This window comes from Microcoleus sp. B4-D4, from assembly GCF_036705185.1.
Taxonomy (GTDB): domain Bacteria; phylum Cyanobacteriota; class Cyanobacteriia; order Cyanobacteriales; family Microcoleaceae; genus Microcoleus.
Genome location: NZ_JAUBTX010000016.1, coordinates 1,386 through 113,856, shown reverse-complemented (window position 1 = coordinate 113,856; position 112,471 = coordinate 1,386). Strand labels below are relative to the sequence as shown.

The window sequence follows — 112,471 nt, the reverse complement described above, 5'->3', positions numbered from 1 at the left end:
AGAACTTATATTAACCAAGCTTGAATATATCGATCGCTCCTGTGATTGGTTTGCGATCGATTATTCAGCAAACCCTAACATAATTGCACGCTGTTGATTTAGCCATCTTTTGCTTCAACACCAAATAAATCTTTCAGCCGTTTTCTCACCCACTCTACAGGATTTTCATCATCATCTTCTTCCGATGCTTCTACCAATTGCATCTCTCGCAACAGTTGCTGTCTCTCGCTTAACTCTTCTTTGTGCTTGACTATCTCCTCAATAATCTGTTCGTATAAATCCGGTCTTTCAGTTAAAACTTTCTGGAAACCTTCCTTATTGATGCCAAATAAAATAGTTTCTTCCAAAGCTCTCACCGAAGCAGTTCTGGGGATTCCCAACATCAAAGAAAGTTCCCCCAAAAACTGACCTACACTGAGATAATTCAAGTGTTTGTCAATAGCTTCCACAAAAACTTCCACCGAACCTGAAAGAATCAAATAAAAAGCATCTCCCGGATCGTTTTCGTGAAATAAAAATTCTTGTGGTTGCAGCCGTTGGCGGTATCCCACTTCAATCAATTGCCGCAATTCTAAATCCGTCAGATGTTCAAAATATTCTACCTTTCGCAGCAAAGAACTAAGGGACAATTGCGTTTTGACTTCTTCTCCTACCGAAACCGGAGATTTCCGATCGTTTTTAGGGGGATTTTCAGCGGTGGAGATTGCTGTTTTATTTGGATCGAACAGCGACAATAAAACTTCGGGATTTCGCAAATACAAGTCTCTGTTATTGAAAGGAAAGTCAATTCCCTGCTGGCGAAAATTGTACTGAATGGCAAAATTCAAAGAACTTTTAATAAATTCTCTTTCGACGGGTTTGTCTGTCCAAACTAAAAGCTCAAATTTAAAACTATCCTCGCCAAACTCAACAAACAATACTTTCGGAGTCGGTTCGTACAAAACTCCCGCTTCGGCGTAAGCAATATTTAATAGAGTTTCTGTCACTAATAGCGGGTCGCTATCCTCGGCTACTTCTATGGATAGTCGCAGACAAAGTAACGAGCTTTCGTAACTCCAGTTAACAATTTTGTTGCTAATTATAGTGCTGTTTGGAACTATAACGCTGGAGTCATCAGTGGTTTGGACGATGGTCGAGCGAATCGTGATTTTTTTGACGATTCCCATCAATCCTTCTAATTCCACAAAGTCTCCGACTTTCACCGGTCTGTCTAAAAGCAGCGTTAAGCCGCTGACAAAATTAGTTGTTAAATCCTGGATTCCGAAGCCAATTCCGACTCCCAATCCCCCTGCAACTACTGCCAAAGAAGCAAGGTTAACGCCGATGCTTTGGATGGCGAATATCACTCCAAAAGCGACTATTAAGTATCGCAAAATTACGGCGATTGCTTCCCGGTTTCCCTCGTCAATTCCCAACTTAACTAGCAAGCGTTCTTTAAGGAAATTGGTAAAAGAGCGGGCTACGATCAGGATACCCATGAACAATACAATCAGTTCCACAAGTGACTGCATCGATACAGGATTATCACCTATTTTAAATAGGGTTGCTGTGAACAGTTGGGAGAGTTGTGTTAATAAGTCTTCTGGAATTTCGTTCAAGTTGACTTCAGGAAATGATTTTGTTTGTGTTTCCATTTTTAAGCCGTTGGCAGTAAGAAATAAAGTTGTTAGTTGCCCGTCTGGCAATAAAATCTTGAACTCGTTATTACAAATTTTTGACCTATTTTTGTGGTAAAAAACTGAATTGGTGACATATATCTGTGGTTACTCATACTAGGCAGTTATCCGTGTTACCAATTTCTAGGATATATTTGATTCCTATGCCTGCGGTGTGCCACTTTTCCCAAATAGCCTAATTATATATTATTAATGCCAATCTCCCTACTAACTTTAGTCAAGGTTAACTATCTGAGATTTTATCATACTGTTGGCTAATTTTTTGTTGACTTTATGTTATAAAATGAAGCTGGGATTATGGAATGACTGTTTAAGTGGACAAGTTAAATATCCGAATCTTATAATAATGAGTTGAACTGGTGGGATAAATATTACTATTACTGTAAAAGTTGAGTCCGTCTTGTGTATATCTAAGAGTATCTAAGTTAAAATTTAATCAATCTAGCTAAAATTGATAACGTTCCAAGAATACTTGGCATTCTACCGAGATGGGGACAATCTATCACTTAATTGCATTTGTCAATCAGTAAAATTACTGAAAATACGGCTTATTCAGGAGTGAAAATTGGCGATTTGGGGGTGGGTGGAAATAAATATGGTGCGAGACATGATTGCTCGATCGCCCAAATCGCCAATTTTCCACCAAAAACCTGAGTAAATGCTAAGCATAATTGCTGATTGACAAATGCTTCCCTAGCTTATGTTGTCACCAATGTTCTACCGATAGGGTTGATTAGCAATAGAATTGATGAAGAATAGAACTGCTGGGCGATACATCCGAAGAATTAACGAAAATAGTGTTGCAAGGGATACAATATATCCCCGATTGAAAACCTAATGGTCGCCCTACTGAACGTTTTTTTCAGTACCCAAATAGCAGGCAACGAAAACCTTGCGATCGCACAATTGGAAAGAAGTTCTAGAATTATAGCTGAAAAGCACGATTTAATATGAGCAAATTGCCGCCAGATAAAAACCAACCGCCACAGCAAGAGAGCACAACAGCACAGATATTGCCACAGGATCGCTTCGACGCTTTTTTTGCAGGTGCCAACGCCGGACTGCTGATTTTAGACCACGAACTTCGCTACGTCCAAATTAACGAAGTTATGGCCCATACCAATGGCATTTGTGTGGCAGACCATATTGGTAGATCCCTGCGTGAAGTTCTGCCAGAATTGGCTCCGACTCTGGAACCAATTCTGCAAAGCATTCTGGATACGGGCAAGCCCATTCTCGACTGTGAATTAGTAGGTGAAACGCCGAAAGAACCGGGCATCCTGCGCTACTGGCAAGCATCTTACTATCCTTTGCGGGATGAAAATGGCAGGGTTTGTGGTCTTGGTGGCATTGTGATTGAAGTTAGCGATCGCAAGCGGGCAGAACAAAAGCAGGCACGACTGACGGCAATTTTGGAAGCAACTTCCGACTTAGTAGGAATTGTGGATGTTACGGGGCATAGCGTCTACCTCAACAAAGCCGGACAGAAATTGCTGGGGATGTCCCCAGAGGAAGCACGATCGCCATTTAGTATAGATTCTGTATTAGCTCGCTCGGCAAAAGCAAAGTTCCACAACGAAATAATTCCCACCGCCTTGCGAGAGGGTAGGTGGACTGGTGAAATCCTATTTTTGTCACGGGATGGGGAAGAAATTCCAGTCTCCCAGGTTTTGATCGTTCACAAAACCGCAGCGGGCGAAGTCGAGTTTATTTCGACTGTTGCGCGGGATATTCGCGAACAACAAGCTGCCCTGCGCGATCGCCAAAAAGCAGAAGAAGTCCTCAAACAAAGTGAAGAACGATTTCGTTCTTTAATCGAAGCCACCGCTCAAATTATTTGGCTCGCCAATGCAGACGGCGAAATGGCGATCGAGCAACCTACTTGGAGTGCATTTACAGGACAGACATTTGATGATTACAAGGGAGGGGGTGGGATCAACGCTATCCATCCAGACGATCGCTCGTCTATGGTCACTGCCTGGTCAACTGCTGTTGCTAATCGCTCGTCGCTCTATGAAGTTGAATTCCGTATGCGCCGCTATGACGGGGAATATCGCTACATGAGTTCTCGTGGTGTACCAATTCTGAACGCGGATGGTTCAATTCGGGAATGGGTTGGAGCTAATACAGATATTACCGATCGCCAAAAAGCAGAAGAAGTCCTCAAACAAAGTGAAGAACGATTTCGTTCTTTGATGGAAGCCACTGCTCAAATTATTTGGGTCTGCAATGCAGACGGCGAAATGGCGATCGAGCAACCTACTTGGAGTGCATTTACAGGACAGACATTTGACGAGTATAAAGGATGGGGCTGGCTAGACACGCTCCACCCAGACGATCACGCTCGTATTGTTAGTATATGGTCAACTGCTATTGCTAATCGATCGTTCTATGAAGTTGAATTACGTATGCGCCGCTATGACGGGGAATATCGCTACATGAGTTCTCGTGGTGTACCAATTATGAACGCGGATGGTTCAATTCGGGAATGGGTGGGAGCTAATACAGATATTACCGATCGCAAACAAGTTGAAGAAGCTCTGCGCGAACGCAACGCACTGCTAAACTCTATTCTGGAAAGTACGCCAGATATAATTGTGGTTAAAGACCGGGAAGGGCGTTATGTTGCCATGAACTCCAATTTGGCAAACTTCTTAGGCAAGCCAATTGAAGAAATCATCGGCAAAGATGATTTAGAATTAATGTCTGCTGACAGTGCTCGTGAACTTATGGCAAAAGATCGCCAAGTCATGGCAGCAGGAATCACTGAGACTTACGAGGAAGATGTCTCTCAGGGTGAAACCAGCGCGACCTTTTTCACGACAAAGGCTCCTTGGCGGGATGCTAATGGCAATATCCTCGGCATCATCGCCACAACACGAGATATTAGCGATCGCAAAAAAGTCGAGCAAACACTCCGTCAAACCCTAGAAATACTGGACTTAGCTAGCGATAGTATCATTATTAGAGATATGGATGATCGCATCATCTACTGGAACCAAGGTGCAGAAAAGCTCTATAACGGGACAAAAACGGAAGTAGCCGGGGAGTACATTCACGCATTCTTAGAAACCATCTTCCCTAAACCATTAGAAACCTTATTGCCAGAGTTTTTCGAGCACGGAAGTTGGGAAGGAGAACTGCACCACACTACCCGTGACGATCGGCATATTATTGTCGCCAGTCGCTGGACATTACAACGCGACGCAGAAGGAAAGCCTTGTGCCCAACTCGAAATTAATACCGACATTACCGATCGCAAACAAGCCGAAGATGCTATCAAACAAAGCGAAGAACGCTATCGATCGCTCATCGCTGCTACGTCCCAAATGGTCTGGATAACGGATGCTGAAGGAAGATGCCCGGATATACCGAGTCTGAGAGCTTACACCGGACAAACCGAGGCTGAGGTGGTGGGTTTTGGCTGGTTAGACGCAATCCACCCGGACGATGGCGAACGAACGGCTCAGGTTTGGATGGAAGCAGTGCAAACGAAAAGCCTGTATGAGATAGAATATCAAATCCGTGGAGCGGATGGAAACTATCGTTATTTTCAAGCTAGAGCGGTGCCAATTCTGAATGAAGATGGCAACGTCCGGGAGTGGGTTGGCACTTGCACCGATATCCACGATCGCAAACAAGCGGAAGATGCTATAAAACAAAGCGAAGAACGCTATCGATCGCTAATAGTTGCTACGTCCCAAATTGTCTGGACAGCGGATGCTGAAGGAAAATGCCCGGATCTACCGAGTTGGAGAGCTTACACCGGACAAACCGAAGCTGAGGTGGTTGGTTTTGGCTGGTTAGATGCAATTCACCCGGACGATGGCGAACGAACGGCTCAGGTTTGGATGGAAGCAGCGCAAACGAGAAGCCTGTATGACATAGAGTATCGACTCCGCGGAGCGGATGGAAACTATCGTTATTTTCAAGTTAGAGGGGTACCCATTCTGAATGAAGATGGCAGCCTCCGGGAGTGGGTTGGCACTTGTATCGATATCCACGATCGCAAACAAACAGAAATCGTACAGGCAAAAGCCAGGGAAGCCGCAGAAGCTGCTAGTCGGGCTAAAAGTGAATTCCTTGCCAACATGAGCCACGAGTTGCGAACTCCGCTTAATGGCATCATGGGATACGCGCAGATTCTTCAGCGTTCTAAAGTCTTGAAAGAAGAAGAGCGATCGCGCATTGATATCATTTATCAGTGCGGTTCGCATTTACTGACCTTAATCAATGATATTCTCGATTTGTCGAAGATTGAAGCACAGAAAGTGGAACTCATGCCCACCGATTTTCATTTCCCAGCGTTCCTGCAAGGTGTCGCAGAAATGTGTCGCATCAGAGCTGAAATTAAGGGAATTAACTTCCATTTTCCATCAAGCCCCGAACTGCCGATCGGTATTCGTGCCGATGAAAAACGCTTGCGACAAGTGTTAATAAATCTTTTGAGCAACGCTATTAAATTTACGGATGAGGGCACTGTTACTTTTATAGTCAGTTTTGCAACCGAAGGAAAAATTCGCTTTGAGATACGCGATACCGGTACCGGCATTGCCCAAGATCAACTCCAAGCTATCTTTCAGCCCTTCGAGCAGGTAGGCGATCGCAGGCGGCAGACAGAGGGGACTGGATTGGGACTGGCAATTAGCAAAAGGATTGTAGAACTAATGGGCAGTACCATTGAGGTTCAAAGTGAGATGAATGTTGGCAGTATTTTCTGGTTTGATGTCAATCTATCTCAAGCCGATGAATGGGTAAAAACATCTCAAATCGACCATCGCGGGCAGATTATCGGCATCAAATACCGCCAACCTAAGATTGTAGTTATTGATGACAAATGGGCTAACCGTTCGGTAATTAGCAATTTGCTCAGTCCGATCGGCTTTGAGGTGTCTGAAGCCAACGATGGGCAGGAAGGCTGGGAAAAAATTATAGAGGTGCAGCCAGATTTAATCGTTACCGACTTACTAATGCCCAAACTAGATGGCTACGAGCTAATTAAGCGGGTTCGAGAATCGGAAAACTTCAAAGACATCGTGATTATTGTCTCTTCTGCCAGCGTATTTGAAACCGATCAATACAGAAGTTTAGAAGCAGGAGGCAACACTTTTATTCCCAAACCTGTCCAAGCCACGGAACTACTACAAAAATTGCAACAGTATCTTGATTTGGAATGGGTTTATGAAGATAATGAAGAACCACTGGCGAGATCCTCAGACACCAACGAGCTAATTGCCCCGCCTGCTACAAAAATGGAAATACTATACGAGCTGGCTATGCAAGGAAATTTCCTAGAAATAGTTAAGCAGGCGGCATTACTTGAAGAAATAGATCCCAAATACATTCCCTTTGCTCAAATATTGTATCAAATGGCAAAAGACTTTCAAGACGAAGAGATTTTGACTTTTATTCAGTCCTACAAGTAAGGTTTATGAATTCAGCAATTCAACCAAAGAGTACGATTCTTATAGTTGATGACAATTCAGCTAACTTGGGTGTTTTATCTGATGCCTTAAGTCAGGCAGGATTTGAAGTTCGGGTTGCCAAATCTGGCAAAATGGCACTAGAGCGCGTCAAATATGCTCTCCCCGATCTCATCTTGTTAGATGTCATGATGCCAGAGATTGATGGATTTGAAACCTGTCGTCGATTACAGGCTAATCCAGAAACTAAACAGATTCCCATTATATTTATGACGGCGCTCTCGGATACGGCCAATAAAGTTGAGGGTTTTAAGCTTGGGGCTGTAGATTATATTACCAAACCCTTCCAACAAGAGGAAGTATTAGCTCGCGTTAACCTGCATTTAAAGCTTCATATTCTAGCTGAAAAATTAGAAGAAAAAAATACGTTATTGGAGGAAAAAGTTTTAGAAGTCAGCCAAGCCTATGATAATTTACAACAAATGCAACTTAAGTTAATCCAAAGCGAGAAAATGTCCGGCTTAGGGCAAATGGCGGCTGGGATTGCTCATGAAATAAATAACCCGATAAATTTCATATCTGGCAATTTGGGTTATGCCCAAGAGTACGCTCATAACTTACTAAAACTTATACATCTCTATCAAGAAGATTATGTAAATCCCACCCCTCGGATTCAAGCAGCAATGGATGAAATAGAACTAGAATTTGTAGAGGAAGATTTTATCAAAGTTCTTAACTCAATCAACTTAGGAACGGAGCGCATCCAAGAGATTGTCAAGTCTATGCGAATCTTTTCTCGCCTAGATGAGGCAGACGTGAAAGCAGTAAATATTCATGAAGGAATTGATAGTACGCTGACCATTCTGCATCATCGTTTAAAAGCAAAACCAGAGCATCCTGAGATTGAACTAATCAAAAATTATGGTCAGCTTCCACCAGTAGAATGTCATGCCGGACAACTCAATCAAGTGTTCATGAATATTATTGCCAATGCCATTGATGCTTTGGATGAATCTAATCAGCAGCGTTCCTTTGCAGAAATCAAACAAAACCCGAACCGCATTTGGATTTCTACAAAAGTAATTGACGAGGATTCGGTGGCTATTCATATTAGTGACAACGGTAGAGGAGTTTGCGAAACCATACAACCAAAGCTATTTGATCCCTTTTTTACCACCAAACCGATCGGTAAGGGAACTGGATTGGGGTTATCTATCAGTTACCAAATTATCGTTGAAAAGCATGGGGGCAGATTGTACTGCCAACCTACAGAAGAAAAGGGAATAGAATTCGTCATTGAAATTCCTATTCGGCAGGAAGCTTGTCAAGCTGCTTAGTTTCCCGGTGCAATGTCTCTTTTGAAATTTGGTTAATTTCTCGCAGGTAGCGCGGACGACAGGGTGTTCCCATACAAACAAAGCCTGCAGGCATATTTTTAAAGACGCTGCTGCGAGCTCCAATTAAAGCGTTGGCACCGATTTCGACACCGGGGCCAATGAAGCAGTCGGCGGCAATCCAAACGCCGTTATTTATGATAACAGGTGCTGTTATTAAGCCGAAGGCTGGGTCTTGGGAATCGTGGGTGCCGGTGCAAAGGTAACTTTTTTGAGAAATAACGCAGTGTTTGCCGATCGCAATTCGATCGAGACTGTACAATACAACATCGTCGCCGATCCAACTGCAATCGCCGATTTCAATTTTCCAGGGATAGGTAAAACGAGCCGTGGGGCGGATAATTACGCCAAAACCTATTTTCGCGCCAAATAACCGCAGCAAGCCGCTTCTGATGCCGTTAAAAGGGTGTGGAGTGAGAGGAAAGGCGATCGCCTGCACGAACCACCACAGCAAAATTAGCCAACCAGGCCGGCCGCGATCGAACTTTGACTGGTTGTACAGTCGCAAATCAATTAAAGATTCACCTGTCAAAGTATTTGGGTGATTGTCGCTAATTGGACGATGGTTTATTTCAGGATTTGGGGAATTTGCGATCGGATTTTCCGGTTCTTGGTGCGGAGTTGGTATATTATAAGTCATTGATAGTTAATTTAATGTTTAATTGAAAATCTAGTTTAAGCTTAAGGACTGCTGCATGATATTTCCAGTTAGGGACAATTTACACTCTGAAAAGGTCAAGGATCTGGCACTGTGCGAAAATCAAACTCCCAGAATTGACAACAAAGTGCGACTTTTACAAATAGCTTTGGTACTGCTTAGCAGCTTTTTTGTAGCAGAGTTAATCGCTGCACTTAATTCTCATAGTTTGTCCCTATTAGCAGATGCGGGTCACGTTTTTTCTGATGTAGCAGCTTTAGCAATAACTTTGACAGCCACTTGGTACTCTTCAGTCAAACGCAAAAGTAAATCAGTAGATTGTGCGATCGCCCGATCGCCAATCCCGGAACGAGGAGAAATTATTGCTGCTGTAATTAATAGTATCAGTTTAGTGGCGATCGCCCTGTGGATTGCTGTCGAGTCGATCGCCCGCTTGCAGTCTCCAACCTCCGAAGTAGAAGGACTCCCGATGTTAATTACCGCCATAGTCGGTTTAAGCATCAACTCGATCAATGCTTGTTGCTTGCATTCCTGCTGTCACGGCGACTTGAACCTCAAAAGCGCATTTCTGCACGCCGTTGCAGACATTTTTTCGTCGGTTGGAGTAATTTTAGCTGCGATCGCTGTGGCGTGGCTACACTGGAATTGGGCCGACGGCTTAATCAGCTTGCTAGTCTCCGCATCAATTATTTTATTAACTTTACCATTGCTAATCGAAAGCATCCAATTGCTGATGGGAAAAGTATCAGCTATCTCCGCAAATCAACAACCTTGCGAATGCGAAAAAGTCAGCGCCGAAAAATTGCTTTTCCCATCCCTAGAAGAACTTATTAAATAACATCTCTTCATCCGCGTCCATCCGCGTATATCCGCCACCATCTGCGGTAAAAAATCAAAATATTGTGAAGTGATCGGGAGAAACCGCCCCTAATTATGATAAGATAAAGAGCGGTGTAATTGACAACTCCTCACAATAAAATAAAACCGCGCTCAAGCCTACCTGCCATTAATTCACACCCTCCTGAATTGCCTCAACGGTGAAGAAACCCAGATTTGACAGGCAACTCAGAACGGCTGGATAGGGTGGGGGTTTCTGCAAGTTTCAAGAAAGTAGCGGCACAGTTGGCAGAGACCGGAAAGGAAAAGCCAAGAATGAGCAGTAGAGGGGTGAGATTACAGGGCATTGTGATAAACTAAGAATTATAGTCCATATATAATATTTCCTATGACCAACGACCGCCTGGAATCCTTCCGAACAGCCTTCCAGAATCTTCAGTTACTTCCTTTGATCACCCCCGATGAACTGAATAAATTTCATGTGGAATATGGTACTGAGATTTTAGAAGAATTGGAGCATTTGGTTGAAGATTGCTCACAGGACAATAACAAAATTATTTTTACGGGGCATCGTGGGTCAGGCAAATCAACATTGCTGGGTCAGTTTTGTCAGCACACGCAGAATCGCTACTTTGTCGTGTTCTTTTCCATCTCTGACCTGATTGAAATGTCAGATGTGAATCATGTCAATATTTTGTTTGCTATGGCAGTACAGCTTATGGAAGCAGCAGAAAAACGCCATATCAAAATCGGTTCTCAAACAAAAAAAGCTTTTTATAAGTGGTTTAGTAAGCATACTCGAACAGAGGGAAGTTCAGTTGATTCTAGCATTGAGCTAGAAACGAGTGGAGAAGCTGGTGTAAATGCTTTGTTTGTTAAATTCTTTGCCAAGCTGAAAGCAACTTTGAAAGCAAACTCTGTGATTCGTGAGGAAATTACGATTGAGTTTTCGAGACGTATTTCCGACTTGGTAGATCGCATTAACGAGATCGCTAGTGTGATTGAAGCGGCGTGCGGACAAGAAATTATGGTCGTGATTGACGATCTTGATAAACTCGATTTAGAGATAGTAGATCGTGTTTATAGAAATAATATCAGTGCGTTATTTCAGCCTCAGTTTCGGATTATTTATACAATTCCAATGGCAGCGACACGAGATATGTCGTTGCGAGGAATTATTCATAATGCTACCAATAATAAGATTCAATCCATGTGGGCGACAAAGTTGTTTCCGCGTGGAGAAGATAGAGTTCCAAATGCTTCTCCTGTCCAAGAAGCTGTAAAAGTATTTGAACAAATTCTTTACAAGCGACTTCCCAAGCATTTGATTGAGCCGGAAGCAACTCAGATGATGATCGTCAAAAGTGGTGGGGCCTTGCGGGAATTTATTCGTTTGGCTAGTCAGTCCTGTGGGTTATGTTTGAGGCAGTTACGTCGCACACCTGAGAAACAAGATTTGATAATCACGTCTGAAATTTTAAAAGATGCTATTACCGAATATCGGATTAATTTAACAGAACCTCTTGGACAAAACCGTTATCAAATTCTAGTGGATGTATACCAAAATTATTTACCAAACGATGGGATGGATCAGGATTTTTTAGATTTATTACATAACCTCTACATCCTAGAATATCGCAATGCTGATTTGTGGTTTGGAGTCCATCCAGTAGTTCAGGAAATATTGCAGAAACGTGGGTTAATCGGAGTGACAGGATAAATGCTCAACAGTGAGATCGGGGACGATCGATCGATCAATGAGGATAGTTACGATGGCCTTGTCTCTTTAATTGAAGCAAGTCAAGGTGTATTGTCATTGTTGATTGCCTCCTGTAAACCGGGAGATTTTCAAACCCAGATTATTAATCGTTACGAGGCAGAACTTGCTGCCCATATCCCCAGTTATCGCGTGGTTTTGAATCAAAAAGAACCTAGCCTGAGAGCAGCGTTGGAGCAACTTGTCAACGATCGCCCAGAGTTAAAAGCGCCCCACGCATCAGGCGCAATTACTGTAACGGGAACGGAGGCTTTGAGGGATAGTGTGTTACAAGCTGACTCTAACCATCAGTCCGAGTTAAGCCGTTTTTTCGGCTATTTGCAATGGACGCGGGAGGGGTTGCGGGAGTTTCCTTTTCCGATCGTACTTTGGGTAACACCAAATATTCTGAGTCGCTTGAGTCTGGAAGCGCCGGATTTTTGGAGTTGGCGCAGTGGCGTATTTCGATTTGTGTCGCCTGCGGTGCCAGAAACGGGTGTGGTTAACACGACTGGGGAAAGTTCTCTGCTGATTGAACCAGAGAGAAGACTGAGTTTACCCCTAGATGAACTGTTAGAACAGGTTGAAAATCTGGAGAGACAAGCTAGGGAAACTCCTGCATTAGCAACCCTATACAATCGAGTTGCTAATGCTTATGCAAATCGGGTAAAGACGCGCCAAGCACAGGATTATTCACAGGAGATCGATCGGGCAATTCATTTCTTTGACAAGTCACTTGCCTTACAAGAAAAATTGAACTTACGCGAGGCGCAATCTGACACTTTGTTACAGTTAGGTGATATTTACAGTGACTTAGGATTGTGGGAACGGGTATTTGATCCCTATCAGCAGTCTTTAGAAATTGCTAGGAATTTGAAAGATCGCCTGCGAGAGGCGGCTGCTTTGGGGCGACTGGGGAATCTTTACCAACAATATCGTCAAGGCGATCGTGCGAGTAACTTGGAAAGGGCGATCGCATTTTACACCGCCGCCCTCGAAGTTTACGCCCGTGAAGCTTTTCCCCAAAATTGGGCCGACACGCAAAATAATCTGGGAATTGCCTACACTTACAGAATCAGGGGAGAGAGGGCTGATAATCTGGAGATGGCGATCGCATATTTCACTTCTGCATTAACCGTCTACACCCGCGAAGCCTTTCCCGAAAATTGGGCAGCGACGCAAAATAATCTGGGAAATGCCTACAGTAACAGAATTAGGGGAGAGAAAGCAGAGAATATCGAACTGGCGATCGCATCTTGCACTGCTGCATTAACCGTTTACACCCGCGATACCTTTCCCGAATATTGGGCTATGGCGCAAAATAATCTGGGAGAAGCCTACCGTAACAGAATTAGGGGAGAGAAAGCTCAGAATATCGAAATGGCGATCGCATTTTACACTGCTGCATTATCCGTCCGCACCCGCGAGACCTTTCCCGAAAAATGGGCTATGACGCAAAATAATCTGGCAATTTCCTACAGTGACAGAATCAGGGGAGATAAAGCACAGAATATCGAAAATGCGATCGCATTTTACACTGGTGCATTATCCGTCCTCACCCGTGATGCTTTTCCCGAAAAATGGGCTATGGCGCAAAATAATCTGGGAGAAGCCTACCGTAACAGAATTAGGGGAGAGAAAGCTCAGAATATCGAAATGGCGATCGCATTTTACACTGGTGCATTATCCGTCCTCACCCGTGATGCTTTTCCCGAAAAATGGGCTATGGCGCAAAATAATCTGGGAGAAGCCTACCGTAACAGAATTAGGGGAGAGAAAGCTCAGAATATCGAAATGGCGATCGCATTTTACACTGCTGCATTATCCGTCCGCACCCGCGAGGCCTTTCCCGAAAAATGGGCTAGGACACAAAATAATCTGGCAACAGCCTACAGTAACAGAATCAGGGGAGATAAAGCAGAGAATATCGAACTGGCCATCGCATCTTACACTGCTGCATTATCCGTCCGCACCCGCGAGGCCTTTCCCGAACAATGGGCTAGGACGCAAAATAATCTAGCAACAGCCTACAGTAAAAGAATCAGGGGAGATAAAGCAGAGAATATCGAACTGGCCATCGTATCTTACACTGCTGCATTATCCGTCCTCACCCGTGATGCTTTTCCCCAAGATTGGGCCCTGACGCAAAATAATCTGGGAGTTGCCTACTTTGACAGAATCAGGGGAGAGAAAGCAGAGAATATCGAAGTTGCGATCGCATCTTACACTGCTGCATTAACCGTCCGCACCCGCGAGGCCTTTCCCGAAAAATGGGCTATGACGCAAAATAATCTGGCAAATGCCTACTGTGACAGAATCAGGGGAGACAAAGCAGAGAATATCGAACTGGCGATCGCATCTTACACTGCTGCATTATCCGTCCTCACCCGTGATGCTTTTCCCGAATATTGGGCCCTGACGCAAAATAATCTGGGAGAAGCCTACCGTAAGAGAATCAGGGGAGAGAAAGCAGAGAATATCGAACGGGCCATCGCATCTTTCACTGCTGCATTATCCGTCTACACCCGCGAAGCCTTTCCCGAACAATGGGATCAGACGCAAAATAATCTAGCCACAGCCTACTCTGACAGAATTAGGGCATAGAAAGCAGAGAATATCGAACTGGCGATCGCATTTTACACCGCCGCCCTCGAAGTTTACACCCGTGAAGCTTTTCCCCAAGATTGGGCAATAACGCAACATAATCTGGGAGAAGCCTACCGTCAAAGAATCAACGGATTCGGTTCTATGAAAACATAAAAACTTTGTCAACCGTTACTGCTCTCAATGAGGCACAACAATGGCTGCGGAATCTGACCTCAGAGAAGCTGGAAGCCGTCTTAGAAGACCTCAAACCCGAAATCGATCAAACATTTTAGTAAGTGCCCCCAAACGAACGAACTCGCAATCAATCTCCTCTGAATGGCACACTGAATCGCAAGCCGTTTTCCTTTGCTGAACCTCATTACTGGGCTGGCTTTACTGCGATCGGTCTTTAGCAATCCTGACAACAATTGTCCTGTTTTTTCGTGCTGATGTAAATAAGTACCCCTGTTAATGGTACTCATTGGTAAATGCCAAAGATAGCCATTGGGATAAGGGCGATCGATTAAATGAGTAATTCTTATTTTGCCATAATTATTGTACTTTTTTTGTGCAGAAACCCGGCGGTTGAAACTCCGGCTACACAAACTTTCGTCCACGCGGACTAACAGATATTCTCACGGCGATTTAACTTCTGTCTCTTGACTTCTCACCACTGGGGGCGGCAGATTCGGCTCAGATTCGGCCACATTCAACTGGCCGCCACAGCAGCTCAATTCATAAAGTTTGGCATTAATTTGATATTCGTACTGACTCAATAACCTTGCATAAACATAGCCAGCTTTTCCATCCAAAAAGCCTAACTGAATAAAGTAAAATAAAATAAATCTCAGCATTGGTTTAAAAGGCAGCCTCACCCAAACTTTTTTGAGGAATCGCTTTCGCTGCACGGCATCTCCAAATAGATTAGCGCCAATAGTCCCGCTGTCGCCGCGACCTGTAAGAATATTGTAATAAACGCGAGCTTCCCAATTAGAATAGCGGTTGTGACGCTCGATCCAGTGAAATAAATTGCGATAATCCTCGTGGATCATGTCATTTTTTAAGTAGCCGACTTGACCGGCTAAAATGACGTGTTCGTGAACTTCGTTGTCACCTGTATTGGGGACGGATTCGGTGCCGAGATTTTCGTAACGGCCTTTTTGATGCTTGAACAAACGCAAATTCCAGTCGGGATATCGGCCGCCGTAACGCAGCCATTGACCTAAAAAGAAGACTTTGCGGTTGAGGTAGTAGCCTTCAAAATTGGGATCTTCGATCGCGCAGGCGATTTCGTCCCAAAGTTCCGGGGGAATGCGCTCGTCGCAATCGACAATTAATACCCATTCGTTGCGAAAGGGCAAGTTGTCCAAAGACCAATTTTTCTTTTTGGGCCAGCGATTGTTGAAGTAGAACTGCACTATTTTTGCACCGCTGCTGATGGCAATTTCTACCGTGCGATCGCTGCTTTGGGAATCAACCATGAAAACTTCATCCGCCCTGGCAATGCTGGCCAGACACGCAGGTAGATTGAGTTCTTCGTCTTTGGCCGGAATAAGAACTGAAACCGGAATCTTTGATGAACTAGATGTCATAATCGAGTGGTTAAACCTGAATGCGGTCGAGTTTTTGTGGATGAAGTGCGATCGGCACGGTAGGGCCGACGACTTGGGCGGCGAGGGATATTGCTTATAGCCTAATGCCTGCTGGTCGATTTCGGTAGAAAAATCATGCCGCGGAGGGCTGCACTCAAATAACCGATTTGACCCCAGGCAAAAACGAAATTTTCAAAGCGCAGCGCCGGATCTCTAATGTACTTAAAAGACTTCCAGATACCCCTCAATATTCTTTCACCCCCCCGCCCAAGCTGAGCAATACCCGCTCGATCGGACAATTGTTCTCGATAACACTCGCTGATGCCTTGCCACCACCCGCGCTCTAGAAACCAAGCTTTGTTAAGCCGTTCTGGGGCGACATTGTGCAGCACTAGGGCATACGGCAGATAAACCACTTGCCAACCTAACTCTAATGCTAATTCTGTGGCGCGCAATTCTTCGTTTGACAGCAACTTTTTGCCTACCCTACCGAGTTTGACATCGAAGCCGCCAATTTGTTCGAGAAAAGCGCGCCGGATCGAGTAGTTGACACCTCTGGGAGTCAAACCGGCAGCAGTCACGTACTGGCAAGTATCGCCTAAATCGTATTCTCCCAAGTTTTGGGCCAATCCTGGTGACAGCCATGCGGGCGGGCTGATTCCGCAAGGCCACAGCAAGTTAACTTTGCCGCCGGCTACGGCTAGTTTTTGATTGCTTTGATAAGCGCTGTACAGTTCCCTGAGCCAATTTGGATCGGCAACAGCGTCGTCGTCGAGATAAGCTAATATTTCGCTGCCAGCTTGCTTTGCGCCGGTGTTCCGGGCGATTGACAGACCGATTTCGGGTTCCCAGACGTACTTGAGACGCCGATCGCCCAGTCGGGCTTCTACTACCTCTCGCGTGCGCGAAGCGGAACTTTCGGGACTGGCATAATCGCTAGAAGCGTTATCGACTACTACTACTTCAAAGTTGTCGGGAAAATCCTGTACCAGCAAGCTGTCGATCGCCCCCGCTAAATAGGCCGCGCGATTGTGGGTGCAAATTATTGCTGATATCTGAGGACGATCTGACATAATTGAGAGCTTTGGAAATATTGGGGTTCTCGATCGACTGACTGTGATTTTGTCTCAACAATGCTATTATCCCTTAAAAATCATTGGCAATCAAATAACGAATAACGAATAACGAATAACGAGTAACAAATAACCAATAACCAACAACAAATGACTAAAATAATCTTAGTAACTGGGCCGGCCCGAAGTGGCAAAAGTGAATGGGCTGAAACTCTGGCGGCAGGTTCGGGAAAACAAGTAATTTATGTGGCTACCGGCTTGGTTGATGCAGCGGATTTGGAGTGGATGCGCCGCCTAGAAAAGCACCGAAATCGCCGTCAGGATGATTGGAAAACTCTCGAAGTGCCGATCGAATTATCGGCAGTTGTGCGATCGGCTTCAGCGTCGGATTGCTTGTTAATTGATTCCCTGGGAACTTGGACGGCGAATCTGTTGGAACAAGAAGCGACAGTTTGGGGCCAGATGCAGCAAGATTTGCTCGCTGGTTTGAAGTCAACAGCGGCCGATGTAATTTTGGTAGGGGAAGAAACCGGATGGGGCGTTGTGCCTGCTTATCCTGCGGGGCGACTGTTTCGCGATCGCCTCGGCACTCTGGTGCGGCACATCGGGGCGATCGCCGATCGTGTTTATCTCGTCACCGGCGGTTACGCCTTGGATCTCAGCGCTTTGGGTACGCCGCTGCCGCCCTTGAAAAATTAACAGCCGGAGTCGCAATTGACAAGGGAGAAAAAATATCGGTTTCCCGACATACAATTTTAACTGAAAATCAGGTATAATTTTAACTAACATTGAAAACTCAAGAGTCACATAAATTAGTCAAAAAACATACTCCCGAAGGCAAATAGCACAACAATTTGACATAAGGAATAGCCAAATTTTGCAGTTTTAATGTAAAAGATAAAATGTCTCTTAAGAAAGAGTGCAAATTTCCAATTGAAAGTCTAAAATCATTAATTAGTTGAAGGTTTGACTAAAAATTATGGCATCAGATACTGAAGTAAAAAAATATATTGCTTACTGGTTTCAGTTAGGCAAAAAAGTATTAATTCGCAACGGTTCGGAAGCGCTGCTGCCAAAATCGGTAATTGCGGGCGATCGCTACAGCAGCGAATTTGAAGAATGCTGGCAAAAAATTATCTCCCCCGAAAGCGGCGACTGCTACCTGCAAGGCACAAACGAAACAATTGCCCAACTGCTGACACCAGCATGGGAAGTCAGTCCCTGCGCGCGCTGCGCTATGCCTGTAGTCTTCCAACAAGCCGGAATGCCACCTGAGTCCTGTGTCTGTAACGACTTACCGAACTGGCCGGATACCGAAATGCCCCAACCTCGATCGCCCGTCAGCACAAAATCGCAACTTTCAGGTATTCGCGATCGACTCCAGAGAACCGGCGAGGAGTAAAGAAGGAGAGGGGAGAGGGGGAGATTGGGAGAATGGGAGAATGGGAGATTGGGAGAGGGGGCGGTCAGAAACCGGGTTTTTCTCGAAAAGACGCATTACGACCCTAGATCCACTAAAAAACCCGGTTGCTTGGGTCATAGCGCATAAGTCTTGGACTAATGACTAATGACTAATGACTAATGACTAATGACTAATGACCAATGACCAATGAATTCGGTTTTCTCTATCTAAAAGCAGTGGTGAGAAGGCGACAAATTGTTACAATTAGTTTACAATGCTTCACACTAGGTCTGAGTTTATGGATGTCAAGACAGTATCGCCAGCCACCCCACTAACTTACTCAAATTCAGGGACTCACACTACACTGCAAAATCTCCAAGAGATAGAAACAGTTCCCCTGCAAGCAGTAGAAGTAGAACTAGAGACAGTGGCGGTTACTCCCGAACCGCTCAAATCAGCCAAAGATATCGCTTACGAGTTGGCCGGAGAAGCTGTGCGCTACGATCCAGCGGCGATCGCAGCCCAATACCGAAATCGCCCCCTGCAAGTCTGGGGACGGCTGTCGAGTGTTGTTTGGACATTTTTTAGCTTTGCCTTCAGTTTGTGGTGGGACAAAAAAAGAGGGCGCACCGCAGCCAACCAAAAGCGCCGCGCCGTGCGCCTCCGGGAAATTCTCAGCCAACTCGGCCCAGCTTTCATCAAAATAGGACAAGCACTCTCAACTCGTCCCGACTTAGTGCCGCCGGCATATTTAGAAGAACTAACAACCCTGCAAGACCAATTGCCACCGTTTCCCAACGAAGTAGCATATCAATTTATACAAGAAGAATTAGGGGCACACCCCAATGAAATTTACGCCGAAATCACTGCAGATCCGATCGCAGCAGCCTCCCTCGGACAAGTCTACAAAGGCAAACTCAAAACCGGAGAAATCGTCGCCATCAAAGTGCAGCGGCCTGGTTTAGCCGAGAACATCGGCCTAGATATTTACATCCTGCGGCGCGTTGCAGTTTGGGCGCAAAACAACTTCAAAATAATTCGCAGCGATTTAGCGGGAATTATGGACGAGTTGGGCGAACGCATTTACGAAGAAATGGACTACACCCACGAAGGACAAAATGCCGAACGCTTCGCCCAATTATACGGAAATCTCAAAGATATTTACGTTCCCAAAATCTACTGGGAATATACCCGCCGCCGCGTCTTGACAATGGAGTGGATCACCGGCATCAAACTCACGGATTTAGAAGCCGTCAAAGCTCAAGGAATCGACGCTCCTTACTTAATTGAAGTGGGGGTGCAGTGCTCTCTCAGACAGTTGCTAGAACACGGTTTCTTTCACGCAGACCCGCATCCCGGCAATCTTTTGGCAACTCCTGACGGTCAACTAGCTTATCTCGATTTCGGAATGATGAGCGAAGTTAAACCTTATCAGAGATACGGCTTGTTGGAAGCTGTAGTGCATTTGGTCAACCGCGATTTTGAAGGTTTAGCTAGAGATTATGTCAAGTTAGAATTTTTGACACCGGATACCGATTTAACGCCAATTATTCCAGCTTTGGCGGGCGTATTTAACAATGCTTTGGGTGCTAGTGTTGCCGAACTCAATTTCAAAAGCATTACTGACGAACTTTCCGCCGTAATGTACGAATATCCGTTCCGAGTTCCAGCTTACTATGCTTTGATTATTCGATCGCTCGTCACCCTAGAAGGCATCGCCATCAACGTTGACCCCGAATTCAAAGTGCTCAGCAAAGCCTATCCTTACGTAGCAAAACGGCTGTTGAGCGACCCTGCACCGGAATTAAGAGCATCTCTGAAAGATTTGTTGTTCAAACAAGGCGAATTCCGCTGGAACCGCTTAGAAAACTTGCTGAACAATGCCCGCGAGAGTGACGATTACGATGTCAGCAAAATCCTGAATCAAGCCTTAGAATATTTATTCTCTGAAAGAGGAGATTTTATTCGCGATCGCATCGTCACCGAATTAGTGAAAAATTTGGACATAATTTCCAGCAATGCCTTTACTAACGCCAAAGCCGTAGTAGGCGAATGGTTTGGAGTCAAGGCAAATCAACCAGTAGTTTCACAAACCGAACAAAAAAACCTAGAACACATCAAGCGAATTTGGGGAATATTGCAATCAACACCCGGTTTTGACACCACGAAAGTATTGCAGTTACTGCCGCAATTGTTGCTGAAACGCGAAGTGCAGAACATGGGCCAGCAAGTCGTAGGCGGTTTAGCGCAAAGGGCAGTCGCTAGATTAATTCGCGAGTTTTTGCTGTCGCAGGAACCGCCTGTGGTGATTGCTGAAAATGGCAGCTATTCTCATCCTTCGCCTCAGTTGTCTTTGCCGGCGGCGAAGTAGTTGGATTGGGCGTTTTTTGGGCCGCAGATAAACACAGATGAACGCAGATGAATTTTGTCTGCGTTCTTTTAATTAAGCTAATGCTGTAGCTGCTGGCAAAGGTTCAATTTCTTCTGGCTTGGCGTGACGGCGGGGGTCATCAAAACCCCAAGCAAATAGCCAATCGGGGTCAGCGTTACCGCAGCCGATCGAATATATTTGGCTGTGTTTGAAATGGTTGAAAAATTCCTGACATTTTTCATCGGTCATTAGCGATTTTTCCAGCGGTAAGTCATGAATTAGGGCGTATAGATCGAATTCGTTGCGTTCTGGATTCCATTGATAGCGCAGTTCTGGAGTGTAACCGAGTTCGATCAGTTTTGCAATTGCGCGATCGGGATTTTCATAGTTGTCTAAATGAACGCGATTTAGGGAGACAACTACTTGTACATGGTGGTATTTGGCAGGAGTTAATTGATATTTGGTCATCGGTTTTTCCTTTTTTTATCGTCACAGGTGTAGTAGGTTTTTCCGGTTACATCAGGGTGTCTGGTTGCTTCGCGGTTTTGCTGTTCGCATCGCTTAGCAGCTTCTGCGTCACTCCGAGCATAAAAAGGTCTGTCCGGGCGTTCAGCGAGTTCGGCTTCCAAGTCTTCCCAAGATTTTTCTGGGTTGTCTGCGTCTCTCAACATTTGTCCCTCACAAATCTGTCTGCGCTAGAGGTCATTTGCTTAATTACTCCTCAGTCTGGAACGTTTTGCCCCGCTTGAGTTTGAGACTCTGACGGGGTTTCTGTGATCTCTAGCCATTGCTTCATCAATAAACCGATGACTTCGCTCATCGGCTTTTCTTGAGCTGTGCAAGCTAGTTTGAATCGCAGCTTTAGCTTTTTATCTACGTAAACGCTTAGTTCAGCCATTTCAGGTGGAATTTTTTTAGCCATGTCTCTCATACGCGCATACCGTATTCTCGCATCTGGCGAGGCGGCGGTTGACTGCGGATGAGTTTAACTGCATTTTGTGCGGTTGCGCGGTTGCGCGGTTGCGCGATATACGTTATCATACCAATACAGCCAAGAAACGGCAACCCCACCGCATTAAGAAATGTTGCTACCGGAACAGCAGAACAAGTCATCGCCACGGCGTTGTTCCAGCAAGATGTCGCTGCTTCACGATCGTCCTCTTCACAAAAATGGAGACAGCTAGCCCATAAAATTTTGATGTTGACTAAAACTTCAAAAACAGATAAAATTTCTACAGTAGATTTTTTTACTTGCTGCGTAAGCCTTATAGCTTTTTCAGATGCAGAATCAGAGTCGCTTCCTTCGATCGAAACGGCTACGGGCTGCCCTCTGGTATGCCACCAACGGCAAGTGCCAGCATTGCAGATGTGATTTGCCTTCAGATTGGCACGCAGATCACATTGAGCGATGGGCAGAAACTCAGAGAACCAATGTCCATGAAATGCAGGCATTATGCCCTAAATGTCATTATCAAAAAACTGCTGAGGAGAACAGAAACATGACAGATGCAATCCAATTAGATATTTTTTCACAATCTCCTAAAGAACCTGTTAATTTAAGAAAGCATCAAGATGAGTTTTTACAAATATGTAAACGCATAAAGGCAGGAGAACAAATCAAAAAAATTCTTATGATTGTTACGCCTGGAGGCGGTAAAAGTCTTATCCCAGTAATTGCTGCGGCAAAGTTAATTCCAAATTCTAATTCTGGGAACAGCTTTCATGGAACTATAGCTGATGCAATTTGTTGGGTGGTTCCTAGACTCAATCTCCAAAATCAAGCAGAAGAACAATTTGAAGATTGGCAGTTCAAAAATATGCTAGGGCATCAGCATAGAATTATGGCAAATAATAATGAGCCTAATCCATGCAAGGGAATGTCTGGCTATGCAGCTACATACCAGGCTATTACAGCAAGTCCTGACCTTCATGCTCAAGAGATTCGACGCAAGCGTTATATTTTAGTGCTGGATGAGTTTCATCATGTTGAGGAAGATGGAGCATGGCATAGAGCGTTGCAGCCGTTGGTAGATAATGCTGTATTGGTTATCTTGGTAACAGGAACTGGTGAACGTGGAGATCGGAAGCCAATTGCTTTTATGCCCTATAAAGCAACTCCTAGCGGTCTTACTCCCACCCTATCTAGTAGTGAAGATACCGTAGTTATTGAATATACGCGAGGACAAGCACTCAGAGAGGGTGCGATCGTTCCTCTCCATTTTGAATGGGGTGATGGGGAGGCTAAATGGATCGACGAGCAAGGGCAAGAATGTTCAGTCGAAAGCTTAGCAGAGGCTGGAGACTATAGGGGTATAGCACTTCGCACAGCGCTTAGTACCGGATACGCCGAGCAATTACTCACAAAGTGTGTTGATAATTGGAAGTCACATAAAAAAAAGAACCACAGATCTAAACTATTGGTACTCGCACCATCAATAGCAACAGCTAATCAATATTTGGATTGGCTGAAAAAGTTAGGAGTCAAAGCCTTAAAAGCCACAAGTGATGAATCGAAAGAAGCGCAAGCCTCAATTAAAAGATTTAAGAAGCACTACAATTACGGCGATTCAAAGGCAGTTGATGCTTTAGTAACAGTGGCAATGGCTTATGAAGGACTTGATGTTCCGGCAATTACCCATGTTGCCTGTTTAACTAATATCAGAAGTAAGCCTTGGCTCGAACAATCATGGGCAAGGGCTGCGAGAGTTGATCGAGAAGCTGGAGACTTGAAAAAAACAGGGTTGATTTATCTTCCAGATGACCAGTTGGCTACTAAATGCGTACAAGATATCATAGCGGAACAACAGCCAATTCTTAGAGAAAGAGAATTAAATAAGCGTGATAATGATAATGGTGGTACTGGGGATAATGATGCCAAAAGTAACGATCGGCGATATAATAGTAGTATCGCATTAAATTCAAGCTTGACACGATCGAGAGCATCTGATTTAAGTAATGGGGAAACAGTTGATTATGCTGAGACTGCTCAAATCCAATCAGCAATGCAAAAGGTTGGATTGGGTGGAATTAGTACCGTGCAAATGAAACGATTTCTAGATGCTTATCAGGAGCCAGAAGCCAAAGATAGTCATGATTATTTAATTGAGAAAAAAGAAACTTTAACTCCCAGTGAAGAGCGCGATATTATACGAGACAAAATTGAAAATTATGTCCGTCACTATACAGCCAAGAATGGTATGGAGTTCAAAACCATTAATGGGGAAATTGTCAAACAATTTCGCAAGGGACGCGCAGCAATGACACTTGAAGAATTGAGGCAGGTGTGGGCATGGCTACAAAGCAACTATCCAATGAACAATTGAAAGCTCACATAGAAACTCTCGGCAATGCAGGCGAACTGAATGCACCTCCTGGATCGCGCCCCTGGGCGATCGCTGTAAGGCTGGAACTGCAATCAGCCCTACATGATGCTGCATTCAATGCTCAACAATTGAAAGCATGGTGCGATCTGATGAAGCAATTCTCTGGCTATCATCAGCTTGTTGACGATCGCGGAAAGCCATTCAATACTTATGAGGAACTGTGCAAGGCTAAACCACCATTTGGTTTGGGTTGCGATCCGTCAGATATTGACAAAATCATTCAAGAATTAGCATCACCTAATGCAAAGACGTTTGAGCTTAACGAAGACCAAGCTGAAGAACACGGAATTCCGTCAAAATATCTTCATGATTTTTCTAAATTGGTTCAACGTTGTGCGGATAATCAGCCTATTAATGCAGCCAAGATTAAGCAAGTATTGCGTCTCACATCTAGCCCAATATATCTCCGGCAAAAATGCTGGCTAGACTTGGGATGGATTGAACAATTATCTGGTAATAAACGTGGTTATTACCAAATCACCGATCTGGGACGGAAACTGGTGAAAGATTGGTCAGAAAAAGTTCCATCTAGTAGCCTAAATACCCCTTTATATGTAAAGATTCCTCGACATAATTCCAAAAGAGCTGGAGAGGCACTAATTAAAGCTTTGGACTCTGAGCAACTTAGAGAACTTTACAGTCTAATCGGAGAATCACTTGCGCTTGAAAACAACCCATAATAAAAACCCGGTTTTTTCAACAGCACTTATGCAATGGGCATGAGGACAATCAACTTGTAGGGTGCTCTACTACTTTCACGATCGACGGATTATCGAGGGGTTGAGATAGTAGAGTGCCTTACTAATTGTGACACTTGCATAATTCCTGATTTTTTAACCCCAGATAAACACAGATGAACGCAGATGAAATTTCGTCTGCGTTCTTTTAATTAAGCTTAAATCCTTTAGCAGCTAATTGTTGGCGGAGACTTTGAATTATTACGCTATCTAGAGTATTCTCGCCTCTATTGGTACTAGATTGGCGCTGTTGTTCAACATATTCGGTTCGCTTTTGAGATAAGTCGCGGATTGTCTTTTTAATGCTCTCTCTTTCGGCTTTCTTGGCAGCTACATATGCTCTTTTTTCTGTTAGAGTCATAACACGCATAATTTCCGGCAAAGCATCGTCTGATAGTGACTCCAGCGTAACTCTTCCGTTTTCGAGAGCATCGAGCAAATCCCAAGAAGCATTATCATAGTATTCAGAAGCTTTGGAAACACCACGCATAAGCAAATTTCTGCCAGCATTACTATCTTCAACTTCTTGACGTTGTTGTCCTATTCTTCCTTCTCTACCGTAGGGAATGTAGGTTTGATTTAGTTTAGTGTTCCAACTAGAAATTTCGTCATCGTAAGGGGACTTAATTACCACAATTACTTGGTTTTGATTAATATTGAAGTGACTGCCTTTTGCTACAGTAGCTCCTGATGCCCAAAGTTGTCGCTCCTGACTTTCCGCTGAACCACAGTAGATAGTATTAATGATAGTATCTCCTTTAACAGCTAGATTGACAGATTGTGTCCAAACTATTGGGCCTTGATCGAATGGTTCATTACCCGCAATAAAAATCACGCGAAAATCTTCCTGATTTTTACTCCAGTTTAATTCTTGCATTGCCGAGCGAATTACCCAGCCAGCATATTCCTGGCCGCCGTTGGTTTTGATACTAAATAGCTTTTCGGAAACTAAATCTAATTCTGGAGTAAATCCAGTTAATAATCTCACAAAACCTTCCGAGGAAGGTAAGCTGTCATTGCCATAATGGTAGACAGCAACTTCTAACTCTGGCACTTCGCCATCTTTGGTGACTTTAGTTAAAAAATTCACAATTTGCCAAAGTTGAGTACGAGTCTGGTCGATCAGTCCATCCATGCTATTACTAGAATCTAAAAGGATGGCAATCTGAATTTTAGCTTTGGCGAAAGCGGCTGTGGGAAAACACAAGATACTTAGGGTTAATGCTGTAGCGAATAAATTTTTAGCTAGTTTCTGCATGAATTTTTCCCTAGGAAATTATTTTTTATCTAATTATAGTCAGTGATAATAGAGATTTAGTTCCAGGTGTCAAGTAATTTATAACAATATTTTACATTTGGGTTCGATTCATTACAGAACTTATCAACTCCGATCGAAGAAACCGGGTTTTTACCGAATTTGTGGACTGCAACGCGTCTTTTCGTAAAAAATCCCGTTTCTGGTCATTCATGGGTAACTCAGACCAAAGAAACCGGTTTTTTTGCGAAAATTATTCGCTGTTACCAGAAGATGCGGCCAAAAACCCGGTTTCTTGAGCTTGGCGCGCAAGTCTTTACAAAAATTTACATCTAATTTTACAGCCACATCGACTGCACAGCAATACTTTCAACGATATGCCGAAAAAAAGTTTCAGAATTTCGCAAAAAAAGTCCCAACTCATCCTGATAAGTAAATGTAGGAAAAAAGTTGCGGCCGCACTTAACTATGAACGATAAATCCAACCCATCCAAGGGGGAAGACAACTTATCCGACGACTCCGATGCTGTTGAGGCTGGGGGAAAATCGAAATTATCCGATCGAGATTCCGCCCAGCAGCAAATCCTCGAACTCGTCACCCAAGCTTGCAAGCATCCCCTGGGCAGTCCCCGGCGAGGTTACTTTGTGGGTAAACTCATTCGAGAAATTCTCAAATCCGGCAAACTCTGGAAAGAAAATACACCTCACTACGAAGAGGCATTGCACAAGACATGGATCTATTTATCTGCGAATTTATGTGAAGCTACCACAGCAAAACAAGCTTACAATCCCGAAATAAGCCAGATTACGAGTTGGTTAAATCCCTATCTCAAAAAGCGACTGTTAGATTGTTATCTGAAGCAACAACAAGAAAGGGAAAGACAAAGCAGCGATCGAATAGTTTGGCTAGACGGAATCAAAGAAGACACTATCAATTCAAGCAACAATCTCGTCGCCGATCCAGATGTAACTTTCTATTTAGACGAACTTCTAGAATGGATAGAAACCGATCCCAATAACGAGTTAAAAAGCAGACACGTTAGAGGTAAACCACAGCTCAATTGCCAAGTTTTATTGCAGCGGCAGTGTTTGTACGGTCAAAGCATTCAAGAAATAGCAAAAGAGTTTGGCTGCGCCCCCTCCACTGTATATCAATTGTTCAAGAACGACTGCCGCCACCTGCTGCAGAAATTTTCGGAAAACCAAGGATATCAAACTTTTAACATAACAGGATTACAAAAACCATGAACTCGAATAACCTTTCAGAAATAGACTCTTTGCCCATGCCAATTACTCAAGACTCACTGCATATTGCTAGACATTTTTCATCCCAACAACGTCACCCACAAAAACAAGAGCAAGTTTATTTAAATACTTTGGCAGTGCTGGCAGTTCGTGATTACCTCACAATTTTGAGTATTGAAACTGACTTAACTCAATGTGATAGCTGGAATCCCGCAATGCGCTTGTTTGCAAATGCGGCAGATTTGTATATTAAAGGATTAGGTAAAATTGAATGCCGCCCGATTATAAATCGGTTTCAAGATTCATCGTCCCAGACACCAGACATTTACCCGGTGCCTTTGGAAGCCAGGGAGGAACGCATCGGTTATATAGTTGTAGAAATTGATGAAGAGGAAAAGGAGGCGAGATTATTGGGGTTTTCTCCGACGGCGAGTTCAGGCGAATTAGTATTGAGCGAATTACATTCTGTCGATGATTTTTTAGTACATCTAGAACATTTGTTTGAAGCTAAAATTGACCTAAATCAGTGGTTTTTAAATGTATTTAATTCTGAATGGCAACCTTTTGAGGCGGTGTTTCACCCGCAGCCGCAGACTTCGCCCCGCAAAATTGAAAATCCGATTTCGTCAAAATTGGGCAATTGGTTTAAAAATGTTTTTGAAACAGGCTGGCAGAACATTGGGCAAGGTAAAAAAAGTTTAGAAGATGCAATTTTTCCTGATAAAAATCCAGATTTTGCATTCCGAAGTGGTGGAAATTCTAGATCGGAATCTCCGTTGTCAGGGAATCAAACTACTATCCGTCAGACATTCCCGGAAGCGGATGTCACGCGGGCAAAGTTGATTGATTTGGGAATGCGTTTGGGGAGGACAACTGTTGCTTTGTTGGTGGCGATCGCCCAACAAAGCGATCGCACTGTCAGAGTTCACGCCCAGTTGCATCCGGCGATTGGCGATCGTTATTTGCCTCGTAACCTGAAACTGTCGTTAATATCCGATGCTGGCAAAGTTTTAGATGAGCTTGAATCGACTGTTCAACAGCAGTGCATTTCACTGGAATTTGAGGTAGAACCCGGAGAGAGTTTTAGTATTCGACTTGCGATCGATGATTTGAGCGTAACAGAAAACTTTATGGTATGATTTTGTGATTACTGTTACCACAGCAAATTTGTCAGGAACCTCAGCCCTGACGGCGTGAGGCTTGAAAGAGAAATCTCAAAAGCCATCCTGTCCAGCCTAAGTCTTAACTGACTACGTTTTTTGAGTCATGACACCTTGGGATGCGTAGCTAGTCCCTCGCTCTGTCGCTAGTGGTTAAACAATTCTAAGGTCACTGGAATAGTGCTGCTAGCTCAACAAGCTCTTAAAACATTGGCGAAGCTAACATTACCCCCGCAAGGGAGGCTCGCAAGAGCAAAATACTATGCGTACAGGATTGGGAGGTTTGAAGCGGTAACTGTCCCGCTGAAAGTACAACACAAAGGTACACCGAATTAACCAATTCCAAGGCGGTAGTAAATCAAAAAACAATGTAAAGCCGTCCTAGAAAGACGGGGTTTCTACCCATTTTTCTGATGACTTGGACTGTCATATTAGCTTTAGGGTCGGGAAATCTTCTTGAAGGATTTCCTCACATCACTGCACAGTTGAAAAACCAAGCCCGATCTATCAGTATTCAACAATTCAAAGGAAGCTTGCCACCAGCACCAGATATTGAGGTGCTGCACAGAAGATGGAAAGCTGCTTGTACGGGACTCCAATCTAGCAGAAGCGATGCTCGAATAAAAGTCAATTATGCCAGCACGACTCACATTTCTGAAACCAATCCGGGCGCTATATATGAAGGTTTAAAAAAAGAGATACAATCGTGGCTGAAAACAGACGAATTTTACAGCAAAATTGAGGTCAAGCTGAGGACACGAATCGGCAATCCCTCGGAAGCTGCCGTTCAAATATTTCTAGAGTGCGATGATTCTCGGATTTCCGAGTTGCCTTGGGATGCGTGGAATTTTCGGGAAGAATACCGCCAAAGTGAAATCATCCGCAGTTCGTCCGAGTATACAATACCGCACCGGCAGGAAACACAATTAGGAATAGATGTAGCTTCTAGAGGCAGAATTTTATGTGTTTTAGGTAACAGTAAGGGAATAAATGTTAAAAAAGATCGCAGAATTATCGAAAAAAGTTTGGGCGATAGCTGCCAATTAGAATTTTTAGACAACCCGACACCGGAAGACTTTAACGATCGCCTTTTTGATGAAAAAGGCTGGCAAATTTTCTTTTTTGCCGGACACAGCAACAGTGATGACAATGCTACAAACGGAAGGCTGCACATCAATCAAAATCCTACCAACAATACTGTCACAGTAAATGATTTAAAATTAGGCGTACAGCAAGCGAGTTTTAAAGGCTTGCAATTGCTAATTTTTAATTCCTGTTCGAGTTTTGGATTAGCAGCAGATTTGGTGGCTCAGAATCATCATTTGCCGTCAATAATTGTGATGCGCGCGCCAATTCCAGATCAAATTGCTCACGATTTTGTGAAGTCTTTGCTTAGATACTTGGCGGAGGGAGATCCTTTGTTTTTGGCAATGCGAAAAGCTAAGGATGATTTGCAGCGCTGGGAATCTCGATTTCCGGGCGCTAGCGGGATTCCGGTGCTATGTCAGCATCCAAACTTTGAGGAATTAACGTTACCGGGATGCGGCGCAGCTAAACCTGTGATTTCAGCAGCGGATGGTGCGGCACCTCGCCCAAACCGCCCCCAATTTACTGTTTCAACTAAATTTATGCAGCGTACAAGCATCAGTTTAGCTGTTTTGGCGATCGGCTATCCACTCACTGGCCCCAATCTGGCAGATGCCATCAACGCATTTGGGCGGGAAAACCACCGGAAAAATCAATTTTTAGCCGCTAAAATTTCCTACAATCTAGCTGCATTAATCAATCCGATTAACGGCGAGCCTTACTATAACTTATCCGAACTTTGTAAACAATTAAGCGATCGCCAATGCGAGCGAGAAGCAATGCAAAGTGCAGTCTGGCGGGGACTTCCAGAAGCTCACGCTCAAATATCCAAATCCTTCTTGCTGGAAAATAAACCTGAAGATGTTTTAAATGCGATCGGACTTTGCTTAAAAACTACTAAATACGATGGAGTCAAATCAGCTTGTTTCAAAAATCGTGGCTGGTTGCGATTCACTCAAAAGCGATACAATTCAGCGGAAGCAGATTTAAGAACAGCCATATCTCTTAACAGTAATAGTCCCGAAGCTCAATGTTTTTTAGCGCAAGTCCTCGAAACTAAAGGTAAAGTACAAGAATCACTAAAATATTGGCAACAAACCTTTAATCATGCGAATTCTAGCATCCCAGAACAAGATGAATGTCTCGAAATGGCAAAGGATCGTTTACAAATCGTAGGAAAGAGCAAATGAAAAAACAGACGGCATTTTGTATAGGTGCAAGCGCGATCGCATTTACATTGATTGCGATCGAAATTCTGCCTGATTCCTGGGAAAATGGCCCAGGTTTCCGCGAAATATTGGCCAACAATCCGATAATTTCCCCAGCAATCGCAGCAACGCAAAGAATACCCAACGGACAAATCCTGAATATTAGCGGCGAAGTGCAGCTACAGCGTCAAGATGGCAGAAATATTCGCCCGACAATCGGTACGCCAATTTATCCGGGCGACAAACTGCAAACTTCACAAAACGGACAAATTACTATCCAATGTGCGGATTTAGGAATTCAGTCAATTAAAGCAGGCGAAAATCAATTAAATAGCTGTTTATTGGCTAGCAACAAGTCGGAGTCTGACTGCAATAAAAATTTAATTAAATGTCCCGATCGCGGTGATGATAGAATTGCTTGGAATAATGCGCCAATTCCTTATACAATCAGTCCGAGGCGGACGCAATTGCTCGACAGCAAACCGACTTTGCGTTGGAATCCGGTTGCGGGTGCGACTAGCTATAAGTTGAGCCTCCTCGAAAATAATGCGAAGTTAAATTGGGAAATGACGGTTAGCGGTACTGAGGCTGTGTATCCGGGGGAACCGGCGCTGAAACCGGGTATTAAGTACAAATTGATTGTGGAAACGAATACGGGGGTTTCTTCGGAAAGTCCGCTGTTAGAGGAAGATACAGAGTTTGATTTGTTGGATGAGAAAGCAGTTGAAGGGGTGAAGGAGGCTGTGGGGGCGATCGACAAACAACTGTCGAATCCAGCGGCTAAAAAATTAGCAACAGCACAGATATATCTTAGCACAAACTTGAATGCCGAAGCAATAGAAACCTTAGAAACTTTACCAAAAGCCGGAGTAGAAACAGCGCCAATTTACCGCAAGTTGGGGGAACTGTATCGGGAGCGATCGCAATTGATGCCGCAGGCTGAAATATATTATAAAAAGGCGATCGAGACAGCTAAACCCGATGAGACTGAGGAGCTAACCGAGGCTCGTTACGGTTTAGCACAAGTTTATTTGTCTATGCGGAACTATCCCGAAGCGATACAGTATTTGAAGTTGTCACAAGAGGGATATCAAAGTTTGGGAGATTTATCAATGGTGGAAAAAATAGGCAAGCAATTACAAGATGCCCAAAGGAGGAAAGATCGGCAATAGTAATGTGTTGTGAAGTTAATTGTGGGTAAATTAACGTCGCAATCACCAGACTTTTTAGGGGCGGGTTCGTAAGGGATTTTGTCACCCACAAACAATCTTAATAAACCCGCCCCACCAATCACTTAATATCCCGGTTCTTGATAAGCAGGTTCTTGATAAGCTGGTTCTTGCCACTCGCGGCGGGGGGGTTCGGGATTGGGATTGTAAGGTACGATCGCACCATCATCATTCACAATCATCCCATGAATAATCCTATTAGGCTGCACCGGTTTTGCCTTAATACTGCCTTTGCGGCCCTCCAACTTCGGCAACTTCGGAAACTCTTCAACCGGCATTCCCTTGACAGCTTGACTCATAAAATCGCGCCAATTGTAGGCTGCAGTACCGCTAGTTCCCCACGTCGGATAGTTGTCATCATTCCCCAGCCAAACGCCAGTCACCACCTGCGGAATATAACCGATAAACCACAAATCTCGCACGTTTTCTGAAGTACCAGTTTTGCCGGCAACAGCGCGATCGTTTAAAGCAGCAGGCCCGCCCGTACCTCCAGTTACCACACCCTCCAACATCCAAGTAGTAATCGCAGCACTATCCTTATCCAAAACCCGCTTTGGTTTAAAATTAGCCTTATAAATCACATCTCCCCGCTGATTTATCACCTTAGTAATTCCGTGCGCTTCAATAAAATTACCTTGGGATGCTAAAGTACCGTAAGCATTAGTTAACTCCAGCAAATTCACCTCAGAAGAACCCAAAGCCAGGGAATAAATCGGACTTAATTTAGACTTAATTCCCATATCGTGGGCTAATTTGATCGCCGGCTCAAAGCCGACATCAACCAACACTTTCACCGCCACCACATTCACCGAAGCCCTCAAAGCATCAGACATCGATCGCCAGCCACTAAACTTTTTGCCGTAATTGTTCGGTTGATAGCCGTCGAAAATAATTGGCTCATCTTGATAGCTGTCGTAAGGCGAAAAACCGGCTGCTATTCCTGCGGCATAAACCAACCCCTTAAAAGTCGATCCGGGTTGTCGCAAAGCCTGAGTAGCACGATTAAATTGGCTTTCCTTAAAATTTCCGCCGCCGACGAGCGCCTTAACTTCCCCAGTTTTAGTGTCCATAGAAACTAAAGCAGCCTGTTCAAAACCCTGACTGCGGCCATCAACTTCGATCGCATCTTTAACCACCTGTTCCGCTATTTTCTGCCACTTCAAATCCACCGTCGTCTCGACAGTCAAACCGCCAGCTTCCAAAGCATCCTTAGAAATATAGCGCGGCAATTCCTTGCGAATGTAACTAGCAAAATAAGGCGCGACTACTTTAAATCGCTTCGGCGGACTTTGTTTAACAGTGATAGGTTCGGCCATCGCCTCCTTCGCCTGCGCTTCTGTAATTACCTTTGCGTCTTGCATTTGTTTGAGCACAATATTGCGGCGTTCCTTAGCAATATTCGGATTAACCAAAGGCGAATATTCGCTCGGTGCAGGCGGCAAACCCGCCAAAGTTGCCATCTCTGCCAAAGTTAATTGATCGACAGTTTTGCTAAAAAAAACCCAAGCCGCATCTGCGACTCCGTAGGAATCCGAACCCAAATAAACCAAATTTAAATATCTTTCTAAAACTTGGTCTTTACTCAACTCCCGCTCTATTTTCTGAGCTAAAAGAGCCTCCCGAACTTTTCGCTTAAGACTTCTTTCTTGATTGAGAAAAACCACGCGAGCCAATTGTTGGGTAATTGTACTGCCGCCCTGCACCAAATCTCTCGCTACCAAATTAGAAGCTATCGATCGCACAATACCTTGATAATCCACCCCGCCATGTTTATAAAAACGGCGGTCTTCGATGGAAATAAAAGCTTTCTTCAACAAATCGGGAATTTCATCAAGTTTTAGCTTGTCTCTAGTTGCCGGCCCCGACTGCAACAAAATCGTATTGTCTGCTGCCTTAATTGTCAGCGTGCCGTCGCGGTTAAAGGCTGACAAATCGTTAACATCCGGCAAACCTTTATTTAAGGTGTGCAAAATCCATAAACCGTATATTAAAGCGCCACCGCCCACACTAACAACACCTATGGCTATCCAAAATCGCGGGCGGCGGGACCGGAGCTTTTTTAACTTTTCCTGTAGTTTGCTATTTTTCGGCAGCGCGATATTTTCCGGTAGTTCAGTATTTACTTGCAGTTGGGTGTTTTGCAAGCCGCTATTTTCCGGTAGTTTGCTGCTATCGAACCTCTTGATGTTTTTTGATGATCTCGTTCTGCGCCTACCGAATACCGGCTGCAACAATTCTCTTCCCTTTGCTTGCAGCATAGTAACTTGAGGTTCAATTTCCAACCAAACGATTAAGCGCTTCAACCCTTGCCAATGGCGCTGGACTCTTGGATATTCACCGTCTTTTGGGTAGGAATATTCTGATGCTAATTCAGACTCTTCTGGAGGTTCAGCATCTTCTGATACCACATACTCCGATCGCTCATCCGTTGCCTGTGGATACAATTCAGGCAGGGACGGTGACGAGTTTAGCCCCGTGCTATTGGCAGCATTTGGCGATTCTCGATCGGAATTACCCCTTGCTGCCTTAGTGACTTTGCTCAATTTATCCTTGATATTTGAGAAAAATTCTGCCACGTTCAGACCTTCAAACCTCATCAACTTCAATTAAAAATTAAAAATCAAAAAGGCTAGCCTCCTTCAATTTTTAATTTTTAACTTGACATTTTTTATTCAACAACACTGCGAACAGTCTTGAGTTAATTATTTTGAATTAAAAACTATTTAACTCAAAATTCCCCACTCTTAATTCTTCTTAACTCGCATGACCAAGTGCCAAGGCTGCTACCAGCATACCCAAAACCAGGAAAGGCTGAGCGCTAGCCTGATATTTAACATCATTTTCCAGGGGATTGCGTAAAAAGTACATATCCTGAAAAGTAATTTGGGGAATTATCAGCAGCAGGAGAATGACAGCGTAAAGGTTTTGGTGGATGCTGATCAGGTAGCCTGCAATCCCAGCTTGAAAGATGTCGATCATCAACACGCAAATCCAAGCTGCAGTGCTGATACCAAACATCACTGGCAAAGATTTTAACCCTAATTGCCGATCGCCCTCGACACTTTTAAAATCGTTAACGATCGCAATTCCCAGCCCTGCCAAACTATAAAACAGGGTCAAAATCATAATAGTAGCATCAAGTTTGCCGAACAAAGCGTGACCGGCCCACCAAGGCAGAGCAATGTAACTAGCACCCAGGGCATAATTTCCCAACCAGCCATTCTGCTTGAGTTTCAGCGGTGGCGCAGAGTAGATGTAAGCTAGAAACGCGCCGCCGAGAGTCAAGACAGTCATGATTGGGAATTCGTGACCCGCCCACAAGTCTAGAGCATAAGCCACCCCAATGCCTGCGGCTAATAATACCAAAATTTGCGTTACTACTTGGGGAATCGAGATGATACCGGAGGGAATCGGGCGGTAGGGTTCGTTAATAGCGTCGATGTCGCGATCGTAAAAATCGTTCAAAGTTTGAGTGTAGCCAGTAAGCAAAGGCCCTGACATCAACATACAAGCTGCCGCGATCGAAAAATTCTCTAAATTCCAAACATAGTTTCCAGAAGACGCAGCCCCGCACACCACGCCCCAAATTAAGGGAATCCAGGTAATCGGTTTCATCAGTTGCAAGCGAATCTTCCAGATCGAAGTTTCCCCGCTAGAAGCGCCTTTCATGCCCAACAATTGCCGAGTTTTGGCACTGCGATCTGCGGTAGCAGCACTTTCCGGTGCAGCTTCTGGGGAGATTTGAGATGGAGGAGAGTCAGACATAATTTGATGTTAGCGGTACTGCTACTGTTGTGTCGTTGTGCGTTTGAATAATAATTCTGACAGTATACAACTGATATTTAAGGCAATGTCTGGAAAACTTACCCCGGATTGGAGTTGATGCTAGGGAAAATTACCATTTTTACCAATATTGTTTGATATCATTATTTGGTGCAAATGTCAAGATTTTTAAAAGTTTTTTTGAATTTTTCGTTGGGTTCGCCTGCTGGGGAGATTTTTGCCAGCAGGTAGATTCTATGTCAGTTACCAGGATGCGATCGAGCTTTTTGTCCTGCTAACCTTGAATCATCCGATCGAGCCAAAACCGGTGGCAGAAACTCAATATGTCTTCTACATGACTTACCCAACTAAGCAGTTCGTACTAAGCTGTTGCGGCCTGTAAATTCTATGTCACAAAACAATTCCCCGTATTGTGGGGTGGGCTGTCCCCTCCTGAACATACAATTTAAATGCCGCGACAGTTTAACAACTGCAACTTAACAAATATGGCGGTAGGAATCAAAAGGCAGTCCCGTGCGCCGCTTGACATCAACAACTGATTTGTATGCACCTTTGATCTGCCTTTCTCTAACTATTGTTTCAGCCACAACCCGATCTAAACCGCTCTGAATTAACTCTTCCGGCGACAGAATATTTAACCGTTTCCAACTAAATTGTGATTCTTTTTGATAATTGTAGCTGAAGCAAATCATCGGAGCGATGCGTCTGACGTGACTTTCTGGAACTCCGGCGATTTCCGATAACTCTTCGGCGTGGGTAAAAATGTAGCCTTCGTTTTGCAAAGATTCAATATCGTTAGCGTAGACGATGGGCAAACCCAATATTCTGACCAAATCATCTTTGGTGCACTCATTAATATCTATTTTGCCACGTAGGTTAGCCAGTTCTTGGGCATTTGTCGCAGTTGCAGGAACGAGTAAGCCTTTGGGTGCGGTTTTGATGAGATAGCGCTTTTTCAAGGCAAAAGCAGTGACAATTTGAGCTATCCAAACCAGAGTCCCCAAATTAGTTGAAGAAGATAGCGCTAGTGCTGCTAAAGTAATGCCAACACCCCATCCCATCCAACTGCGAATATTTGTTTTTTGGCCTGCATAGGCGATCGCCAATCCGCCGAAGTAGGGAATAAAAGAATACCACACCCAGTTGGGAGTTTGACGCAGCCAGTATAAATCTTGAGACACTGTAGTTTTATCCTCGATCTATTTTAGAGTTCAATACGGTTCACTTAAAAATGTTTCTTCCCCGGAGATCCCCCTAAATTCCCCTTAAGAAGGGGGACTTTGAGAATATCTTGTCCCCCCCTTTGTAAGGGGGGTTAGGGGGGATCTCCGGGCTTAACTGAAGCGTATTGGTTTATATTTGACTCTTGTTTAAATCCCACCCTTTTGATAGTGACTTCCCTTCTTGCTTAGATACGTTAAATCCGTTAAATCGGTTACAGAATCCGTGGCCGAACTTCTTAATTACAATTCTCGGAGCAGTTTTTGGCGTTTTTCTTCATATTCTTCGGCAGTAATTGCGCCCATATCGTAAAGTCCTTTCAATTCGGCGATCGCCCCTGTCACATCTTTTGCCCCTCTGAGCATATACCCAGAAGGCAATACTCCGTGATTGTACTGTACCTGAAAAGCTTGTTCCGACATCAGCAGCAGACCGATAAAATCGAAAAATGCGATCAGTGAGGGAATTAACGTCCAGGAAAAAAGCAAATAAAATATTCCTGCTACGTTATTTCCTAAATAAAATTTGTGTCCTCCGAAACCTCCAATAAAAAAAGCTAACACAACTGCTACGGTTTTATCTTTTACCATTTTCTCTTTCCCAGTTTTTTTACTTTAACTTGTGCGATCGAGCGAAGCATTATTACTAATTTTTACTCATTTATTAGGGCTTTTGCGAAATTTAGACATGGCAAAATACAGCAGAACTATACCGGCTTGAGCTTGTAGAATGACCAAGTAGCCTCTCATGAAATAATTTAGTTCGCTGCCTGAATTGAGAGAAAATATTAAAATGCCTAGAGCTGCGTAGGGTGCCAAACGCATCCAATTCGGTGCTCCCTCTAACTTGCGGCTGTTGAAATTGCTCATTCGTGCGACCCATCTACAAAAACCGGACAAGATGTTACTTCTATGTTAAAACAAGTTTTTCCGTTTAGCTTCCCAATTTGGGACTAGATTGAAGATCGCGGGCTGGTGGCACACCTGCTTTTTTGGCAGTTTCTCAAACCTGCGAAAAAAGCAAGGTGAATTCACAATTATTAACAACCGCGCGACTTAACTCGCGCCGCCGCCCAAAAGAAACAGGCTCAGGAGAGTTCCGCTGTTCCAAAGACTGTGGAGAAGCATGGGAGCGAGGAGATTGCGCGATCGCGTGTACACAAAGCCCAACACCGCACCCAAAGTCGCCAAGGGCAGAATCTCGGAGACACTCAAGTGAGCCACAGCAAACAAGAAAGCCGAAGCTGCGATCGCCCCCCAAACAGGCAAATAGCGAGTCAGAGAAGGCAGCAGAAAGCCCCGAAACACGATTTCCTCAAAAACCGGAGCGGCGATCGCAGCAGTGCCGAAAAACACCGCCAGAGCCACGTTGTCTCTACCTTCAAGGACGATCGGCAAAATCGGATTACTGCCACCTTGTCCCTGCCATAATTGCTGATTGATCAGCGACACCACAACTACCAAAGGCAAGGCCACAAAATAGCCGCCCAACCCCCACAAAAACCAATTGTCCCGCCAATTAAGCCGAAACCAACCATCAGGCAAAGGCAAAAAAGACTTAATTGAAAAATACAGTACCGAAAGCCCGCCAGCCGACAGCAACAAATAAGTAGCAAAGATATAAAAAGCCTTTTCGCGCGGGTCAAAAGTAGCCGGATTCAGCTTAAGAACAGCCAGAGAAACTGGCAATAACAAATAGGGAATCAAGATTTGCCCGACAAAGAAAAAGCCGACCACAAGCACCTGCCAAACAATCTCGCCATCCCAAGGCACATCCCAAGCCAAACTCCCATTTCGCGCCAACAGCGGCCCGGAACTAGCCTTATCTAACTGTCGCCGCTGCAACAGCCACTGTACAGTCAAACCAACCAGCAAAAACGTACCGATGCAAAGCGCGATCGCCGGAATGCCTACAATAAGTGCCAATTTTTCTATAGCTTTTTCAGCCGTTGCTTGCTCTGTAGCTTGCAGGGCTGCGAGTTCCTTAGAACGTTCTTGCAGCTTGTAAAGTTGAGCGAGAGCGCGATAGCGAAACCAACCCTCCAAAGACTTTTGAATGCGCGGCTCGGCATCCGGCAGCAGTTGAGCCGGATCGCTCCAAATTCCAGTTAAAACTCTAGCAGTTGCCACCGAAGAATCGCCATCACTTTCAGTTTTGTACCGCTCCAATAAATTTTGCCAAGTTTGGATTGCTGCCTCAGTTTTGTCATTGCTTGCCTGCAAAATTCCGACGCGCAAGTCAATTTCGTTTTGCAGCGCTAACTGTTGCTTGATCGACTCTGACAAAACCTTTTTTTGAGCCAAATTCTGAGTATTATTATCAGGTTTAGCTGCGATAGCAGACTGAATATCTTTAATTTGTGATTGAGTTGTTGTGATAGCTTTTCGAGTGGTATCTCGTGCTTCTTGATACTGCGTCAAAGCAGTATTTAAAGGCTCTGTACCGACAATATTGTTGCGTGCCGAAGTTAAATTAGCATCGCCATCGTTTTGTGGTTGCCACTCCGAGGCGTGAAGCAGCAAATTTGTCTGGTAGAGTTCCAGCCGGCTTTGAATTTGCGGCTGGTTCCAACTACCAACTAAAGATAAACCGACTAGGGCGATCGCGATCGCCGTTAAAATACTTAAAATTATCCGCTTCAGTGTCATGCCTGCTTTTCCGTCCCGCGCAAATCCGTGGCTAAGTCTTGTCCGTCTTTAATCATATGTCGGGAGCATCTAAGTTTTGCATTTATACTGCTGTCCCCAAAGAACGAGTTGTACAATACGCGAGCTCTTGAGGTGCTCGCACGCTTAGTCAAAAAATGCGGCGTTGCAAAACCCAGATGCTCCCCATATGTCGTTCCAGTCGAGAGTAGCCCGACAACTGGTAAAATTTCACTGGCCGATCTTTTTGACTCGGCTCAACAGGACTTGCGCCACAAATCTTCGACTCGCCGTTTATGCGTAAGGTATACACCCAAAGCGCGCGCGAGAGGATTAGTGTACTGTGCAGCGATGTGTGGCGCACAAGGTGCGCCACAAGCCGCCGACGAAGACTCGACAGCAACGTAAATCGTAAATCTAAAATCTAAAATCTAAAATCGAATGACTCGCATTATCTTAGTCCGTCACGGCAAAAGCACCTACAATCTAGAGCGCCGCATCCAAGGCCGCCTCGACAAATCAGTTTTGACAGAAGCAGGGCGCAGCGGCGCGATTCAAGTAGGCGACATACTCAGCACCATCGCCTTCGATGCTGCGTATACAAGTCCCCTGAAGCGAGCGCAAGAAACAGCCGAAATCATCCTGTCGCGCTTGACAAATCCGCCACAACTGCAACCAACCGATAAATTGATGGAAATCGATTTACCTCTGTGGGAAGGAATGTTGCGTCAAGATGCGATCGACCAATTCCCCGACGCATATCAGCAATGGCAAAAACAGCCTGACAAATTTTCCATGAAACTACCTTCAGCCGAAGGAGAAGTCGAACACTTTCCAGTATTGGCAATATTTGCTAACGCCCGCAATTTTTGGAAAGAGCTTTTTTCTCGCCACCCTGAAGGCACAATTCTAGTAGTAGGTCACAACGGAATCAACCGCGCTCTCATCGCTACAGCCTCCGAAATTTCTCCGAATTACTATCAATCTATTCAGCAGTCAAATTGCGGAATTAGCGTCATCAATTTTGGGCCTTCTCCTGTAGGTGGTGATGAAAAAACAGAGCAAAATAAGAAAATTGCCGTTCAATTAGAATCGCTGAATTTAACCGCCCATACCGGAGAAAAATTCCCGAAACCGAGGGACGGACACAGCGGCCCGCGCTTGTTGCTGGTGCGTCACGGCGAAACAGATTGGAATAAAGCAGGTAAATTTCAAGGACAAATAGACGTACCTCTCAACGATAACGGTCGCGAACAAGCTCGGCAAGCTGCAGAATTTCTCAAAGATGTAAAATTAGATTTTGCGATTAGCAGTTCCATGCTGCGACCGAAAGAAACTGCGGAAATTATTCTCCAACATCACGGCGGTTTGCAACTACAACTCCGCGACGAATTGAGAGAAATTAGTCACGGACTTTGGGAAGGAAAGTTTGAATCAGAAATAGAACAATCCTATCCGGGTTTGCTGGATGAATGGAAAACATCTCCACAAAACGTACAAATGCCCGAAGGAGAAAATTTGGAGGAAGTTTGGACAAGGGCGATCGCAGCTTGGCAAGAAATTGTACGATCGGTTTCTGGTACAGGAATTGTAGTTGCTCACGATGCCGTCAATAAAGCCCTTCTGTGCCACCTGTTCAATTTGCAACCCGAACATTTTTGGCAATTCAAACAAGGAAATGGGGCCGTTAGCGTCATCGATTATCCCCACGGCCCCGACGGTTTGCCAGTATTGCAGGCGATGAACATCACAACTCATTTAAGCGGCGGCATTTTTGACAAAACAGCAGCCGGAGCACTGTAATTTGTAAGGCGATCGGCAAAGTGTAGCAGAGAAAATCCCCTCTGCTACAATTCCCCCGCCTAACAAATGTCCGAACCCCGATCACAACCACCAAGCATTCTGAATAATTGAAACCCTTGCTTTTATTACTTATTCCTTCTTACCTCTTCCTTCGTGTACTTAGCGCCTTCGCGGTTCGTACTTCCCTCTTCCCGACCTCCGTTACATCCGTTAAATCCCGTACATTGCTCGTTCCCGAACTTCCTTCTGCTACTATATGAGTCGCGAACTGCTACAAAATGTAAGAGTGTTAGATCCAGTTTCAAAGCTCGATCGCACCGCTGATATTCTAATTAAAGAAAATCAGATCGAAACAATCGAAGAAAAAATTAGCGAGATTCCCACCGACACCGAAGTACGAGATTCTCAGGGACTAATTTTAGGGCCGGGATTGGTCGATATCTACAGTCACAGCGGAGAACCGGGTTTTGAAGAACGAGAAACCCTAGAATCCTTAATGCAGGCGGCGGCTGCTGGCGGTTTTACGCGGGTGGCGATTTTGCCCGATACATCGCCGCCTGCAGACAACTTGGCCGGTTTAGCTTTGTTGCAGCAACATATCCGCAATTTGTCGCCGGGGCTGCCCCGCTTGTATTTTTGGGGCGCGCTGACAGCGGGCGTTAAAGGGCAGCAGATGGCTGAGTTGGGCGAGCTGGCCTCCTCTGCGGTGGTGGGGTTTGCCGACGGTTTGCCGCTTAGCAATCCGGCTCTGGTGAGGCGTTTGCTTGAATATATCCAGCCTTTGGGCAAGTCGGTGGCTTTGTGGCCGTGCGATCGAACTTTGGCAGGAAATGGCGCGGCGAGGGAGGGTGCGGTGTCGGTGCGTTTGGGTTTGCCGGGAATTCCTGCGACTGCGGAAACATCGGCTTTGGCGGCCATCCTGGAGTTGGTGGCATCGGCGGGCACGAAAGTACATATCATGCGCGTTTCTACGGCGCGCAGCGTGGAATTGATTCGGGATGCTAAGGCGCGGGGTTTGCCGGTGACTGCGAGTGTGACTTGGATGCACTTGCTGTTGAATGTTGGGGCAATTTCAGGTAACGCCAAAGATTCTGGAGGCGGTAAAAATGCTCTGACTGCTTCGTTTGCTTACGATCCGAATTTACATCTAGAACCGCCGCTGGGCAATCTGGGCGACCAATTGGCGCTGATTCAAGCTGTGAAAGATGGGGTGATTGATGCGATCGCGATCGACCACAACGCGCATACTTACGAGGAGAAAACTGTGGCTTTTGCTGATAGTCCGCCTGGGGCGATCGGTTTAGAATTAGCCTTGCCTTTGCTCTGGCACGGACTCGTGGAAACTGGTCAAATTTCGGCTTTAGAACTGTGGCGAGTGTTGAGCGCAGGCCCCGCCGCTTGTCTCGGACAAGCGCCCCCCACGGCTGCACCGGGAGTCTCTGCTGAGCTGATTTTGTTCGACCCGTTAATGACTTGGACGGTTGAGGCGCACAGTCTGAAGTCGCGATCGGCAAATACGCCTTGGTTGGGACAAAAATTAGCAGGTAAGGTTGTGCAAACTTGGATTAATTGACCGTTGGAATTAGGATTTATTTAACGAACCGCGAAGGCGCAAAGGGCGCTAAGGAAGAGAAAGAAGATCGAGAATAGGAGCGGTAATTTGGTAACTGGAAGCTTTGGATAAGGCATGGTAAATATATGGTTGCTGTCGTTCCTTCGTGGAATTCCCCACCGCAAAACCTGAAATTAGACATCAACGAAATTCATGTTTGGCGCGTCTCTCTAGCTCAAACAGAAACTTGTTTGCAGAGTTTACAACAAACTCTTTCAACCGATGAACAGACAAAAGCAGAGCGTTTTCATTTTCCCAAAGATCGAGATCAATTTATTGTAAGTCGCGGTGCGCTGAGAGCGATTTTGAGTCGCTACCTGCATATAAACCCCACCCTTCTATGCTTTGAATACAATCCCTACGGCAAACCATCTCTCACCATCGCCCAAGGTGGAAATACCCTGCGTTTTAATTTGTCTCACACTAGGGGAATAGCTCTAATTGCTATAACCAAAAATCGAGAAATTGGTGTGGATATTGAAGCCATAAAGCCCAAAACTTCTTGTTTAGAAATTGCTGAAAGATTTTTTTCACCATTAGAACAATTAGCACTCATTTCGCTGCCAGAACATCTCCAGACGAAAGCTTTTTTCACCTGTTGGACTCGCAAAGAAGCTTATATCAAGGCAGTAGGCAAAGGACTTTCTCTTCCTTTAAATGAGTTTGATGTCACCCTCGCACCTGGAGAACCAGCAGCGCTGTTAAATGTCAAAGCAAACCCCGATGAAGCATCAAAATGGTCTTTAATTGAATTAATTTCCAGTTCAGATATGGTTGCGGCTGTTGCAGTTGCAGGGGATTGCCACAAACTTGATTGTTGGCAGTGGACGGCAGAGTGTTGAGTTATAGCCTTTTTCAAAAAAGTAAAAAAATGAGATTTTATATTTTAGATTTGAGATTTAGGAATTGATATCAAGTGCGATCGATTACCATAATAAAAATGGTTTGTAGTGTGGACTTTAGTCCGCAAAATAGAGCGGACTAAAGTCCACACTACGAATTCTATTTTCAGACTTTTCAAAATAGTTTTTTCATCGTCAGGGTGCATCTCACTTTGGCGAGTATGCCCAAAAAGGGTTAAAATGAAAAAGCTAGTAAAATTGCCAAATAAAGATGAGGTAAAGAAAATGACACCCTCAGACCAAGAACAGCTAAAAGCCCACTTAAAAGCGGCCGCAGAAATTCTTTACAAAAATACAGATCCAACCGAGTTAAAAAGTTTTGACAGTATCGAAAAATCTCTTCGTCAAAAAATGTTAGAAGAAGTTGGTCCAGAACTAGGTAGCTTTTTTTTTCAGCAGCATCAGGAATTGAAACAGGAAAACCCCGAAAAATAAAATCAATAGTCGGTTCGCTCGAAATTACAGATAATCAGGCGAAATATTTTGGATTGAAAGCTTATAGTCAATTCAGTCCACTGATGGAAAAATGCTGTCTTTTAATCAGTGCCAACGAATCTTATCAAATGGCAGAAAAAGATTTAGAGATTTTCACTGGTATCAAAATCTCTCACAGTACATTACATAGATTAGTCAAGCGACAAGAATTTGAAGTACCTATATCTAAACAAGGAGTCCAAGAAATTACATTAGATGGCGGAAAAGTCAGACTACGCAACGAATCTAAAGGCGAAGGGTGTTACTGGAAAGACTATAAAGCCGTTTGTTTCGATAATGTTTATTCGGGAGCATTTTTTCAAAATAATCAAGATTTAATTGATTGGACTAACAGCCAAAAATTGCTACATCCTATGTATTGTTTGGGAGATGGTCATGCCGGAATTTGGAAGATATTTCAAGAAATCGGAGATGTCGAACAAAGACAAGAAATTTTAGATTGGTATCATCTAAAAGAAAATCTTTACAAGATAGGAGGCTCACTAAAACGTTTAAAGCTAGCAGAAAATATGTTGTGGCAAGGCAAAATAGATGAAGTCATTAATCTATTTAAAGAAATGAAAAAAAAAGCAGTTAAAACATTTTGTAACTATTTAGAAACCCATCGTTGTCGAATAGTCAACTACCAATACTATAAAGAAGAATCCATAAGTTCGATTGGTTCTGGAACAGTTGAATCAATTATTAAACGAATTGGATTCAGGGTCAAAATATCAGGAGCGCAATGGAATATTGAGAGTGTTCCCTCTATCCTTTCTCTTCGCTGTGCTTACCTCAACGGTCAACTTTCAATTTGATGTATTTGCCAAAGTGAGATGCACCCCATCGTCAACGCAAATAATTACTTGTTTGGTCATAGCGATAAGGCAGTTTTAATGGTTTCGATTAGCTCTGATTCCGACCAAGGTTTCTGCAAACACCGATGTAAGTTCGCTTCGTCAAAAGCCCTCTTCACGGCTTTTTCATCGGCTTGACCTGTTAGCATAATTTTTACTATTTTCGGGAATTTTCGATGGACGCGAATTAGAAATTCATCTCCTTTCATTTCTGGCATTAACCAATCCGATAAAATCAAAATAATCGAAATTTCATCGTCATTATACTCATCAATTAACTCTAAAGCCTCGGTGGGATTTTCCGCTAGTTCATAAATGTAAGCATTTCCAAAAGCTGATTTAAGTTGGGTTTTGAGGCTTTTTAATACTACTGGTTCGTCGTCAACACACAGGATGATTGGTTTAGACATTTTGTTTGTTTAACTAATTGTTTCCTGGAAATTGACAGGCAGAAAAACCGTAAAGGTAGTTGTGCCAGGTACCGATGCAGCTTCTATTTTACCGCGATGTTTGTCAAGGATTTTTTTGACTATATCGAGACCGAGACCGCTGCCTTCTCCGGGGGGTTTTGTTGTGAAGAAAGGAGTGAATATTTTGGGCATGATTTCGGTCGGAATTCCTTTGCCGCTATCTGTAACGCTGACTTTGATATATTTGCCTTCTTCCAGGATCTCCAGGGTTAATGTGCCTTTATTCTCCATCGCTTGCAGGGCGTTGTGAATCAGATTTGTCCATACCTGATTCAGTTGGTCTACGTAGCACGGTACGGGCGGTATTTTTGCGAACTTGCGGATTACTTCTACGCCGTGTTTTAGGTTGTTTTGATACAGGGTGAGTACGGTTTCTATGCCTTGAGTGATATTTGATTGAACCATCTTTTCTGATGAGTCGTAGCGGGCATAGGTTTTGAGGGCAAAAACGACTTTAGAAGCGCGATCGGCTGCGGTATTAATTATTTGGGTTCCTCGCTGGATTTCTGAGAGTTTGTAGGCGATTTCTAAGATGCGATCGCGATCGCCCTTTTGCAGCAGAGACAGAAAATCGTCAGCTTCGTAAATCCCCATATCCACCAAGGTGTCGGCGATATCATCCGCTTCCTCAATATCTTCGCCTTCGAGTTGACGAATCAAAGCCCGTTTTAACTTCCTTTCTTCTTTAGCTGTTAAAGTCATATCTTTTTGTAGCGAGCGATACATTAATTGGCTAAAAGTGTCAGTTTCTGCGGGGGAAAGCGACTGAAGCAGTGAGGGTAAATTGGTGATAGTTGGGCCCAAAAACTTAATCATATTTCCCGCACTCGATCGGATCGCGCCCAGCGGAGTGTTTAACTCGTGAGCAACTCCGGCGACTAATTGACCTAAAGCTGCCATTTTTTCCGATTGAATCAACTCTTCCTGAGTGGTTTGCAGGTTGTCTAATGCTGTTTTGAGTTCTTGGGTTCTTTCCGCCACTTGGATTTCGAGGGTGCGGTTGTATTCTGCTACCAATTTCTCCGCTTGTTTGCGTTGGGTGATGTCGGCAAAAGCTGCGATCGCATAACTCACCTTTCCTTTATCATCATAGATGGGCGTTCCCCAAACCTCGATCGGAATAGTCCTGTCATGCTGGCGAATTTCCATATCATCAACGTTAACGCTGGCCCCTTTAAAAGCATTGATAATTGGATCTTTTTCGGCGGGATAAATTTCGTTAGTACCTGCTAGATAAGCTTGATAAATCTCTCGAAGTTCAGACGCATTATTAGCAACTTTATCTGTACCCAATAAATCCAGAGCGCGAGAATTAACATAATAAGGTTTCTCGCTAGAAGTGGCGACAAATATCCCGATTGGAACCGCTTCTAAAATTTGGTAAAGTCTGCTTTTACTCTCAGATAATTCGGTATTCAAAGCTTGCAATTCTGTGAAGGATAGTTGCAGTTGCTTCGCCATGCTATTAAATGAATTGGCAAGTTCTCCGACTTCATCATCGCGGTTAATTGTTATACTTTTTCCCCACTCACCCTTAGCAATATTTTTAACCGCATCGTTCAAAGATAAAATTGGTTGAGTCACCCATCTCGCCGTCACAATTCCGACAATTATCGCCACAATGAAAGCAGCAGCACACAACCAAATTGTTGCGGTATTATTGGCATTGATTTGTGCCATGAAATCCACTTCTGGCACAACCAAAACAATTAACCAATCCAATCCTTTGTCATCTTGCCAGGGTAGAACTTGTAAAAATTGTTGTTTGCCCTGAATCTTGAATTCTAGTGACTGCGAGGTTTTGAGAGATTGGAACTCGTTAAAATTAGTTGCTAAATATTGAGCAGTGGTTTTGGTAAAAATATTTTTACTGTCAATTGCTTTAACTCGTTCCGCGCCGTAGTCTTTTTTAACCGTGTGAAACGGTCTTTCTCCTGTCGAAGTTGCGACTAACATTCCCGATCGCTCAATAATAAAAACTTGTCCGGTTTTGCCGATTTTCAAGCTTTCCAGAAACTTGCCAATCGTGGACAAATTAATATTAGTTAGCACTACGCCTTGCAATTTGCCTTGTTTGTCATAGAAAGGCATAGATGCGCCGAGATAAGCAGTCAGACCGGCCGTATTGGGATAAATCTCACTCCAGGTGGGCTTCTTAGCAGCTACCGCAGCTTTGTACCAAGGGCGAGTGCGCGGGTCGAAATTAATTTTGTTGTTTAAAAATTGAGTGATTTCACCGGACTTATTGGTAGCATAGGTGCGAAAATCATAGTTACTTGCTGCTGTAGATATTCTCAAAGTCAGCGAGCCGTTGTCGAGTCTTTCTGCCCCCAAGTTGTCTTTTTGTTCTAACCCTAAACCCGTAAAAGTGAGCGTGTCAAATATCTGAAGCTGCCGCCAGAAATGACGCTGTAAAACAGGTAAATCTTTCAGGTTAAGGGTGCCGAGTTCGATCGCAGCAGCATTGATCTGGTTGACCTGATGCGGTACACTCAGGTAAGTACCCAGGTTTTGTTCGACGCGGCTGCCTACTTCTGCCATCAGTCGATCGGCAATTTCATTGACTGCCTTTTGTCCGTTTTTAAATGAGAGATATCCTACCAGTCCCACCGCCGCGAAGAGTTGCAAGACGAAGGGAACTATCAGAACTGTTCGCAAGGTTCGGGAGCGAGCAGTTTTGGCAGCGAAGCTACCAGCAGATTTAGTTCTGTTCATAATGAGAATCCTCGATTGTCATAAGGCAGGTTTTGGTTCAACTCCTAGATACAATCCTTCCCCTGAGTCCTAACCTTTTTTAACACAAGCCAGAGGAGCTAATCTTCAGGTGGGCGATGCCCACCGTAAATAGGGCTTGCTGAAAAAGTCTACAAAGCGAATAAGCTCCCGCCACACAGCTTGAAAAATAGTAGGTTCGTCGCTTATTTCTCAAATTAACCCAGCGGCTTCTCACGAAAGTGCAAGGGTTTTGAGCCTCGCTGCTGCTATAAATTGTACTTGCTCGGTCAAAAAAAGATTAAAACTCACATCTTGCACCATTCTCAAGAACAGGCTTTCCGGCCTGTTCCACAAATAATTAATTTCTTGTGGGGTGGGCATCCTGCCCGCCCATAAAAACCTTATTGAGAATGGTGCAATATCTCAGTTAAAACCCCGATCGGGCCTGCCTTCTGCTTTTATTCAGCAAACCCTGCACAGACAAAATAAGGACACAACAATGTTGTGTCCCTATATCAATTTGGAATGCAACTTCCAACCCTAGAACTGACTTGAAATTCAACCAAATCGATAGCCGAATCCCCGTACCGTAATGATATATTCCGGTTGACTGGGATCGATTTCCAACTTTTCGCGCAGCCAGCGGATGTGAACGTCAACTGTTTTGCTGTCTCCGATAAAATCTTGACCCCAAATTTTTTCCAACAACCGATCGCGAGACCAAACTCGCCGGGGATTACTCATAAATAGTTCCAGTAAGCGAAACTGTTTAGGAGAAAATTTTACTTCAAGGCCGCGAACCAATACGCGGCATTCTTCGGGATACAAAGTTATGCTCTTATATTGCAGCATCACCGGTTGCGACAACTGACCCACGAGGCGCTGGCGACGCATCAGCGCCCGACAGCGAGCGATAAATTCCCGCATTCCAAAAGGCTTGGTTAGATAATCGTCCGATCCGGCTTCTAGATAAAAAGCGCAATTGTTCGCACTTCCTCTAGCGCCGATAATTAAAATAGGAACTGGATTGCCTTGGTGCCGTAACATTCGACACAGATCCAAACCGTTAATTGAATCCATAATTAACAGGTTAAAGGCAAATTCACCGTGGTATGACGAGGAAGCCTGCACAGTAGGCAGAGCGTTACGCCCGTCGCTAGTAACCACCACCTCATAGCCCTGTTCTTTAAGGGCTAAAGCTAGCATTTCCCGCAACAGGTCTTCACCTTCCAATAACAAGATGCGGCCGGCTTGTCCAACAGCCAACCTTGAAGGACTTTCGCTTAATTCAGCAGAAGACATAAATATCAGTGGGAGTTATGTTTGTATGTGGCTAGCGTGAGGTGCCTTCTTCAGTAGCTGAGGCCTCTCGCGCTGCGATCGCTTGTACGCGATCGCCATTTGTTCGTTAGCGAAGCCCTCGAAGAGGATCGCTTGTAATCCTTAGCCAGCCCATCCCACAGACACGCGCTCGACTATTTCTACTTGCTCGTGCAAAAAGTACAGCCGTAGAGCAGTTGCGATAGCTGCGCTGTTTGCCTGCGTCCAGGCATCAGAAGCCCGGTCATTTTTAGGGGTTGGTGTTAATTTCATAAAACATTGCCCGCCGTTAATTGACCGGGTAACACCCAATCTATAGGGAGATGCTTGTTATACTACTCTTAAAAGGTTATTAAAAGGTAAAGTTTTGGTAATTAATTGGTTAAATTATTAAAGTTAAGTAATATCACTGTAAAGTTGCGATCGGACTGTAGAGCTTTGTTTAAGAATACAATCATAAGTTTGCCCAAAGTTCTTTTTCTGCGCTTGCCGGCTAGGATCGAGTTTGTAAGTAAAAATCTGTAAACTGCCTATAATGTTGCTGCATTTGAGTACCTGGCCGGAGGTAGAAGCTTATCTAGAAAGTTCCCGCGGCATAATTATCCCGATCGGCTCGACGGAACAGCACGGGCCCACCGGCTTAATCGGAACTGACGCCATTGCTGCTGGTGCGATCGCCCTTGGTGTCGGCGAAGCTGCCAATGCCTTAATCGGCCCGACAATTAATGTGGGGATGGCCTTGCACCACACCAGCTTTCCCGGCAGCATCAGCCTCCGACCCCAGACCCTGATTCTCGTAATCAGAGATTATATCACATCTTTAGCAAAAGCTGGATTTGAGAAATATTTCTTTATCAACGGTCACGGCGGCAACATTGCCACGATGAAAGCAGCATTTTCCGAGACTTACGCGCATTTGTCGGACTTAAATCTACCAAATGCCGATCGAATCCAGTGTCAAATCGGCAACTGGTTCATGTGCGGTTCAGTCTACAAACTCGCCAAAGAATTGTACGGAAACCAAGAAGGTTCCCACGCCACCCCCAGCGAAATCGCCTTAACCCAGTACCTTTATCCAGAAGCAATCAAGCAAGCACCGCTTTCGGAACAAGCTGCATCCGGGTACAAAATTTACAGTGCTGCTAACTTCCGACGGCGATATCCCGACGGCAGAATGGGTTCAAATCCGGCTCTAGCAACCCCAGAACACGGCCAGCAGTTTTACGAGTTAGCAGTCAAAGAACTGACTAATAACTATTTAGAGTTTTTGAACTCAGATTGAGAATTGTCGGAAAATCGGCGTTGCTGAAATTTAGTATGAATGTACATTTTTTAATCTTTGCCGAAGACAGACTTTTTGTGCCTTTGAGTCTTTTCGTAGAACTTAATTCATACTGTCAATCAGCAACGCCGGAAAATCTTGATAAATCGCGTTTTGATCCGAGGCCAGATCCCCCTAAATCCCCCTTAAGAAGGGGGACTTTGAGAAGATTCCTGTCCCCCCCGGATAGTCGGGGGACTTTGAACACTTCCAGTCCCCCCCTTAAGAAGGGGGGCTAGGGGGGATCTGGCTCCAATCATCAAACAGTAGATCCGTACTACTAAAAAGTTAAGTTAACAACAGGATTTTTACGCTGCGGCTTCCGCTTCAACTTCAGCTTCCGGTGCATCAGGGACATCTTGCTTGATCGTCAAATAGCGAATCACTTCCTCGCTCAGACGCATGGCGCGTTCCATAGGAAAAATTGCAGCGCCGGGAGCAGTATAGTTCATTTGAACGTATACTCCGTCGCGGTGCTTGCCGATTTCGTAAGCCAAACGGCGCTTGCCGCGGTGCTGAGTTTCGATATTTTCAGCACCTTGATCGCGCAAAATAGTTTGATATTTCGCGATCGCCGCGTCAGTCATTTCCTCACCCAAATCAGGGCGCAAAATGTACATTGTTTCGTAAATAAACGGTTTCATGGCAATAATCCCCTTATGGACAACAAGGCTTCTCACGAAGCAAGGACTTATGATCATACCCCAACCATGAACAATCTCAAAACTAAAAAATCAAATTCCCCAAACAACGGTCGATCGCGGTGGAGCACGCTGTGGACGTACAGTATCATGGGGGCGATCGCACTTTTAATGCTCTTCCCCCTGCTGTGGCTGCTGAGTACCTCCCTCAAATCCCCAACCGAAAACATCTTTCAATATCCCCCGCAACTGTGGCCACAACAGCCAACCCTCGAAAACTTCATCAAAGTGTGGCAAACCAACCCCTTCGGCCGCTACCTGTTCAACAGCACCCTAATTGCCGGCCTCACAGTCAGCATCAACGTTTTGTTTTGCGCCCTCGCCGCATACCCCTTAGCCAGACTAAACTTTCGCGGCCGCGAAGCCATCTTAATTACGATCGTTTCCACCATCATGATACCCTTCCAAATAGTCATGATTCCGCTGTACATATTGACAGTGCAACTCGGATTAAAAAACAGCTATTTAGGCGTAATATTTCCCGGACTAGCCTCAGCCTTCGGCATATTTTTATTGCGGCAAGCATTCCTAGCAGTTCCCAAAGAATTAGAAGAAGCCGCCCGCATCGACGGCTGCACTGAATTAGGCATTTGGTGGCACGTCATGATTCCGGCAATTAAACCAGCTTTAGTCACTTTAGGAATTTTTGTATTTATCGGTTCGTGGAGCGACTTTTTGTGGCCGCTGCTAGTTTTAGACAGACCGGAATATTACACGTTACCTTTAGGAGTTGCTAATTTAGCCGGGACATTTTCCTTAGATTGGCGTTTGGTAGCGGCGGGTTCAATTATTTCCATTGTTCCAGTTTTAGGACTGTTTTTGGTCTTGCAAAAATACATTGTACCGACAGAAGCCGCCGCCGGAGTCAAAGGATAGAATTAGGGAATTGGGAATTGGGAATTGGGGATTGGGGATTGGGCATTGGGCATTGGGCATTGTCACTCTAAAATTCTTCCTGCTTCATGATGACTAATGACTAGCCTTCGGCTTCGCTCTTCTGCTCAAATAACTAACAAGTAACAAGTAACAAGTAACAAGTAACAAGTAACAAGTAACAAGTAACAAGTAAGAGGGCGGGCACGGGGGCACCGCCCCTACCAACTACCAACTAATAACTAATAACTAATGACTAATGACTAATGACTAATGACTTCTGCGACACAACTGACAAAATTTATTTTCTATGTACGAACTGCCCGAAATCCGCTGGATTGTTGACCGCGCTGCGATCGCAGATACGATCGTAGCATTTGCCAATGCGTTCGATGCCAAAGACTGGCAAAAAGTGCGTTCGCATTTAGCAGAGGAAATAGATATCGACTACTCGGAATTCAGGGGTGAACCTCCCCGACGAGTAACTGCAGAAGAATACATAAAACAGCGGGTAGAAGGTCTTGCGGGTTTGCGCTCGCTACACGTCAGCACAAATCACGAGGTAACTCTTAACAAGAATACTGCCGAATGCAAGTCTGTCTATCAAATTTATCGACTTGACCCGACTCGCGAATCGGGACAGAATCGGTTGGATACAGCAGGAAACTATTTTCACTCCTTGATTCAAAAAACAGACAGACATTGGCTAATCACAGGAATCAAACAAACTGTGGTGATTGTCAGCGGCAATCCACAAGTTCACGGTTCCCTGCGCGGTACATCGCCATCATAAAATCTAATTTTCAACAGAAATTAGATCCACTTTTTTATGACTCAAAATATCCCCTTATCTCGGAGTAAAAACTGCACTAGGATAAGCAATTCGCTTGTGATTGAACTGTTCCCAAACCCGCACAAAAATCTCCCCAATTAAAGACATATCTTCCCGCGTCAAACCAGAATCCAACAACTGATTGTCCTGCCAACGAGCGCGCAAAATCTTATTAACCATATTCAAAGCTTCCTCGTGAGTGGCATCCTTGAGCGATCGCAAAGCAGCCTCGCAAGAATCCGCCAGCATCAAAATCCCAGTTTCCCGCGACTGAGGAATCGGGCCTACGTAACGAAAATCCTTCTCCGTCACTTCCCGAATTGCGATGGCTAACTTAGAACTATCCGCATCTGCCAAAGCAATCTTTAAATCTTCTGGTTTTTGGGCAGCATCTTGCTTCGCTTGGTGATAGAAATAAGCAATCAACATCGTACCTTGGTGTTCGGGAATAAACGCCTGAATCGCCTTCGGCAATCGGTGCTTGCGCGCCATCAGCAACCCTTCGCTAACGTGCTTTTTAATAATTTCAGCGCTTTTCCAAGGGTCATTAATTTCATCGTGTTTGTTTCCCCCGCCCATTTGATTTTCGCAAAATCCGAGCGGATCGTGCATTTTTCCAATATCGTGGTATAATGTTCCAGTCCTGACCAGCTCAACATTGCAGCCGAGTTCCCGAGCTGCAGCCTCCGCCAAACTAGCCACAAACAGCGTGTGCTGAAAAGTCCCCGGAGCCTCGGCAGCCAACCTCTTTAACAGCGGGCGGTTGGGATTGGCAAGTTCCGCCAGCCGGATCGGGGTGATCAAGTCGAAAACGTGTTCTAAATAAGGGCTGATGCCGATCGCCACAACGCTCCAAGCCAAACCGGCCAAACTTTGGGCGCCCACCGTACCGAGAACGAGGTACCAAATCGCACCGGCAGCCGCACTGGCAATCAAAGTCCCCACCAGATAAACCGAGCCCTGAGTCAAGCCCACAGCCACGCCCAAGAGAGCCAACTCCTCGCGCGATCGCAGCCGCCCGGCCATAAAAGCGCCCAGCAATCCCCCCGCCGCGCTAGCCACCAAATGAATCAACTCCACATTTAAGCCAACGGGCAGCAGCGCCGACAGCAGCCCCACCACAGTCACTCCCACCGCAGAACCGTAGAAGCCACCGGCTAAAATGCCGATCGCGGGCAAACTCGTCCAAGGCAGCCCCAAACTCACCAGCACGGGCGCGCTCAAAGTCAGCAACAGCAACAGCAAATGATCTCTCCGCCGCAAGCGGTAGTGCCTTTCTACCAGCAGCACGATCGCAATTGCCCCCGATACTAAACACACAAACCCCGCCAGCCCCAGCCAATTCACCCCCCGCCGGCTCAAACCAAAATAGTCCAGCAACACGAAATCTTGCTGCGATATTTCTTTTCCTTCTGTAACAATAATATCGCCCTGCTTGACGGCGATCGTCACCGGTTTCACCTTTTGCGCCGCCAATTCAGCTAGCTGTTTGGTTGCTTCGGGATCTTTTACCAGATTTGGCTGCAAAATCGCACTTAAACCTTCAACTGCCAAAGCTTGCGACTCTAAAGGCACTTCATCTGCTATTTGCAGCCTCACAGCTTCTTTCAACATCTCTTTTGGCAACCCCGGCGGGATACCTTGAGCCAGCATTATTTTTGCCACTCGACTCATACCCGTTTGGGTTTTCTGCCAAGCTGCATCCGACAAATCGAACAACGAAGTATCGTAAATCTGTCGGAGTCCAGAAACCGAAGGTTTTTCCAGCGCCTCCACAGCACTGGCATAGTGGATGCGAGCTGAAGAAATACTGTCTGTCAGGCTTTTGAACTCTGCTGCTGAGACCGATCGACTGTAAGCTTGCAGTTGAGTCAGAGCCTCCTGCTTAGACTGGCTATCTGTCGGCGCATCACTGGCGGGGGAATCCAAATTCAACTTCTCGGAAGTTGCGCCGCTAGAGTCTCCAGCCCCCGCCAAAATCGATCGCCACTCCCACTCAGGACACCGCCTCAAGTAAAGCTGAGTCGAATTTGAGAGCGCCGAGGTGGCGGCAAACGGAAACGAGCCTACCTCCCGCCGCAGTTCGCTTCCCTGTTGCCAAAATAGCTGCATTTCTCGATCGATTTGTTGCTCGACGGCTGGATCGAGCATTAATATCGCTACAGCCCCGATCCGCGCCGATGAACGCTCTTCTTCAGTAGTTTTGCGATCGGGGATACTAGCACTAGCAGGAGCCTGAATCGTCTGAGGAGCTTTCGTCCCCACATCAAGTTTCGGCTGGTTGTAGAAGCGGTGGCCCAAAGTGCTGCTGAGGGAAACTACCGCTACGATCACCAACATCGGGGAACGAGCTTGATTTTTGATAGTTGATTTTGAGGTTTTACTTCTAAATTTAATAAAAGTTTCGGGCAGATCCAGTTTGTCGAGCGAAAAACGGCTTAACAGATGTTTGCCAGGGCGATCGGGCTCTGCTTTGCTGCCATTTTGCACTTTAGCAATCTGTTGGCGCAGTGAGCGCGCAGCCCCTAGCTGCTCAATCTGCCGCATCAATGAGGAGATCGTATTCATTATATGTCGAAGATATGTTCACTGTTATCCAGCAGCCTTGTCAGAAATTCTGACTGTGCATCTTGATTGAGTGTATCCGAATTACCGTACCTGAATATTTAACCGCGCCAGCTACTTTGCCTGAATGTCGCCAGCAGTTCGGTTTGCTAAGAAGCAGCCAACCAGCCAGCAGTTTCCTCAAGCTTCCGCTGTTTCTTTCGGGCCCTTCTCTATCTCGAACAGTTCGCGGGCGCGAGGGCTAAAAACCCGATTTATCCGTAGATTCCTGGTTTTACAACCCAACATTTTCCTAGAAACCGGGTTTTGGGAGTCAAGATAGTCAGATTTTATTTTTAAATTTTTAATTGCCGCTTTCCTTCCGCTTTCGCTTTTGACTGGTTAATTGCCCATTTCTCATTATTAATTTCTAGTTTACCCTCCCTTTTTCAAGCTCAAAACGTTATATTTTGCGAGGTCTAATCACATAAGGTGCAGCCACAGCGCGGGCTAGCGCTTCCGAATTCATGCCTGCTGAAGGGTTGTATACTCCCGCCCACACCGCAAACAAATTATTTGCTAACTCCACAATTTTGGCATCGCTGCCGATTCCCCAGAGCGAGGGTTCTCCGCCCTCGGCGAACCGCCGCGATTCCACCGCAGCCGAAGATAATTGTCGCCATTCTACAGGAATCGCAGCAGCGCCGTTGTAAGCTCCAGACAAAGCTCCCGTCAAAGCGCAGGTGAGTTGTCCGGCTATCCCGCAGCGGGCGGCCCGCATCACTGACAAGCGCAAGTCTTCTGCAGTGTTCAAGAAGCAGTAGAAAGCTAGGGCGATGGGTAGCAAATTTCCCTGGTTGACAGTTGAGTTAGTTTGCGCTCTTTTGTCGCCATCGCCTTGTTTTTCTGGCAAAGCTGTGACGCTTTTGCACAGGTGGGTGGTGGCTGTTTCTAAATCGGCTTTCTGTTCTAGTAGTATTTGCACTTGTAGCAGTAGCTCTGTTAAGGCATTATCTGTGTTCAGGTAGGCAATTGTTTGATCGATCGCTGTCGAGGGATCGAGTCTTTGTTTGAGCGATCGGGCGATCGCATATCCGATAGCTAAAACGGCTGTTTGCAATTCTGACTTATTTTCGTTGCGAAAAACATCTGTCGCCAGCATGATTTTTTCTCGCAGCTTAGCTTTATTTTCGTGAAAAAACATCGCGCACGGGAGCGCAGCAACAGCAGCTTCGCAAGGGTTAAGCACGCTTTGAAACTCGGTGATTTCTGGAGGATAGATTTGCGACTTGACAAATCCTTCCCAAGTGTCGCCCCAATCTTTTAAATCTAAACCCATACACCGAATTAAACTTTGAGTCCACGCTACTGCAAGTCTCCCGCATTCGGATGAGTGCGTGCCCGTGAGGATTTTAGTGTTGGGAGAATTCAACAATGTTTGCCCGTTCAGGGTCAATTGCTGGTGTTTCGTCAGTTGTAAAATCGGCTGCCAGCCTTCTGTTTTGGGGGAAATACCCACCAGTTGCCTCTGATATTGCAGGCCTGTAGAGTCTCCTAAAACTGCCCCCAGTATGGTTCCTTGAAACTTGCTCAACAGGGAATGACGCATTTGAATTTAACTCAAGTTGTTAGTAATTGGGAATTGGGAATTGGGAATTGGGGAATTGGGAATTAGGAATTAGGAATCGAGAATGGTTAATTTTTTTTCCTTATTAGCCCTCTATCTGTACTGCAATTAATTTCAAAAATCTTGTTTTTTTAACTCTTGTGGGGAGGGCTTTTTGCAGCGCCCAAAATTTTAAAATCAAATGCAGAAGTACAGTTTATCTGTTACCAATTATATCGTTTCCGGTTGCATCGGAATGATTTAACCGGCGCTAGAACACAGAGTACAAAGAGTCCGAGAATATATATCTGAATCATTCCGATGCTACCGGATTTGATATTACCCACAATTCTGGACGCACCATCATAAACCGTTTTTTTTACGAATCGATTATCATCACAAAAATGGTTTGTAGTGCGTCAGTCAGCGTCTGCATTGTAAGAGCCGACTCGCATTCCGCACTACGAACCGGAGTGCGGTGCGGAACAGGATGTTACCCATTAGCCATTAGCCATTAGCCATGATCCAATTCTTGTGGCTAATTTCAATTTTACATAAACATACAAGGGCTGGCCTTCCATCTAAAACCTGCCCTCATCCGATCGCGAAAATCGGTGAATTTTTAATTTTTAACCAAGTAACTAACCAGAGCCTGCAGCCCCAGCCGATAACTGTCTGAGCCAAAACCGCTGATTTGTCCGATCGCCACTGGTGCAATATACGAGTGGTGTCGAAAAGCTTCCCGCCGATAAATATTACTCAGATGAACTTCCACCACAGGAATATTCACAGCAGCGATCGCGTCTCTAATTGCCACACTCGTATGAGTATAAGCTCCAGGATTCATTAACAAGCCTTGGTGCTGCCCTAACATCGAGTGAATTGCATCCACCAAGACTCCTTCATGATTCGACTGCTGAATTGAGACTTTCACCTGGAGGGCTTGCGCTTCTCGTTCTAGCAACTCGTTGATATCATTTAAAGTCGCAGAACCATAAACTCCAGGTTCTCGTTGACCCAATAGATTAAGATTGGGGCCGTGAAGTACCAGGATCTTTAACAATTTTTTAAATTCCAGCGCCACAAAACTTTGAGTTTTGACTTGAATTCGATCGCCAACATCAAATCTCAAACCCAGTCTCAATTATCGGCGATGCCTAGGTTGGTTAACTGGAATAGGAATCGGTTCCAATTCCGGTTGAGCTTCGGGACTCAGCAGTCCTTCTATCAACTTGCGAACCCATTTTTCAATTTGTTCCAGCACCTTTTCAATGTTTTCCATTGAACGGATAGCTCCTTTTTTTATAGTCTAGACTGCTAAACCGACGGCTAAATCTCTGAAACATAAGCAAGCACGGCTTTGAAACCAAAGGTCAAACTTGCTTTCTCGCTTGCTGGTTGTTTTTGAGCAAAGGAGAGAGTTCAGTATCTTTGCCAATCAGTCCTATCTTATTATCATAACGAATCTTTACAGATAAGCAAGAGGCAAAAGGAAGATTGCCAAATTATGTCGGAGTATAGAGTGTTAAATAAAGCTTAAGCTTAGAGTTGACTGTTGACAATTGACCAATCGTAGGATTTTTTCTATGTTTTTACCAATAATAATTGACGCCGGAGTCGATCGAGCGCCGTACTGCTACTGAGATGCCGAATCCAATCGCGGCCTCGCGCATCGCCAAAACGGTATTCAAAACTTTCTGTCACGCCGTCGGGGCCAGCTAAACCGACATAAACCAGTCCCACAGGTTTAGCGTCTGTACCGCCTCCTGGCCCGGCGATGCCTGTAATGCTCAATCCCCAATCGGTATTGAGCCTCGCGCGCACTCCTGCCGCCATTTGTTTTGCTACTTGCTCGCTGACTGCGCCGAATTCGGCTAAATCTTGCGGATTAACACCTAATAATGATTCCTTAACCCGATTGTCATAAGAAATAATCCCGCCCCAAAAATAGCTCGAACTGCCGGCAACAGCAGTCAGCATCGCCCCTAACCCTCCTCCCGTGCAGGATTCAGCCACACTAAGAGTTTGCCCCGCATCCAGCAACAATTGCCCGACTGTCGAAGGGAGGGTATCGCTATCGGCACCGTAACAGTCTAGGCCTGTAATCTGCTGCAATTGTTGTTCGATCGGCTCAATTAACTTTTTCGCAGCCACTTCCGAGTCAGCGCGGGCAGAAATCCGCAATTTGACTTGACCGTGATTGGCGTAAGGAGCGACAGTAGGATTAGTTAAATTCAGAAAAGATTCTACTTTTTCCGCCAGCGCCGACTCAGCAATTCCCCAAAATTTCAACGTGCGGCTGAAAATAGTTGCGCTGCACCAACCGCCATTTTTCAGGTAAGGAACGGCGGTTTCTCGCCACATCAAGTGCATTTCCGCCGGTACGCCGGGAAATGTCATCACTGTCACCTTGGGAATTGGCTGCCAAAGAATGCCCGGTGCCGAACCGCTGCGGTTCGGCAGAATGTCCGCCGTTTCTGGAATTAAAGCTTGTTTGCGGTTGCTGGGACTCATGGTGCGTCCGCGCAGGGCAAATTTTTGTTCGATATCGGCGATAATTTCCGGTTTTTCGATTAAGGGAACGCCAAAGAAATCAGCGATTGTTTGGACGGTGAGGTCGTCTGGTGTCGGGCCGAGGCCTCCTGTAAATAGTAAAATTTGCGATCGGTTAACGGCGATTTCTAACACTTGTTTGATGCGTTCTGGATTGTCCCCCACAACTGTTTGATAGTAGTGAGGGATTCCCAGACTCGCTAATTCTTTGGCTAAGAACTGAGCGTTGCCATTAAGAATATCTCCTAAAAGCAATTCAGTGCCAACACAAATAATTTCAGCAACCATTCGATTTTAGATTTTAGATTTTAGATTTTAGATTGGCTATTGGTTATTGGTTATTGGTTATTACCCGCAATCAGGAGATGGTAAGGCCGTTTCCTCCTCGCGAACAAATAACAAATAACAAATAACAACTGTCAACTGTCAAGTGCCAACTGTCAACTGTCAACTGTCAACTGTCTATCGAGCGTGTCTCCAAACTTTCCAGCTAGCGTATCCCAGCAAACTTGTTGCACCCAGTGCGTAAATTACGCCGCTGGGTATCGAAAAAGCGAGGGCTAAACTTCCCACCCACAGTGTTAGGGCGTAAATAAATAAAACCGCAAATCGATGGGATACTCCGGCTTCTAGAAGTCGGTGGTGGAGGTGGCGCTTGTCAGCAATAAATGGTGATTTGCCGTTGCGGAGCCGATCGAGAATAACCGCAGACATATCTAAAATCGGTACAGCTAAAATTAAATATGGCAGTAACACAGAGGTAATAGCCGTAGTTTTAACTAACCCAATTACTCCCACTCCCGCGAGAGTGAAACCGATAAAATAAGCGCCGCCATCTCCCATAAAGATTTGAGCCGGATTGAAGTTGTAGCGCAGAAATCCCAAAGTGCCGCCTGCTAAAGCCGCTGCAATTAGGGCTGCTGCGGGTTGGTGCATTGACAGACTGACTATCAGCATCACAACTGCTGCAATACCTGAAACTCCGGCTGCTAAACCGTCCAAACCGTCAATCCAGTTGATGGCGTTGGCCATACCGACGAGCCAAATTACGGTAATTGGCAAGCTCAGCCAGCCAAGATCTGTCAGTCCCAAGGATGGAACTGTGAGAAACTCAATTTGTACGCCCGCGTACCAAGCGATGCTGGATACGCAAATTTGCATGAGCAAGCGTTTGATGGCTGAGAGCGAAAATAAATCGTCTGCTAAACCGATGAGGAAGAATCCGAGGCCGCCGAGGGTGACTCCCCAGATTTCGTATTCGTCTTTGCGATCGAGAATTTGTCCGCTAGCATCGAGGAAGCCTCCTGAGAGCCAGACAAATAACAGAGCAGTCAGAGTGCCGATAAAGATGGACACTCCTCCCAAGCGCACCATCGGGCGCTTGTGGACTTTTCGCTCGCCTGGCCGATCGACTCGCCCGCTTTTGAGACCAATTTTTTTGACTATTGGCGTACTGTAGAGGACGACGATCGCAGAAACCAGAAAAGCGACTACGTGGTACAGATACTGGTGCGGCATCTGAAATCAATTTTAAATAGTGCGGGGCAATTAGGCTGTCAGGCAGAGTCTACTACATTTCAGATGGCTTATCAGAAAATTGGGTTGAAAACCCCGTCCTTTGAGGACGGCTTTTTCTCCGAAAGTGTGTAGTAAGAAATCCTCATGTATTTGGGTAAACATATCCATGTGCAAGCCTGTGGTATACTACACGGATCAGACAAGATTTAAAAACCTACCTCCGGACTGGGGAAAAGTCTACGCCCAAAACATTCACAGAGGAGACATGACTACGCACGTAAAGTGCAAATGTAGTCAGCCTGGGAACCCTAGCAATAGGGATATTAAGACCGTAATGTCTTAAGAATCCTCGTACCTTAAGGCCGAGGAGTGTCAACACAAGGAAACATCTTTAGACCTCTCCATAAAAGCCTGTAAAGGGCAGGCAGGATGCCTACCCGACAAGAATTATGGGAGAGGTCTTTTGTAGGGCGACTGGGGGTTGGGAGCCGGAGAGTTGTGAGTTGCGATCGACGAATTGTGAGTTATTTCCCTCATCATTCGGGAATTCAGGGTGGGTTTATAAAGATATTTGGCTACCGACAAATATCTCTGGTGAAACCCGCCCCTACGGCAAATATATGCACGTTAAAACAGTGGTCGATCGCCAGCAACTCTCAATCTTTCCCGGCTCTGTTACCCTTTTACCCGTACACTTCCAACTACCAATTCCCCGTCACCGATCAGGAAAATTAAGCTAATGCCGGCACTTTCAAGAACAAGTGCGGATATAACGGGAAGCGATCGCAAAGTGCAGCTACTCGCCGCAGACAATCGGCTGTGACGCTTTCATCTTCAGGATTCAGCAGTCGATCGGCAATAATATTACCAATTTCGGTAAATTCAGCAGTTCCCATGCCCCTGGTTGTCATCGCCGGCGAACCGAGTCTCAAACCGCTGGTGACAAAAGGCGATGCCGGATCGAAAGGCACGGTATTTTTATTAGCAGTAATATTCACACCGCTAACTAATTGGTCGGCTCGCTTGCCTGTCATGTTTACCGATCGCAAATCTACTAGCATTAAGTGATTGTCTGTGCCGCCGGAAACGAGTTTTAAACCCCGCTGCTGCAACTGTGCAGCTAAAGCCCGCGCATTTTCTATTACTTGACCGGAATAAGTTTTAAATTCGGGTTTTAATGCTTCGCCAAAAGCTACTGCTTTGCCCGCAATTACGTGCTCTAAGGGGCCGCCTTGAGTGCCGGGAAACACTGCTTTGTCGAACTTTTTGCCTAGTTCGGGGTCATTGGTCAAAATCAAGCCGCCGCGAGGGCCGCGCAGGGTTTTGTGAGTAGTGGTGGTGACTGCGTGACAGTGGGCGAGGGGGCTTGGGTGGTGGCCTGTGGCGACTAACCCAGCGATGTGGGCGATGTCTGCGAGCAGGTAAGCTCCGATTTCGTCGGCGATCGCTCTAAACTTTTCAAAGTCGATAATTCGCGAATATGCTGAATAGCCGCAAATCAGCAATTTCGGTCGGTTTTGTTTCGCCAGTGCCAAAATTTCGTCGTAGTCGAGCTGTTCTGTTTCTGGGCTGACACCGTAGTGAAAAGCTTTGAACCATTTGCCGGATACGTTGACGGGGGAACCGTGGGTCAGGTGTCCGCCGTGGGACAAATCCATGCCCATAATTCCGTCCCCAGGCTCTAGCAAGCTCAAAAACACTGCAAAGTTGGCTTGAGCGCCGGAGTGGGGCTGGACGTTAGCGTGGGCTGCTCCAAATAGCTGTTTGGCGCGATCGATCGCGATTTGCTCGATGCCGTCAATAAATTCGCAGCCGCCGTAGTAGCGTTTGGCTGGCAGTCCTTCAGCGTATTTATTGGTCAGCACGGAGCCTTGAGCGGCCATTACTGCGGCGGAGGTGAAGTTTTCGCTGGCGATCAGTTCTAGGTGGTCTCGCTGCCGCTGGAGTTCTTGCCCGATTAAATCGGCAATCTGCGGGTCGGTTTTGGAAAGCAAGTCTAAGTTAGTGTCGGTCACAATAATCAACCTCTTGACAATTTAGGATTGCGAATTGGGGATCTTTTACCCTACTACGGATTTCACATGATTTATCCAAATATTACATTGTGTTCGGCTTAAGCCGTTTGTCCCAAGTTCCTGACATACAATGAAATTACTGGTATGAAACCTGCCGGAGGTATCAAATGTTAGTTATTCTAATGGAAAATCAGATGCTTGCCCCTCAGTGTGTTTGCCAAGGTTGTGTGCTCGCCGATCGCACGGGCCAACCACGCTGGACCGGTGGAGAGCTTCGCTGCGGGCATCCAGTTGCTAAACCTACGGAAAATTTGCCCGATCGATACGAGTGTCTAATGGGCTTCGTCATTGCCAATATTAAATAATCATCGGCCAAACAGGGCATCGGGCCTAAAAGCATGGTGACTATTGAACCCGACTCGCTCTCAATACCCCTGAATCTACTCGGCTCTGAGTGTGGGAAAATTCCGGGCGAGTCGGAACTGATCCTGCTGCGTTATCCTGAGTTTAACGGGAATTGATAGTTTATCGATCGACTCAGGAGAGTTCATTATGACTTGGCGCGGATCTACGACTGTTCCAGACCGGATTTTTGCTTGTTTGCCTTATTTGCTGCCACTGATTGACGGGCTGGGGTTTGGCAGGTATCTGTTTGCACAGTTTCCTGTCCTCCAACTGTTTTTGATCCCGCTAACTCCGTTGCTTCAGATTTATAGGTTGCCCTTCGCTAGCTTGATTATTTTCTTTGCGCTGTATTTAGCAGTGGTGAGAAACGAAAACATCAGTCACTTCATTCGTTTTAATGCGATGCAGGCGATTCTTTTAGACATTGTTTTGATGCTCTGCGGTTTGATTTTGCCGATTTTTTCTAGAGGCTTGCAAGTCGCATTTATTGCGGAAACTCTGTTTAATATGGTGTTTTTGGGTGCTTTGGCTGCATTTGTTTATGCAGTCGTACAGTCGGCGTTGGGACGCTATGCAGAGATTCCTCCGCTTTCGGATGCTGTTTATATGCAGGTTCGTTAGGCAGTTGGCAGTTGGCAGTTGGCAGTTGGTTGTTGGCAGTTGGCAGTTGGCAAAAGTGCCAGTTCTCTTAGTTGTGAGTTGACAGGAAAGCAGTAGTTATTAGTTATTAGTTAACGGTTATTAGTTATTAGTTAACGGTTAACAGTCAACAGCTAACAGTCAACAATGACTACTGACTACTGACTACTGACTACTGACTACTGACTACTGACTGCTGACTAATGACTGCTGACTAATGACTACTGACTACTAACTACTGTATTTTCAAGACTCCCAATACCTTCAATTTCGATACGGACTCGATCGCCTATTTGTAGCGGCCCTACCCCTTGTGGCGTTCCTGTCAGTATCACATCGCCGGGAATCAAAGTCATTATTTGACTGATGTAGGAGACTAGAAAGTCTGGGGAAAATACCATGCGATCGATCGGGGATGACTGTATCGGCCGATCGCTATCATTGACAAAAGTCTGCAACTGTGCAGCCGGACTCAATTCGCGGACAATCCAAGGCCCCAAGGGACAAAATGTATCGAACCCTTTCGCCCTCGCCCACTGGTTGTCCCGCTTTTGCAAATCTCTGGCTGTCACGTCGTTGGCGATGGTATAGCCCCAAATCTTGCCGTGTGCTTGTTCGGGAGTGCAGTTGCTACAATGTTCGCCAATTACCAAGGCCAATTCTCCTTCGTAGTCTACCCTTTCCGATTGCTGCGGATAGCGAATCGCTCCACCTGCGGGGATGATAGCGCTGGGCGGCTTAAAAAATAGCAGCGGCTCTTCGGGTACTGGAGTACCCATTTCGGCGGCGTGATCGACATAATTTTTGCCGACGGCTACAATTTTTGAGGGAGAGCAAGGGGCAAGAATTTGGTAAGTATCTGGTTGGAGTTCCAAATCTGTTGGTTGTCCTTTTAACCAGGGAGGTGCATCAAATACTTGAACGCTGTGGCTCAGTTGCAGCAAACCGTAATGGATGTGTCCTTGTGTTGTTTTAACTCGAACGTAGCGCTGGGCCATAGTATTTTAGATTTTAGATTTTGGATTTTAGATTAAACTATACTGAGAACTAAAGATGGCTCTAGGGATAATATCATGTCTGGTAAAATAACTGTTATAAGTTTGTATAAGTTTGTAGTGGGGACTTCAGTCCTCAGATTTTTATGAGGATTGAAGTCCGATGCTGCAAACCAATTTTGCTGCGATCGTTTGAGCCGACATCCTGCTAATTATTAAAAATTTATTACTCGATCGACCTTTGGGATTTTTGCTGTATCATTTTTAACCCGCTTTCGGTGCAAACTCCGTGCAGCGGTTTGTCCCAAGAGTCGGCTGGTAGCTGAGTTAGCAAGGCAAATTCAAAGATTGTGGCGATCGTCATTTTCGCTCGCCACTCTGGTAAACTCAGCATTCGATCGTAATAGCCGCCGCCGTAGCCCAAGCGATAGCCGCGAACATCGCAACCCACAGCCGGTACGAGGATTAAATCTACTTCTGAGTGGTCTATTTTTGGAGCATCAGGCAGTGGTTCTAGGATGCCATAAGCTCCACTATGTAAAGCATCTCCGGGCTGCCAGATGTGCCAGGATAGCTCTTTCCCGACACAGCGGGGAAATCCCCATTTGCGGGGTGTTGCAAACAAGGGACTTAAATCTGGTTCTTGGCGAAAACTGAAGTAGGCGAGGATTGTTTTTGCTTGGGTGAATTGGCGCGAGTTTTGCAGGTGATTGCAGAGGATTTCGCTCTTTTCTCTCCACTCTTGTGCTGATAGGGATTTGCGGGTTTTGAGGAGCGATTTTCTTAATTCAGTTTTAGTTAATGAAGGTTGAGGAGCGTTCATATTTCAGATTAAATCAGTTTAAAAGAATGCGAAAAAACCTAGGGACACGGCTAAAAATGGTATAGAAACAGCTAAAAAAGATAGGACATTACACTGCGGTGTCCTACAAATATCATGGGTAATTAACCGAATTTCAGAATATATCTTGTCTCGCCACAGCGTAGGGAAACGGCACTGCCGCTTCCTACAGATATCACGGGAAATTAACCGAATCTGATAGCATATATTGCAATACGGTTCACTTAACATATTTATGCCCCGGATATCCCCCTAAATCCCCCTTAAAAAGGGGGACTTTGAGAGCATTCTTGTCCCACCCCCTACTCCCCTTTTTAAGGGGGGTTAGGGGGGATCGTCTTAAGTAAACCGTATTGGCATATATTGTCTCAACATAGTACATTATAGGCCTGTTAAATTTTAAACTGATTCCCATTTCTTTGACCTTGGCATTTGAATACTATGATTTGTCTAGGATTTGCGATCGAGACGAATCGCTTGTTCCAAAGCAATTTTTTCCCTGGATCTTCGCAGGTAAGGCTGCAACTTAGCAACATCCCACCCAGTCAATATCTGCATATCTTCCAAATTCATACCCCGCATTAACATCTCCACGCACCAGGTTTGTTGAGTTTGTTCGATCGCGATAGCCTCTGCTTCAACACCCACAAATCCCGCAGTCAATTCTTCCCACAGTTCTACTAAATCATTTTCCGACAGGGGTTTTCCAGTTCGATTTAAAAACAAAGCTGACTCGCTATCTTTGCGGCTTTTCAACCACTGAGTCAGCGGATTGTTAGTATAAGAACCGTAGCGCTTGCCCAAAATCCATTGATTTACGGGAACTTGCCGCCCCAAACCTTGGGTGACTTGCAGCAGTTGTTGGCGAGAATCGCTGATGTGGTGCGATCGCTCCAACCCAACAATCTCATCTTTACTCAATCCCGATCCAAACAAAACATATACTAAAGCATATTGTTGGATTCCCAGCTTTTTTGCTCGCTGCAAAATGGCAGCGACTAAATTTGCTGGCAAATCTAACACATTTTCCCCAGCAGTTTTTTTTGTCGCCAACTCCGATTTAACTGCAAATTGATTCTGGGCGATGGGGCTGTCCCGAATTTTGGCGCCAAATCCGCCAGACGCAGGCAAAATCCCAGCTTCCACCTTCGGATTCTCACTCAAAAAACTAACATTCTCCTTTTCTTCCTCCTCATCAAAAGACGATACAGCCCCGTGCAAAAACAGCGTGACTAAATTTTCCAAAAAATCCTCCCGATCATGCCAAAGTTCGTGAAATTCGGTAGTAAACTCAATCACCGCATATCCCACCAACATTCCGTTGAGTAAACTCGCAAGCTGTTCGGCGCTCAAATGTGTGTGCAACTTCTCGCGATCGATCGCAGCAGCAAAATATTCTGCTGCGTAACGGTTGGCTTCGGTAAAGCCTCTACCCAACGCCGCGCGGTTTTCTGCGGGGTACTTTCCGGCTTCGCCCACCACCGATCGCACGACTTCGGGAACCCGTTCCAGCGCCTGTAAACACGCAATAGCGTAGTCTTTGAGCGTTTCATGAATGCTGCTAGTCTGATTTGTCCGATCGACTAAACTTTCACCCAACTTAGTAAATACGGCAGCCTCTTCAATGACTGCCAAAAGCAAGCCGTGCTTGCTACCAAAATTCCGAAATAGCGTTACCTCATTAACTTCAGCTAATTCTGCAATTTGCTTAGTCGTGGTTTCGGTAACTCCCCGAGAGACAAATAACTCTAGCGCTGCACCGATTAAACGCTGCCGAGTTGGATTCCGTTGAGCGGCCATACAATAAATTGCAAGTTACACTTGCATAAAAAGGAAACGCCTGTTAAGCTGAATATGTAAGTAAAACTTGCATTGTCTATTCCGCCTGTAACGGTATGCTTTCGCGAGCATCAGTTTTAACCAGTGTATAGGGGAAGGTCGATCGTTGTTTCGTTAGCAGATCGCCGTTATCTAAAATAAAAATTTCATGACTTATAATTCCGTCGAAACGGCCCTTGAGGGCAAACAGCCGATCGCATTTAACTGGACGACTGCGGCATTTTTTGGGATAATACACGGCTTAGCATTATTAGCCCCCTGGTTTTTTTCTTGGTCTGCTTTAGGTGTAGCGATATTGCTGCACTGGCTATTTGGCAGCATTGGGATTTGCTTGGGATATCACCGAATGTTAACTCATCGTAGCTTCCAAGTGCCTTCTTGGTTAGAATATGCGATCGCTACAATAGGTGCTTTAGCCTTACAAGGCGGCCCGATTTTTTGGGTTTCTGGACACCGCCAGCATCATCTCTACACAGAAGATAACAATAAAGATCCTTACTCCGCGCGGCGCGGTTTTTGGTGGAGTCACATGATGTGGATATTTTACCCGCACCAAGAGTTTTTTAATTACGAAACTTACAAGAAATACGCTCCAGATTTAGCTAAAGATCCATTTTACCGCTGGTTAGATCGCAACTTTCTGATACTGCAAATTCCTGTAGGAATCTTGCTGTACCTAATTGGCGGTTGGTCATTTGTGATTTACGGCGTATTTCTCAGGGCAGTTTTGCTGTGGCACAGCACTTGGTTAATCAACTCTGCGAGTCACATGACAGGCTACCGCACTTTCAAATCTCACGACAATTCTCGCAATCTTTGGTGGGCAGCAATTCTCACCTACGGAGAAGGCTGGCACAACAACCATCACGCTTATCCAAATGTAGCAAAAGCTGGATATAAATGGTGGGAAATTGACATGACTTGGTGGGCGATTAAAATTTTGCAAGTGCTAGGTTTAGCCAAGAAAGTTGTACTACCACCGCATACTGCTGCAAGTTCAAAGCTTTAATTATTAGACTTACAAAGTTCGTAGTGAGGACTTTAATCCTTCTGGGAGCATCTCATTTTTGCCAAACTGAGATGCTCCCGTCCTTCTTTTCGCTCGGAAGAAAATCCGAACACTCAAACAGATTGGTTCGTAAAAAGGATTTCAGTCCTTCTTTTTCGATCGCACGAAAATCCTCACTACGAACCAATTTTATGAAAAATAGATATTTGCCCCTCCTACAATGGTTATGAAATTAGTCATTATTCATTTGTGATTAAGCACTTTCCTCAATTAAATCCGCTTCCGCATCCCGCCGCCTATTCATTCCCCTGGCAATTGAAGTACCCTCCCAAATCCGCTTCATTTGCCGGATTTGGGAGGCAATTCCATTCACATTTTTGATCGCCACTAAATCCCGGATTGCACGCATTTCCCGGCGGCGGTTTCCCTCCATACTCGTGCCGCGATTGAACACCAAACTTACCAATCCACCTTGAACATCCGCAGGCAATTCTTCAAAACCGGGAAATGCTTCTTTAGTAAAATTGTAAAATTTCGGGATAGTTACAATATTAAAAACTTCCCACGCTAATTCCCAAGAAATAAGAATGTCTCGCACGCTAGCTAAACGGCTTTTTGCAGCTTCCCCTTTCAAGCCGCAGCAGTTACTCAAACGTTTTTGATCTGCATCTCCTAATTGATACCAATCTTGGTTAAAAACTTCTACACTGTTGTAACCTATATCGTAGCCGATGCCGATCGTAATTCCCGATGCTCCTTCCGGCCAAGTGGGACGCTGCAACAGCTTTTCGTAATATTTCCGCCCGCCGCCTACCTCGAATTCTAAGATTAGCTCGATCGCCCTGTATGATAAAAGTGACGAGCCCAAAAGTTCCCCAGGGAACAAAGCAGCTAGCGTTTTGGGGCCCGCGATTCCGTCCGCCAAAAATCCTTGATTGCTTTGAAACTGTTTGAGGGATGCTTCAGTTTTCGGCCCAAATTGACCATCTGCACTTCCTGGATTCAAACCTAACTCCTGCAAGCGTTTTTGCAGTTTAACAACATCGGAACCGGATGCACCTAATTTTATAGTTTGCACAACCTGTTTTCCTTTAATACTATCGGTAAATTAATTTTTGGTTCCGATTATATCAGAACAATGATTCTCCGGCGTTGCTGAATACTGGTATGATATCAATTCCGGTTGCACTCCTCATGATGTTAACTGTTGACTGTTGACTGTTGACTGTTGACTGTTGACTGTTAACTGTGAATCGAACAACTGAAAATTGCACCGAGATCGGTGGTGACTTGTAACAATAATTCATGAATTACCCTCTAATTTATAACCTGACGATGCAGCCGGAAACGATATGAATTAAATAAAGATTTTCAAATTGCTATAAGCCAAGTACGATCGGTTTTGTAACATCAAATGAAAAGTTGATTCATACCGCGAATCAGCAACGCCTCCCAAAAAAACCCGGTTTCTTGAAGAAGCCGGGTTTTTCAGACTTACGCTGCGTGTTTTCGATACCAATCAATCGTATTTCTCAAGCCTTCCTTAAAGCCCATCTCAGCCACAAAACCAAACCTTTCCTTAGCCCTTTGGGTATCCAAACAGCGGCGCGGCTGACCGTTCGGTTTGTCTGTTTCCCAAACAATTTCTCCCTCAAATCCCATCAATTCACAAATCGTTTCCACTAATTCGCGAATTTTAACTTCGCTATTTGTTCCCAAATTAACCGGGTCAGATTCATTGTAAGATTGAGCCGCCATCACAATTCCCCGCGCTGCATCTGTGGAATACAAAAACTCGCGGCTGGGGCTGCCATCTCCCCAAACTGGCAGTGTTTTGTCTCCCCTTTCTTGGGCTTCGTAGACTTTGCGAATTAATGCGGGGATGACGTGGGAACTTTTCGGATCAAAGTTATCTTCCGGGCCGTACAAATTGACTGGTAGCAAGTAGATACCGTTGAATCCGTACTGCTGGCGGTAGGATTGCAGTTGCACTAATAAGGCTTTCTTTGCTATTCCGTAAGGTGCGTTGGTTACTTCGGGATATCCGTTCCACAGGTCGTCTTCTTTGAAGGGAACTGGGGTTAAGTTGGGATAGGCGCAAATGGTACCGACGCAGACGAATTTTTCGACTCCTGTTTCGTAGGCTGCGTGGATTAGTTGCGCGCCCATCATCAAATTGTCATAAAATAGTTCTGCCGGTTTGAGTTGGTTTAAACCGATGCCGCCAACGTGGGCTGCTAAGTGGATGATGATGTCTTGTTTGTCGGCGGCGCGCTTGCAGTTTTCCATGACGCGGAGGTCGCAGTCGCGCGATCGCGTTACCGAAATTTTATCAGCATCCGCCCCTGTTTTGACTAACTGGTCGATTACCTGACGGCCTAGGAAACCTGCGCCACCGGTGACTAGAATGCGCTTGTTGCTTAAATCCAAGCTTGTCATAATTTGATCCTCGGGATTTTCAATAAAGGTCGATCGACAATTTTCTGTCTAAAAATGCCACCGCTACACAACTTGGAGCGATCGCGCTTGTTTTTCCTGCTCAGTAAAAATATAGCCAAACTCGCCCTAGTGGATCTACATTAACTCAACTAGGACGAGCGATCGCCCAACTACCAATTTTGTTGAACGAAAATAGCTGTCAAGCAGTCGCGGTGACTGCTTAGTTTCGCCGCATCAATCAAATCCGTTACCAGAACCTCGTTCCTGCTTTTCTAAAGCTGTGATGTCAGCATCTACCATCAAATGCACTAACTCTTCAAAAGTTACAGACGGTTCCCAATTTAACTGCTGCCGCGCTTTAGTTGAATCGCCAATCAACAGTTCCACTTCTGCCGGACGCAAGTAGCGTTCGTCAAACTCGACATATTTTTGCCAATCTAAATTGACGTAATTAAAGGCTAAATCGAGAAATTCTTTAATCGAATGGGTCTCGTTAGTAGCAATGACATAATCGTCCGGTTTGTCTTGTTGCAGCATCAGCCACATTGCCCGCACGTAGTCTTTAGCATAGCCCCAGTCCCGCTTGGAATCGAGATTGCCCAAGTAAATCTTTTTCTGCTTGCCGGCGACAATTCTGGCAACGGCGCGAGTAATTTTGCGAGTTACAAAAGTTTCGCCGCGACGGGGAGATTCGTGGTTGAACAAGATGCCGTTGCAGGCAAAAAGTCCGTAAGATTCGCGATAATTTACTGTTTGCCAGTGAGCGTAAACTTTAGCGCAGGCGTAGGGACTTCTGGGATAAAAAGGAGTTGTTTCCTTCTGCGGAACTTCCTGCACCAAACCAAACATTTCCGAAGAACCTGCTTGATAAAACCGCACTTCTATGCCCGTGCGGCGCTGGTAGTCCCGAATTGCTTCTAGCAGGCGCAATACTCCCATTCCTACTGTGTCAACCGTATATTCCGGCGAGTCAAAACTGACTCTGACGTGGGATTGAGCGCCTAAGTTATAAATTTCTACCGGCTGAACTTCTTCTAAAATCCGGCGCAGAGTAGTGCCGTCGGTTAAGTCGCCGTAGTGCAGAAATAACTGTGCGTCCGCGCTGTGAGGATCGACATAAATGTGATCTATGCGATCGGTATTGAAACTAGAACTCCGCCGGATAATGCCGTGAACTTCATATCCTTGATCTAAAAGTAATTCGGTCAAGTAGGAGCCGTCTTGACCTGTAATACCTGTTATTAGCGCTCGCTTGCGTTGTGTCATCTGATTTTCCTTTTACAGGCTGTGTTAATTAATTTGGGACGTTCGGGCCAGAGGATGTTGTTCCCTGGCGATCGTATTCTCAAGCTCTAGATTAACTCACAATTGTGCGATCGTCATCAACAAAAGGTGAATGTTTTGACAAAGAGTTTGCCACTTGCTGTCAGTAGTCAGCATCAGCGGCCAGTAACAAACAAAACTAACTACCGATTGCTGACTGCAGACAATAATTAATATGCGCCGTTATTTTTGGGAAAAATCACAACTCCAATTGTTTTGAAAAGAATCCACATATCCATCCAAAGGTTTTTGTCCTTGGCGTAATAGAGATCGATTTGGACTCGCTGGGGATAGGGAATGTCGTTGCGACCGGACACTTGCCACAAGCCTGTAATTCCAGGTCTGATGGTGAGAATTTTGTTGATGTGACGGCCGTATTTCGGCAGTTCTTCTTCAACTAGAGGTCTCGGCCCGACGACGCTCATATCTCCTTTTAAAACATTCCAAAACTGGGGAAATTCGTCCAAACTGGTCATTCGTAAAAATCTTCCAATCCAGGTAATTCGAGGGTCTTGTTTGAGTTTGAAATTGTCCTCAAACTCTTGACGCAAATGCGGAGATTTTTCCATGATTTCCAGCAATATATCGTCCGCATTTTCCACCATCGTTCTGAATTTAAGGCAATAAAACATTTTACGGTTTTTGCCTACTCGTTCCTGTACGTAAAAAATAGGCCCGGACGAGCTTAAGGCGATCGAAAGAGCCAAAAGCAGATAAACCGGAGCAAACAGGAGCAGAACCGATGAGGAAAACAGGATATCAAATAGCCGCTTGAAAAATTCTCCGTCGAGACTCTGTAGAGAACGAGTTATGCGTCTGTCTCCGTCGAGGACAGGCCCAAAACCGCGTCTCGCGATCGCTCGAATTACCTTACCGGAGATTAGTTGGCTGTCGGCAGTCATCTTACTCCTTCACTTCACACCACACACAGTCTCGATCATAAAGCCTCAAGACGCTTTGTTCTCTGAATTATGTTTCCAATACTCAATTTTCTGCATTCAGAAGATGGAAGATGGAAGATGGAAGATGGAAGATGGAAGATGGAAGAATGGACAAGGTACTTATGTAGAGCGGTTTTGAGGGCTTCGGAAGTAATTACGGAATATTTTCCCACTCTCCCTCTCTCCCCCTCTCAACTCCCAGACTTGGTAAAATCGCGGGAAGAAGGAAGAAGGAAGAAGGAAGAAGGAAGAAGGAAGAATAGACAAGGTACTTATGTAGAGAGGTTTTGAGGGCTTCAGAAGCAATTACGGAATATTTTCCTCCTCTCCTAGTCTCCCACTCTCTCAGTCTCCCCCTCTCAACTCCCAGACTTGGTAAAATCGCGGGAAGAAGGAAGAAGGAAGAAGGAAGAATGGACAAGGTACTTATGTAGAAAGGTTTTGAGGGCTTCGGAAGTAATTACGGAATATTTTCCCACTCTCCCTCTCTCCCCCTCTCAACTCCCAGACTTGGTAAAATCGCGGGATTGAAATTCCTGATAGCACTGTTCCACAAAAGCTAGATAGCGCTGCTCAAAGACTTCGGGGGCAAACCCGGAGGCGCGCAACCGTCCCATTTCCGGGGAAAATTTGCCTTGCAACTGCTCAAATTCCTTGACAGCTTCGACTAATCCTGCTGCGGTTTGGGAGGGAAAAAATAAACCTGTCCCCGTCTCTGGGTGTTGGCGAATGTCGAGCACTGTCTCCAAAGCGCCGCCTGCTGCATAGGCAATTACTGGTGTCCCGCAAGCTTGAGCTTCTACTAAAGCTATGCCAAAATCTTCACAAGCTGCATAGACAAAGGCTTTTGCCTCGGCCATGTATTTTTCGACTGCGGAGGCGGGCTGGTGGCCGAGCAATTGTACATTGGGTTTGGCGATTTGCCGGAGCATTTCTAATTCTGGGCCGGTGCCGATGACAATTAGATTGCGCCCGAGTTGATTGAATGCTTGGACGATCGCACTTACGTTTTTGTAACTTACCAACCGGCAAACTGTCACGTAAAAATCTTGTTTTTGCTCCAGCAAGGCAAATCGATCAATATTTACCGGCGGATAAATTACCTCCGCGCGCCGCCGGTAGCACCGCCAAATTCGGCGCGCCGTGTGTTGGGAGTTGGCGATGAAATAATCGACGCGGTTGGCGGAAATTACATCCCACTGCCGCAGTCGGTGCAACAAATATCGCGTCATCAGGCCCAAGATGCCCCGTCCGGCTTTGCTATTACGTAAGTAGTCAAAAGTTAAGTCCCAAGCGTAGCGCATGGGTGTGTGGCAGTAGCATACGTGCAGTTGCTGGGGGCTGGTGAGGATGCCTTTGGCGACGGCGTGGGATGATGAGAGGATGATGTCGTAGGCTCGCAGATCTAGTTGTTCGATCGCGACGGGCAGAAATGGCAAATATTTTTGCACGCCGCTGCGGGCTGCAGGAAAGCCCTGCAAGAATGTTGTACCAATCTGTCTTTGAAAAAGATAGCTTTCGGGATTGGCTGATTCAAAGTCGATGAGGGCATAGACATCAGCATTTACGTATTTGAGGATTTCCTGCACTACGAGTTCCGAACCGCCGGTAGCCAAGGGTGTCAACCATTCATGAACTAGGGCGTATTTGAGTTTTTTCACTTTATGTAGTCGATCAAACGATTTATTAGCGCCAGTTCTGTCAATATTAGTCTTACCGAGAGATTACTGACGCAGTATCGAGCCATTAACCGCGTTTCTACGTAGGCGACTCGATTTGAGATTCTTCGACTTCGCGAGCGAACAAGTTTGAGATTTACTCCACGGATTAATCTGGGAGCTCGAACAGGAGTCTCACCAGCGTCGAGTGTTTGTACCCATTTTTTGGGATAGTTCAAACCAAGAATTTTGGGAATAAACGAGGTTTTTGTCAAATTTGGGGCTGGCCAAATTGCCTAGTGCGGCAACGATTCGCCAGATTGTTGACAAAAAATACTATTAGGGGCAATAGTGTAAAGGATTTGCGATCGGCTAACTCTTCGGAACGGGCGATCGAACTAACGTGGTGTGAGGAAAAAATGTCCAAATTTTTGTGGAAAGGACTTTTAGTCAGTCCTGCTGTATTAGCAGCAAGTTTAGTAGTATCTTCGACAGCCCTAGCAGCAGAGCAACCTGTAGAAATAGCCCCGGTAGCTCAAGCCAATCAATTAGAATTAGCAGGTGCTGCCATCGAGCAAGCACAGCCTGAAACAGCAGCCGTGACAGCCGAACCAACGTCACTAGCCACTAACTTAACTGTTGAAACTATTGACAAAGAAAACCTAGCAGCAACAGTAACCCCAGTTACCCAACAGACAAAAGCACCGGAAAACCCAGTTGCAGCAGACACAAGCGAAACCCAACCCGCAGTTGCAGCAGCAGACTTAAGCGCCCAACAACCTGTCGCAGAGGAAATCCCCGCAGTCGCGCCCGCCAACACAAGCGCCACGCCACCCGCCACACCGACCAATTTAAGCGCCGAAAAACCTGCCGCACAACCCGAGGAGATTTCCCAATCAACCCCTCCGGGAACCCAACCTCAAGCGCAATCAAATCTTTTAGAACAAATCAACCAATACAGCGCAGAAGACAGCGAAGATGCAGCCGGCCAAGTAACCTCAGTTTCGCAACTGTCCGACGTGCGCCCCACAGATTGGGCGTTCCAAGCTTTGCAATCCTTAGTAGAGCGCTACGGTTGCATAGCTGGCTATCCTGACGGCACTTTCCGCGGCAACCGGGCCATGACTCGCTACGAGTTCGCAGCCGGTTTAAACGCCTGTTTGGATAAAGTTACCGAACTGATTAGAGGTGGTACGGGAAATTTAGCAACCAAAGAAGATTTAGCTTCTATCCAAAGGTTGCAAGAAGAATTTGCAGCGGAATTGGCAACTTTGCGCGGTCGCGTCGATGCTTTGGAAGCGCGCACTTCTGAATTAGAAGCAAATCAGTTTTCGACTACTACTAAACTCAACGGCGAAGTGATATTTGCTGTGACCGGTATCGCCGCCGGAGATGATGCTGAGGGCCGCGAAGCTGATAGAACCACAGCTTTTGGCAGCAGGGTTCGTCTCAATTTTGATACGAGTTTCTCAGGTAAAGACTTGCTGAGAACTCGACTGCAAGTTTTGAATTTGGGTTCGTTTTCTACTAACAATACCAAAACTGCTGAAGGGGAATTGCGGTTTAATGCCGGGCCTTTCGGCGAGGCTAGCAATACTGTTGGTTTAGATGCGCTGCTTTACCAATTCCCTCTAGGCAAAAACACTACTGTAATTCTAGAAGCCAACGCCGGCGCTGCTGATGATTTTACCAACACAGTCAACCCTTACTTTGACGGAGACGGCGGCAGCGGTGCTCTTTCTAACTTCGGTACTCGCAACCCGATTTACTATTTGACTGGCGGTTCTGGCATCGCTCTGCGGCATCAGTTTGGGGAAAAACTCGAACTGAGTTTAGGATATTTGGCCGGCAACGCCGCCAACCCGACGCGGGGTAACGGTTTGTTCAACGGTTCTTACGGCGGTTTGGCTCAGTTGACTTTCAAACCGAGCGACAGCTTTGCTATAGGTTTAACTTACGTTAATTCCTACAATTTCGTGACCGGTACGGGGAGCAATGCTTCTAATTTCCCGGCGCGTCTCGGTTCCTTCGGAATTGACAGCGATAGCAATCTGCCTGTTTCTAGCAATTCCTACGGCGCGCAAGCTTCGTTGAAACTTGGTCGCCGAATTGCTCTTGGCGGTTGGGCGGGTTACACCAACCAGCGCATTTTATCGAACTTGGCTACTCCTACCGGTTCTGTTCAGCGGGGAGACCAAAAAATCTGGAACTGGGCGGCTACTTTGGCTTTTCCTGATTTGTTGAAAGAAGGAAATGTGGCGGGAATTCTGGTTGGTATGGAGCCTCGCGTGACGAGTTCTACTAATCGGAGTTTACCGGAAGATAAGGATACTTCGCTGCACATTGAAGGTTTCTATCAGTTTAAGTTGAGCGACAATATTTCCGTCACTCCTGGTGTGATTTGGCTGACTGCTCCGGATCACAATAATGATAATTCTGATTTGGTGATTGGAGTCATCAGAACGACGTTTACTTTCTAGGAGTTGTATGTTTGACACTCCCCGGCGTGAACGCGCGGGGATTCTTCGTTCTACGAGCTAACTTGCTCAGACAGGATTTCTCCAGTCAAAGTAGCGGTCAATTCTCCCGAAGCGTTGCTTGCATCTAGTGCAAAGGTTCCGGTATGCCCTACCGTACCCAATCCTCGACTTAGGATATTTCTGGCTGCATTCTCATCCCTATCTAATACACAACCACACTTACAAACGTGCGTTCTAGTAGATAGGGATTTTTTTACGTTTTCGCCGCAGACGCGAGCATTCTTGGCTGGTATATTGCGGATTCACCGCAACCGTCACGCGCTCAAACACTTTTCCAAAATATTCGAGCCAGACACGGAACTGATACCAAGATGCGTCGTTAATGGACTTCGCCAGACAGTGATTCTGCACCATATTTTTAATTCTCAAATCTTCGTAGACGACTACATCGTTTGACGAGATTACGCACCTTGCAAGTTTTATTGCATGGTCTTTGCGCTGTCTACTTATTTTGAGGTGGCGTTTGCCTAGAATCTGCCTAGCCTTGCCCCTGTTATTTGAACCTTTAACTTTGCTTGATACGCGACGTTGAGATCGTTTGAGGACTTTCTCACTTTTCCTTAGAAACCTCGGATTTGCAACCGTAACTCCGTTTGAATCGGTGTAATATTCTTTTAAGCCAATGTCCAGTCCGATTGTCGTACCAGAGGGTTCCGTGTTTTCCTTTCGATTGACATCAATACAGAACTGGACGTACACGCCATCCGCACGTTTTACCAAACGAACCCGTTTTATTTGGTTGATTTGGTAGAAATGCAAATCGCGTGTACCTTTTAGCTTGAGTTTGCCAATCCCTTTTTTGTCGGTAAAGGTAATCGACTTTCTGTCGCCTGCGAGCTTCCATCCAGTTGTTTTGTACTCAACCGAACGACAGTCTCTTTGGAACTGCGGGTATCCCTTTTTGCCCAGAACATTCTTCTTGCAGTTTTCGTAGAATCTGGAGATAGCCGCCCAAGCGCGTTCTGCACTCGACTGCCTTGCTTGGGAATTGAGTTCGTCGGCAAACGGAAACGTCGCTGCCAGTACAGCGCAGTATTTATTTAAGTCGTATTTATTCTTTTTCGGATTGTCTATCCAATAGCGCAAACAGTTATTGCGGACAAACTGAGCGGTACGAATTGATTCGTCTACTGCCTGGAACTGGCTTGACTTTCCGTAAGTCTTGAACTCAAAAACTAGCATTGCCTTACCTCCATGTTTATGCTAACCCAATCAGCACAAAACAGATGGTCGGGCAACAAAAAGTTACAATTAATTAAAGCCGTCCTAGAAGGACGGGGTTTTCAACCCAAAGTTTTGATAAGGTGCGCCGCCGCACCTTTTTTTGCGCTGAAATAAGCTCTAATTAGATTGATAGTGGTGGTGTAAATCTTTAAACTTGCATTGCATCAATATTCGCTCTGTTAACCGCAGATTTCCAGCTTAAGTAGGTAAACAAAATTAATTGCCGACTGAGTTGACTTGAAACCCTTGATACGTCTAAAGAGTAACAAAGTCGGATGTGTAATTAATTTTGTGTAGGTACTTACAAACACTGATTGACGCTGATAATTTAATAAGTCAACCGTTAATTTCAGGCAGATAACGCACGCTATAGCAGATAATTTCCAGATAGAAAGGCAATTTGGGCAATCTTGTGTTTTGTTTCAACAGAAATGACCAGCTTTAGCTAAAGCTGGTCTGCACAAATAGTTAAATCCGTTGTTTTTCCCACAGTGTTTTTCTCACGGCGAGGAAACCCGAGTTGCACGTTTCTTTGCAGCGGGTTCTAAGACAGATATCATCTCTCTTAAGCGGTACTTTTGCAACAAAATTTATTTTTTTGTAATACAACTTTACATTGAATAGAGATTTTTGAGGTTTGTAGTGAGGAATTTAGTCCTCGGATTGTTGGAAAACTGAAGTCGGATCGATCGAACTTATTGTATTTTAGTTGTCACCGCGTACATCATAATCATGCGGGGGCTTGCTGCGGTCTGCCCCAGACAATCCGCTCTTGTTTGTAGACAACCATACCAGGTTTTGCACCTTTCGGCTTATATACATATTTCGGTTCTGTATAAACCACGGGAACTTGTTCGCTGTGGCGGGCGCGACTGTAGTATGCAGTCATGTCGGCCGCAAATTGCAAATCGGTTTCTTGGGCGACATTACCGGGTGTCAGACGCAGCAAGGCGTGACTTCCGGGAATCTCTAGGGTGTGGAACCACAAGTCGTAGTCGGTGGCGGTACGAAAAGTGAGTTGGTCGTTTTGGCGGTTGTTGCGCCCGATTAATAATTCAAAGCCGCTGGGGGTTTGGTAGCGGTGAAATTCGATCGCAGCATTTTTGTCACTGCCACGGTAATCTGGTACAACTAGATATTTTTGCTGGATCAGTTCTTCGCGAATTTCGGCGAGGGTTTGCAAATCTTGGGTGTTGCGGTAGGTTTCGAGTACCGAAAGCGCGGCTTCGACTTGTTCCAAATAGTCGATTTCTTCTTGTACCGCGGCTAACAAAGGTTCTACTGCTATGCGGGCTCTTTTAAGTTTTTGGTGTTTTTTGTAGATTGCTTGAGCGTTTTGAACGGCGTTTTTTTCTAGGTTTAGGGGAATGGTAATTGGTTTTTCGGTTTCAAAGTCGGGGAGGGAAATTGATTTCATTCCTGGTTGCCAATGCTGCAAGTTTGCCATTAGCAAGTCGGCTTGGGATTTGTGGATATCTGCGCCGGCAGATTGCTGCAAGCGTTCTTTAAATGTGTTGGCTTTGAGGCGCAGTTTGGCGAGGATGTTGTTGAGTTTTTGGGTAAGTTGATGCCGCAGTTGGGCGAATAGTTGTTGGTTGATTTCGGCGGTGTAGTAGCTGTTGAGTAATTCTTGGACGGAAGAGTTCGGCAGCGGATTTTGTAGCGGATGTAGCTGATGTAACAGATTGGGGGAATTAGATTCCTTTTCAGATTCAGATTCTGGCTGTTTTTCGTCGGGTTTTGGCCAGTCGATGACGCTGTAGCCTTCGGGGGTCAAATTTGGTTGGAATTTGGAGTTTTCTAGGCATTGCAACCAGTACAGCCAGCGCTGAAATAGTTGCTGCCATTGGTGGGGATTGAGGCTGTCGGTGGATTGTTCGGGGTCTAAAGAGGCCGATCGAATCATGGACACTACTAAGTTTTTACTCAACCCTCGGTAATTCTTCAACAGATTGGTCTTTAATTGCCCCGGAACCAGGCTAATTCGTTCTTGCCAGCGGTTTTGAGGTTCGATCGCGCTTGGCACTGCATCGGTCAAAGAAGGGGGCAATTCGTAGGGTTGCCCGGTTTGGACTGGGCGGACGCTGGATTGTTTTATGCCGACTTGGTGGGCGCAGGTGACAACGAGATTGTCACTGGCGGTGAGGATGATGTTGCTGTATTTGCCCATGATTTCGGCGTAGAGATGCCAAAGTGCTCCTTCGCCGGGACGTTTGGCGAATTGCAAGTCGATGACTCTTTCCCAAGGGGACACGGGGGCGATGGAAACTAAGGCTAAGCCGCACAGTTGGTGGCGCAGTTGTTCGCTGAAGGTGAAGGTGTCGGGAATGCGGGGCGGGGGGTCGCCGACACAGATGCGGGCTGCTGTTGGATGGGAGGAAATGTCTATCCAGGCGCGCCCTTTCATGGTGCGGAGGGCCAGGGACACGGTAAATCGATCGCGCTGGTAGACTTGTTCTAGGCGCGCTGGCAGCCATTGGGCTCGCAGTTCGCTGCAAGCTGCGGTTAAAGTTGTAAAGTCTACGGGTTGCACGGTGGCCTCTTTGCGATCGATCGAATATGTATTTCTATACTGACAGATATTGGTCGTATTTTACCGATCGAATCAAAGTTTGGAAACGAACTGGAAGGGAAAGCATATCTATGCTATAACAACAGCTCGTTTGCGATCGAACAAAGGTATGCTGTTGGGCGATCGATCCATTAAGCAGGGGGAACGCCTCTTATTGAACACTATTCATCAGTGGTGAGTATATTTTGAGATAAATTCACCATTCTTAGAAGCTACAGACACGCTTTGTAATGACTTTTTAGATAAAAGATGAACTGATTAATAGTGGTTTTTACTTAATGCGAATTTTGAGAAAATAAAAATATTACAACCACTGTTTACAAGTTGTATGATATTGATTAATGAGTTATTTGTGAAAATTTATTTAACTGCAATAGCGAGAATCTTAGTCAAATAGTCATCATCCCACCAGCTCGAAGTCGCTTATTCTTTGTTCCAGTTTTTGAATTTTTTTATTATCAAAAGATTAAGCGAGATATGTCTGATTGTCGCAAAATTTTGCGGAGCATTATCTTTTCCGATCCGACAATCATCTTCACGAAAATCTATATCTAATACCCAATGTAAATAATTTTTCTTCCCCAATGACTGCGGACTGATTCACCAAATCTTTGAGCATCATTTGGTAAGCTACTAATATAATAACTAGTTTTAATAGTTGTTTTTCCCTTGACTATTCTTACGGATTCTATCAGACCTATACTATGAAGCTTCTTCCATTGATTGTCGGGTTAAATCTGCCCTTTGATGTCACTTAATATGGTTGTGATGTCGGATTTCTGAGCGACCATGATCACTCTCTTTTTTAGTTGAATAAGCTGTATGTATCAAGCCAGAAAATCCTTGTCTAATTGCTTGTTTAAACAACGCTTCTACTCTGACATATAAGGATGGTTGGTTATTTTTTAAGGCGATCGCGTAATCTCCTCCTTGTTCGACAATTGACTTCACAACTGAATTTTGACAGCCCAGATTATCAATCGTGACAATGCTGATCTTTAATTCCAATACTTTGAGTAAAGCCGGAATTACTGTGATTTAATTAGATTTTTTATCAACTTTAACTTGTCCTAAAACTAATCTTTGGCTATCGCCCAAGCACTGACCATATGAATCGCTTTTTTGTCTCCTACCGGATCTTAAGAATGGCGAAGAGTTTTGCCATCAATTGCGATTACTTCTCCTGGATTGAAGCAACTAATAGATTGAATCCAACTCAAAAAACATTTCTGAAATTGCTCAGTTTGAGGCAGGAAAATACTCGCACAATTGTGTCATGGCTCGATATACCATTCGGCAATTCTAAAAGTTTCTTTAACTAACCATTCGTGTTTAGCTCGCCCGTAAATTTCGATATCCACCCATGTATCAGCACCGCAAATTAATGCACAAATTGAGTCGTGATAATATCCATTAATTGATGATGTTTTGTCCGCTCAATTCTTGGGTATTCTCAGCCGGAAAAATGGTCGGCAATGGTGATTTTAGGTTTGAGTTTCATACAGGGCGAACTCTGATTAAATGTTTTGTAGGTACTCAATAATTATTCTCCAATATACCATATTCTGTTAATGTTAAATTTAGATGCGTTCACCCTGCTTTACTGTATGCCCGGTGTCAGAAGAAGCAAGCTTGACTCCCGCCACCCTGGGCCACGTACTCATCCGCTTCACGGCTTGACTCAAACTTTTATCAGGTGAGAGTACCTGGGATCTCATCGCCCACAAGGTGACTATCGGTGTGTAGACGCTTTGGTAGTAGGTTATCTTCTGCTTCGCTAGAATCTCCTGGACTAACGAATCTGGCAGCAGTTTCTCCCAAGGTGAGGCAACGCTCTGCAAAAATTGTTGTTTGAGAATGCACGCACGATTTGGCATAATGGAGAGAGATATTTTGGTTTGTAAGGAAATTATCTATGTATATCTTGCCTTACAGATTTTTTTTTGCTCACTTGAGCAGTGCGATTGGACTTTAGTCCGCAATCCGGGAGCCGACTAAAGTCCGCACTACGAACTAATCTTAGATATGTCAATTGACCGGACACGATATCAGCAAGCCCTAAATATTAGTAACAAAATAGCAATTTTTAATTATCTATGGATTATTGGTTGATGAAGTCGGAACCGGATGTTTATAGTATTGCGGATTTGAAGGGCGATCGTACTTCAATTTGGGACGGTGTTCGCAACTATCAAGCGCGCAATTTTCTGCGGGAAATGAGTCTTGGAGATTTAATATTTTTTTATCATTCTAATACTAAAATTCCGGGCATTGTCGGATTGGTGCGCGTGATTGAGACTGGGATTGCTGACCCGACTCAATTTGATGTTGATAGCGAATATTATGATGCTAAATCTCGGCTTGATGCGCCTCGCTGGCAAACTGTGAAAGTTGAGTTTGTGGAGGAATTTGCTAAGTTAATATCTTTGGATGAATTGAAAGCAAATTTTAGTGCTGAGGAGGTTTTGGTGGTGAGGAAAGGCAATCGCTTATCGGTGATGCCGGTGTCTGAAAGTGCTACTCAGAAGATTTTGAAGATGAAGTAGGATAGTTGAGGAAAGTCGGTATTGGTATTGAGTTTTTGGCTGTTTAGTAGCACAAAACAGAGGCTCTGCATTACCAGGCTTTTGCTGGTAACGAGCTATTAGGAGCAATAGGTAATATTCTGTCCGGTGGATTACCCTAAAAAAACGGTTTGTAGTGCGTCGTGGAGTCCTCTGTTTAAGAACGGATGGTCGTCCGCACTACGAACGGTATTAGAGAAATATTATTAGTTGAGTTTGTTTACTCAAATGTTGTAGGGCGCTTTGCGTCGCTAGAAATGGCGACACGCCCTACTAATATTTTTGCATTCTTGATTCTTGCTGGGGATTAATTCTTGTTGTCGAATCTGAGCAAGTCATGATTTGAGATTAAAGAATTGCAGGAAATATCTAAAATCTACGGTTGGATTGATGCTAGGGCCGATCGCAAATTACCTTGAAACTCGCCCAAAATTCGATCGCACTCCTGCATCTCCAAATTAGTCCAGTGCATCATCAAAGCTAATTTTACCGACTTGCCGCTTTTTTCTAGCAACAAACCCGCTTCTTCCCGGCTCAAATCAGTTAAATCCTGCAACATCCGTACCGCCCGATCGCGCAATTTCTGATTGGTCACTGCCACATCAACCATCCGATTGCCGTAAACCTTCCCCAACTTTACCATTACGCCAGTCGAAATAATATTCAAAGCCATTTTTGTGACTGTACCCGCTTTCAGGCGCGTCGAACCCGCCAGCACTTCCGGCCCCACCAACAACCGAATATCAACATCCGCCTCAAAATTCACCTGTTCGACGGGTACGCAGGCGATAAATACAGTTTTCGCCCCCCGCTGCCGCGCCGCCTGTAGGGCACCGGCTACAAAGGGTGTTGTGCCTCCAGCCGTAATCCCGACTACCACATCGAGATTGTTAATGTGACGGTGGGCGATCGACTCTGCCCCATCTTCGGGCCGATCCTCCAAATCCTCCGAACTCCGCACCAAAGCCCCCGCACCCCCGGCTATTATGCCTTGTACGAGCTCTGGCGGGGTGCAGAAGGTGGGGGGACACTCAGCGGCATCGAGTACCCCCAAACGCCCGGAAGTCCCCGCACCGACGTAAAACAGGCGGCCTCCTTGACGCAGAGATTCGGCGGCGATGTCGATCGCCCGGGCCAACTCTTCGCGGGCGCTGGCGATCGCGCTTAAGGTTTGGGCGTCTTCCCGGTTGAACAAATCCACTAATTCGATCGAACTGAGTTGGTCTAAATTCTCGCTGTTGGCATTCACCTGTTCCGTCAGCAGATGCCCCCGTTCTTCCACATTCTTCATTTTTTGTCTGTTGTTAATGGTCATTGGTCATTAGTCATTGGTCATTGGTCATTAGTCATTGGTCATTAGTCATTAGTCATTAGTCATTGGTCATTGGTCATTTTAGCCGCAGCAAGTCGAAGGCTAGTCATTGGTCATTGGTCATTGGTCATTGGTAATTTTAGCCGCAGCAAGTCGAAGGGTAGTCATTAGTCATTGGTCATTGGTCATTGGTCATTGGTCATTAGTCATTGGTCATTGGTTATTGATTTAGAGGAAAACCGCAGATAAATGCAGATAAACCCAGATACCTTTCAAATCTTGAGGCGAATGAATGCAATTCAAGTTGACTCACGACTCAATACTTAGTAGTCAATAGTCATGACAACTGACAACTGACAACTGACAACTGACGACTGACAACTGACAACTGACAACTGACGACTGACAACTGACGACTGACAACTGACAACTGACTACTGACAACTGACAACTGACAACTGACTACTGACTACTGACTCTTACAAAAGTCCTTCTAGTCGGCGGCGAATAGAATCCAGTTCGTTTTGGGAAACCTCAGAGTCCGAGTCCGCCTCCGGCTCCGGCTCTGGTTGCCCCTGCGCTTGCCACTGAGTCTGTGTTACATTGTCTTCTGGCGGAATCGCTAGCGCGCCCGCCGGTACCAGTTCCCAATCATAATCAACACTGTCGCAGAACTCCTTAATTTCTCGATCGTCGATCGCCTCGACAGTCGGTTCGGGGAAATCCTGAGCTTCCAACATCACGCCAAAGCGGGTGGCGTCGTCTTCTGACTCAAACATCAGAACTTTGTTGCGATCGCCGAGTTGAATGGTATGAATTCCCTCATTCTCGGTGCGGGCATTGAAGAGTAAGACGAACACTCGCATAAGTTTTAAAGACCTTCTTAACCACCGTTTTTTAATCTTAGAAGCGATCGGGCGATCGATTTGAGATTTGAGATTTTTGATTGAGGGCCGATCCTGCACGCGGCGCGATCGAGAGGATTTGAGGGATTTAGACGACTCGGTTGGAGATTTGAGATTTTTGATTGAGGGCCGATCCTGCACTGGGGGGGGAATCTAGAGAATTTGGGGGAGTTGGAGGACTTGGTTTTGGGTGGTGTTGCGTGTTTTGATTAAGTTCGGTAAAGGTTTTTGCAGTCTACCCTAGAGTGTGGGCGTGCCTTCTGCCGAGAGTTGGGTTCGATCGGCACTTCCGGCCTCTGTTCTGAGTCTACCAAAGGCAGAAGGCAGAAGGCAAAAGGCAAAATCAAAGAAATTCTACCGCATCGAACATTGGTTGATTTCCTTATTGGTGAATTCTCACAAGCTCTGAGAGACAAGCATGACTAACTCCGACGATGACAAAAACCAACTCGCACCCCGTCTCAGCCGCCGCTGGTGGCGCGTGCTGCTGCTTAGCGGTACGGGATTAGGCATTCTCGGCCTGGTTGGGGCGGTGGCCGCACAGGAGTGGGTGCGGAAAAACTTAGCTCCTTTGGTGCAATCTGAGGTCAGTCAGACACTCAAGAGGCCCGTGCAAATCGGAAAATTGGAGCGATTTTCTCCGACGGGTTTGCGGTTTGGCCGATCGAGCGTACCGGCAACTTCTACCGATCCAGATTACGCCTCTACAGAAGCAGTAGAAGTAAAATTTTCAATTTGGCCGCTGCTGTTCAACCGCACTCTCAAATTAGATCTTACCTTAATTAAACCCAGCGTTTATATCGAACAAGACAAGCAAGGTACCTGGATTAATATTCCTACATCCGAACCCAAAAAACCCGGTTTATTTAAAACAGAAATAGATGCCGTGCGCGTTGAAAATGTCAGCGCAGTTTTGGTGCCAAATCCCCCCATCGGACAGCCAAAATTGGCTCCTATTTCTGTAAGTCTGAACAACGGAAACGCTTTATTTCGCGAGCAAAATCAGCGCATCCTCTACGAACTCAACGGTCAATTTACTAATAATGATAATTTTGCAGTCAAGGGCGATTCTCTGTTGCCTGATGGTCAAACTAACCTGCAGTTGCAAGGTCAAAATTTGCCTTTGTCCGACCTCGCCCGCTTGCTAAAACTTCCGGGAATCTCTTTACAAAAAGGTCTGGCAAATAGCAACTTAACCGTGCAATTGCGAGAGAATAAATTATCAGCACTTACTGGAACGGCTAGTTTTGCCGGATTGCAAGCAAATATCAAGCCCCTGAAACAAACAATCCAAAATAGCAGCGGCCAATTGCGGTTTCAGGGAACTAATGTAATTGTGGATAGTTTGACTGCTAATTACGGTCTAATTCCAGTTAAAATAGCCGGAACAGTCGCAACAGGAGCAAATTTCAACCTAGATCGAGCTAGCTTCAATCTAATAACAAACCTGCAGCCTGTAGCCGTGGCAAATGTTGTCAGTACGGTAGAAGCAGAGTTAGGGCAGAAAGTGGTATTGCCGATCGCAGTAGCCGGAGAAATCAAGGCAGATACCAAACTGACTGGAACCGTTGCAAATCCAATGCTGACTGGTACGATCGCCTCCACAAAACCCGCTGTGGTCGATCGCCTGCAATTAAACAATATTAGCACTAATTTTAAGCTGGAACCGAGGAGAATGGCTCAAACCCCAACTCCCCAAACCCAATCTTCTCTTCCCCCATTTTCCTCTGTAGGTTTGGCTTTGAGCGATATCTTGATAGTGCCGGCTGCCGGTGGTAAAATTAGCGGTAAAGGTGAAGTCGATATAGCTTTAGGAAGCGGGAATTCGCGATCGGGTTTAGTGTTTGATTTGCAAGCTGAAAATGTACCCGCAGATAATCTCGCCCAAATTTACTCTGTCCAGATTCCTGCTACTGTTAAAATTGGCAACGTCTCCGCACAAGCTCAACTTTTCGGCCCTTTTGACAACATCCAAGCTAGAGTTAAATGGCAAGCGCTGCAAGGAAGTTTTCCCGCAAGCGGTGAAATTATCGCCGCAGGTAATGCGGTGGATTTGCAAAATACAGTTGTCAAAATTGGCGACACTAATGTAAAGGTGGATGCAGCCTTAAAAAATCGGCAGTGGGAAGCGTTGATCGAGGGCGATCGCATAGCTATTAATAGTTTGCAGCAAGTCTTGCCAGAACTTAATTTACCTCCGCAATTAACAGGTTTTTTCAGCGGAACCGCCGAGGCTGCGGGAACTCTGGACGATTTGAGTTTAAATGCGATCGCTGCTAACGCCAAAGGAACACTAGATATTGCTGACAGTATTGTTAATGTTCGTGGCAAACTGGAATCCGGCAGGTGGCAAGTTTATGGCAATACAGAACGAGTTGCTGTAAATCAATTAATTGATATTGGTTTACCGTTTGTCAACCTGCAATCCTCAGCAAATCTAGACAATCTAAAATCCAAAATCCAAAATCTCAAATCCCTGGGCGGACAGCTAACAGGTGAAGTTTTAGCGGCGGGAAATGTTGACAATTTGACCGCTAGCGGCATCAATATCAAGGCCAACGGCAAACTCAATTTTGCTGACAGCAATGTCAATTTGCAAGGAGAATTGACAGAGGGAAATTGGCAAGCAACCGCAGAAACCGATCGCACTTCCATCAGCCGCTTGGTAGATTTAGGATTGCCGATTTTAGATGTAGCTTCAGCATCCAATCCTGAAAATCAACAGTACAGCAATCTCAAATCAAAAATCCTAAGTCTAAAATCGATCGACGGACTGCTATCGAGTCAATTTACAGCATCGGGAAGTCTTGACAATTTAACCGCTAGCAGCATCAATGCCAGCGGCAGGGGCCAACTCAATCTTGCCGGCAGCAACGTCAATTTTAAAGGAGAATTGGCAGAGGGAATTTGGCAAGGAATCGCAGAAACCGATCGCACTTCCATCACCCGCCTGGTAGATTTAGGATTGCCGCTGTTAGATGTAGCTTCCACCTTCGCTGCTGAAAACCCCCAAACAGTCGCCAATCTCAACAATCTAAGATCCAAAATCCAAAATCTCAAATCCCTTGACGGACAAATATCCAATCAAATTCAAGCGTCGGGAAATCTGAACAATTCAACCGCCGCCGATATTTCAGCCAACAGCAGCGGTAAACTCAATATTGCCGACGGTACTGTGGCTTTTAAAGGTAAATTAGATGGTGGACGGTTGCAAGTTTTTGCTGATGCCGATCGAGTTATTCTCAGCCGCTTAGAACAAACAATCCGCGATACCCAACTGTTTACCCTGACGGCGACTTTGCCCAAAGGATTTGACGGCAGAGTTAACGGCCAATTGGCAGCAGCGGGCAGTTTGGATAACTTGACAGCCAAGGGAATTAGTGCTAAGGCAGAAGGAGTGATTTTGGTCGATCGACTAGGGGCGATCGATACTGCAGCCACATTGGAAAACGGCAACTTAGAAGCATTCCTAGAAACCAACGGAGTTACAGTCAGCAACTTAGAACAAACCCTCAAACAAACAGGTTTGCTGACAGCCAATTTACCGCCAGAAATTGCCGGCACCCTCGACGGTAAAGTCCGAATTTTAGGCAGTGTAGATAATTTAACTGCCAACGGCATCACCGCCAAGGGCGACGGACAAATTCGACTCGCCAACGGTGGCGGAGTTGTCAACGCCACCGGTAGCGCCGCCTCCGGGAATTGGCGCGCCTCAATCGAAGGCGACCAAATTGCCTTAAGTCGCTTCCAGAAAGCCTTTGAAGCCCAGCGCCAAAGCTTGCAAGCCAGCGGTTTAGTCTCCCAAGCCCAAAATCTCCCGCTATTGCGAGGCATATTTAACGGCAATGTCAATTTATCCGGCCCGATAGCCGCTGCTTCGGGGGCACCGCCCCTACAAAATGTTCGCGCCGGCGGCAGTTTCCGCATCTCCGAATTGCCGTTTTTGAAACAACCTTTTGACGCAGTATTTAACTGGGACGGAAAGCGGGTAGAAATAGAAAAAGCTGCAACTCCGGGTTTGACAGCCAGCGGTTTTGTGAATGTCGAACTCGAAGGTAAAGGATTGCCGTCAATTGAGAATTTGGATTTGGATATAAAACTCTCCAATTTTAACCTCGCAGCCTTACCAACTGAACAGTTGGCATTTTTGAAAGCAGCGAATGTCAACAATGCTTCAGAAACAAATCAGCCTGTTCGCGGCAATGTCGATTTCACGGGCCGCCTCACCGGAAATCTCTCCGCCCTCAGCTTGGTTGGCGATGTGGAAGTGCGGAATTTGGCAGTAAATCAAGTTGAATTCGATCCTGTACTGGCGGGGATTGTGAGTGCGAATTCCGATAAAAGTGTAAACTTGCGTTTGGCCGGGGCAAGCGACAAAATTGAATTAGCTTTAAATTCATCTTTTTTGCCGACTTCTTTCTTAGTTAAACGCGGGGAATCTGTAGCCCGCGGCGAAACTGAGGGAGAAACTTTGCGAGTGAATTTAAGCGATTTTCCCCTCGCTGCTTTGAATCTGTCGCCCGGTAAAGATGCCGGTTTGGGGCCGATAACTGGTACGGTTTCTGGACAGGTGAATGTACCGGGCTGGAAGATGCCGTTAAATCCGCAGACTTTGCAAGCAAACGGACAAATTGCGATCGCCCAACCGGCGATCGGCTACATTAAAGGTGATAGTTTTCAAGCCGAATTCAGCTATGCTAACGGCAACGCCACTCTGACAAACGGCATCTTCCGCCAAGGTACAGGTGAATACTTAATTTCCGGCAATGTCAAAACCGGCGCAAACCCGGAATTTGCCGGGAAAGTTAACATCAAGCAGGGCAACTTGCAGCAGATTTTAGTCGCTTTGCAGTATTTCAATTTAGGCGATTTAGCCAGAGGCCTCAAACCTCCCGTTTACGCTAACGCCGCCGACGTGCAAACTGTCGCAGTCGGAGAACCGGAAGCCCCGTTAATCGAACAATTGCGCCGTTTGGCAGAAATTGAAGTGCTTTTGCAGCAGCGGCAGGAGGTGATGGCCCAATCGCAAAAATTGCCGCCGCTATCTCAATTGCAGGGGACTTTTGGCGGGGAAATTGCTGTCGCCGGTTCTTTGCGAACCGGTGTGCAAGCTAAATTTAATGTTGAGGGCGATAATTGGCAGTGGGGCCAATATGTCGCTGAAAAGTTCAGCATTGAGGGCGGTTTTCAGGACGGGGTTTTAACTATTTTACCTCTGGAAATTCGATCGGGCAAAAGTGCGATCGGCTTTTCGGGACAACTAAGTCAAAAAGCTCAATCCGGGCAGTTGCGGGTAGAAAATGTGCCGGTGCAAAAGTTAGCCGAACTGGTAGAATTGCCCTTTGTAGATGTCACCGGAAATTTGAATTTGCGGGCGAACTTGGCCGGCAGTTTGGAAAATCCGCAGGCCACCGGAGAATTGAGTTTGGTTGACGGTACGCTAAACGGAGAACCGATTAAACAAGCTGACGGCAGTTTTAGTTACAGCAACGCCCGCCTCAATTTTGGCGGCAGCGCTTTGGTGACTCAAGTCGAACCGATTGAAGTTCAGGGAAGTTTGCCTTTTGAGTTGCCGTTTGCTGCTGTCAAACCTGACAGCAATCAAATTGATTTGAGGGCGAATTTGGAAAATGAAGGATTAGGAATTATTAATGTCTTGACTCCGCAAATTGCCTGGGTCAGCGGCAAGGGACAGGTGCAAATTCGTGTCGGAGGGACGCTGCAAGAGCCTGTAGCGGAAGGAATTGCAAATTTTGAAAATGCTACCGTCCGGGCGAGGGCTTTCCCAGAACCGCTAACAGGGCTGACTGGGACGGTGCGCTTTGAGGGCGATCGAATTCGGGTAGAAGGAATTCGGGGACAGTTGAGTCAGGGAGAAGTTGTGGCGCAGGGCGTGATTCCCCTGTCAGTGCCCTTTGCTGCGGGCGATGTCGATGCAGCAAATCCTTTGGCTGTCAATCTCGACAAGCTGGCCTTGAATCTCAGAGGATTGTATCGCGGTGGCGCAGTCGGTCAAGTCCAAGCCAGGGGCACGGCTTTTCGGCCGCGCTTGAGCGGTAACATTGAACTCTACGACGGCGAAGTATTTCTCCCAAGTGCGGGTGGCGGTGCAACTCAGTTAGTTTCTTCGCCTTCCGATTCCCCATCTTCTCCTGCGACAGAAGCTTCCCCTTCCGATTCCCCGTCTTCTCCTGCGGCCCCTCCTTCCCCTTCCGATTCTCCTTCCACGGCTTCGGCTTCTCCTTCCCCTTCCTTTGATGTGGTGTTCAGGGATTTGCAACTGAAGTTGGGCCGGGGAGTGCGGGTAACGAGTCCGCCGATATTGAGTTTCCAGGCGACTGGGGGTTTGACGGTGAATGGAACTTTAGACGATATTCGCCCGGAGGGTACGATTCGGTTGACTTCGGGGGCGGTGAATTTGTTTACAACGCAGTTTAAGCTTGATAAGGGGTACCCGCAAACTGCTACCTTTATAGCGGGACAAGGACTCGATCCGACGCTGGATGTGAGGTTAGCAACTTCGGTACAGGAAGTAACGCGCTTCCGCACTCCGGGAACTTCTGTCGCCTCTGAAATAGCCGACGAACCGACGAGTTTCGGCAGCGTGCGGAGTGTCCGAATTCAAGCGTTAGTGCAGGGAAGGGCTTCTCAGTTAGCCGAAAATCTGGAGTTGAGGAGTTCTCCAAGTCGATCGGAAACAGAGATTGTAGCGCTGTTAGGCGGCAGTTTCGTGCAGACATTGGGACAGGGAGACAGTACACTGGCGATCGCAAATCTAGCCGGTGCGGGTTTATTAAACAACCTGCAATCGGTGATTACCAACGCCACAGGATTGACGGAATTTCGGTTATTTCCAACTAGAATTCGAGGCAACCAAGGAGAAACAGCCAGTTCCAGTTCTGGGGGCGCTTCCGGTGCGGGTTCCCTCGGCATAGGTTTAGAAGTTGGAGCCGATATCACGCGCAATCTTTCGGCATCAATCATTCGAGTTTTGTCAGCAAATCAGCCGACAGAATTTAATTTGCGCTATCGATTGAGCGACAAAATTTTGCTCAGAGGTTCAACTAATTTTCAAGGAGACAATCGCGTTACTGGTGAATACGAATTGAGGTTTTAGTTATTGGTTATTGGTTATTGGTTATTGGTTGTTAGTTATTGGTTGTTGGTTATTGGTTGTTAGTTATTAGTTATTAGCGATTAGTGATTAGTCATCAGTTATTTGCTAGCAATTCCCAATTCCCAATTCCCCATGCCCCATGCCCCATGCCCCATTCCCCATTCCCAATGACTAATTCCCAATCCCCAATCCCCAATCCCCAATTCCCAATTCCCAATTCCCAATTCCCAATTCCCAATCCCCAATCCCCAATCCCCAATTCCCAATCCCCCATTCCCAATCCCCAATTCCCAATTCCCAATCCCCCATTCCCATTTGTGAATAATTTGCTATAATAGTAACAGCAGCAAATTAATCCTGCCAATCCCGCACCAAAGATTATAGGAGTTAAGTCAAATGGCAAACAAACTCCAAGTAAAAACACAGTCGATCGGCTACAGTGACTTTTACTGGAACCGGTTTAGTCCGAGAGTCGCGACTATCAGCAGCATCCGCAACGCCAACCACTGGGACGGCGGATATATTACCTACATTGCATTTGCCACAAAAGTTGAAGCTACAGCAGCAATGAAATATTTGCTGCTGCATCAAAAAGCTGCCGATGTCGATATGCGAAAAGCCAAGAGAATGAAAGCAAAAGGCATTCGGTGGGAGCTAAAAATTCGGGGATTAGCTTTTAATCAAGTGTTGAAATGTGCAACTATGGATATAACTGGAAAGCTAGTTATATCGCCGGAAACAATCGGTATAACCACAGGCTGATAGCTGCCATACATATGATAGTCCTCTCCTAAAAAGCCTGCTTTTTGCAGGCTTTCCAGTCAGCCCCCCCAAGTATTCTTTGACACCAATAGGTAATGCCCAGTCGCTAGAAATATTGCGTACAGTCTATATTGCATAACGTCTAATATCGCGATCGATTGCCATCACAAAAACCGTTTGTAGTGCGGACTTTAGTGCGATTGAAAGCTTGGTTGCAGACTTAATTCCGCGCTACGAACATTACTTATTTGTAGTAGCGAGTTCGCGACAGCACTATAATGCAAAACACCAGATGTTCCCGTTAAATCACCCTTAGCAGCCTTGGCTTTTGATTGTCCAATTTATCTTTTTTCCCGCTCAATACTTCGGACAGTTTTTTAACGGCCCTGTAAGCTTTACGGAGGAAGCCCTGCCATTTTTTACGCATTTTCTGAAACTTAGCGCTGAACTTTAACATTGAAAAAATAGTCCAGTATATAGCCTTTCTCAAAAATATGAGGTATCATGTTACTGACACTCACTCGTGAGGATCAAACAGAGAAAATCAGATCAAATCAACTAGAATTACATGGTTACGCACAAGCCACACGAAAGCGATACCACACATGATAGCATTTATTTGAAAGCACGAAAAAGTTGACTCATAACACGTTTACTTATACTCCTCTTCATACATTGGTAAAAATGAAAGCTTATTCGATTGATTTTAGGCAAAAAATCCTTGATACTTATCATACTGAACCGATTTCACAAAAAGCAATAGCTAAGCGTTTTTCGCTCTGCCCTCAGCTTTGTACAAAAATTGCTTAAACAATATCGTGAAACAAAAAATATTACTCCCCGAACTGACCGATGTGGAGTCAAAGGCAAACTGAATGCAGAGCAACTACTCATATTGGGGGAATTGATTGAAGCAAACAATGATGCAACTCTTGAAGAACTGCGTTATTTACTTTATGGGGAAATTTGATTTTCTGTTAGTATATCGACAATAGCAAGAATGATAAAACTCTTAGATATTACTGTCAAAAAAAACTCTCTTCCCTGAGTGGCAAAGGCACCGACCGAGTTCAACTCCTGCGATGTGAGTTCTGGCAAAAAATTAAAAAGTAAGGCTTGAAAGACTTAATATTCATTGACGAATCAGGAGTTAATTTGGCAATGGTTAGGTTGTATGCTAGAGTTTTGAAAGCTCAAAGAGCCCCGGGCCCAAGACCAACGAAACGTGGCAAAAATGGATTAATAATTGGAGCCATGTCAGTCAATGAAATTTTGACATCGGTTAATCTAATAGGCGGGACTAATGCAATTACATTTGAAGCTTTTATTATCAGAAAACTTGTGCCAAAACTATGGAAAGGGGCTTGTGTAGTCATGGATAATTGTTCGATTCACTTGGGAGAAGAAGTGGAAAAAGCTATCGAAAAACAAGGGGCAAAATTAATATACTTATCGACCTATTTACCAGATTTTTCACCAATAGAAAATCTCTGACCAAAACTTAAAAATATTCTCCGTTCTATCAAGACTACTAATTATCAAGAATTAGCCAAAGCCATAGATTTGGCGTTCAGTCAAGTTACATCATCAAATATTTTTAACTGGTTTACACAGTGCTGTTATTGTACCTCATCTTTGTGAGAAAGGCTATAGCATTTTTTGCAATCACCTTTGTAAGCATATCAAAAGTAGGACAACAATACTTATATTAAGCAAGTCTACTTAGCAACAACAGACAAACTGCGAAGCCGATTAATTGCCGCCGCTAATTCAAAGCGTCGAAACATCGCAAAATCCCCTTCAGGAAAAGAAGATAAAATATCCATCCCGCGCCCATCAATATCTGCCATCACCAAATCTATGATTTCCGACAAAGTGCGTTTCCCGTCCATGTATTGCTGCTTAGCATAAACCATAGCCACAGCGATCGCCCTTAACTGTCCGCTGTCCACAATTTGCTCGATCGCACCCAAATCAACATCCTCAGTTCCAAAAGTCAATTCATCAACATTCCGCACCTTCACTCGCACATCTCGCCGTCCCCGACTAGGGTCTAAACTAGCAGGAATCGGGACTCTTTGAGTAATCTCACCAAAACTTTCCCCCCCTTCAGCAGCGCGACTAATAGAGTATTTCTTAGCAATTTCTTTAGCTTTTTCCGTCACGTTATATGCTTGAAAATTATCCATTGAAATCACAGTATCCGCCACATCAAAATAATCGCCGCTTCCCCCCATGACTAAAATAGTCGATACACCACAATCTGCATACAACTGTTTAACTTTATCGATAAACGGCGTAATCGGTTCCTTATCCTTAGCGATGAGTTCTTGCATTCTGCGATCGCGAATCATAAAATTAGTCGCCGCCGTATCCTCATCCACCAATAAAACAGGTACTAAATCCCCTTCTGAAATAGCGACTAATTGCGTCTCTAAAACAAAAGATTGAGCTTCTTCCTTCTTCCCTCTTCCCTCTTCCTTCTTCCCTCTTCCTTCTTCCTTCTTCCCTCTCCCAACTTCCAAAGCCTCAATAATATTAGCAGCTTGCGACGTACTGCCGCTCGCATTTTCAGTATAAAATTGTGCCGTATCTCTACCTTGCGGCAACCCAGCAATAAAAGGAGAAATATCCACTCCGGCAACACTTCTGCCATCTTCCGCCCTAATTTTAACCGCCGCCGGATTTGCCACAACAAATTCCCTACCATCTCCCGGAATTTGGTTATAAACTCCCAACTCAATCGCCCTGAGTAAAGTTGACTTACCGTGATAGCCACCCCCAACAATCAAAGTAATACCAGCCGGAATACCCATACCGGAAATCTCACCGCGATTCGGACAATTAAACTCAACTTTTAACGAAGGCGGCGACACAAAAGCCACAGCATCATTTAACAAAGGGCGATTGTCAACACCGCTGCGGCGGGGCAAAATAGAACCATCAGCAACAAACGCAACTAATTGTTTTTCAGCTAACTGCTGCCGCAGCCAGTCAGCATCTTCTACGGTTTCAACGTGACGGCGACATTCCGCAGCATTTAAGCTAGCATCTTTCAGAGATTGGCTGACAAGTCGCGGGATATCTTCGCACAGCATTTCAGCAGCTTGTTGCCCTAAAATACTGCGTCCGCCTGCAGGAAGTCCCACAACAAATCGCAGTTCAACTCCTCCTAAATCTACGATATCTGATGCTGTTGAGGAAATAATAAATGCGGCAGTTCGTTCTAAAACTTCTTGTCCGAAGCGAGTCACTGCAATCAAACCGCTTTTGCCAGTGCCGCGCTTGCTACTATTGCTGTATGTGGCTTTGTCAAACTGGCGAGTTAGGTAATCTCGTAGGGCTATTTCTCGACTGCGGGATTTAAAAAGTTCGCGGGGAATTCGAGCAATTTCTGGCGGAACTATGACTCTAAATTTACTGGGAGAAGCAAAGGGATCTCCCTGTACGTAATCAATAATCAATGTAAATTCATCAAAGTTATAGCTGCCTTGAATTTCTTTGTAAGCTTTGTAGCCTCGATTGTCTAGTTGCAGTAAATGCCGTTGCAGATTTTCTTTGTTACTCATTTGTTAATTGTTATTTGTTAATTGTTAATTGTTAATTGTTATTTGTCAATTGTTATTTGTTAATTGTTAATTGTTATTTGTTACTTGTTATTTTAGCTGGTTCCTAGGCTCTGCCTAGGAACCGATTTCCAGAGGCTCTGCCTCGCTTGCTTGGCGTGGGAAAATTTGAGGCAGAGCCTCGGGATATGCGTTACCAGGCAGAGCCTGGTAACGAGTAGAATTACCAATTACCAATTATTGAATTTCTAATAATTGAGCTGTAGCATTAACCACAATTTGAGCAGAACCGGCGAAAAAAGGTCGATCGATAGTTGCGAGTGTATCAGTAGGCTGGTGGTAGTGGGGCGATCGCAAATTTGCAGTATCCGTCACCAACACAGCACCAATTCCTTTATACCAGAAAGGAGCGTGGTCACTTCGCAAAACATCAGGAGTCAGCAACCCTTTCAGAGGAACCGGCAGCGCCACCACTGGCGGCAAATCAGCGTTTCCCGACTCCGCAAAAGTTTTCAACAGCAGCGGATGTTCCGCATCCCCAACTACAGCAATAAACTCGCCTTTGTCGGGAGATGTTACCCCCGATGCTTCTAGAAAAGGTTGCGCCGTCAACCCTTCGGGATATTGCTGACACCCAGACGTGCGACAGGCATAACCAACCATATCTAAAACTACCGCTGCCTGCAAATTTTTTAACCGCGCCGCGCTACCGGTGAATGCTAAACTGCCTAAAAGTCCGAGTTCTTCCCTGTCAAAAAACGCTACTTGTAATGTCCGAGGAGTGGGACGAGAACCAAGCAATCTTGCTACTTCTAAAACTACTGCAACTCCCGTCGCATTGTCGTCAGCCCCTGGGGATTTCGGTACAGTATCGTAATGTGCCGCAACTAAAATTTTACCTGAATTTGAGTCAGTACCTTTTCTCTCAGCAAAGACGTTAATTCCGCGATCGAACTGCTGCAACTCGGGCGACAATCCTGATGTTTGCAATTGTTTGGAAATGTAGTCTCTACTAAAAGAACGAGATTCTTCTCCCTCGCGTTCTCCTACTAGATTTTCGACGTGTTTCCATAACCGAGATTGGTCAATTTGGGGCGCGAGTACATCATTTTTTTCAACAGTCAGCGGCGAGGGAGACGGGTTTGGGAAAGTGTCGGTAGTGCGATCTACCGACACTTCCGGTACTGCCGATAACCGCTGCCACGAACCAGAACCCCAACCCACAGCCGCCAGCGCAACCAAAATAAATAGCGCTATCCAAATCAATTGTTTCATCAGTAAGTTTATTTAAAAGTTTAGACTGTTTTATTTGATATTTTACATTAATATCATGTCTGGTAGATTGACAACGATAATATTGTTTCGCACGCGCGAACTGTATAGCAATCCGGCATTCCTGAATTAACTTCCAGGCTCTACCCCGGCACCCAAAAAGGTCGGCAGAGCTTCTGGATCTGCGTTACTTTCGCTCGAACTGGTAACGAGTAACGAGCAAACGATTAGGGAGGCAGAGCCTCCGAACCTGCATTACCAGGCTCTGCCTGGTAATGATTAAAAACTGAGATGTTCCCAACCATTTAAATATCGACATCGGAAGTTTCACACTTATTGAGCAATTCGACAATGGCGATATTCAACGATACTAATTTACGTTAAAAGATTACCATATTTAACTATTTTTTATCCAATTCAATCTCCTTATTGCCCAATATCAAACTATTACTGCCCGGCCAAGCGTAAGGAATAGTTTTTGCCGAAAATTCTACAATTTCAGTTGGCTGTTGAAACCACTCGGAATAACTGGGATTTAGTTGGTCGTACAGTGCTTTTAAAGCTTGAATTTCTGCTTCTAGTTGCGCTGCTGCTTGATTGATTCTGCGAGCTTGTGCTTGCAAGCGCTTTTCTCCGGTGTGAACGTTGTTTTCTACTTCTTGCCAGTGCTGTCCGGCTAGCAATTTGTCTAGTTCGCCTTGTGTGTAATCGAGTACCGCCTGTTTTTGTTGCAGTTGCTTTTCAATAATTTGAGTTTCTCGGTCAATCTCCTGAATTTGCTGCAACCATTGCTCCCCAAAGACAGCATTTTGCTGATGGAACTCGGCAATGGCTTCAGGAGTATTATTTTTGGGAAAGCTGACTGTCACTCGGCACTCTGAGCGCTGGGAAGAAAGTTTGTCCCGCGACTCTTGCAGGGTGGCAATTTCTGCTTGCAGCCGGCGGACTTCTGTTTGGAGTTCTGGGATTGTCTGACTCATTGGTTCAATTAGTGGATTTCTGCATCGATTTTAAGCTAATTGTTGATTTCTGGACGCACAGGAAGTCCGATCGCCTGGTTTGCGATCGGGGCTGGGGGCTGCAACTAAAATATTTTCGTGAAAAAATTGCTGGTTGAGCTTCGACTGCGCTCAGTTACCGCGCCGCCGAAATCCGGTTTCTAGGCATCCGTGCGTCAGTCCTATTGTTTATTTTTATAACAAATCTCTGTCGCTTCCTCACCACAATTATCTAATTTTAGCGCGCTCCAGTCAGTGTCTAGGCATAATGGCGGATAATTTGTAGCACAATGGCCGATGACAGGTTTTTAATTATGATTCAAATTATAATTAGTTATGCAAATAAATTACTGCTTGCGTAAATTTATTTGGCACAATTAAAATAAATTAAGGTCGGATATATTTTTTGGTCACATCTACAGTTACGTTCAATTTGTTCACATTTTTTACTGCGGTCAAGCATTTTTTTAAAGTTAGCAATTGGAACCCATGAAAATTACTGGTAAATTAATGTTAGGATACTTAACTGCTGCTGTGTTTGGTGTGGAATGTTGCATTAATGCAAAAATATTGCCGCTAAGTGTAGGGGATGGAGGTGGAAATCGTACTGTAGAAGCAAGTTTGGTAGCGCCTGACAAAATTAGCTATTTGCGATCGGCATCTGGTGCTAATTCTGTAAGGGCTGACTTATTTGGGGCTCAATCATCCCCAATAGCAGCGATCGCTCAACCAAGCGACAATTTTATACAGTCTCAGGAAAATCCTCAAAAAGAGCCTATTTTAAGTTTTAAAATTATTGATTATTATCTGGCTTTTATTTTGGGATCAATTTTTTTATTAATCAGGATGAATGGGGTAGGTATGTTATCTCAGGCGATCGGGTTAATTAAATCGAAGCCTGAAACAGACAAGGACAAGCTAACAGCAGCATATCAATTGTTGCATCCACCAAAAGAACAGGATATCCGAGATACTATTGCTAAAATGACCCAAGATTTGCAGCAAACTGCCGAATACGCCTTCGATATTTGCGAGGAAATGAGCGTCTCGATAATTGCGACTACCCCTGGCGGTCGTATCCTATCGTTAAATCAAGCTACTTGTCAACTTTTAGGATACTCAAAAAAAGAGTTGTTAGGCGCACCAATAGCCGGACTTTTTCATAAAAATGAAGCGCTGCCAACGCGGTCAGAATTAGAAAATTTAACAGCGGAAGATTCTGTTCGCAATGTCGAAAAAGTCTATATTTCCAAACATGGAAAAAAAATAATTGTGCTGCTTTCTATTTCAATTATTCGGAATGGCAAAGGTAAGGTCAGCGGCAAGTTATATGTAGCACAAGATATTACCTATCGCAAGCAGGCTGAAAGAGATTTGCGGCGCAGTGAAAAAAAGTTTCGGCAACTGATAGAAACTGTTAATGCTGCTGCATTGATCTATCAGCGCCGACAGTTGCGTTATGTCAATTCTCAGACAGAAGCTTTCACTGGATATAGCCGCGAAGAATTGCTAGCATTGGATTTATATGACTTGATCGATCCAGACTTTCATGAAATAGTTAAAAAATGGGGTAAATCCCGCCATCCGCGAGAAACGGCAGGCTCAAAATATGAAGTAAAATTTATCACAAAAACCGGAGAATCACGCTGGATAGAAGCAACTGTAAATATTATTAAATTTGAGAGAAAACCGTCAATATTAGTCACAGTCTTTGATATCAGCGATCGCAAATTAGCAGAGTTAGAATTAGAAACATCTCTTTCGTTGCTTCAAGCAACCATTGAATCTACTGCTGACGGTATTCTGGCGGTTGACGGCGAGGGAAAAGTTGTCAGCTTTAACCGCAAGTTTGCCAAAATGTGGCAGGTGCCAGATGTTCTACTAAATTCGAGAGATCACAACCAAATTTTGGAGTTTGGAATCAACCAGTTAAAATACCCGGAAATCTTTGTCAACCGCGCTAAAGAATGGTCAGATCGTCCGGCGGCTGAAACTTACGATATTATTGAGTTTAAAGATGGCAGAATCTTCGAGCGTTACTCGTTACCCCAGCACACCGGAGGCAAAATTACTGGTCGAGTATTCAGCTTTCGAGATGTCACGGAACGCTTGCAATCTGAAGAAAAACTCCGCAAAAGTGAAGAACGCTTTCACCTGCTGACTAGGGCTACAAATGATGCAGTATGGGATTTTAATTTGTCAAAAAATGAGTATTGGTTGAGCGAAGAGTTTGAAAAAGTATTTGGATACAAACTCAACGACACTCAGACGATAGACTTTGACTTGTGGTGGCAAAACATTCATCCCGAGGAACGGGAAAGAGTGATGTCAAGCTTCAACGAAACAATGAAATCTGATGCTGAATTTTGGTCGGAGGAATATAGCTTTCATCGTGCAGATGGGGGATATGTTTTTGTGTTAGATCGCGGGTACATCATCCGCAATGAAAGTGGCAAAGCAGTAAGGGCGATCGGTACGATGATGGACATTACTCAGCGCAAGCAAGCTGAAGAAATTATTCGCTATCAAGCGGTTTACGATCAACTCACGGGTTTACCGAACCGGATACTTTTTAACGAGCGACTGACGGCAGCATTAAGACAAGCTAAAAAAAATAAAAAAATGCTGGCTGTGATGTTTTTAGATTTAGATAGATTCAAAAAAATTAATGATACACTAGGTCACGCTGCGGGCGATCGCCTTTTAGAAAGTTTTGCCGGACGGATCAGCGACACTTTGCGATCGACTGATACGGTAGCCCGGTGGGGAGGTGATGAATTTACCGTACTGCTTCCCGATCTCAATTGCTTAGAAGATGCAGTTAAAACAGCTCAAAGAATTATTGATTATTTAAAGCCCCCTTTTAAACTAGAAGAACAGCCGTTTCACGTCAGCAGCAGCATCGGTATTGCCGTTTATCCCAACGATGGCGAAGATGCCGAAACTTTAGTCAAAAATGCCGATGCCGCCTTGTACCGCGCTAAAGACATGGGAAGAAATAACTATCAGTTATATACTTCAACAATCAATCCGCAAGGCAGCCAATTGCTGACTCTGGAAAACAGGCTGCACGAAGCATTAGCACAGGGAGAATTTGAGGTTTTCTACCAGCCAAAAGTCAATATCACTACTTGGAAAATTCAGGGTATGGAAGCATTGCTGCGCTGGCACCATCCCGAATTAGGTTTAGTTTCGCCCGCTACATTTATTCCGATGGCGGAAGACAACGGATTAATTGTAGCTATTGGGGAATGGGTGCTGCAAACTGCCTGCACTCAGAATAAAGCTTGGCAGGATGCTTTGCAACCTGATTTGCGGGTAGCAGTCAACTTTTCGGCCAGGCAGTTTCAGCAATTTAATTTAGTGGAAATGGTGACGAACTGCTTGAAAACAACTGGTTTAGAACCGAAGTATTTAGAGTTAGAAATTACTGAAAGTACAGCGATGCAAGATGTGGATTATACGACAAAAGTTCTGAGGGAGTTGCAGAATATGGGAGTGCAGATTGTGCTGGACGATTTTGGGACGGGTTATTGTTCTCTAAGTTATCTCACAAAGTTTCCGTTGAATATCTTAAAAATCGACAAATCTTTTATCAACGGGCTGACGACAGATCCGTCCGAACGGGCGATCGCGAATGCTGTAGCGACGCTGGGGCGAGATTTGAATTTGAGCGTGGTAGCAGAGGGAGTAGAAACTAAAGAGCAGTTGGATTGTTTGCGATCGCTCCACTGTCAAGAAATTCAGGGTCACTATTTTAGCAAGGCGCTCTCGGCCGGCGATGCTAGTAAACTTTTGGTAAATTCTCTGTTGCGGAAAGTCAAAATTGCATAATTTGTCAGTTGTCAGTTGTCAGTTGTCAGTTGTCAGTTGTCGTATAGTGTCTGGTCAATTTACCTATCTAAAATTGTTTGCTAGTGCGGACTTCAGTCCGCACGCGCGATCCTCTTTTGTGACGATCGTCCTCGATCGCAAATCAGATCATTGGTCAATAGCGGTTGAGACGGTAGAAAAAGACGGCGGGTCTTCTTCAACCCACGGAGGTGGGTTTTGTTGGTATCGACGCGGTTGCAACTGCGCCCGGAAGAGTGCGATCGATCGCCCGCGCCACTTAAAAACTTAAAATAGTGTGCAGAATCACGGACTTGCGGCTAAAGACAGAGGAAAATATCGCTACTCCAACATAAGAGCCTGGTCTATGCAGCCAATTCGCACATTTAACGTTTCGCCCTCGTTACCGACAATTCTCGAACCCCTACGCAAACTTGCCTACAACTTGCACTGGGATTGGAACGTTGACACCAAAGACTTATTCCGCCGCCTCGATCGAGACCTGTGGGACTCCAGCAACCAAAACCCGGTGCTGATGCTGGGAACCATATCTCAAGAACGACTGCAAGAAATGGCAGAAGACGACGGCTTCATTGCCCAAATGAAACGAGCCGCCCAGCAGTTAGATGACTATCTCAACAACCGCGCCTGGTACCGCAAACAGCGCGGCACAGAACTGCAAGAATGCTACGCTTACTTTTCGATGGAATTCGGCTTAGTAAAAGCCCTACCAATCTATTCCGGCGGTTTGGGCGTGCTCGCAGGCGACCACCTCAAATCAGCTAGCGATTTGGGCTTGCCCTTAGCCGGCGTGGGCTTGCTCTACCAAGAAGGCTATTTTTCGCAGTATCTCAACGCCGACGGCTGGCAGCAAGAACGCTATCCGCTGAACGATTTCTACAATATGCCGCTCCACCTAGAACGCAATCCCGACGGTTCGGAATTGCGGATTGAGGTAGACTATCCAGGCCGCAAGGTGTACGCGCGGATTTGGCGAGTACAAGTGGGAACTGTTCCTTTGTACTTGATGGATACAAATATTGAACCTAACAGCCGCTACGACCAAGATATTTCCGACCAACTGTACGGCGGAGACAAAACTCTGCGGATGCACCAAGAAATCATGCTGGGCATCGGTGGCGTGAAAATGCTCAAGGCCTTGGGCTTGACAGTCACGGCTTATCACATGAACGAAGGCCACGCGGCTTTCATGGCTTTGGAACGGATTCGGATGCTGATGGAGGAATATCACCTGAGTTTCGTGGAAGCTGAACAGGTGGTAGTTTCGAGCAGTATGTTTACGACTCACACGCCGGTTCCTGCTGGGTTTGACTTGTTCGAGCCGGATATGGTGATGCACTATCTGGGTCAGTATGCCAAGATGTTTGGCTTGTCGCAAGATGAGTTTCTGGCGTTGGGCCGGGAGAATGTTGGCGATTTGTCCGCACCTCTGAATATGGCAATTTTGGCAATTAAGATGTCGAGTTTTGTCAACGGGGTGGCGGCTTTGCACGGTGTGGTGTCGCGCCCGATGTTCCAAGGGTTATGGCCGGGTTTACCTCAAGAAGAAGTGCCGATTACTTCGATTACGAATGGGGTACACGCTCGCAGTTGTGTGGCGAAGTCTACTCAGGAATTGTACGATCGATACCTTGGCCCAGAGTGGGAAATGACTCGCAAGGACGATCGCCTGTGGGACAGAATTTCGTCGATTCCTGACGAGGAATTGTGGCGGAATCACGAACGCTGTCGATCGGAGTTGGTGGTATTCGCGCGGGAGTGGCTGCAAAAGACCTTGCGCGAGCGCGGTGCGGCTCAAACCGAAATCGAATACGCGCGCGAGGCTCTCAATCCGAAGGTGCTGACGATCGGGTTTGCGCGCCGTTTTGCTACTTACAAGCGGGCGACGCTGTTTTTGCGCGATGTCGATCGAATTATGCGGATCATGCGGGATCAAAACCGCCCCGTACAGTTTGTGATTGCTGGGAAGGCTCACCCGATGGATATTCCGGGTAAGGAATTGATTCGGGATATCGTTCACTTCATCCGCGAACACGAAACTATCAATTCGATGGTGTTTCTGCCGAATTACGACATTAACGTCGCTCGGATGATGGTATCTGGCTGCGATGTGTGGCTGAATACGCCCCGCCGCCCCCGCGAGGCTTCGGGTACTTCCGGGATGAAAGCTGCGATGAACGGTTTGCCGAATCTGAGCATTCTTGACGGTTGGTGGGATGAGGCGGATTATGTTCGCACCGGTTGGCCGATCGGACATGGGGAGTTTTACGAAGATACTGAGTATCAGGATGAGGTTGAGGCCAATGCTTTGTACGACTTGATGGAAAAGGAAGTTGTACCGCTGTTTTACAACCGAGATGCTGATGGAATTCCTCGCGGTTGGACGGAGAAAATGAAGGATTCAATTCGCTTGAACTGTCCTTTCTTCAATACTGCTCGGATGGTGAAGGATTACGCGCGGCGGGCTTATTTCCCCGTGAGCGATCGCTTCCACACCATGACTTCGGATAATTGTGCTCCGGCGAAGGAATTGTCTCACTGGAAGAAGCACATTTTGGCGAAGTGGTACGACATTAAGATTGAGTCTGTTGATATTTCCCAGGATAAGGAAGTTAAGGTCAATCAGTCGATCGCGGTTAAATCTCGCATCAACCTGATGGGATTAACGCCTGCGGACGTACAAGTCGAACTTTATCAAGGTTCGGTTGATGCTAACGGCGATATTGTCGGCGGCGTGCCGGTGGTAATGGAGTATTTGGGTGAAGATTCTCACAATGCTAGCCTTTATACGGCCGACATTACTTATACTTCTAGCGGTTTACAAGGTTTGTCCTTGCGCGTTTTGCCGAAGCACGACAATCTCAGCAGCCCCTATGAAGCTGGTGTGATTCTCTGGGCACATTAAGAAGGAAGTCAGTAGTCAGTAGTCAGTAGTCAGTAGTCAGTGGTCAGTAGTCAGTAGTCAATAGTCAGTAGTTGGGAGTCAGTGGTCAGTAGTCAGTAGTCAGTAGTTGGGAGTCGGGAGTCGGGAGAATAAAGGAAGATTTTCCTAATTCTCCCCCTCTCCCAATCTCCCCCTCTCCCCATTTCCCAATCTCCCCCTCTCCCAATCTCCCCCTCTCCCAATCTCCCCCTCTCCCAATCTCCCCCTCTCCCCCTCTCCGACTCCCCCTCTCCTTATCTCCCTTGGGGAATAACAATGTATCCGTTTGTACGATCGCCCAATACGAGATTCCGCTCGATTCCCCAGTACCACCAGTGCGCGCCGATATAAGCGCACAGCAAGGCATCTAGCTGGTCTTCTAAGGCTTTGAGGGTAGCTGTGGTGGTGGGGATTTCGGGGAGTTTTGAACCGCTGATGAACGCTGATGAACGCTGATTTTTATTGGCGAGATTGGCGAGATTTAGGGATGGTTTGAGAGTCGGTAAAATATCTAAAATATACTGGTAGAGCTTCATCAATTCTAGTTGACGTTCTGCCAGTTTTCCTTTTTTATATTTGATTATTCGCTCTAATTGAAATAGATTGATTGTGGCTGGATGGGGATAAACTTCTATTTGATAGCGCCCTAATTCTTGAGCGGTGATTGTTGGGGCGTGGACAAATCCTCTGGCTTCTAAACTGAGGCCGAATTCTACTGTTTTTTGGGCGAAGGGGCGGGAAAGGTTGGCGGGATAGCAGCCTGCGTGGTAGCGCCCGAAATGTTTGTGCGTGAGTTTGTCGGCGAGGCGCATTCCTGATGGATTGCTGATGATTGTGGGCGCGTCTACGGCGATGAGGGCTGGTTCGGTTGGGGAGATTTGGGTATCGATCCAGGTGAGGATGTCGTTGGTTGCTAAGAGGCGATCGCACTCGATTAATTGTAATTGATTGTTTTCCCAATTTAAGCAGCACAAACCGCTGGGCCCTGAACTCCAACCTAAATCGATGCCGATAAATTTCATGATATTTTAAACTGAGTTTGGGACGCGGGCTGAGACTAGAAACCCGGTTTTCTCGAATATGGATCGTTCCTCTGGACAAACTATCGTAGAAACCAGGTTTTCGATCCATCTGTCAGCCGCGATTATACATAAAAATGTAGCTGCAGATTAGGATGCAGCCGTGTCATATCAAATCCCGTAGCATCGGAATGATTCAGATATATATTCTCGGACTCTGTGTACTCTGTGTACTAATAAGGTTAAATCATTCCGATGCAAGCGAAAACCATATTACACTCTCGCCCACAAAGCCAATCCGCCGCCCCTTCCCCTCGCGGCAATTATCCCATCTTCTATTAAAAAATATGTAAAAAAAGCCTGATTCCCCACACTCAAACTAAAAAATTCCGCCTCCCGCGATTCACCAGCGCGAATAAATCCTTGATACACAGTTTTACCCAACAATTTCACGGTAATTCTGGTAAAATCAAAAGCTAAAATATTCTTATTTACCAAAAACTTAGTCGGCCCGGAAAGAGTTAGTTCGATCGCCCCAACTCGCACCGAATTCTCTACTTTGCCCGTTTCTCCAAGCGTTTCCCCATCCGCAACAGGTTCTAGGGAGTAAGCTATTTGGATTTTTGCCACCCACTCAGGAATGTAACGTCCCGCACCTAACACAATTCCTGCTTTTTGTCGAGTCTTTTTTGTGCCGGTGATAAAGCACAGGCGCCAATTGCCGGTTAATTGCTCGAAAGAATAGCGAATTTTATTTTTTTTGGCGTTTTTCTCCGCTTCTAGGAGGGCGGCGACTACGGCGGCGGGAGATGGTTTGGAATTGGATTTAGCGGCTTGTTCTAGAATTGATATGTTTTCCATTTAATAATATACAAATCAGTATTTTGAAGGTAATATCAATTCCGGTTACACCCGAATGATGTTAACAGTTAACTGTTAACAATTAACAGTGAATTTACTATTCCGATGCTAACCGATTTGATATAATATCTGAGTCTAGCCGATCCTCGCATCTTCCGAATCGTTGCAGGCATTTTGAATGGTTGTTGTGCTGGGCCGATCGCGCAAAAGGCATTATACCCTAGACTGTTGACAGTTTGTCTGTTGGCTGTTGTACTAATTATCTCGCCGCGCTAAACTACTGCAAAGTGCGGGGAATATTTAAATTATGCCGTTAGTTGATTTAGCTAATACTAAAGTTCGGGTTCTTGGATGCAGTGCGGTGATGGCTGTGGGGCAGCTTATTTCAAATGCGATCGCCAATCCGGCAACTCTCACAGCGGGTTTAACGGGTAGTACGATCGCCCTTGGGGGAGTTTCTATCTTAGCTGCGATCGCTGGTGGTATTGCGGGGAATATCGCGGCGAATGACTTGGGAAATCGGATGGCGGAAAAATTGGCGAAAAATCCGCAGATTCTGGACAATCACGATTTGATTAAGGCGGCGGGTGAGGCGATCGGCTATATTCTCAAGGGTGTGGCGAAGTCGGATGAGTTAATTGCGATCGCCGAAACCGAACAATTGACCTATCCAGAACAGGCTTTAAATAAATTAGCCGACAAAACTCCTGAATATTGGCAGAAAATTAACATACAAGGGGCTGATTTGTCAAGGGGTTTGCAGATTTCCGAAGAGCAACTGACTCTGATTTTTTCGGCGGATGCTGCGGAGTTCGATCGGGTTACGGGATTGACACCGGCAGATTGGGCAAGTTTCCTGCAGGAATTTGCCCGCAGCGAGGAGAAATCCTTTGATGCGGCAATTGTGGATTTTGTGGCGCAAAGACTCTACGAAACATTCCCCAAGGCGTACCGCGAAGTGCTCAAACAAGATGCGGCGCAGGGAGGAGAAAAGTTTGCGGCGATGCTGTTGAATTTGCACCAAATTGCTTTGGCGGATCTCAAGGATTTGGGGCTGCAAAATCGGGAAATTCTCGACAAGTTGGAGAGTGTGGCGACTCGCGAACATATTTGTCAGGTGATGGCGAAATTGGATGCGATGGAAATTGGTATCCGCGATGATTTGGCGCAGATTCGGAACTTGCTGGAAAGATATATCGATCCTACTGCACCCGGTTTGCCGATTCCTGTTAAGTCAGAGACGATTATTCGGGACAGAATTAAAGACTTTACCGGTCGGAAATTTGTGTTTGAAGCAATTAACGATTTTCTGAATAAAAATCGGCAAGGCTATTTTGTTTTGGAGGCGGAACCTGGTGTCGGAAAAAGCGCGATTATGGCTGCTTGTGTGGTGATGTTGAAGCGACGCTGCGTTACTCATTTCAACTCGCAACCGGACGGGATTATCAGCGCTGAAACTTTTTTGGAAAATGCTTGCACTCAGTTGATTGAAGGTTTTGGTCTTAAAGATAAGTATCCGCGACTGCCGGAAAATGCCCTAAAAAATAACAACTTTCTAGGCGATTTGCTGAAGGAAGTTAGCGATAAGTCGAGCAGGGAAAAAAAAATAATTTTTGTTGTCGATGCGCTGGATGAAGTTGATTGGAAGGCTCAAACTAGCGGTAGCAATGTTTCGTATTTGCCTAATGATTTGCCGGATAACGTTTATTTTATTGTTTCCAAGCGACCGGAATTTCTGCCAATGCCGACAGCTAACCGGACAGTTTTTGATTTAATGAAATACAGTGCAGAAAGTCTCGAAGATGTCAAGACTTATCTGGCAAAACGCACGGAGAGAAGCGAGTTAATTCAGGATTGGATTAACCGTAGAAATTTGCAGCGGGAACAGTTTGTGACGGCGGTAGCCCAAAAAAGCGAAAAGAAATTTATGTACCTCCGCCACGTACTTGATGAGATTGAAAGCGGCACGTACAATGATGTGAATTTAAACGATTTGCCAGCGGGTTTGCTGCAATATTATCAAAAACACTGGGTACAGATGATTGGTCACGAAGACGATCCTCTGCTGGAATTGAAGGTTAATATTATCTACGTGCTGTCGAAAGCTCACGAGGCTGTTGCTCGCCGCTGGATTGCCAAATCGGTTCGCGAGACAGAGTTTAAAGTACAGCAGGTACTAAAGAAATGGGATTCTTTTTTACGACAGGAACAGGTAAACGGGGAAATTCGCTACAATATTTATCACAACTCCTTTCGCGAGTTTCTGGAAAAAGATGAAACTGTGCAATCTGCTGGGGTGAATGTGGAAGAACTTAACCGCCAAAGTATTAATAACAGGTTGGAAGGATCGCCGATATGAGCAAGTTAGGTGTGTGGTTGGCGCAGCAGAGTCAAGGCGATCGGGAATATTTATTGAAATATCAACCCAGGGATTTCGTTCAGGGGTTGAAGGATTTTAATCGTTATTGTGCTTGGTTGACGGATTTCGGTTTTATTGAGATGAAACTGGAGGTGTTGGGAGTACAAGCGCTAATAGATGATTATGATTTGGCAAGAGTTTCTGATGTTTTGTTGTCGGAGGGGCAAACGGAAACTTTGCGGTTGATTCAGGGGGCAATTCGTAAGTCGGCGCACGTTTTGGATAAGGATAAAACGGAACTGGTAGAGCATTTATGGGGGAGGTTGTTTGATTTTGAAACACCTGAAATTCAGGGGATGCTGGCACAAGCAAAGCAGTCGAAAGATCGTCCTTGGTTGCGACCTTTGAAGGCTAATTTAGAACGGCCTGGAGAAGGCGCACTGCGGACGCTTGTCGGTCATAGTAACAGGGTAAATGCAGTGGCGATCGCACCCAACGGAAAAACAGCGATTTCGGCTTCCGATGATAATACCCTGAAAATCTGGGACACCGAGACAGGCCGGGAACTCAAAACTCTCACGGGTCATAGTTCCGTAAATGCAGTGGCGATCGCACCCGATGGCAAAACAGCGATTTCGGCTTCCGATGATAATACCCTGAAAATCTGGGACACCGAGACAGGCCGGGAACTCAAAACTCT

85 protein-coding genes and 3 pseudogenes are annotated in these 112,471 nt (G+C 45.4%); 40 read left to right on the top strand and 48 right to left on the bottom strand.

Features of this window, described 5'->3' with window-relative positions; all coding sequences use genetic code 11:
- Positions 1–98 precede the first annotated feature (98 nt).
- The gene (locus tag QUB13_RS14675; RefSeq protein ID WP_333381950.1) at positions 99–1,634 is read right to left on the bottom strand and encodes a mechanosensitive ion channel domain-containing protein; all 1,536 of its coding nucleotides are present in this window, start codon (positions 1,632–1,634) and stop codon (positions 99–101) included.
- 992 nt (positions 1,635–2,626) lie between these two features.
- Between QUB13_RS14675 and QUB13_RS14670 the strand changes: the two genes are divergently transcribed.
- A complete protein-coding gene (locus QUB13_RS14670; RefSeq protein ID WP_333381948.1) occupies positions 2,627–7,102 on the top strand; it encodes a PAS domain S-box protein in 4,476 nt (1,491 codons plus the stop codon).
- 5 nt (positions 7,103–7,107) lie between these two features.
- Positions 7,108–8,436, top strand: a complete 1,329-nt coding sequence (locus QUB13_RS14665) for a hybrid sensor histidine kinase/response regulator (RefSeq protein ID WP_333381945.1) — start codon at positions 7,108–7,110, stop codon at positions 8,434–8,436.
- Here QUB13_RS14665 and hpsU read toward each other — a convergent pair.
- Entirely contained in the window at positions 8,405–9,133 is a 729-nt protein-coding gene (hpsU, locus tag QUB13_RS14660) for a hormogonium polysaccharide biosynthesis acetyltransferase HpsU (protein ID WP_333381943.1), read from the bottom strand. The two genes, QUB13_RS14665 and hpsU, sit on opposite strands and share 32 nt — an antisense overlap.
- 55 nt (positions 9,134–9,188) lie before the next feature.
- Between hpsU and QUB13_RS14655 the strand changes: the two genes are divergently transcribed.
- The 3 genes from QUB13_RS14655 (at position 9,189) to QUB13_RS14645 (ending at position 14,348) form a co-directional block, all read left to right on the top strand.
- On the top strand, positions 9,189–9,989 hold the full coding sequence (locus QUB13_RS14655; RefSeq protein WP_333381941.1) for a cation diffusion facilitator family transporter: 801 nt from the start codon (positions 9,189–9,191) through the stop codon (positions 9,987–9,989).
- A 387-nt stretch (positions 9,990–10,376) separates the two neighbouring features.
- Complete coding sequence (locus tag QUB13_RS14650; RefSeq protein ID WP_333381939.1) at positions 10,377–11,708, top strand: ATP-binding protein; 1,332 nt, start codon at positions 10,377–10,379, stop codon at positions 11,706–11,708.
- A complete protein-coding gene (locus QUB13_RS14645; RefSeq protein ID WP_333381937.1) occupies positions 11,709–14,348 on the top strand; it encodes a tetratricopeptide repeat protein in 2,640 nt (879 codons plus the stop codon).
- A gap of 617 nt (positions 14,349–14,965) precedes the next feature.
- Here the strand turns inward: QUB13_RS14645 and QUB13_RS14640 are convergent.
- Positions 14,966–15,883, bottom strand: coding sequence for a glycosyltransferase family 2 protein (locus QUB13_RS14640; protein ID WP_333381960.1), 918 nt, complete (start codon positions 15,881–15,883; stop codon positions 14,966–14,968).
- Here QUB13_RS14640 and QUB13_RS14635 point away from each other — a divergent pair.
- Positions 15,810–16,022 (top strand): hypothetical protein, encoded by a 213-nt coding sequence (locus QUB13_RS14635; RefSeq protein ID WP_333381962.1) that lies wholly within the window; start codon positions 15,810–15,812, stop codon positions 16,020–16,022. The two genes, QUB13_RS14640 and QUB13_RS14635, sit on opposite strands and share 74 nt — an antisense overlap.
- A gap of 1 nt (position 16,023) precedes the next feature.
- Here QUB13_RS14635 and QUB13_RS14630 read toward each other — a convergent pair whose 3' ends face one another.
- A complete protein-coding gene (locus QUB13_RS14630; RefSeq protein ID WP_333381935.1) occupies positions 16,024–16,995 on the bottom strand; it encodes a glycosyltransferase family 2 protein in 972 nt (323 codons plus the stop codon).
- Between the two features lie 150 nt (positions 16,996–17,145).
- Between QUB13_RS14630 and cobU the strand changes: the two genes are divergently transcribed.
- From cobU to QUB13_RS14615, 3 genes are all read left to right on the top strand, one after another.
- The gene (cobU, locus tag QUB13_RS14625) at positions 17,146–17,694 is read left to right on the top strand and encodes a bifunctional adenosylcobinamide kinase/adenosylcobinamide-phosphate guanylyltransferase (protein ID WP_333381933.1); all 549 of its coding nucleotides are present in this window, start codon (positions 17,146–17,148) and stop codon (positions 17,692–17,694) included.
- Between the two features lie 280 nt (positions 17,695–17,974).
- Positions 17,975–18,397 (top strand): hypothetical protein, encoded by a 423-nt coding sequence (locus tag QUB13_RS14620; protein ID WP_333381931.1) that lies wholly within the window; start codon positions 17,975–17,977, stop codon positions 18,395–18,397.
- A 298-nt stretch (positions 18,398–18,695) separates the two neighbouring features.
- The gene (locus QUB13_RS14615; RefSeq protein WP_333381958.1) at positions 18,696–20,768 is read left to right on the top strand and encodes an ABC1 kinase family protein; all 2,073 of its coding nucleotides are present in this window, start codon (positions 18,696–18,698) and stop codon (positions 20,766–20,768) included.
- A 72-nt stretch (positions 20,769–20,840) separates the two neighbouring features.
- On the opposite strand, the gene QUB13_RS14610 is transcribed toward QUB13_RS14615, so the two are convergent.
- The 4 genes from QUB13_RS14610 to QUB13_RS14595 are packed head-to-tail and all read right to left on the bottom strand — an operon-like array spanning position 20,841 to position 22,220.
- A complete protein-coding gene (locus QUB13_RS14610) occupies positions 20,841–21,236 on the bottom strand; it encodes a hypothetical protein (RefSeq protein ID WP_333115536.1) in 396 nt (131 codons plus the stop codon).
- Positions 21,233–21,439: a hypothetical protein gene (locus QUB13_RS14605; RefSeq protein ID WP_333115538.1), complete on the bottom strand. Its 207-nt coding sequence runs from the start codon at positions 21,437–21,439 to the stop codon at positions 21,233–21,235. The genes QUB13_RS14610 and QUB13_RS14605 overlap by 4 nt, the downstream gene beginning before the upstream one ends.
- Before the next feature lie 50 nt (positions 21,440–21,489).
- Positions 21,490–21,690, bottom strand: a complete 201-nt coding sequence (locus QUB13_RS14600; protein ID WP_333381928.1) for a hypothetical protein — start codon at positions 21,688–21,690, stop codon at positions 21,490–21,492.
- Between the two features lie 5 nt (positions 21,691–21,695).
- A complete protein-coding gene (locus tag QUB13_RS14595; RefSeq protein ID WP_333115544.1) occupies positions 21,696–22,220 on the bottom strand; it encodes a hypothetical protein in 525 nt (174 codons plus the stop codon).
- On the opposite strand from QUB13_RS14595, the gene QUB13_RS14590 reads away from it, so the two are divergent.
- Positions 22,142–24,091 (top strand): DEAD/DEAH box helicase family protein, encoded by a 1,950-nt coding sequence (locus tag QUB13_RS14590; protein WP_369293231.1) that lies wholly within the window; start codon positions 22,142–22,144, stop codon positions 24,089–24,091. The genes QUB13_RS14595 and QUB13_RS14590 overlap by 79 nt on opposite strands.
- Complete coding sequence (locus tag QUB13_RS14585; protein WP_333115549.1) at positions 24,058–24,831, top strand: hypothetical protein; 774 nt, start codon at positions 24,058–24,060, stop codon at positions 24,829–24,831. The genes QUB13_RS14590 and QUB13_RS14585 overlap by 34 nt, the downstream gene beginning before the upstream one ends.
- Before the next feature lie 205 nt (positions 24,832–25,036).
- Here the strand turns inward: QUB13_RS14585 and QUB13_RS14580 are convergent, their stop codons facing one another.
- Positions 25,037–26,146, bottom strand: a complete 1,110-nt coding sequence (locus QUB13_RS14580) for a hypothetical protein (protein WP_333381924.1) — start codon at positions 26,144–26,146, stop codon at positions 25,037–25,039.
- 465 nt (positions 26,147–26,611) lie between these two features.
- Between QUB13_RS14580 and QUB13_RS14575 the strand changes: the two genes are divergently transcribed.
- The 4 genes from QUB13_RS14575 to QUB13_RS14560 all read left to right on the top strand — a co-directional run bounded on the left by QUB13_RS14575 (position 26,612) and on the right by QUB13_RS14560 (position 32,014).
- A complete protein-coding gene (locus QUB13_RS14575; protein WP_333381920.1) occupies positions 26,612–27,391 on the top strand; it encodes a helix-turn-helix domain-containing protein in 780 nt (259 codons plus the stop codon).
- Positions 27,388–28,527, top strand: a complete 1,140-nt coding sequence (locus QUB13_RS14570; protein WP_333381918.1) for a DUF1822 family protein — start codon at positions 27,388–27,390, stop codon at positions 28,525–28,527. Before QUB13_RS14575 ends, QUB13_RS14570 begins: the two co-directional genes overlap by 4 nt.
- A gap of 434 nt (positions 28,528–28,961) precedes the next feature.
- On the top strand, positions 28,962–30,824 hold the full coding sequence (locus QUB13_RS14565; protein ID WP_333381916.1) for a CHAT domain-containing tetratricopeptide repeat protein: 1,863 nt from the start codon (positions 28,962–28,964) through the stop codon (positions 30,822–30,824).
- Positions 30,821–32,014 carry a tetratricopeptide repeat protein gene (locus QUB13_RS14560; RefSeq protein ID WP_333381914.1) on the top strand — a complete coding sequence of 398 codons (1,194 nt, stop codon included), beginning with the start codon at positions 30,821–30,823 and terminating at the stop codon, positions 32,012–32,014. Before QUB13_RS14565 ends, QUB13_RS14560 begins: the two co-directional genes overlap by 4 nt.
- A gap of 122 nt (positions 32,015–32,136) precedes the next feature.
- Here QUB13_RS14560 and QUB13_RS14555 read toward each other — a convergent pair whose 3' ends face one another.
- Both QUB13_RS14555 and chlG read right to left on the bottom strand, forming a co-directional pair.
- Positions 32,137–34,668 (bottom strand): transglycosylase domain-containing protein, encoded by a 2,532-nt coding sequence (locus tag QUB13_RS14555; protein ID WP_333381911.1) that lies wholly within the window; start codon positions 34,666–34,668, stop codon positions 32,137–32,139.
- A 157-nt stretch (positions 34,669–34,825) separates the two neighbouring features.
- Positions 34,826–35,836 (bottom strand): chlorophyll synthase ChlG, encoded by a 1,011-nt coding sequence (chlG, locus tag QUB13_RS14550; RefSeq protein ID WP_333381909.1) that lies wholly within the window; start codon positions 35,834–35,836, stop codon positions 34,826–34,828.
- Between the two features lie 235 nt (positions 35,837–36,071).
- Between chlG and QUB13_RS14545 the strand changes: the two genes are divergently transcribed.
- A complete protein-coding gene (locus QUB13_RS14545; protein ID WP_333381907.1) occupies positions 36,072–36,236 on the top strand; it encodes a hypothetical protein in 165 nt (54 codons plus the stop codon).
- Positions 36,237–36,330: 94 nt separating this feature from the next.
- On the opposite strand, the gene QUB13_RS14540 is transcribed toward QUB13_RS14545, so the two are convergent.
- The 4 genes from QUB13_RS14540 to QUB13_RS14525 form a co-directional block, all read right to left on the bottom strand.
- The gene (locus QUB13_RS14540; RefSeq protein ID WP_333087408.1) at positions 36,331–37,035 is read right to left on the bottom strand and encodes a helix-hairpin-helix domain-containing protein; all 705 of its coding nucleotides are present in this window, start codon (positions 37,033–37,035) and stop codon (positions 36,331–36,333) included.
- A gap of 282 nt (positions 37,036–37,317) precedes the next feature.
- Positions 37,318–37,665 (bottom strand): NINE protein, encoded by a 348-nt coding sequence (locus tag QUB13_RS14535; protein WP_333087409.1) that lies wholly within the window; start codon positions 37,663–37,665, stop codon positions 37,318–37,320.
- A 66-nt stretch (positions 37,666–37,731) separates the two neighbouring features.
- Positions 37,732–37,944 carry a hypothetical protein gene (locus QUB13_RS14530; RefSeq protein ID WP_333381904.1) on the bottom strand — a complete coding sequence of 71 codons (213 nt, stop codon included), beginning with the start codon at positions 37,942–37,944 and terminating at the stop codon, positions 37,732–37,734.
- Between the two features lie 186 nt (positions 37,945–38,130).
- Entirely contained in the window at positions 38,131–39,723 is a 1,593-nt protein-coding gene (locus QUB13_RS14525; RefSeq protein WP_333381901.1) for a CPBP family glutamic-type intramembrane protease, read from the bottom strand.
- A gap of 438 nt (positions 39,724–40,161) precedes the next feature.
- On the opposite strand from QUB13_RS14525, the gene QUB13_RS14520 reads away from it, so the two are divergent.
- The 4 genes from QUB13_RS14520 (at position 40,162) to QUB13_RS14505 (ending at position 45,329) form a co-directional block, all read left to right on the top strand.
- A complete protein-coding gene (locus QUB13_RS14520; protein ID WP_333381899.1) occupies positions 40,162–41,523 on the top strand; it encodes a histidine phosphatase family protein in 1,362 nt (453 codons plus the stop codon).
- A 256-nt stretch (positions 41,524–41,779) separates the two neighbouring features.
- Complete coding sequence (locus tag QUB13_RS14515; protein ID WP_333381897.1) at positions 41,780–43,096, top strand: dihydroorotase; 1,317 nt, start codon at positions 41,780–41,782, stop codon at positions 43,094–43,096.
- Positions 43,097–43,221: 125 nt separating this feature from the next.
- Positions 43,222–43,977, top strand: coding sequence for a 4'-phosphopantetheinyl transferase family protein (locus QUB13_RS14510; RefSeq protein WP_333381896.1), 756 nt, complete (start codon positions 43,222–43,224; stop codon positions 43,975–43,977).
- A 285-nt stretch (positions 43,978–44,262) separates the two neighbouring features.
- Positions 44,263–45,329, top strand: a protein-coding gene (locus QUB13_RS14505) for an ISKra4 family transposase (RefSeq protein ID WP_333381956.1) whose coding sequence is annotated in 2 segments (ribosomal slippage) — positions 44,263–44,431 and positions 44,431–45,329 — 1,068 coding nt in all. Because the reading frame shifts where the segments join, the coding sequence is not laid out codon by codon here.
- 56 nt (positions 45,330–45,385) lie between these two features.
- On the opposite strand, the gene QUB13_RS14500 is transcribed toward QUB13_RS14505, so the two are convergent.
- The 4 genes from QUB13_RS14500 to QUB13_RS14485 all read right to left on the bottom strand — a co-directional run bounded on the left by QUB13_RS14500 (position 45,386) and on the right by QUB13_RS14485 (position 50,146).
- On the bottom strand, positions 45,386–45,778 hold the full coding sequence (locus QUB13_RS14500; protein WP_333381894.1) for a response regulator: 393 nt from the start codon (positions 45,776–45,778) through the stop codon (positions 45,386–45,388).
- Positions 45,779–45,787: 9 nt separating this feature from the next.
- The gene (locus QUB13_RS14495) at positions 45,788–48,553 is read right to left on the bottom strand and encodes an ATP-binding protein (protein WP_333381892.1); all 2,766 of its coding nucleotides are present in this window, start codon (positions 48,551–48,553) and stop codon (positions 45,788–45,790) included.
- 558 nt (positions 48,554–49,111) lie between these two features.
- Positions 49,112–49,855, bottom strand: coding sequence for a response regulator transcription factor (locus QUB13_RS14490; protein ID WP_333381890.1), 744 nt, complete (start codon positions 49,853–49,855; stop codon positions 49,112–49,114).
- Positions 49,856–49,996: 141 nt separating this feature from the next.
- The gene (locus QUB13_RS14485; protein ID WP_194009093.1) at positions 49,997–50,146 is read right to left on the bottom strand and encodes a hypothetical protein; all 150 of its coding nucleotides are present in this window, start codon (positions 50,144–50,146) and stop codon (positions 49,997–49,999) included.
- A gap of 262 nt (positions 50,147–50,408) precedes the next feature.
- Here QUB13_RS14485 and QUB13_RS14480 point away from each other — a divergent pair, with 262 nt between their 5' ends.
- A complete protein-coding gene (locus QUB13_RS14480; RefSeq protein WP_333087419.1) occupies positions 50,409–51,155 on the top strand; it encodes a creatininase family protein in 747 nt (248 codons plus the stop codon).
- Between the two features lie 347 nt (positions 51,156–51,502).
- Here QUB13_RS14480 and rpsF read toward each other — a convergent pair whose 3' ends face one another.
- Positions 51,503–51,838, bottom strand: a complete 336-nt coding sequence (gene rpsF, locus QUB13_RS14475; protein ID WP_333381887.1) for a 30S ribosomal protein S6 — start codon at positions 51,836–51,838, stop codon at positions 51,503–51,505.
- A 66-nt stretch (positions 51,839–51,904) separates the two neighbouring features.
- Between rpsF and QUB13_RS14470 the strand changes: the two genes are divergently transcribed.
- Positions 51,905–52,771 carry a carbohydrate ABC transporter permease gene (locus QUB13_RS14470; RefSeq protein WP_333381885.1) on the top strand — a complete coding sequence of 289 codons (867 nt, stop codon included), beginning with the start codon at positions 51,905–51,907 and terminating at the stop codon, positions 52,769–52,771.
- A gap of 307 nt (positions 52,772–53,078) precedes the next feature.
- Complete coding sequence (locus QUB13_RS14465; protein ID WP_333381883.1) at positions 53,079–53,561, top strand: nuclear transport factor 2 family protein; 483 nt, start codon at positions 53,079–53,081, stop codon at positions 53,559–53,561.
- A 54-nt stretch (positions 53,562–53,615) separates the two neighbouring features.
- On the opposite strand, the gene QUB13_RS14460 is transcribed toward QUB13_RS14465, so the two are convergent.
- Positions 53,616–56,168 (bottom strand): HD family phosphohydrolase, encoded by a 2,553-nt coding sequence (locus QUB13_RS14460; protein ID WP_333381881.1) that lies wholly within the window; start codon positions 56,166–56,168, stop codon positions 53,616–53,618.
- Between the two features lie 62 nt (positions 56,169–56,230).
- Here QUB13_RS14460 and QUB13_RS14455 point away from each other — a divergent pair, with 62 nt between their 5' ends.
- Positions 56,231–56,410, top strand: a complete 180-nt coding sequence (locus tag QUB13_RS14455; protein WP_333087425.1) for a hypothetical protein — start codon at positions 56,231–56,233, stop codon at positions 56,408–56,410.
- 197 nt (positions 56,411–56,607) lie between these two features.
- Here QUB13_RS14455 and QUB13_RS14450 read toward each other — a convergent pair whose 3' ends face one another.
- From QUB13_RS14450 to QUB13_RS14430, 5 genes are all read right to left on the bottom strand, one after another.
- A complete protein-coding gene (locus QUB13_RS14450) occupies positions 56,608–57,753 on the bottom strand; it encodes an ADP-ribosylglycohydrolase family protein (protein WP_333381879.1) in 1,146 nt (381 codons plus the stop codon).
- A 619-nt stretch (positions 57,754–58,372) separates the two neighbouring features.
- Complete coding sequence (aroQ, locus tag QUB13_RS14445; protein WP_228049995.1) at positions 58,373–58,813, bottom strand: type II 3-dehydroquinate dehydratase; 441 nt, start codon at positions 58,811–58,813, stop codon at positions 58,373–58,375.
- A gap of 81 nt (positions 58,814–58,894) precedes the next feature.
- Complete coding sequence (locus tag QUB13_RS14440; RefSeq protein ID WP_194009100.1) at positions 58,895–59,032, bottom strand: hypothetical protein; 138 nt, start codon at positions 59,030–59,032, stop codon at positions 58,895–58,897.
- Positions 59,033–59,334: 302 nt separating this feature from the next.
- Positions 59,335–60,591 carry a competence/damage-inducible protein A gene (locus QUB13_RS14435; RefSeq protein ID WP_333381877.1) on the bottom strand — a complete coding sequence of 419 codons (1,257 nt, stop codon included), beginning with the start codon at positions 60,589–60,591 and terminating at the stop codon, positions 59,335–59,337.
- 174 nt (positions 60,592–60,765) lie between these two features.
- A complete protein-coding gene (locus tag QUB13_RS14430; protein WP_333381875.1) occupies positions 60,766–61,821 on the bottom strand; it encodes a glycosyltransferase family 4 protein in 1,056 nt (351 codons plus the stop codon).
- Between the two features lie 449 nt (positions 61,822–62,270).
- Here QUB13_RS14430 and QUB13_RS14425 point away from each other — a divergent pair, with 449 nt between their 5' ends.
- Positions 62,271–62,561 (top strand): hypothetical protein, encoded by a 291-nt coding sequence (locus tag QUB13_RS14425; RefSeq protein ID WP_333381873.1) that lies wholly within the window; start codon positions 62,271–62,273, stop codon positions 62,559–62,561.
- Here the strand turns inward: QUB13_RS14425 and glyA are convergent.
- The gene (gene glyA, locus QUB13_RS14420; protein WP_333381870.1) at positions 62,553–63,836 is read right to left on the bottom strand and encodes a serine hydroxymethyltransferase; all 1,284 of its coding nucleotides are present in this window, start codon (positions 63,834–63,836) and stop codon (positions 62,553–62,555) included. The two genes, QUB13_RS14425 and glyA, sit on opposite strands and share 9 nt — an antisense overlap.
- A 167-nt stretch (positions 63,837–64,003) precedes the next feature.
- On the opposite strand from glyA, the gene QUB13_RS14415 reads away from it, so the two are divergent.
- Both QUB13_RS14415 and QUB13_RS14410 read left to right on the top strand, forming a co-directional pair.
- Positions 64,004–64,201, top strand: coding sequence for a hypothetical protein (locus tag QUB13_RS14415; RefSeq protein WP_333381868.1), 198 nt, complete (start codon positions 64,004–64,006; stop codon positions 64,199–64,201).
- Between the two features lie 187 nt (positions 64,202–64,388).
- The gene (locus QUB13_RS14410) at positions 64,389–64,862 is read left to right on the top strand and encodes a Tic20 family protein (RefSeq protein WP_194067657.1); all 474 of its coding nucleotides are present in this window, start codon (positions 64,389–64,391) and stop codon (positions 64,860–64,862) included.
- A gap of 239 nt (positions 64,863–65,101) precedes the next feature.
- On the opposite strand, the gene QUB13_RS14405 is transcribed toward QUB13_RS14410, so the two are convergent.
- The 3 genes from QUB13_RS14405 to QUB13_RS14395 form a co-directional block, all read right to left on the bottom strand.
- Positions 65,102–65,878, bottom strand: coding sequence for a fumarylacetoacetate hydrolase family protein (locus QUB13_RS14405; RefSeq protein ID WP_333116663.1), 777 nt, complete (start codon positions 65,876–65,878; stop codon positions 65,102–65,104).
- Between the two features lie 223 nt (positions 65,879–66,101).
- On the bottom strand, positions 66,102–66,698 hold the full coding sequence (locus QUB13_RS14400; protein WP_333381866.1) for a 5-formyltetrahydrofolate cyclo-ligase: 597 nt from the start codon (positions 66,696–66,698) through the stop codon (positions 66,102–66,104).
- Between the two features lie 468 nt (positions 66,699–67,166).
- Entirely contained in the window at positions 67,167–68,516 is a 1,350-nt protein-coding gene (locus tag QUB13_RS14395; RefSeq protein WP_333381863.1) for a TetR family transcriptional regulator, read from the bottom strand.
- Between the two features lie 187 nt (positions 68,517–68,703).
- Here QUB13_RS14395 and QUB13_RS14390 point away from each other — a divergent pair, with 187 nt between their 5' ends.
- On the top strand, positions 68,704–69,564 hold the full coding sequence (locus tag QUB13_RS14390; protein ID WP_194067653.1) for an acyl-CoA desaturase: 861 nt from the start codon (positions 68,704–68,706) through the stop codon (positions 69,562–69,564).
- 253 nt (positions 69,565–69,817) lie between these two features.
- Here QUB13_RS14390 and QUB13_RS14385 read toward each other — a convergent pair whose 3' ends face one another.
- The 4 genes from QUB13_RS14385 to QUB13_RS14370 all read right to left on the bottom strand — a co-directional run bounded on the left by QUB13_RS14385 (position 69,818) and on the right by QUB13_RS14370 (position 74,228).
- Entirely contained in the window at positions 69,818–70,642 is an 825-nt protein-coding gene (locus QUB13_RS14385; protein ID WP_333381861.1) for a peptidoglycan-binding protein, read from the bottom strand.
- 416 nt (positions 70,643–71,058) lie between these two features.
- A complete protein-coding gene (locus QUB13_RS14380) occupies positions 71,059–72,003 on the bottom strand; it encodes a GDP-L-fucose synthase family protein (RefSeq protein ID WP_333381860.1) in 945 nt (314 codons plus the stop codon).
- A gap of 234 nt (positions 72,004–72,237) precedes the next feature.
- On the bottom strand, positions 72,238–73,269 hold the full coding sequence (gene gmd, locus QUB13_RS14375; protein ID WP_333087447.1) for a GDP-mannose 4,6-dehydratase: 1,032 nt from the start codon (positions 73,267–73,269) through the stop codon (positions 72,238–72,240).
- A 227-nt stretch (positions 73,270–73,496) separates the two neighbouring features.
- Positions 73,497–74,228, bottom strand: a complete 732-nt coding sequence (locus tag QUB13_RS14370; protein ID WP_194009115.1) for a sugar transferase — start codon at positions 74,226–74,228, stop codon at positions 73,497–73,499.
- Between the two features lie 69 nt (positions 74,229–74,297).
- Between QUB13_RS14370 and QUB13_RS14365 the strand changes: the two genes are divergently transcribed.
- On the top strand, positions 74,298–74,558 hold the full coding sequence (locus QUB13_RS14365) for a hypothetical protein (RefSeq protein ID WP_333087450.1): 261 nt from the start codon (positions 74,298–74,300) through the stop codon (positions 74,556–74,558).
- Between the two features lie 206 nt (positions 74,559–74,764).
- Here QUB13_RS14365 and QUB13_RS14360 read toward each other — a convergent pair whose 3' ends face one another.
- Complete coding sequence (locus QUB13_RS14360; protein ID WP_333087451.1) at positions 74,765–75,928, bottom strand: glycosyltransferase; 1,164 nt, start codon at positions 75,926–75,928, stop codon at positions 74,765–74,767.
- A 416-nt stretch (positions 75,929–76,344) separates the two neighbouring features.
- On the opposite strand from QUB13_RS14360, the gene QUB13_RS14355 reads away from it, so the two are divergent.
- Positions 76,345–78,405: an iron uptake porin gene (locus tag QUB13_RS14355; RefSeq protein ID WP_333381954.1), complete on the top strand. Its 2,061-nt coding sequence runs from the start codon at positions 76,345–76,347 to the stop codon at positions 78,403–78,405.
- A gap of 50 nt (positions 78,406–78,455) precedes the next feature.
- Here QUB13_RS14355 and QUB13_RS14350 read toward each other — a convergent pair.
- The 4 genes and pseudogenes from QUB13_RS14350 to QUB13_RS14335 all read right to left on the bottom strand — a co-directional run bounded on the left by QUB13_RS14350 (position 78,456) and on the right by QUB13_RS14335 (position 84,138).
- A pseudogene (locus tag QUB13_RS14350) lies at positions 78,456–79,647 on the bottom strand (RNA-guided endonuclease InsQ/TnpB family protein).
- A 772-nt stretch (positions 79,648–80,419) separates the two neighbouring features.
- A complete protein-coding gene (locus QUB13_RS14345; protein WP_333381858.1) occupies positions 80,420–82,222 on the bottom strand; it encodes an Rqc2 family fibronectin-binding protein in 1,803 nt (600 codons plus the stop codon).
- 399 nt (positions 82,223–82,621) lie between these two features.
- Positions 82,622–83,702, bottom strand: a pseudogene (locus tag QUB13_RS14340) (ISAs1 family transposase).
- 139 nt (positions 83,703–83,841) lie between these two features.
- Entirely contained in the window at positions 83,842–84,138 is a 297-nt protein-coding gene (locus QUB13_RS14335) for a hypothetical protein (protein ID WP_333381856.1), read from the bottom strand.
- A gap of 219 nt (positions 84,139–84,357) precedes the next feature.
- Between QUB13_RS14335 and QUB13_RS14330 the strand changes: the two genes are divergently transcribed.
- The gene (locus QUB13_RS14330; protein ID WP_333381854.1) at positions 84,358–84,807 is read left to right on the top strand and encodes an EVE domain-containing protein; all 450 of its coding nucleotides are present in this window, start codon (positions 84,358–84,360) and stop codon (positions 84,805–84,807) included.
- Between the two features lie 394 nt (positions 84,808–85,201).
- Here QUB13_RS14330 and murQ read toward each other — a convergent pair whose 3' ends face one another.
- Both murQ and QUB13_RS14320 read right to left on the bottom strand, forming a co-directional pair.
- Positions 85,202–86,116, bottom strand: a complete 915-nt coding sequence (murQ, locus tag QUB13_RS14325; RefSeq protein ID WP_333381952.1) for an N-acetylmuramic acid 6-phosphate etherase — start codon at positions 86,114–86,116, stop codon at positions 85,202–85,204.
- Positions 86,117–86,616: 500 nt separating this feature from the next.
- Complete coding sequence (locus tag QUB13_RS14320) at positions 86,617–87,003, bottom strand: DUF3110 domain-containing protein (RefSeq protein WP_194012547.1); 387 nt, start codon at positions 87,001–87,003, stop codon at positions 86,617–86,619.
- A 457-nt stretch (positions 87,004–87,460) separates the two neighbouring features.
- Between QUB13_RS14320 and QUB13_RS14315 the strand changes: the two genes are divergently transcribed.
- Positions 87,461–94,159: a translocation/assembly module TamB domain-containing protein gene (locus QUB13_RS14315; RefSeq protein WP_333381852.1), complete on the top strand. Its 6,699-nt coding sequence runs from the start codon at positions 87,461–87,463 to the stop codon at positions 94,157–94,159.
- 94 nt (positions 94,160–94,253) lie between these two features.
- On the opposite strand, the gene QUB13_RS14310 is transcribed toward QUB13_RS14315, so the two are convergent.
- Positions 94,254–94,562, bottom strand: a complete 309-nt coding sequence (locus tag QUB13_RS14310; protein ID WP_333381850.1) for a hypothetical protein — start codon at positions 94,560–94,562, stop codon at positions 94,254–94,256.
- Here QUB13_RS14310 and QUB13_RS14305 point away from each other — a divergent pair.
- Together QUB13_RS14305 and QUB13_RS14300 are read left to right on the top strand one after the other, a co-directional pair.
- Entirely contained in the window at positions 94,556–94,921 is a 366-nt protein-coding gene (locus QUB13_RS14305) for a hypothetical protein (RefSeq protein WP_194012543.1), read from the top strand. The genes QUB13_RS14310 and QUB13_RS14305 overlap by 7 nt on opposite strands.
- A 684-nt stretch (positions 94,922–95,605) precedes the next feature.
- Positions 95,606–96,562, top strand: a pseudogene (locus QUB13_RS14300) (IS630 family transposase).
- Positions 96,563–96,639: 77 nt separating this feature from the next.
- Here the strand turns inward: QUB13_RS14300 and QUB13_RS14295 are convergent.
- From QUB13_RS14295 to QUB13_RS14285, 3 genes are all read right to left on the bottom strand, one after another.
- Positions 96,640–98,490, bottom strand: coding sequence for an ABC-ATPase domain-containing protein (locus QUB13_RS14295; RefSeq protein ID WP_333381848.1), 1,851 nt, complete (start codon positions 98,488–98,490; stop codon positions 96,640–96,642).
- A gap of 234 nt (positions 98,491–98,724) precedes the next feature.
- Positions 98,725–99,762: a M28 family peptidase gene (locus QUB13_RS14290; RefSeq protein ID WP_333381846.1), complete on the bottom strand. Its 1,038-nt coding sequence runs from the start codon at positions 99,760–99,762 to the stop codon at positions 98,725–98,727.
- 398 nt (positions 99,763–100,160) lie between these two features.
- Complete coding sequence (locus QUB13_RS14285) at positions 100,161–100,739, bottom strand: hypothetical protein (RefSeq protein ID WP_333381844.1); 579 nt, start codon at positions 100,737–100,739, stop codon at positions 100,161–100,163.
- On the opposite strand from QUB13_RS14285, the gene QUB13_RS14280 reads away from it, so the two are divergent.
- From QUB13_RS14280 to glgP, 4 genes are all read left to right on the top strand, one after another.
- Positions 100,727–100,876 (top strand): hypothetical protein, encoded by a 150-nt coding sequence (locus QUB13_RS14280; RefSeq protein WP_333381842.1) that lies wholly within the window; start codon positions 100,727–100,729, stop codon positions 100,874–100,876. The genes QUB13_RS14285 and QUB13_RS14280 overlap by 13 nt on opposite strands.
- Before the next feature lie 370 nt (positions 100,877–101,246).
- Positions 101,247–104,591 carry an EAL domain-containing protein gene (locus QUB13_RS14275; protein WP_333381840.1) on the top strand — a complete coding sequence of 1,115 codons (3,345 nt, stop codon included), beginning with the start codon at positions 101,247–101,249 and terminating at the stop codon, positions 104,589–104,591.
- Between the two features lie 46 nt (positions 104,592–104,637).
- Positions 104,638–104,880: a hypothetical protein gene (locus tag QUB13_RS14270; protein ID WP_333381839.1), complete on the top strand. Its 243-nt coding sequence runs from the start codon at positions 104,638–104,640 to the stop codon at positions 104,878–104,880.
- 75 nt (positions 104,881–104,955) lie between these two features.
- Positions 104,956–107,514 carry an alpha-glucan family phosphorylase gene (gene glgP, locus QUB13_RS14265; protein WP_333381837.1) on the top strand — a complete coding sequence of 853 codons (2,559 nt, stop codon included), beginning with the start codon at positions 104,956–104,958 and terminating at the stop codon, positions 107,512–107,514.
- A gap of 85 nt (positions 107,515–107,599) precedes the next feature.
- Here the strand turns inward: glgP and QUB13_RS14260 are convergent, their stop codons facing one another.
- The 3 genes from QUB13_RS14260 to QUB13_RS14250 all read right to left on the bottom strand — a co-directional run bounded on the left by QUB13_RS14260 (position 107,600) and on the right by QUB13_RS14250 (position 109,412).
- On the bottom strand, positions 107,600–107,809 hold the full coding sequence (locus tag QUB13_RS14260) for a hypothetical protein (protein WP_333381835.1): 210 nt from the start codon (positions 107,807–107,809) through the stop codon (positions 107,600–107,602).
- Positions 107,787–108,554: a DUF429 domain-containing protein gene (locus tag QUB13_RS14255; protein WP_333381833.1), complete on the bottom strand. Its 768-nt coding sequence runs from the start codon at positions 108,552–108,554 to the stop codon at positions 107,787–107,789. The genes QUB13_RS14260 and QUB13_RS14255 overlap by 23 nt, the downstream gene beginning before the upstream one ends.
- 270 nt (positions 108,555–108,824) lie before the next feature.
- Entirely contained in the window at positions 108,825–109,412 is a 588-nt protein-coding gene (locus QUB13_RS14250; protein WP_333381831.1) for a hypothetical protein, read from the bottom strand.
- A 307-nt stretch (positions 109,413–109,719) separates the two neighbouring features.
- On the opposite strand from QUB13_RS14250, the gene QUB13_RS14245 reads away from it, so the two are divergent.
- On the top strand, positions 109,720–111,771 hold the full coding sequence (locus tag QUB13_RS14245; protein ID WP_333381829.1) for an ATP-binding protein: 2,052 nt from the start codon (positions 109,720–109,722) through the stop codon (positions 111,769–111,771).
- Positions 111,768–112,471, top strand: a 704-nt coding sequence (locus QUB13_RS14240; RefSeq protein ID WP_442922169.1) for a WD40 repeat domain-containing protein, incomplete at its 3' end; no start/stop codon positions are given. The genes QUB13_RS14245 and QUB13_RS14240, both read left to right, overlap by 4 nt.

Excerpts from the sequence above, each read along its gene's own strand:
- QUB13_RS14510 (WP_333381896.1), top strand. The coding sequence starts at position 43,222 with ATGGTTGCTGTCGTTCCTTCGTGGAATTCCCCACCGCAAAACCTGAAA.
- QUB13_RS14470 (WP_333381885.1), top strand. The coding sequence starts at position 51,905 with ATGAACAATCTCAAAACTAAAAAATCAAATTCCCCAAACAACGGTCGA.
- QUB13_RS14585 (WP_333115549.1), top strand. The coding sequence starts at position 24,058 with ATGGCTACAAAGCAACTATCCAATGAACAATTGAAAGCTCACATAGAA.
- QUB13_RS14425 (WP_333381873.1), top strand. The coding sequence starts at position 62,271 with ATGGGAGAGGTCTTTTGTAGGGCGACTGGGGGTTGGGAGCCGGAGAGT.
- QUB13_RS14575 (WP_333381920.1), top strand. The coding sequence starts at position 26,612 with ATGAACGATAAATCCAACCCATCCAAGGGGGAAGACAACTTATCCGAC.
- rpsF (WP_333381887.1), bottom strand. The coding sequence starts at position 51,838 with ATGAAACCGTTTATTTACGAAACAATGTACATTTTGCGCCCTGATTTG.
- QUB13_RS14595 (WP_333115544.1), bottom strand. The coding sequence starts at position 22,220 with ATGCCTGCATTTCATGGACATTGGTTCTCTGAGTTTCTGCCCATCGCT.
- murQ (WP_333381952.1), bottom strand. The coding sequence starts at position 86,116 with ATGAAGAATGTGGAAGAACGGGGGCATCTGCTGACGGAACAGGTGAAT.
- QUB13_RS14440 (WP_194009100.1), bottom strand. The coding sequence starts at position 59,032 with ATGGAAAACATTGAAAAGGTGCTGGAACAAATTGAAAAATGGGTTCGC.
- QUB13_RS14500 (WP_333381894.1), bottom strand. The coding sequence starts at position 45,778 with ATGTCTAAACCAATCATCCTGTGTGTTGACGACGAACCAGTAGTATTA.
- QUB13_RS14650 (WP_333381939.1), top strand. The coding sequence starts at position 10,377 with ATGACCAACGACCGCCTGGAATCCTTCCGAACAGCCTTCCAGAATCTT.
- QUB13_RS14275 (WP_333381840.1), top strand. The coding sequence starts at position 101,247 with ATGAAAATTACTGGTAAATTAATGTTAGGATACTTAACTGCTGCTGTG.
- QUB13_RS14495 (WP_333381892.1), bottom strand. The coding sequence starts at position 48,553 with ATGAACAGAACTAAATCTGCTGGTAGCTTCGCTGCCAAAACTGCTCGC.
- QUB13_RS14555 (WP_333381911.1), bottom strand. The coding sequence starts at position 34,668 with ATGAGGTTTGAAGGTCTGAACGTGGCAGAATTTTTCTCAAATATCAAG.
- QUB13_RS14285 (WP_333381844.1), bottom strand. The coding sequence starts at position 100,739 with ATGAGTCAGACAATCCCAGAACTCCAAACAGAAGTCCGCCGGCTGCAA.
- QUB13_RS14415 (WP_333381868.1), top strand. The coding sequence starts at position 64,004 with ATGTTAGTTATTCTAATGGAAAATCAGATGCTTGCCCCTCAGTGTGTT.
- QUB13_RS14370 (WP_194009115.1), bottom strand. The coding sequence starts at position 74,228 with ATGACTGCCGACAGCCAACTAATCTCCGGTAAGGTAATTCGAGCGATC.
- QUB13_RS14560 (WP_333381914.1), top strand. The coding sequence starts at position 30,821 with ATGAAAAAACAGACGGCATTTTGTATAGGTGCAAGCGCGATCGCATTT.
- QUB13_RS14400 (WP_333381866.1), bottom strand. The coding sequence starts at position 66,698 with ATGAACGCTCCTCAACCTTCATTAACTAAAACTGAATTAAGAAAATCG.
- QUB13_RS14250 (WP_333381831.1), bottom strand. The coding sequence starts at position 109,412 with ATGGAAAACATATCAATTCTAGAACAAGCCGCTAAATCCAATTCCAAA.
- QUB13_RS14435 (WP_333381877.1), bottom strand. The coding sequence starts at position 60,591 with ATGGTTGCTGAAATTATTTGTGTTGGCACTGAATTGCTTTTAGGAGAT.
- QUB13_RS14635 (WP_333381962.1), top strand. The coding sequence starts at position 15,810 with ATGAAAACTTCATCCGCCCTGGCAATGCTGGCCAGACACGCAGGTAGA.
- QUB13_RS14480 (WP_333087419.1), top strand. The coding sequence starts at position 50,409 with ATGTTGCTGCATTTGAGTACCTGGCCGGAGGTAGAAGCTTATCTAGAA.
- QUB13_RS14600 (WP_333381928.1), bottom strand. The coding sequence starts at position 21,690 with ATGGCTAAAAAAATTCCACCTGAAATGGCTGAACTAAGCGTTTACGTA.
- QUB13_RS14305 (WP_194012543.1), top strand. The coding sequence starts at position 94,556 with ATGGCAAACAAACTCCAAGTAAAAACACAGTCGATCGGCTACAGTGAC.
- QUB13_RS14405 (WP_333116663.1), bottom strand. The coding sequence starts at position 65,878 with ATGGCCCAGCGCTACGTTCGAGTTAAAACAACACAAGGACACATCCAT.
- QUB13_RS14515 (WP_333381897.1), top strand. The coding sequence starts at position 41,780 with ATGAGTCGCGAACTGCTACAAAATGTAAGAGTGTTAGATCCAGTTTCA.
- QUB13_RS14645 (WP_333381937.1), top strand. The coding sequence starts at position 11,709 with ATGCTCAACAGTGAGATCGGGGACGATCGATCGATCAATGAGGATAGT.
- chlG (WP_333381909.1), bottom strand. The coding sequence starts at position 35,836 with ATGTCTGACTCTCCTCCATCTCAAATCTCCCCAGAAGCTGCACCGGAA.
- QUB13_RS14530 (WP_333381904.1), bottom strand. The coding sequence starts at position 37,944 with ATGAGCAATTTCAACAGCCGCAAGTTAGAGGGAGCACCGAATTGGATG.
- QUB13_RS14430 (WP_333381875.1), bottom strand. The coding sequence starts at position 61,821 with ATGCCGCACCAGTATCTGTACCACGTAGTCGCTTTTCTGGTTTCTGCG.
- QUB13_RS14295 (WP_333381848.1), bottom strand. The coding sequence starts at position 98,490 with ATGAGTAACAAAGAAAATCTGCAACGGCATTTACTGCAACTAGACAAT.
- QUB13_RS14490 (WP_333381890.1), bottom strand. The coding sequence starts at position 49,855 with ATGTCTTCTGCTGAATTAAGCGAAAGTCCTTCAAGGTTGGCTGTTGGA.
- QUB13_RS14365 (WP_333087450.1), top strand. The coding sequence starts at position 74,298 with ATGTTTCCAATACTCAATTTTCTGCATTCAGAAGATGGAAGATGGAAG.
- QUB13_RS14615 (WP_333381958.1), top strand. The coding sequence starts at position 18,696 with ATGGATGTCAAGACAGTATCGCCAGCCACCCCACTAACTTACTCAAAT.
- QUB13_RS14290 (WP_333381846.1), bottom strand. The coding sequence starts at position 99,762 with ATGAAACAATTGATTTGGATAGCGCTATTTATTTTGGTTGCGCTGGCG.
- cobU (WP_333381933.1), top strand. The coding sequence starts at position 17,146 with ATGACTAAAATAATCTTAGTAACTGGGCCGGCCCGAAGTGGCAAAAGT.
- QUB13_RS14670 (WP_333381948.1), top strand. The coding sequence starts at position 2,627 with ATGAGCAAATTGCCGCCAGATAAAAACCAACCGCCACAGCAAGAGAGC.
- QUB13_RS14630 (WP_333381935.1), bottom strand. The coding sequence starts at position 16,995 with ATGTCAGATCGTCCTCAGATATCAGCAATAATTTGCACCCACAATCGC.
- QUB13_RS14605 (WP_333115538.1), bottom strand. The coding sequence starts at position 21,439 with ATGTTGAGAGACGCAGACAACCCAGAAAAATCTTGGGAAGACTTGGAA.
- QUB13_RS14655 (WP_333381941.1), top strand. The coding sequence starts at position 9,189 with ATGATATTTCCAGTTAGGGACAATTTACACTCTGAAAAGGTCAAGGAT.
- QUB13_RS14535 (WP_333087409.1), bottom strand. The coding sequence starts at position 37,665 with ATGGTAAAAGATAAAACCGTAGCAGTTGTGTTAGCTTTTTTTATTGGA.
- QUB13_RS14460 (WP_333381881.1), bottom strand. The coding sequence starts at position 56,168 with ATGAATACGATCTCCTCATTGATGCGGCAGATTGAGCAGCTAGGGGCT.
- QUB13_RS14665 (WP_333381945.1), top strand. The coding sequence starts at position 7,108 with ATGAATTCAGCAATTCAACCAAAGAGTACGATTCTTATAGTTGATGAC.
- gmd (WP_333087447.1), bottom strand. The coding sequence starts at position 73,269 with ATGACACAACGCAAGCGAGCGCTAATAACAGGTATTACAGGTCAAGAC.
- QUB13_RS14465 (WP_333381883.1), top strand. The coding sequence starts at position 53,079 with ATGTACGAACTGCCCGAAATCCGCTGGATTGTTGACCGCGCTGCGATC.
- QUB13_RS14255 (WP_333381833.1), bottom strand. The coding sequence starts at position 108,554 with ATGAAATTTATCGGCATCGATTTAGGTTGGAGTTCAGGGCCCAGCGGT.
- QUB13_RS14520 (WP_333381899.1), top strand. The coding sequence starts at position 40,162 with ATGACTCGCATTATCTTAGTCCGTCACGGCAAAAGCACCTACAATCTA.
- QUB13_RS14485 (WP_194009093.1), bottom strand. The coding sequence starts at position 50,146 with ATGAAATTAACACCAACCCCTAAAAATGACCGGGCTTCTGATGCCTGG.
- hpsU (WP_333381943.1), bottom strand. The coding sequence starts at position 9,133 with ATGACTTATAATATACCAACTCCGCACCAAGAACCGGAAAATCCGATC.
- QUB13_RS14380 (WP_333381860.1), bottom strand. The coding sequence starts at position 72,003 with ATGACAAGCTTGGATTTAAGCAACAAGCGCATTCTAGTCACCGGTGGC.
- QUB13_RS14395 (WP_333381863.1), bottom strand. The coding sequence starts at position 68,516 with ATGGCCGCTCAACGGAATCCAACTCGGCAGCGTTTAATCGGTGCAGCG.
- QUB13_RS14245 (WP_333381829.1), top strand. The coding sequence starts at position 109,720 with ATGCCGTTAGTTGATTTAGCTAATACTAAAGTTCGGGTTCTTGGATGC.
- QUB13_RS14450 (WP_333381879.1), bottom strand. The coding sequence starts at position 57,753 with ATGCGTCATTCCCTGTTGAGCAAGTTTCAAGGAACCATACTGGGGGCA.
- QUB13_RS14565 (WP_333381916.1), top strand. The coding sequence starts at position 28,962 with ATGACTTGGACTGTCATATTAGCTTTAGGGTCGGGAAATCTTCTTGAA.
- glgP (WP_333381837.1), top strand. The coding sequence starts at position 104,956 with ATGCAGCCAATTCGCACATTTAACGTTTCGCCCTCGTTACCGACAATT.
- QUB13_RS14390 (WP_194067653.1), top strand. The coding sequence starts at position 68,704 with ATGACTTATAATTCCGTCGAAACGGCCCTTGAGGGCAAACAGCCGATC.
- QUB13_RS14610 (WP_333115536.1), bottom strand. The coding sequence starts at position 21,236 with ATGACCAAATATCAATTAACTCCTGCCAAATACCACCATGTACAAGTA.
- QUB13_RS14525 (WP_333381901.1), bottom strand. The coding sequence starts at position 39,723 with ATGACACTGAAGCGGATAATTTTAAGTATTTTAACGGCGATCGCGATC.
- QUB13_RS14410 (WP_194067657.1), top strand. The coding sequence starts at position 64,389 with ATGACTTGGCGCGGATCTACGACTGTTCCAGACCGGATTTTTGCTTGT.
- QUB13_RS14315 (WP_333381852.1), top strand. The coding sequence starts at position 87,461 with ATGACTAACTCCGACGATGACAAAAACCAACTCGCACCCCGTCTCAGC.
- QUB13_RS14620 (WP_333381931.1), top strand. The coding sequence starts at position 17,975 with ATGGCATCAGATACTGAAGTAAAAAAATATATTGCTTACTGGTTTCAG.
- QUB13_RS14580 (WP_333381924.1), bottom strand. The coding sequence starts at position 26,146 with ATGCAGAAACTAGCTAAAAATTTATTCGCTACAGCATTAACCCTAAGT.
- QUB13_RS14675 (WP_333381950.1), bottom strand. The coding sequence starts at position 1,634 with ATGGAAACACAAACAAAATCATTTCCTGAAGTCAACTTGAACGAAATT.
- QUB13_RS14335 (WP_333381856.1), bottom strand. The coding sequence starts at position 84,138 with ATGCCAAATCGTGCGTGCATTCTCAAACAACAATTTTTGCAGAGCGTT.
- QUB13_RS14570 (WP_333381918.1), top strand. The coding sequence starts at position 27,388 with ATGAACTCGAATAACCTTTCAGAAATAGACTCTTTGCCCATGCCAATT.
- QUB13_RS14320 (WP_194012547.1), bottom strand. The coding sequence starts at position 87,003 with ATGCGAGTGTTCGTCTTACTCTTCAATGCCCGCACCGAGAATGAGGGA.
- QUB13_RS14355 (WP_333381954.1), top strand. The coding sequence starts at position 76,345 with ATGTCCAAATTTTTGTGGAAAGGACTTTTAGTCAGTCCTGCTGTATTA.
- QUB13_RS14330 (WP_333381854.1), top strand. The coding sequence starts at position 84,358 with ATGGATTATTGGTTGATGAAGTCGGAACCGGATGTTTATAGTATTGCG.